The sequence below is a fragment of the Sphingobacterium sp. UBA5789 genome (genome assembly GCF_002418355.1).
Taxonomy (GTDB): domain Bacteria; phylum Bacteroidota; class Bacteroidia; order Sphingobacteriales; family Sphingobacteriaceae; genus Sphingobacterium.
The window spans coordinates 1-104778 of record NZ_DIDX01000004.1 but is presented as its reverse complement, the minus strand read 5'-3'; the positions used below and the strand labels follow the sequence as shown (position 1 = coordinate 104778).

At 38.8% G+C, this 104778-nt stretch carries 101 protein-coding genes and 1 other RNA gene; 33 read left to right on the top strand and 69 right to left on the bottom strand.

Translation table 11 applies throughout. The features are described 5' to 3' along the window. The coding region (locus B4B65_RS09840; protein WP_293915489.1) for a hypothetical protein at positions 1-346 on the bottom strand (346 nt) is incomplete at its 3' end. Positions 347-489: 143 nt separating this feature from the next. Between B4B65_RS09840 and ssrA the strand changes: the two genes are divergently transcribed. Then, positions 490-857: a transfer-messenger RNA gene (gene ssrA / locus B4B65_RS09835) on the top strand. A gap of 261 nt (positions 858-1118) precedes the next feature. Here the strand turns inward: ssrA and B4B65_RS09830 are convergent. Further along, complete coding sequence (locus tag B4B65_RS09830; protein ID WP_293915488.1) at positions 1119-2018, bottom strand: helix-turn-helix domain-containing protein; 900 nt, start codon at positions 2016-2018, stop codon at positions 1119-1121. Between the two features lie 157 nt (positions 2019-2175). On the opposite strand from B4B65_RS09830, the gene B4B65_RS09825 reads away from it, so the two are divergent. The 10 genes from B4B65_RS09825 to B4B65_RS09780 all read left to right on the top strand — a co-directional run bounded on the left by B4B65_RS09825 (position 2176) and on the right by B4B65_RS09780 (position 9762). Then, positions 2176-3030, top strand: a complete 855-nt coding sequence (locus B4B65_RS09825) for an aldo/keto reductase (RefSeq protein WP_293915487.1) — start codon at positions 2176-2178, stop codon at positions 3028-3030. Positions 3031-3050: 20 nt separating this feature from the next. Then, a complete protein-coding gene (locus B4B65_RS09820) occupies positions 3051-4034 on the top strand; it encodes an aldo/keto reductase (RefSeq protein WP_293915486.1) in 984 nt (327 codons plus the stop codon). Between the two features lie 10 nt (positions 4035-4044). Continuing rightward, a complete protein-coding gene (locus tag B4B65_RS09815; RefSeq protein ID WP_293915485.1) occupies positions 4045-5130 on the top strand; it encodes an alpha/beta hydrolase in 1086 nt (361 codons plus the stop codon). Between the two features lie 80 nt (positions 5131-5210). Further along, on the top strand, positions 5211-5858 hold the full coding sequence (locus B4B65_RS09810) for a flavodoxin (protein ID WP_293915484.1): 648 nt from the start codon (positions 5211-5213) through the stop codon (positions 5856-5858). Between the two features lie 30 nt (positions 5859-5888). Then, positions 5889-6938 (top strand): alpha/beta hydrolase, encoded by a 1050-nt coding sequence (locus tag B4B65_RS09805; RefSeq protein ID WP_293915483.1) that lies wholly within the window; start codon positions 5889-5891, stop codon positions 6936-6938. A 20-nt stretch (positions 6939-6958) separates the two neighbouring features. Then, positions 6959-7399, top strand: coding sequence for a nuclear transport factor 2 family protein (locus B4B65_RS09800; RefSeq protein ID WP_293915482.1), 441 nt, complete (start codon positions 6959-6961; stop codon positions 7397-7399). A gap of 97 nt (positions 7400-7496) precedes the next feature. Then, positions 7497-8225 carry a carboxymuconolactone decarboxylase family protein gene (locus tag B4B65_RS09795; protein WP_293915481.1) on the top strand — a complete coding sequence of 243 codons (729 nt, stop codon included), beginning with the start codon at positions 7497-7499 and terminating at the stop codon, positions 8223-8225. A 6-nt stretch (positions 8226-8231) separates the two neighbouring features. After that, positions 8232-8744: a cupin domain-containing protein gene (locus B4B65_RS09790; protein WP_293915480.1), complete on the top strand. Its 513-nt coding sequence runs from the start codon at positions 8232-8234 to the stop codon at positions 8742-8744. Beyond that, a complete protein-coding gene (locus B4B65_RS09785; protein WP_293915479.1) occupies positions 8716-8949 on the top strand; it encodes a hypothetical protein in 234 nt (77 codons plus the stop codon). The genes B4B65_RS09790 and B4B65_RS09785 overlap by 29 nt, the downstream gene beginning before the upstream one ends. Before the next feature lie 621 nt (positions 8950-9570). Next, positions 9571-9762, top strand: a complete 192-nt coding sequence (locus B4B65_RS09780; protein WP_293915478.1) for a hypothetical protein — start codon at positions 9571-9573, stop codon at positions 9760-9762. A gap of 181 nt (positions 9763-9943) precedes the next feature. Here the strand turns inward: B4B65_RS09780 and B4B65_RS09775 are convergent, their stop codons facing one another. The 7 genes from B4B65_RS09775 to B4B65_RS09745 form a co-directional block, all read right to left on the bottom strand. Continuing rightward, positions 9944-12895 (bottom strand): M16 family metallopeptidase, encoded by a 2952-nt coding sequence (locus B4B65_RS09775; protein ID WP_293915477.1) that lies wholly within the window; start codon positions 12893-12895, stop codon positions 9944-9946. 7 nt (positions 12896-12902) lie between these two features. Next, positions 12903-14039, bottom strand: a complete 1137-nt coding sequence (locus tag B4B65_RS09770; protein ID WP_293915475.1) for a TlpA disulfide reductase family protein — start codon at positions 14037-14039, stop codon at positions 12903-12905. Between the two features lie 28 nt (positions 14040-14067). Beyond that, complete coding sequence (locus B4B65_RS09765) at positions 14068-15219, bottom strand: TlpA disulfide reductase family protein (protein ID WP_293915473.1); 1152 nt, start codon at positions 15217-15219, stop codon at positions 14068-14070. Between the two features lie 40 nt (positions 15220-15259). Further along, a complete protein-coding gene (locus B4B65_RS09760) occupies positions 15260-16696 on the bottom strand; it encodes a RagB/SusD family nutrient uptake outer membrane protein (protein WP_293915471.1) in 1437 nt (478 codons plus the stop codon). Between the two features lie 18 nt (positions 16697-16714). Next, positions 16715-20341, bottom strand: a complete 3627-nt coding sequence (locus B4B65_RS09755; RefSeq protein ID WP_293915469.1) for a SusC/RagA family TonB-linked outer membrane protein — start codon at positions 20339-20341, stop codon at positions 16715-16717. A 227-nt stretch (positions 20342-20568) separates the two neighbouring features. Next, positions 20569-21699: a FecR family protein gene (locus B4B65_RS09750; protein WP_293915467.1), complete on the bottom strand. Its 1131-nt coding sequence runs from the start codon at positions 21697-21699 to the stop codon at positions 20569-20571. Between the two features lie 122 nt (positions 21700-21821). Continuing rightward, complete coding sequence (locus B4B65_RS09745; protein ID WP_201678872.1) at positions 21822-22415, bottom strand: RNA polymerase sigma factor; 594 nt, start codon at positions 22413-22415, stop codon at positions 21822-21824. A gap of 343 nt (positions 22416-22758) precedes the next feature. Here B4B65_RS09745 and B4B65_RS09740 point away from each other — a divergent pair, with 343 nt between their 5' ends. The 3 genes from B4B65_RS09740 (at position 22759) to B4B65_RS09735 (ending at position 24149) form a co-directional block, all read left to right on the top strand. Continuing rightward, a complete protein-coding gene (locus tag B4B65_RS09740; RefSeq protein ID WP_293915465.1) occupies positions 22759-23193 on the top strand; it encodes a hypothetical protein in 435 nt (144 codons plus the stop codon). A 126-nt stretch (positions 23194-23319) separates the two neighbouring features. Then, positions 23320-23541 carry a DUF6965 family protein gene (locus tag B4B65_RS21690; protein WP_409590247.1) on the top strand — a complete coding sequence of 74 codons (222 nt, stop codon included), beginning with the start codon at positions 23320-23322 and terminating at the stop codon, positions 23539-23541. Between the two features lie 137 nt (positions 23542-23678). Further along, positions 23679-24149: a hypothetical protein gene (locus B4B65_RS09735; protein ID WP_293915463.1), complete on the top strand. Its 471-nt coding sequence runs from the start codon at positions 23679-23681 to the stop codon at positions 24147-24149. A 345-nt stretch (positions 24150-24494) separates the two neighbouring features. Here B4B65_RS09735 and B4B65_RS09730 read toward each other — a convergent pair whose 3' ends face one another. From B4B65_RS09730 to B4B65_RS09685, 10 genes are all read right to left on the bottom strand, one after another. Then, entirely contained in the window at positions 24495-25037 is a 543-nt protein-coding gene (locus tag B4B65_RS09730; RefSeq protein WP_293915461.1) for a hypothetical protein, read from the bottom strand. Between the two features lie 68 nt (positions 25038-25105). After that, positions 25106-26296: a hypothetical protein gene (locus B4B65_RS09725; protein ID WP_293915459.1), complete on the bottom strand. Its 1191-nt coding sequence runs from the start codon at positions 26294-26296 to the stop codon at positions 25106-25108. A gap of 12 nt (positions 26297-26308) precedes the next feature. Beyond that, entirely contained in the window at positions 26309-27145 is an 837-nt protein-coding gene (locus tag B4B65_RS09720; protein ID WP_293915457.1) for a type 1 glutamine amidotransferase, read from the bottom strand. Positions 27146-27202: 57 nt separating this feature from the next. Further along, a complete protein-coding gene (locus B4B65_RS09715) occupies positions 27203-28303 on the bottom strand; it encodes a carboxylate-amine ligase (RefSeq protein ID WP_293915455.1) in 1101 nt (366 codons plus the stop codon). 47 nt (positions 28304-28350) lie between these two features. After that, the gene (locus tag B4B65_RS09710) at positions 28351-29304 is read right to left on the bottom strand and encodes an ATP-grasp domain-containing protein (RefSeq protein WP_293915453.1); all 954 of its coding nucleotides are present in this window, start codon (positions 29302-29304) and stop codon (positions 28351-28353) included. Positions 29305-29347: 43 nt separating this feature from the next. After that, positions 29348-30061 (bottom strand): alpha/beta fold hydrolase, encoded by a 714-nt coding sequence (locus B4B65_RS09705; RefSeq protein WP_293915451.1) that lies wholly within the window; start codon positions 30059-30061, stop codon positions 29348-29350. 16 nt (positions 30062-30077) lie between these two features. Next, positions 30078-31283: an ATP-grasp domain-containing protein gene (locus B4B65_RS09700; RefSeq protein ID WP_293915449.1), complete on the bottom strand. Its 1206-nt coding sequence runs from the start codon at positions 31281-31283 to the stop codon at positions 30078-30080. An 11-nt stretch (positions 31284-31294) separates the two neighbouring features. Then, positions 31295-32674 carry a leucyl aminopeptidase family protein gene (locus B4B65_RS09695; protein WP_293915447.1) on the bottom strand — a complete coding sequence of 460 codons (1380 nt, stop codon included), beginning with the start codon at positions 32672-32674 and terminating at the stop codon, positions 31295-31297. After that, positions 32667-33794, bottom strand: coding sequence for an alpha/beta hydrolase-fold protein (locus tag B4B65_RS09690; RefSeq protein WP_293915445.1), 1128 nt, complete (start codon positions 33792-33794; stop codon positions 32667-32669). The genes B4B65_RS09695 and B4B65_RS09690 overlap by 8 nt, the downstream gene beginning before the upstream one ends. Positions 33795-34325: 531 nt before the next feature. Beyond that, a complete protein-coding gene (locus B4B65_RS09685) occupies positions 34326-34985 on the bottom strand; it encodes a murein L,D-transpeptidase catalytic domain-containing protein (protein WP_293915443.1) in 660 nt (219 codons plus the stop codon). A 187-nt stretch (positions 34986-35172) separates the two neighbouring features. Here B4B65_RS09685 and B4B65_RS09680 point away from each other — a divergent pair, with 187 nt between their 5' ends. The 5 genes from B4B65_RS09680 (at position 35173) to B4B65_RS09660 (ending at position 40332) form a co-directional block, all read left to right on the top strand. Then, positions 35173-36273: a serine hydrolase domain-containing protein gene (locus B4B65_RS09680; protein ID WP_293915441.1), complete on the top strand. Its 1101-nt coding sequence runs from the start codon at positions 35173-35175 to the stop codon at positions 36271-36273. Between the two features lie 108 nt (positions 36274-36381). After that, positions 36382-37359, top strand: a complete 978-nt coding sequence (locus B4B65_RS09675) for a hypothetical protein (RefSeq protein WP_293915439.1) — start codon at positions 36382-36384, stop codon at positions 37357-37359. 137 nt (positions 37360-37496) lie between these two features. After that, complete coding sequence (locus tag B4B65_RS09670; RefSeq protein WP_293915437.1) at positions 37497-39128, top strand: ABC-F family ATP-binding cassette domain-containing protein; 1632 nt, start codon at positions 37497-37499, stop codon at positions 39126-39128. A gap of 188 nt (positions 39129-39316) precedes the next feature. Continuing rightward, a complete protein-coding gene (locus tag B4B65_RS09665; RefSeq protein WP_293915435.1) occupies positions 39317-39706 on the top strand; it encodes a hypothetical protein in 390 nt (129 codons plus the stop codon). Between the two features lie 161 nt (positions 39707-39867). Next, entirely contained in the window at positions 39868-40332 is a 465-nt protein-coding gene (locus tag B4B65_RS09660; RefSeq protein WP_201678857.1) for a response regulator, read from the top strand. A gap of 19 nt (positions 40333-40351) precedes the next feature. On the opposite strand, the gene B4B65_RS09655 is transcribed toward B4B65_RS09660, so the two are convergent. The 4 genes from B4B65_RS09655 to B4B65_RS09640 form a co-directional block, all read right to left on the bottom strand. After that, positions 40352-41437: a sensor histidine kinase gene (locus tag B4B65_RS09655; protein WP_293915433.1), complete on the bottom strand. Its 1086-nt coding sequence runs from the start codon at positions 41435-41437 to the stop codon at positions 40352-40354. A gap of 82 nt (positions 41438-41519) precedes the next feature. Beyond that, positions 41520-43670: a sensor histidine kinase gene (locus B4B65_RS09650; protein WP_293915431.1), complete on the bottom strand. Its 2151-nt coding sequence runs from the start codon at positions 43668-43670 to the stop codon at positions 41520-41522. 10 nt (positions 43671-43680) lie between these two features. Continuing rightward, entirely contained in the window at positions 43681-44445 is a 765-nt protein-coding gene (locus B4B65_RS09645) for a methyltransferase domain-containing protein (protein WP_293915429.1), read from the bottom strand. Continuing rightward, positions 44446-45255, bottom strand: coding sequence for a hypothetical protein (locus B4B65_RS09640; protein WP_293915427.1), 810 nt, complete (start codon positions 45253-45255; stop codon positions 44446-44448). Between the two features lie 260 nt (positions 45256-45515). Between B4B65_RS09640 and B4B65_RS09635 the strand changes: the two genes are divergently transcribed. Beyond that, positions 45516-45764 carry a redox-active disulfide protein 2 gene (locus B4B65_RS09635; protein ID WP_201678852.1) on the top strand — a complete coding sequence of 83 codons (249 nt, stop codon included), beginning with the start codon at positions 45516-45518 and terminating at the stop codon, positions 45762-45764. A 115-nt stretch (positions 45765-45879) separates the two neighbouring features. On the opposite strand, the gene B4B65_RS09630 is transcribed toward B4B65_RS09635, so the two are convergent. Beyond that, the gene (locus B4B65_RS09630; protein WP_293915425.1) at positions 45880-46488 is read right to left on the bottom strand and encodes a GrpB family protein; all 609 of its coding nucleotides are present in this window, start codon (positions 46486-46488) and stop codon (positions 45880-45882) included. Positions 46489-46805: 317 nt separating this feature from the next. Between B4B65_RS09630 and B4B65_RS09625 the strand changes: the two genes are divergently transcribed. Together B4B65_RS09625 and B4B65_RS09620 are read left to right on the top strand one after the other, a co-directional pair. Further along, a complete protein-coding gene (locus tag B4B65_RS09625; protein WP_293915423.1) occupies positions 46806-47324 on the top strand; it encodes a hypothetical protein in 519 nt (172 codons plus the stop codon). Between the two features lie 25 nt (positions 47325-47349). Continuing rightward, the gene (locus B4B65_RS09620) at positions 47350-48168 is read left to right on the top strand and encodes a hypothetical protein (RefSeq protein ID WP_293915421.1); all 819 of its coding nucleotides are present in this window, start codon (positions 47350-47352) and stop codon (positions 48166-48168) included. 72 nt (positions 48169-48240) lie between these two features. Here B4B65_RS09620 and B4B65_RS09615 read toward each other — a convergent pair whose 3' ends face one another. The 6 genes from B4B65_RS09615 to B4B65_RS09590 form a co-directional block, all read right to left on the bottom strand. Next, positions 48241-49560, bottom strand: a complete 1320-nt coding sequence (locus B4B65_RS09615; RefSeq protein WP_293915419.1) for a serine hydrolase domain-containing protein — start codon at positions 49558-49560, stop codon at positions 48241-48243. Positions 49561-49566: 6 nt separating this feature from the next. Next, positions 49567-50166, bottom strand: a complete 600-nt coding sequence (locus tag B4B65_RS09610; RefSeq protein ID WP_293915417.1) for an HAAS signaling domain-containing protein — start codon at positions 50164-50166, stop codon at positions 49567-49569. Further along, positions 50163-50495 (bottom strand): PadR family transcriptional regulator, encoded by a 333-nt coding sequence (locus tag B4B65_RS09605; RefSeq protein ID WP_293915415.1) that lies wholly within the window; start codon positions 50493-50495, stop codon positions 50163-50165. The genes B4B65_RS09610 and B4B65_RS09605 overlap by 4 nt, the downstream gene beginning before the upstream one ends. Before the next feature lie 167 nt (positions 50496-50662). Beyond that, entirely contained in the window at positions 50663-51964 is a 1302-nt protein-coding gene (locus B4B65_RS09600; RefSeq protein ID WP_293915413.1) for a hypothetical protein, read from the bottom strand. A gap of 81 nt (positions 51965-52045) precedes the next feature. Further along, entirely contained in the window at positions 52046-53029 is a 984-nt protein-coding gene (locus B4B65_RS09595; RefSeq protein ID WP_293915411.1) for a lipoate--protein ligase, read from the bottom strand. A gap of 148 nt (positions 53030-53177) precedes the next feature. Next, positions 53178-53627, bottom strand: coding sequence for a GNAT family N-acetyltransferase (locus tag B4B65_RS09590; RefSeq protein WP_293915409.1), 450 nt, complete (start codon positions 53625-53627; stop codon positions 53178-53180). Between the two features lie 992 nt (positions 53628-54619). Here B4B65_RS09590 and B4B65_RS09585 point away from each other — a divergent pair. Then, positions 54620-56590 carry a transglutaminase domain-containing protein gene (locus B4B65_RS09585; RefSeq protein WP_293915407.1) on the top strand — a complete coding sequence of 657 codons (1971 nt, stop codon included), beginning with the start codon at positions 54620-54622 and terminating at the stop codon, positions 56588-56590. A gap of 79 nt (positions 56591-56669) precedes the next feature. On the opposite strand, the gene B4B65_RS09580 is transcribed toward B4B65_RS09585, so the two are convergent. After that, the gene (locus tag B4B65_RS09580; RefSeq protein WP_293915405.1) at positions 56670-57458 is read right to left on the bottom strand and encodes a S1/P1 nuclease; all 789 of its coding nucleotides are present in this window, start codon (positions 57456-57458) and stop codon (positions 56670-56672) included. A 42-nt stretch (positions 57459-57500) separates the two neighbouring features. Then, complete coding sequence (locus tag B4B65_RS09575) at positions 57501-58010, bottom strand: DUF4268 domain-containing protein (protein ID WP_201678840.1); 510 nt, start codon at positions 58008-58010, stop codon at positions 57501-57503. Positions 58011-58050: 40 nt separating this feature from the next. On the opposite strand from B4B65_RS09575, the gene B4B65_RS09570 reads away from it, so the two are divergent. After that, complete coding sequence (locus tag B4B65_RS09570) at positions 58051-58584, top strand: lipocalin family protein (RefSeq protein ID WP_293915403.1); 534 nt, start codon at positions 58051-58053, stop codon at positions 58582-58584. Here the strand turns inward: B4B65_RS09570 and B4B65_RS09565 are convergent. Beyond that, positions 58581-58892: a hypothetical protein gene (locus B4B65_RS09565; protein WP_201678838.1), complete on the bottom strand. Its 312-nt coding sequence runs from the start codon at positions 58890-58892 to the stop codon at positions 58581-58583. The two genes, B4B65_RS09570 and B4B65_RS09565, sit on opposite strands and share 4 nt — an antisense overlap. A gap of 102 nt (positions 58893-58994) precedes the next feature. Further along, positions 58995-60299 (bottom strand): ammonium transporter, encoded by a 1305-nt coding sequence (locus B4B65_RS09560; RefSeq protein ID WP_002996385.1) that lies wholly within the window; start codon positions 60297-60299, stop codon positions 58995-58997. 300 nt (positions 60300-60599) lie between these two features. Between B4B65_RS09560 and B4B65_RS09555 the strand changes: the two genes are divergently transcribed. Further along, positions 60600-61655 (top strand): outer membrane beta-barrel protein, encoded by a 1056-nt coding sequence (locus B4B65_RS09555; protein ID WP_293915396.1) that lies wholly within the window; start codon positions 60600-60602, stop codon positions 61653-61655. Positions 61656-61717: 62 nt separating this feature from the next. Here the strand turns inward: B4B65_RS09555 and B4B65_RS09550 are convergent, their stop codons facing one another. Further along, a complete protein-coding gene (locus B4B65_RS09550; protein ID WP_293915394.1) occupies positions 61718-63058 on the bottom strand; it encodes a DUF937 domain-containing protein in 1341 nt (446 codons plus the stop codon). 153 nt (positions 63059-63211) lie between these two features. On the opposite strand from B4B65_RS09550, the gene B4B65_RS09545 reads away from it, so the two are divergent. After that, positions 63212-64624 carry an alkaline phosphatase gene (locus B4B65_RS09545; RefSeq protein ID WP_293915392.1) on the top strand — a complete coding sequence of 471 codons (1413 nt, stop codon included), beginning with the start codon at positions 63212-63214 and terminating at the stop codon, positions 64622-64624. A gap of 102 nt (positions 64625-64726) precedes the next feature. On the opposite strand, the gene B4B65_RS09540 is transcribed toward B4B65_RS09545, so the two are convergent. The 3 genes from B4B65_RS09540 to B4B65_RS09530 form a co-directional block, all read right to left on the bottom strand. After that, complete coding sequence (locus B4B65_RS09540) at positions 64727-65134, bottom strand: NUDIX hydrolase (RefSeq protein ID WP_293915390.1); 408 nt, start codon at positions 65132-65134, stop codon at positions 64727-64729. 16 nt (positions 65135-65150) lie between these two features. Continuing rightward, the gene (locus B4B65_RS09535; RefSeq protein ID WP_293915388.1) at positions 65151-66089 is read right to left on the bottom strand and encodes a polysaccharide deacetylase family protein; all 939 of its coding nucleotides are present in this window, start codon (positions 66087-66089) and stop codon (positions 65151-65153) included. A 160-nt stretch (positions 66090-66249) separates the two neighbouring features. Then, positions 66250-66735 (bottom strand): hypothetical protein, encoded by a 486-nt coding sequence (locus tag B4B65_RS09530; RefSeq protein ID WP_293915386.1) that lies wholly within the window; start codon positions 66733-66735, stop codon positions 66250-66252. A gap of 511 nt (positions 66736-67246) precedes the next feature. On the opposite strand from B4B65_RS09530, the gene B4B65_RS09525 reads away from it, so the two are divergent. Continuing rightward, positions 67247-68797 (top strand): M20/M25/M40 family metallo-hydrolase, encoded by a 1551-nt coding sequence (locus tag B4B65_RS09525; RefSeq protein WP_293915384.1) that lies wholly within the window; start codon positions 67247-67249, stop codon positions 68795-68797. Between the two features lie 499 nt (positions 68798-69296). On the opposite strand, the gene B4B65_RS09520 is transcribed toward B4B65_RS09525, so the two are convergent. The 7 genes from B4B65_RS09520 to B4B65_RS09490 form a co-directional block, all read right to left on the bottom strand. Beyond that, on the bottom strand, positions 69297-70025 hold the full coding sequence (locus B4B65_RS09520; protein WP_293915382.1) for a hypothetical protein: 729 nt from the start codon (positions 70023-70025) through the stop codon (positions 69297-69299). Between the two features lie 177 nt (positions 70026-70202). Continuing rightward, on the bottom strand, positions 70203-70508 hold the full coding sequence (locus B4B65_RS09515) for a hypothetical protein (protein WP_293915380.1): 306 nt from the start codon (positions 70506-70508) through the stop codon (positions 70203-70205). Between the two features lie 3 nt (positions 70509-70511). Next, the gene (locus tag B4B65_RS09510) at positions 70512-70802 is read right to left on the bottom strand and encodes a hypothetical protein (protein WP_293915378.1); all 291 of its coding nucleotides are present in this window, start codon (positions 70800-70802) and stop codon (positions 70512-70514) included. Next, complete coding sequence (locus B4B65_RS09505) at positions 70795-71289, bottom strand: hypothetical protein (RefSeq protein WP_293915376.1); 495 nt, start codon at positions 71287-71289, stop codon at positions 70795-70797. Before B4B65_RS09505 ends, B4B65_RS09510 begins: the two co-directional genes overlap by 8 nt. Positions 71290-71316: 27 nt before the next feature. Continuing rightward, a complete protein-coding gene (locus B4B65_RS09500; RefSeq protein ID WP_293915374.1) occupies positions 71317-72180 on the bottom strand; it encodes a hypothetical protein in 864 nt (287 codons plus the stop codon). A gap of 26 nt (positions 72181-72206) precedes the next feature. After that, complete coding sequence (locus B4B65_RS09495; protein ID WP_293915372.1) at positions 72207-72713, bottom strand: hypothetical protein; 507 nt, start codon at positions 72711-72713, stop codon at positions 72207-72209. A 214-nt stretch (positions 72714-72927) separates the two neighbouring features. After that, positions 72928-73503, bottom strand: a complete 576-nt coding sequence (locus tag B4B65_RS09490; protein ID WP_293915370.1) for a CAP domain-containing protein — start codon at positions 73501-73503, stop codon at positions 72928-72930. Positions 73504-73914: 411 nt separating this feature from the next. Between B4B65_RS09490 and B4B65_RS09485 the strand changes: the two genes are divergently transcribed. The 3 genes from B4B65_RS09485 to B4B65_RS09475 all read left to right on the top strand — a co-directional run bounded on the left by B4B65_RS09485 (position 73915) and on the right by B4B65_RS09475 (position 77851). Continuing rightward, positions 73915-74937, top strand: coding sequence for an LLM class flavin-dependent oxidoreductase (locus B4B65_RS09485; RefSeq protein ID WP_201678825.1), 1023 nt, complete (start codon positions 73915-73917; stop codon positions 74935-74937). A 13-nt stretch (positions 74938-74950) separates the two neighbouring features. Next, positions 74951-76033, top strand: coding sequence for an NAD(P)-binding domain-containing protein (locus B4B65_RS09480; protein WP_293915368.1), 1083 nt, complete (start codon positions 74951-74953; stop codon positions 76031-76033). A gap of 534 nt (positions 76034-76567) precedes the next feature. After that, positions 76568-77851 (top strand): rhomboid family intramembrane serine protease, encoded by a 1284-nt coding sequence (locus tag B4B65_RS09475; protein WP_293915366.1) that lies wholly within the window; start codon positions 76568-76570, stop codon positions 77849-77851. Between the two features lie 15 nt (positions 77852-77866). On the opposite strand, the gene B4B65_RS09470 is transcribed toward B4B65_RS09475, so the two are convergent. After that, positions 77867-78382, bottom strand: coding sequence for an O-acetyl-ADP-ribose deacetylase (locus B4B65_RS09470; RefSeq protein ID WP_293915364.1), 516 nt, complete (start codon positions 78380-78382; stop codon positions 77867-77869). 101 nt (positions 78383-78483) lie between these two features. After that, on the bottom strand, positions 78484-78756 hold the full coding sequence (locus B4B65_RS09465) for a hypothetical protein (RefSeq protein WP_293915362.1): 273 nt from the start codon (positions 78754-78756) through the stop codon (positions 78484-78486). Positions 78757-78964: 208 nt separating this feature from the next. Between B4B65_RS09465 and B4B65_RS09460 the strand changes: the two genes are divergently transcribed. Next, the gene (locus B4B65_RS09460) at positions 78965-79375 is read left to right on the top strand and encodes an MFS transporter (RefSeq protein WP_293915360.1); all 411 of its coding nucleotides are present in this window, start codon (positions 78965-78967) and stop codon (positions 79373-79375) included. Positions 79376-79394: 19 nt separating this feature from the next. Here the strand turns inward: B4B65_RS09460 and arsC are convergent, their stop codons facing one another. The 5 genes from arsC to B4B65_RS09435 form a co-directional block, all read right to left on the bottom strand. Then, positions 79395-79763 (bottom strand): arsenate reductase (glutaredoxin), encoded by a 369-nt coding sequence (gene arsC / locus B4B65_RS09455; RefSeq protein ID WP_293915358.1) that lies wholly within the window; start codon positions 79761-79763, stop codon positions 79395-79397. 168 nt (positions 79764-79931) lie between these two features. Beyond that, entirely contained in the window at positions 79932-80333 is a 402-nt protein-coding gene (locus B4B65_RS09450; protein WP_293915356.1) for a glyoxalase, read from the bottom strand. A gap of 11 nt (positions 80334-80344) precedes the next feature. After that, entirely contained in the window at positions 80345-80794 is a 450-nt protein-coding gene (locus B4B65_RS09445; RefSeq protein WP_201678817.1) for an SRPBCC family protein, read from the bottom strand. A 67-nt stretch (positions 80795-80861) separates the two neighbouring features. Then, the gene (locus B4B65_RS09440) at positions 80862-81245 is read right to left on the bottom strand and encodes a DoxX family protein (RefSeq protein WP_293915352.1); all 384 of its coding nucleotides are present in this window, start codon (positions 81243-81245) and stop codon (positions 80862-80864) included. Positions 81246-81329: 84 nt separating this feature from the next. Next, complete coding sequence (locus B4B65_RS09435) at positions 81330-81752, bottom strand: SRPBCC family protein (RefSeq protein ID WP_293915350.1); 423 nt, start codon at positions 81750-81752, stop codon at positions 81330-81332. Positions 81753-81890: 138 nt separating this feature from the next. Between B4B65_RS09435 and B4B65_RS09430 the strand changes: the two genes are divergently transcribed. Then, positions 81891-82868, top strand: coding sequence for a GlxA family transcriptional regulator (locus tag B4B65_RS09430; protein ID WP_293915348.1), 978 nt, complete (start codon positions 81891-81893; stop codon positions 82866-82868). 27 nt (positions 82869-82895) lie between these two features. On the opposite strand, the gene B4B65_RS09425 is transcribed toward B4B65_RS09430, so the two are convergent. From B4B65_RS09425 to B4B65_RS09390, 8 genes are all read right to left on the bottom strand, one after another. Then, the gene (locus tag B4B65_RS09425; RefSeq protein ID WP_293915346.1) at positions 82896-83480 is read right to left on the bottom strand and encodes a YdeI/OmpD-associated family protein; all 585 of its coding nucleotides are present in this window, start codon (positions 83478-83480) and stop codon (positions 82896-82898) included. A 10-nt stretch (positions 83481-83490) separates the two neighbouring features. Then, entirely contained in the window at positions 83491-83901 is a 411-nt protein-coding gene (locus tag B4B65_RS09420; RefSeq protein ID WP_409590238.1) for a DoxX family protein, read from the bottom strand. A gap of 7 nt (positions 83902-83908) precedes the next feature. After that, a complete protein-coding gene (locus B4B65_RS09415) occupies positions 83909-84373 on the bottom strand; it encodes an SRPBCC family protein (RefSeq protein ID WP_201678811.1) in 465 nt (154 codons plus the stop codon). A 1-nt stretch (position 84374) separates the two neighbouring features. Further along, complete coding sequence (locus B4B65_RS09410) at positions 84375-84695, bottom strand: ArsR/SmtB family transcription factor (protein WP_293915341.1); 321 nt, start codon at positions 84693-84695, stop codon at positions 84375-84377. Between the two features lie 227 nt (positions 84696-84922). Further along, positions 84923-86983 carry a glycoside hydrolase domain-containing protein gene (locus tag B4B65_RS09405; protein WP_293915339.1) on the bottom strand — a complete coding sequence of 687 codons (2061 nt, stop codon included), beginning with the start codon at positions 86981-86983 and terminating at the stop codon, positions 84923-84925. A 101-nt stretch (positions 86984-87084) separates the two neighbouring features. After that, the gene (locus B4B65_RS09400; RefSeq protein ID WP_293915337.1) at positions 87085-88326 is read right to left on the bottom strand and encodes a YdcF family protein; all 1242 of its coding nucleotides are present in this window, start codon (positions 88324-88326) and stop codon (positions 87085-87087) included. Between the two features lie 13 nt (positions 88327-88339). Beyond that, entirely contained in the window at positions 88340-89860 is a 1521-nt protein-coding gene (locus B4B65_RS09395; protein ID WP_201678808.1) for a RagB/SusD family nutrient uptake outer membrane protein, read from the bottom strand. 72 nt (positions 89861-89932) lie between these two features. Next, the gene (locus tag B4B65_RS09390; RefSeq protein WP_293915335.1) at positions 89933-93193 is read right to left on the bottom strand and encodes a SusC/RagA family TonB-linked outer membrane protein; all 3261 of its coding nucleotides are present in this window, start codon (positions 93191-93193) and stop codon (positions 89933-89935) included. Positions 93194-93587: 394 nt separating this feature from the next. Between B4B65_RS09390 and B4B65_RS09385 the strand changes: the two genes are divergently transcribed. Continuing rightward, positions 93588-94922 carry a GH1 family beta-glucosidase gene (locus tag B4B65_RS09385; RefSeq protein ID WP_293915333.1) on the top strand — a complete coding sequence of 445 codons (1335 nt, stop codon included), beginning with the start codon at positions 93588-93590 and terminating at the stop codon, positions 94920-94922. Positions 94923-94975: 53 nt separating this feature from the next. Here the strand turns inward: B4B65_RS09385 and B4B65_RS09380 are convergent, their stop codons facing one another. The 9 genes from B4B65_RS09380 to B4B65_RS09340 all read right to left on the bottom strand — a co-directional run. Next, positions 94976-95491 (bottom strand): methylated-DNA--[protein]-cysteine S-methyltransferase, encoded by a 516-nt coding sequence (locus B4B65_RS09380; protein WP_293915331.1) that lies wholly within the window; start codon positions 95489-95491, stop codon positions 94976-94978. 715 nt (positions 95492-96206) lie between these two features. Beyond that, the gene (gene tnpA, locus B4B65_RS09375; protein ID WP_293915329.1) at positions 96207-96659 is read right to left on the bottom strand and encodes an IS200/IS605 family transposase; all 453 of its coding nucleotides are present in this window, start codon (positions 96657-96659) and stop codon (positions 96207-96209) included. A gap of 76 nt (positions 96660-96735) precedes the next feature. Further along, the gene (locus tag B4B65_RS09370; RefSeq protein WP_201678803.1) at positions 96736-97380 is read right to left on the bottom strand and encodes an NAD-dependent epimerase/dehydratase family protein; all 645 of its coding nucleotides are present in this window, start codon (positions 97378-97380) and stop codon (positions 96736-96738) included. A 128-nt stretch (positions 97381-97508) separates the two neighbouring features. Next, the gene (locus B4B65_RS09365; RefSeq protein ID WP_293915325.1) at positions 97509-98102 is read right to left on the bottom strand and encodes an HD domain-containing protein; all 594 of its coding nucleotides are present in this window, start codon (positions 98100-98102) and stop codon (positions 97509-97511) included. Positions 98103-98183: 81 nt separating this feature from the next. After that, positions 98184-99458 carry a serine hydrolase domain-containing protein gene (locus B4B65_RS09360; protein WP_293915323.1) on the bottom strand — a complete coding sequence of 425 codons (1275 nt, stop codon included), beginning with the start codon at positions 99456-99458 and terminating at the stop codon, positions 98184-98186. A gap of 115 nt (positions 99459-99573) precedes the next feature. Further along, complete coding sequence (locus B4B65_RS09355) at positions 99574-100161, bottom strand: helix-turn-helix domain-containing protein (protein WP_293915321.1); 588 nt, start codon at positions 100159-100161, stop codon at positions 99574-99576. A gap of 161 nt (positions 100162-100322) precedes the next feature. Beyond that, entirely contained in the window at positions 100323-103028 is a 2706-nt protein-coding gene (mgtA, locus tag B4B65_RS09350; protein WP_293915319.1) for a magnesium-translocating P-type ATPase, read from the bottom strand. Between the two features lie 111 nt (positions 103029-103139). Beyond that, the gene (locus tag B4B65_RS09345) at positions 103140-103844 is read right to left on the bottom strand and encodes an MgtC/SapB family protein (protein WP_293915317.1); all 705 of its coding nucleotides are present in this window, start codon (positions 103842-103844) and stop codon (positions 103140-103142) included. 655 nt (positions 103845-104499) lie between these two features. After that, the coding region (locus B4B65_RS09340) for a type IX secretion system membrane protein PorP/SprF (protein ID WP_293915315.1) at positions 104500-104778 on the bottom strand (279 nt) is incomplete at its 5' end.

Genomic DNA, 104778 nt, shown 5'->3' with positions numbered 1-104778 from the left:
CTGCAGTAGTCTTTGCAGGAGCTGCTTTTGCTTTTACTGCTTTAGTTTGAGCAGACTTCTTTTCTTCTGTTTTTTCAGGTATAACTTTATCAACAACTGATTCTACATTTGTTTTAAGTTTCCCAACAAGTGTTTTAACTTCTTTACTTAATTTTTTATAGGCTTTCTCTAGTTTCGAATCTTTTTTGCCTTTGCTCGCCTTTTTAACTTTCTTAACTTTTGCTTTTTTAGGTTTCTCCTTTTTAGCATCTAGTTTTTTCTTATCTGTCTTTTTTTCTTTTGCTACAGGAGCGCCATCTTTAGACTTTTTGTCCTTTTTTTCTTTTGTTGGTTTTGACTTTGCCATTTTATATTTTTTTAATTTTTTATGTATATGATAATTTTATTAAAACGTAAACAATCTGACAATGAATTTGTTTGAGTCCCACAAGCGTTTATCCTTACAATATATAAATTTTTATTCGTAAATTTGTATTCTTACAATAATCAGGGGTCGACCGGAATTGACAGGATGGAGACGGTTATGTAAGCATGCAGTGCATTGTTAGTCTAGCACTTTAATCTGAACTTTCAGAATTACAACTGGCGAAGAAAACTACGCCTTAGCTGCTTAAGTTAGACTTAACATAGCTATTTGTCCCGTCAGACTCTGTTCTTTGGTCTGACATTAGGGGCATCGAACTTTAGAACTGGCAGATGTGATGTTGCTAAGCATCTGTGAGAAACAGCAAATACGAAGAACGGTACAGGTAAGCGACTCACCTTCCTTCTTCCGACAACCAAAGAGAAGCTAAGCATGTAGAAAGCGTATACAGTACCATGACTGGACGAGAGTTCGAATCTCTCCGGCTCCACTTAAGGAGACACTTCATAGAAAGTGTCTCCTTTTTTTATATACATAAAAAACTATGAACCAAGCTATTAAAGTAGGTTCAGTTAGAGTTCAAAATTTTAATAAAATTATTAAGTCTTAGGGCACCAATTAAGCAAAAAACAAGGTTTACGGCATCTCTGCCCTCCTTTTTCGGGAGTTCGATTTCTCCTTAGGGATTTTCCCCCCTAGCCTTTAGTAAAAAAGGGCAATTCAATTGTGGGATATTTTACTGATGTTTTTTATTTTAATTTAAATTGACGTTCCGGTACTCATTAGGGGTATAACCGACACGATTTTTAAATAACCGACTAAAATGCTGTGGATATTTAAACCCAAGTTCAAAAGCAATTTCATTAATGGTCTTGTTCGAATCAAATATTTTTTCCTTAGCAATCTCAATTAACTTATTCTGAATATATTCCTGGGCGGTATTCCCGGTTTCTTTCTTAATAAGGTCACCAAAATAGTTGGCAGAAAGAAACAATTGCTCAGCAAAGTAGGCTACAGTAGGCAGACCGTTTTGCTGTGGTTCGTCTGACTGAAAATAAGCATTCAAAATCTCTTCAAATTTTTCTATAATTCCCTTATTGACATTTTCGCGTGTTATAAATTGTCTATCATAAAACCGTTGACAATAATCCAGAAAAAGCTCGATATTGGAGACAATAAGCTTTTTGGTGTGCTTATCGATACTATGTACCAATTCATGCTTTATCTTGTTTAAACAGTCCATAATAACCTTCCGTTCCTGCTCGGAAAGGTGGAGTGCCTCACTGGCCGAATAGGAAAAGAAAGTGTAGTTAGTAATCTCCCTGGCTAAAGATGTGCCATAAAGCAACTCCGGATGAAATACTAAAGCCGTTCCCTGGGGTTGGTAGAATTCGGTGCCATTCTCTCCGATGACCTGTCCCGGAGCCAAAAATATCAATGTCCCCTCTTCATAGTCATAGTTCTTAAGGCCATACCGGAGATCTCCGCATTTTATTTCTTTAAAAAACACGGTATAGAATTCATATCTGAGCTTTGATAATTTACGAGGATCAGCTTTGCTCAAATCGACAACACTGACCAAAGGATGCAATGTTTCATTATTATTGAAATTATTGTATTCTCGAATACTCTTAAAATTGATAATCTCTTCCATTTCTCTGAATGCTATGAAACAAATTTACAAAACTGGAATACAATAATTTATAGAATCAGTAATATTGGTAGAACTATCCGTAATCTGTCTACCAAAAGCTTGGATTACTACACCGAACTTTGTTATCATCAGATTGTATACTACATAAACGATTTTCATGATGTATAACGTAAAACTAAATAACGGAATTCAAATGCCTATCCTCGGGTTTGGTGTTTTTCAGATAAACGATGCCTTGGAATGTGAGCGTGCTGTCATTGACGCTATAGAAACCGGATATCGTTTAATAGATACTGCGGCTTCTTACCAGAATGAAGAAGCGGTAGGCAATGCAATAAAAAATTGCGCTATCCAACGTGAGGAATTATTTATCACGACCAAACTTTGGGTTCAGGATACCGGATACGACAAAACCAAAGCTGCATTTCACCGCTCATTGGAAAGATTGCAATTGAACTATCTCGATCTATACCTGATCCATCAACCTTATGGTGATATCTTTGGATCGTGGAAAGCCATGCAGGAACTTTATGAAGAAGGAAAAATCAGGGCTATCGGAGTTGCGAATTTTCAGCCGGACAGGGTGATGGACCTCGTTGTAAACAGTGGTTTCACGCCGGCTGTCAACCAGATAGAAACCCATCCTTTTCATCAGCAAATTCAAAACCAATCATTCCTGGAAGAAAATAATATCCAGACTCAATCCTGGGGTCCTTTTGCGGAGGGGAAAAATAATATTTTCCATAATAAGGTCCTTAGGTCAATAGGAAAAAATTACAATAAAACTGTTGCACAGGTAATTCTCAGATGGCTTGCACAGCGGGACATCATCGCTATTCCCAAATCGGTCCGTAAAGAAAGAATAGTCGAAAATTTCCAGCTATTCGATTTTGAACTAACTGAGAATGAAATGGATGCCATAAAATCCCTGGACACTGGAGAAAGTCTCTTTTTTGATCACCGGGATCCGGTAATGGTCAAATCACTGAGTGAAAGGAAACTTCATATCTAAAACGTTAAATTGACACTAAAATGGAAAAAAGAACATTAGGAAATAGTGGACTGGAAGTGTCCGCACTTGGATTGGGCTGCATGGGTTTGAGTTTTGGCTATGGCCCTGCTACGGACCAAAAAGAGGCCATTCAATTGGTCCGTTCAGCCTTTGAATCGGGAATTACATTTTTTGACACGGCTGAATGTTATGGCCCTTTTACAAATGAAACCCTGCTGGGCGAAGCGTTGGAGCCATTCAGAGATGATGTGGTGATCGCGACTAAGTTTGGTTTCGAAGATGGCGATTCAAAAAAAGGTCTTGACAGCAGTCCGGCAAGGATCAGGATCGCAGTTGAAGGATCATTAAAACGGCTTCGTACGGATCGGATTGATTTACTTTATCAGCACCGTACCGATCCAAAAATTGCTATTGAGGAGGTTGCCGGTACAGTTAAAGATCTTATCAAGGAAGGAAAAGTAAAACATTGGGGACTCTCAGAGGCGGGAACTGAAACGATAAGTCGTGCGCATGCCGAGCTTTCCCTTGCGGCATTACAGAGTGAATACTCCCTTTTTTACCGTGAGCCGGAAAAAGACATCTTACCGCTTCTTGAAACACTGGGAATTGGATTTGTTCCGTTTAGCCCGCTCGGTAAAGGATTTTTAACGGGAGCAATCAACGAGACGACAAAATTTGACCCGACAGATTTCCGGAATATCGTACCACGCTTTTCCGAAGAAAACCGGAAAGCGAATCAGGCTCTTGTAGATCTCCTGAAAACGATAGCAAGTGAAAAAGATGCCACTCCTGCGCAGGTTGCCTTGGCTTGGTTACTTGCTCAGAAACCCTGGATAGCACCTATTCCGGGAACGACAAAAATACATCGCCTGCAAGAGAACATCGGTGCTGTGGACTTGAAATTATCACAAGAAGATATTCGACAAATAGAAGATGCTGCTTCCCGAATAACGATTCAGGGAGCCCGTTATCCTGCAGATTTACAGAACAGAGTTGGAAAATAAACGAACTGAAATGAGAAAGAATTTTTCAAAATACATTCTTGCCATCGTATGCCTTTTAACGGCAGTATCCTCGCTGCATGCTCAAAAAAAAGAAAAGCCGTTGCAGATTGCAAATCAGGGAAGTTTTGCTATCGGTGGTGTAAGCAGGACAGAATCCGGTACTTTTAATGTCAACAATGCGTTGAAGCCGGAAGGTCAGACCTACCACGGGGATCATGCCTATGCCTTCTTCCAGATTCCAGTGAAGGCAAAAAAATATCCGTTGGTTTTCCTTCACGGTGCCGGCCAGTCAAAAAAAACATGGGAAACGACTCCTGATGGCCGGGAGGGTTTTCAGAACATTTTTCTGCGTCGTAATTTTTCGGTGTATCTTCTTGATCAGCCCCGACGTGGTGAAGCAGGAAAAAGCATGGTGGAAACAACCATCAAACCTGTTGCTGACGAACAGTTCTGGTTCACACAGTTCCGTTTAGGAAATTATCCGGATTATTTCCCCAATGTCCAATTTCCTAAAGATGCAGCCTCACTGGAACAGTTTTATAGACAGATGACTCCTAACACCGGAGCTTTTGATACAAACGTCGTAACCGAAGCTGTTTCCAGTTTATTTAACAAAATCGGAGGCGGTATCTTGGTCACTCATTCTCAGGGCGGAGGACCGGGATGGATGACAGCAATTAAAAATAATAAAGTCAAAGGTATTGTGGCCTATGAACCATATAGCGGTTTTGTATTCCCTGAGGGAGAACTTCCTCAACCCATCAGATCCTCAGGGCTTTTTGGCGAGCTTAAAGGTATTGCTATCCCCGTTGAAGATTTCAAAAAGCTGACACGCATACCAATTGTAGTCTACTACGGTGATAACATTGCCAAAAATCCGACTACTATGTGGAATAAGGATCACTGGCGCTCTGGTCTTGAGATGGCCAGGTTATGGGCAGCTGCTATAAATAAACATGGCGGAGATGTAACCATAGTTCATCTACCTGAAAAAGGAATCATGGGCAACACACATTTTCCTTTCTCTGATCTTAACAACCTTCAAATTGCCGATGAACTATCGAGTTGGTTGAAACAAAAAAAGCTGGATAAGTAACATTGGTAGTAATATCCGTAATCTGTATACCAATAAAGTATGGAACTATGGGGAACTTTGTATAAATCAAAACGATACAAATGAAAACCAGATCTTTATATTGTCTGCTACTCTGCCTGCTGTTCGCTGCAACTTCCTGTTCAGGAGCAGAGGAAGCTACATTGGGACACAAAGGTTCTCCAATTAGAGGTACTGACTCCTTAAAGGGTCAGAAAGTTTTGATCGTTTACCTATCGCGAACAAAAAACACCCAGGCTGTAGCGGAAATCATCCATCAGCGGGTAGGTGGTGACCTAATTGGTCTTGAACTCGAAAAGCCCTATCCTGCACACTATCAAACCACGGTCGACCAGGTTGCAGAAGAAAATAGAACAGGTTATCTACCCCCACTGAAAACGAAAATAGACAGCATTGAAAAATACGACATCGTCTTTGTGGGTTTTCCAACCTGGGGGATGCAGCTCCCACCGCCAATGAAAAGCTTCTTAAAACAGTATAATCTGGCAGGAAAGACGGTGATTCCTTTTAATACAAATGCCGGATATGGCATTGGGAGCAGCTTTGACAGCATAAAACAACTTTGTTCCAAGAGCAAAATATTGGAAGGATTTGCAACTAAAGCCGGTATAGAACGAGACGGAATCCTCTTTTCGATATCAGGTGAAAAAGAAAAACAAGTTATAGCGCAAGTTGCCGAATGGCTCGCAAAACTTGGTTTTACAAAATAATAACAAGTAGGAAACATAAAATCACAATAAATGAAACAGATCAAGTATATTATCGTAGCCATGTTTATGGCTACGGGAATCATTGCCGAAGCACAGGAAAAATCAAAAAATCAATTTGGGCTTGTATACGGTGATGCTATAAAAGAAAATCTAAAGGGGAAAGTGAATATTCATCCGGTTAGCTATAAATTAAACGGAATTGATATTGCAGCAAACATATATACTCCGGCTAACTATGACCCTTCAAAAAAATATCCAGCCGTAATCGTAGCACATCCCAATGGCGGGATCAAAGAACAGACTGCCGGTCTCTATGCACAGCGCCTGGCAGAAGCGGGCTACATTACGATTGCCGCAGATGCCTCCTATCAGGGAGCCAGCGGTGGCGAACCCCGTCATACCGACAAACCCCAATATAGAACAGAGGATATCCATGGCATGGCTGACTATATTGCCGGCTATGCAGGTGTCGATCCTACCCGTGTCGGTGCACTTGGGATCTGTGGAGGTGGTGGATATACCCTCAAAGCAGCACAATCTGATAAACGACTAAAAGCTGTCGCTACATTAAGTATGTTCAATTCCGGTGAAGTAAGACGAAACGGCTTTCAAAATTCACAGCTGAATACTATTGAGCAACGATTGAAACAGGCATCAGACGCACGGGCGCAGGAAGCTGCAGGCGGTGAAATCAAGTATTCTGGTGTAGCCAGCATAACCGATGAAGAGATAGCCAAAACCCCGACAGATCTTTATCGGCAAGGATTTGAATATTATTATCGGACACACGCCCATCCGAATTCAACGTTTCTATATACCACCAGCAGCCTGATGGATCTGATGACATGGGATGCGACCGATGGTATCGAACTGATCGATCAGCCCTTGTTGATGATGGCTGGAAGCAAAGCGGATACCAAATATATGACCGATGAAGCTTTTCCAAAGGCAAAAAATGCAAAAAACAAAGAGCTCTTTTTGCTCGATGGAGCTACACACATCGAAACTTACTGGAAAAAGGAATACGTCTCAAAAGCTGTAAATAAATTGGTTGAGTTTTATCACCAGAATCTTCAATAAAAATTCAATATACTTTTATTATGAAAAAATTATTGCTCGGACTATTCTTGGTCCTATCCGGAATTCAGATCTCAGTTGCGCAATCGGCAAATGACACGGAAATCATAAAACTTTCAAAAGATAAGTGGCAATGGATGGCCGACAAAAATGTCGGCCCATTGGACAGTCTTTTTCATGAAAAATCCATGTTCGTACACATGGGCGGCTCCTGGGGAAAACAAAGGGAACTGGACGTCATCAAAAGTGGCGGTATCTGGTATAAAAAGGCGGATATCCATGAAGTATCCGTCAATATCATAGACAACACGGCCATCCTACTCAATAGGATCGACCTGCTAGCTGTCGTTGGTGGCAACGAGGTAACCAATCCCTTTATGGTGACAGAAGTCTACGTCAAACAAAACGGCACTTGGAAACTCGGTTCACTGTCATTCTCTAAACTTCTTACTCCAGGAAACTAATAAGCATTTCATTCCGTGATATCTCCATAAAAAAGGCTAACACTGATCCTCCTGCAAAAAAAGATGAAATAGAAACGGTTACCAACATAAAATAATGATGAAGAAACAACAATTTATTATAGCATTTATACTGATCTTATTTTGCCACTCCCACAGTTTACACGCAAGCCAGGCTCCTACTAGGGATTCGTTAAGTAATAAAGAAAGTAGTCTTGTAATTATATCGGCTACTACCGCTAAAGGTGACCTGACAAAACTAAAAGATGCACTCAACAAAGGGCTTGATGCCGGATTGACAAGTAATCAAATCAAGGAAAGCATCATACACTTATATGCCTATGCTGGTTTTCCTCGTAGTATACGTGGATTGCAGACCCTGATGGCCGTGCTTGAAGAACGTAAGGCAAAAGGTATCAATGACCCAACTGGTGCTGATGCATCTCCTATTCAAAATGACCAGTCAAAATATGAACGTGGTAAAGCTATTTTGGAACAACTTACTGGCGTGCCCGAAAAAGATCCAAAGACTGGTTATGCTGCTTTTGCCCCGACTATTGAAATATTTTTAAAAGAACATCTATTTGCGGATATTTTTGAGCGGGATGTCCTTACTTACGCAGAAAGAGAACTGGTTACCATCTCAGTATTGGCCAGCCTGGGTGGTGTGGAACCGATGCTAAAGTCCCATTTAAACATTTGTCTGAATGTTGGTCTTACCTCAAATCAGCTCAACCAGTTTACAGTTATCATAGGATCAACCGTTGGAAAAAGCGAAGCTACCGCCGCAAAAAAAATTCTGAATGATGTTCTAAACAGTAAAAATTAAATAATTATGATCGCAAAACTCAATTTGAAAAAGAATATTAGTCAGCTATCCATTCTATTTCTCACAATGGGAGTAATTTCCTGTAATGATATTGACGGCCAAAAATCTGATCATGAAACAGATGTAAATACAGTATTTCCAAAAGGAAAAAAAATAACCAACAATAATTTCGTTGGAACAGTCTGGCTCAATTATTTAGTTGAAACGGATTCAACCCATCATGTCAATATAGGTTCTGTGACATTTGAACCTGGGGGAAGGACAAACTGGCACTATCATAAAGGAGGTCAAATCTTGTTGGTAACAGCCGGGAAAGGGCTTTATCAGGAAAAAGGAAAACCGATAGAAATTATTGAAAAAGGAGGTGTCGTAAAATGTCCGGCAAATATAGAACACTGGCATGGAGCTACCCCCACGGATGCCATGACACATATTGCAATAGGTACAAATACCAACATCGGTGGTGCTGTTTGGTTAAAACCCGTTACAGATGAAGAATACAATCAAATCTCAAAGTAATGATATGAAGAATAAAATAAAACTGACTATATACCTTATTGCATTCTCCTGTTCGGTTGTAAATGTGATTCCTTCCTTTGGCCAAATCCCTGTCAAAAAACAGCCCTTGGTCATCCAGGATCAAGGAAGTTTTGCTGTTGGAGGAACTATAATTGAAAACACTGGCATTTATGGCCCTGTCAAGACTTGGTTTAAAAAGTTCTGAAAACAGCCTCGCTCTCGACCTCTTTTGTAGCATCAGATTCTTTCCGGATATTGCTCTATAAGCTAGTAGTTTTATTCTTATCAGTATTTCTATCTGATTTTTCAGGTCTGGATAGATCTGCTTTAGCATTACCTTCGGCTTCAATAGAACTGTCAGAATGAACGGTTATTTTGTCTGCAGTTATTCCTGCAGATTCAGATTGTCTTATCTCACGCTTCTTTCCTGTTGCTGCACTGACTCTTTAATTTCTGAATTGATCTTCATTTAGTATCACGACCACTATTGCCACATAATCTATCACGGTTTTCAGAGAAGACATTAAAATTAATGTTTTTTTTACGATCCCACACAAATAGGCCTTCTTGAAAATTTTCACTTTTTTACCAACTCTTCTACTCCCAAAGACACTGCCAACTGTATAATGATTAGTTAATGGTATAATACATCTGGATTTCGACCGATGGAAAGGAACTTGACTTGCTCTGCAGAAGCAGATTGTTTGGTCCTATCCAATTAATTTCTTGTAATAAAGAATATGGAAATAAGTTTTTAGGGGATGTCCAATGACCATAATGAAGATAAAAGTCTTGTAGTATGCTTATCGAATTTAAATTGAGAATTATGGAAAAGAAAAACAGGCATCGATATCCAAAACAGACAAAGGAAAATGTGGTGAGTGCCATAGTGAAGGGTGAGTTATGGCTTCATGAAGCCAAAGAGAAATTTAAAATTAACCATAGTAGAACAGTTATTTCCTGGCTAAGGGAATATCTGCACGAAAAAAACATAGATCAGAAAAAAGCAGATAAATAAGCTAAAACTAACTATATCAAATCGGTCTGTTTGCTAACTTAAATAGGGTCACTATATTTCAAAGGGTTTTAATTAATTTTTATAAGACAGGCAAAATTGATACCTGAAAAAGGGCCTTCGTAAAATAACGAGGCCCTGAGAAACATTATAAATAATTTACCTGAATTTTGAGGAGAAGATATTAGTATCCAAATATTTCACTGAGGCTGACTTTTTTGATATTACCTACACTTGAAATATCACTTTCTTTTAAGCCGTTCTCATCTCCTACAATACAATAGACATAAGGTTTATGGCTGATTTTATCTGCATGAAAAACTTTAAGATCATTGTAAGTAAGTGTTGATATTTTTTCAAAAATGGCTCTTCTCGGGTCTTCAGAAAGACCGCGACGCTGTGCCTGCAAGTAGCTTGAAAGAATGCTGGCACCTGTGATACGCTCACTTGCCAGTGATTTCAGCAGATTTTCACGAACAGATGCTACCCCTACCTTAGATTCAGGCAACTCATTTAGGAGCGTATTCATTCCATTCACCGCATCTTTAAACTTATCGGACTGTGTCCCGATATAGGCACTCATCATTTCATAATTTTCCTTCTTTTGAGGCTGTCCATAATAAGCATACGTTGAATAAGCCAAAGCTTTGGATTCGCGAAGGGTCTGAAAAACAATACTTCCAATCCCTCCGCCAAAGTATCCGTTAAAAAAGGCTACTTCTGGCATCAGATGGCGGTCAAATATTCCAGTGTTTCGGATCCAAAACACCTCTGTCTGTTTCATTGGATAATGCGCAAACAACACCATATTCGCAACTGTTGGCTTTTCTTTGAATTTTTCTCCCTTATCCATTTTGTAATATGCGCTATTGTTATTTTTTAACGGTTTCAGATTCTTCATCAGTTCGTTAACAGGTTGAGGACCATAATATAAAATACGCGGTTTGACATTTACCAGATTATGTAATACCGCTACCAGGTCTTCTGCTTTTAGCGCATCGAGTTCCGCATCTGTTAAGGTGAAATTAAAGGGATTCTTTTCTCCATATTGTGCATAAGCCTTTAATCCTTCCATAATAGCACCCTTATTTTCTTTTGCATTTTCCCGCATTTTTTTTAGGCGGTCAATGTAAGAGTTAAAAGCAGCTTCATCGGCTACACAATGATGGAGCAAGTCACGTAATAAATCAACAGATTCGTTAAAGTTACTGTTCAATCCGGAAATACTAATCATACTCTCTTCATCACCAGCGGAAACACTAAAGTCTGAAGCAAGCTTATAAAATTCACGGCTGAATTTTTCGCTGCTGCGGGTCTTTGTTCCTAAAAACTCAAGATAACCGATAGCAAGATCCAACAGCTTATTGTCCCATTGACCAACATCGAACTGATAGCTCAGATTAAAAAGTTCATTCTCCTGATTAGTCACAGCCAGAACATCAAGATCCCGCAATTTGAATTTTGAGATATCTTGGTTAAAATCAATCCAACGGGGTTGTATAGGCTGCTCAGGCATCGCATTGATCTGCTTTAAAAAACCTGATTCTGCAAATTGGTTTACAGTAATTGGCGTTATTGCAGGCTTAATTACTTTTACCACGTCTGTATCGATACCCTGCCGTTTATAAACAGCAATATAATTGCGATCAGAAAGATACTTATTAGCAAATTGCATAATATCCTTCTTCGTTATTTTCGACAATCGCTCTGTGTAACCTACTTCGTTTGCCCAATCGAGTTCTGAAGTAAAACTGGACAATAAATCATAAACTACACCAAGACTACTTGCCCGTTTCCTCAGCTCGGATTTTTTCTCATTGTTGACAATTGAAATAATCAAATCTTCGGAAAAATCGCCATTCTGTAATTTATGGATTTCAGCCAATAACAGTTTTTTCACATCATCCAATGTCTGTCCTTCTATTGGATTACCTTGTAGTGTAAGTATTGAATAATCTTTTAGAATTTGAGGATATGCATCAGCACCTAATAGTTTCTGTGATTTCACCAGATTGATATCTATCAAGCCAGCTGCTCCGTTTGACAGCATGCTAGCAACAAGACTGAGCATTTCTGCATCCGCACTTGCGGCACCCGGAAAACGAAATCCCATCGTCAGGTACTCAGCGGATGGCCCGGTAATCGTTATGGAAACTGGATGAGTTATAGGTTGTTCTTTTTCGAAAATATATTCAGGAACAGGCTTGGAAATCATGTAACCAAAAGCGTCATCAACTCGCCTGATCACTTCATTGGGATCAAAATCACCGGACATAATAATCGCCATATTATTGGGTACATAATACGTCTCATAATAATGCTGAATCGCTTTTAATGATGGATTTTTAAGATGTTCTACCGATCCCAAAACAGTTTGTTTTCCATAATTGTTATTCGGAAAAATGGCTTCAAACATAGCCTCGCTTACTTTTCTATCATCTTTATCCAGGCTGATATTCTTCTCTTCATAGACAGATTCGAGTTCCGTATGGAACAGCCGCAAGACTGGATTTCGAAAACGCTCAGCCTGTACGCTCAGGTATTTATCAATGACATTATTAGGAATATCTTCAATGTACACTGTCTGCTCAAAAGAAGTAAAAGCATTACTACCTTTTGCCCCCATATTGCTCATGAGTTTATCGTATTCATTAGGCAGGGCAAATTTGGACGCTTCCCCGGAAACCAGATCTATCTGCTTATAGATCGCATTTCGCTCTACCGAATCCGTACTATGATTATACTTTTCATAGAGTGCATAGATCTGATCCAGCAGAGGCTTTTCTTTATTCCAATCCAGACTGCCATACTTGTCCGTACCTTTGAAAAGCATATGCTCGAGATAATGTGCCAGTCCGGTGTGCTCTTTGGGATCGGTTTTACTTCCTGCTTTTGTTGCGATATAGGTCTGAATACGTGGTTGCTTCGTATTTTTACTCAGAATAACCGTTAATCCGTTTTTTAATGTATAAAAACGTGATTGGGTAGGGTCGTTACTAACATACCTGTAGTCATAACCTCCAGAAGAGGCAGTTTTCCATTGATAACGGGATTGCGCCCACATGGAATCAGCGAATAAGAATACAAAAGCACATAAAAGTAAAGCTTTATAGTAAATATTGGATTTCCTTATCATTCGAGTATTATTTTATTATTTTGCTCAATTCCTTTTCAATATCCTCTCCGCGTAGATCCTGTGCGATAACAATACCTTCCGGATTGATCAGGAAATTACGTGGTATCGCGCTGACGCCATATTTTAGGGCGGCATCATTTTTATATCCTTTTAGATCGCTTAACTGCACCCAGGACATTTTGTCCTCTTTGATTGCTTTTAGCCAATGCTCTTTTTTGCTGTCAATTGAAACTGCCACAACTTCAAAATTTTTGTCTTTATACTTTTGATAGATTTCATTTAGGAACGGCATTTCAGCACGACAGGGACCGCACCAGCTGGCCCAAAAATCAAGCAGCACATACTTGCCTTTAAAGGAAGACAGCGAAACTGGTTTTCCACTGTCATCGTCCATTACAAAATCAATAGCATGATTTCCAATCGCAACAGTTTTTTGTGCATTTAACTGTGTTTGAAGTGTTTTTGCTAATGACAAGCTACGGACACGCGGACTCAATTTATTGAAACGTTCTTCAAATTTTGGATTCTCCACCCCCATTTGATCGTTAACAACAATAAGACTGGCAAAAGAATTGGGGTTCGCATCAAGGAACTTCAGTTCAGCATCTTCTACGGCTTTGGCTGCATTACTATATTTTGGACCAAGGTCTTTGTTTGCCTCCCTGTTACCAGCTGCGGCATTTTCCATCATCTGTTTTGAAATGGCAAGTGCTTTATTTTTAAGCGGCTTCACAATATCCGATAGAACCAGATAGTCGGTCTGGACAGGACCACCGGTGATGCGGGCTTGCTTTATATTAGGCCCGGTCACATGGAAATCCGCATTTTGAAGCATAAATTCCTGCTGATCCAGTTTATGATAGTTTTTCCAGTCCAGAGGATCCAGTTCTTTTCCGACAGCTGTCATATGCAATTTAGCACTGACCATATCACTGGCCAATGTACCTTTCAATATAAAATTACCATCTTTGACATACGTTGAATCTACGATAAACTCTTTAAGGCCATTCGGATTACTATAGCGTAAAAAGACTTTATAGCCTTCATAATTACCAGCTAACTTTCCCTGAATTGAAAAACTTTCTTGTGCACTGGCATAACATGCCGTAAGACTTATTAATATGGTTATGATTAACTTTCTCATATCTTAGTATTTATTTAAATGTGATCTATTATGGATTGCTTTTAGATACCAATACTTCTGTTAACTTTTCCTCCAGCGCCTGATGCTTCAGTTCAATAGCAATGATATTACCCTGCGGGTCAATCAAAAAATTCTGTGGAATGCCTGTTACACCATATTGCAAGGCAGCAGCATTACGCATTCCTTTCAGATCGCTCAATTGTATCCAGGGCAATCCATCTTGCGCAATGGCCTCTAACCAGGGCTCACGCTTGCTATCCAGCGAAACAGCAATAATTTCGAAGTTGTGCTCTTTAAACTTCTCGTAAGCTTTAACCATATCAGGATGCAGATCACGGCAAGGGCCGCACCAGCTTGCCCAAAAATCTAGCAGCACATATTTGCCTTTGAAAGAAGATAGCCTGACAGGACGCCCCTGTGTATCATTCATCTCAAAATCCAAAGCTGGTTTGCCAACTGTAACTTTCTTCGACGCTTTTAGCTGGATACTGAGTTCGCGACCCATATCGGTATTTTTTATACGATTAGTCAGAGTATTGAACAGTGACTCAAACTCAGGATTAGAGATACCCCCATTAAACAGAAGTAAATAAAGACTGACATAAGAATCCGGATGTGTCAGGATAAAATCTTTTTGGATCTTTTTTCTGGCCTCATTAAAATCAGGTGCCTCAGCACGCAATTTCGCCATTGCTACTGTATCATTGGTTCTATGAAACTGCTGCATTTTTTCTGAGAAAGATTTCATCTGTTCGTCTGGCTCTTTCGTTTGTTCTTTATACAATTGAAGATCAGCTTGTGCCGTAGTCCCGGTTATCCTTGCGGTCTTCATATTTTCGCCTTTGACCACAAATGCTTTATTTTCCAACATAAAATCCTGTTGATCAATCTCATAAAATCTTCTCCAATCGCGAGGATCGATTTCTTTTCCCACAACACTCATAGTCAAATTGGCCCTCGTCAGGTCTCTGGCTAATTTTCCCTGAAAGGAAAAAACACCATTCTTAACGAGTGTGGAATCTCTGATTTTATCCTTAACCCCTGAAGGATTCGGGTATTCGAGGATTACTTTTTTCCCTTCGTGGTTTCCGGTAAGCTTTCCTTTAATGGAAAAACTTTCCTGTCCATTGGCGCATAGCGCTGCCAGGCTAACTAATGTAGCTGTTAAAATTTTTTTCATTACACTTGATTTTAGCTAAATTTTTAAATCATTTATTTCACTATGGATTATTCTGCATACCAGGATTCTGATCCATTACCTTTTGTGGAAACCGAAGTACCATGCGTTCGGGTTTTAAATCATAGGTAGCCATAACTTCTCCCGTTTCGCTATAGAGCCTATGCGTATAATGGGTATCACTGAATAAAGGGTCAACAGATAAACGGCGCATATCAAACCAACGATAGCCGCTGAGTGCGAATTCGCGGACACGCTCTGACAGAATAAATTTGAGCAATGCCAATTGTTGCCCTGCAATGGATGCCGGGACAAGGGCATTTGCTTCAGGCATCCTGTTCTTGCGCAACGCTTCCACATCGAGCCTTGCACCAGCCAAATCGCCCATCCTCGCCTTACTTTCTGCCCGGAGCAAATACAGATCAGGCAGCACAACTCCATACTGAAAAGTAGTTGGCCCCATTTTCCGAAGTAGACCTGTCGGATAAGCTGGTCCATAATATGCGGACGCGGAGTAGAATTTTAACCGGAGATCAGCGGAATCAAACAATGTAACTGTCGGCTTGTCGATGACTAGTTCATTATAGATAAAAGTCCAGAAATTACTAGACTGCTTATTATATAAGATCTCCCGATTGTTTGCTGTATTTGGATAATTAGGCCCATAAATACCCATTGGTAAAAACTCACCGCCAGGAGCCAGAGTTTTATTGTAATCATACAGGGCGATGGGAATAGCAGAATTATTCACAGCAAGCAGCGAAGCATTTAAATGCGGTAAGGCCAGGTCCGGTTTTCCCATAAAGAGATATACCTTGCCCAACAGACCCTCAGCCGCAGCTTGGGACATCCGTAGGGAATGCGTCGTTCGAGCCGGTAAATGGGGAATTGCCTTGACTAGATCATCGACAATAAAATCATAGACTTCCTGGACGGTAGCTCTGGTAAATTTCGTTTCGGTGACATCTGCCTTAGTTATAATCGGATAGCCCGGATCTGTTGCTGCCGTACTGCTACTATAGGGTTTAGCAAAATAGTTGACCAGCAAAAAATATGTCCAGGCTCTTCCAGCCATTGCTTCAGCGGCTATCGATTGTTTCTGCTGTTCGGTCCCATCCGTGGCCGCAGGCAATTCATTTATAATCTTGTTATAGGTATAAATATTTCTCATCGGCATATCCATTTCTATCGCATCCTGATCGCGTTGGTAAATCACATCCTCCCAGCGAAAAAGCCGCTGTGTCCGTTGATCAGAACCATCAAAATAAGGTTGTACCGCAGCTATTTCATCACTCATAATCACTTGAGAGCTGGTACTTATATTGGAAAGATCCAGGTTGTTGAGCAGCAAGTCATAATCGGCCACCTTTTGTGCAATAAGGCGACCCTTAGGGGTGACTTCCAGAAAGTCCTTTTTACAGGAACATACAAGAGCAACAAAAGCCATCAGGGCTATTCCTGTTTTATGTTTATTTTTCATTGTCATCTGTACTTTAAATTAAAATTTTACATTCACGCCGAATGAGACGGTTCCCTGATTGAATCGCATGCTGCGTATTCCTGAGGCTGCATCTATAAATTCTGGATCTATATCATCTTTATTGGCTTTCCACAGCATGAGGTTGGATAACTGCATACGCAGGGTAATCTGCTGCGTGTGTAGCCTTTCCAGTAGAGAAGAAGGCAGACTATAGGCTAAAGTAATGTCCCGAAGTTTGATATAAGAAGCACTTACCACATTTAAATCGCCATAAGTATAATACCCTACATCCCGTCTCGTAAAACTCAATGAGGAATTGGAGACATAAGAAGGGATCGAGGTAAGCAGCTCATCACCCGGCTGTTTCCACCTGTTGGCAAAATCACTGTGCAGATTTCCACTTGTAAGTCCTGCCCGAAGAGCATCCGAATGATAAAGCCGATATGTGTAGACCGTATTGACATCTTTGCGCATCACATGCCCCAGATTGAAGATTGCATTCGCACTCAGGCTCAACCCATTATAGGAAATGATATTCGACAAACCACCACTCCACACAGGCTGAAAGGTTCCTTTGAAAGAAACATCGTCCGCGGCGGCAGCATCACGTTCGGTTGTGACCGTCCCATCCGCAAGACGAATTCTGGGATCGCCAAGTTCGTTCAGACCGGCAAAGTTGTAAGCAAATAACGCGAAGGCGGGAAATCCTTCCACATAGTTTTGCCAGATACGGTTCATACTGGAGAAAACAGCCGATTCATCATTCAATTTAGTTACCATATTCTTATTGTAAGCAAGATTCACTACAGTGCTCCATCGAAATTTCCCTTTTGAAATGTTTAAAGTATTCAGATTAAGTTCAATTCCTTTATTCACCATATCTCCCAGATTACCTACAATACTGGAATAGCCGCTGAAGGCATTGGTAGGCAATACACCAAGCATATCGGTAGTGGATTTTTTGTAAAGATCCAGCGTACCGCTGATACGATTGTTGAATGTTGCAAAATCAACCCCTAAATTTATATTTCGGGTACTCTCCCAAGTAAGCTTTGAATTGGATGGTGTAGCAATAACAACCCCGGTTCTATTTGGCAGGAAACCATTTTGGACGGCGCGTAAAATATCCTGCGAGGCCGCAATCCCAGGATCGGGAGAGTTACCGGTCAAACCATAAGTCGCCCGCAAGGCAAGATTATCCAGCCATTTTGTATCGGCCATAAAAGATTCGCTACTTAAGATCCATTTGCCGCCAATGCTCCAGACAGGTCTGTTTTGTGCCGACTTATCCAATCCAAATAAATTACTTCGGTCCACACGAAAGCTTCCATTTAAAGCATATCTATGTTTATAGGTATAGGCGAGATTAGCATAATAGGAAATAAACCGGGTCAAGCGCTCGCTCTGAAGAAAATTATCATTGCTCAAAAGACTGCGGTTACCAAAATTTGGCATGACCGGATTTCCTACTCCTGTGATACCAAGCGTAGCATAGTCGATGGCACCATAAGTCTGTAGTAATTCATTATAGCCCCGCACTGTACTGCCATTTGTATTTATCAGTGCTTCCTGCACCTCCTGCCCGGCCAAAGCTGTTAATTGATGTTCATCCTCATTCCAATTTTTAGTATAACTCAATAAGTTCCTGACCGTCCAGCTCTGTCTATGCTGATTACTAATCGTGTACTTCCCTCCACTAGTGGGTAGGTAGTAAATTGGGGTGGATTGGGCTGTAGGTGCGACAGTAAATTGCACGAGTTCATTCCTCACCTGGTAACTTTTGGCATCATCATACTCCTCGGTTTTACTCGTACCTTTTGTGAACCCATACGTTCCCTCAAATTTTAACCCATCCCATAACTTAATACTTGTATTTAGCACATTACGGCTCAAGAAATTGCTCCCACGGTTATAACCATAATTGACTTCTTCTAAAGGACTGTAATTCAAATTGATACGGCTTCGTTGTTCAAAATCAGCTCTGACTTCTTCACTTAACGAACCCATATAGGGTATGGACAGGTTTACACCGTTATGATCTTGCAGCAATTGATACGGATAGAAATTGTAATCAGCCATCACATTTCGTTTGCTGCTGTTAACGCCATAGGTCAGATCACTGATCAGATTGACCTGCATAAATTTTCCGATCTGTACATCCTGCCGTAGATTTAGTTTATAAGTGTTATCCTTCGCACCAGGGTAATTACTGACCAAACCGGTATAAGCACCTGACCCGTAAAAAGAATAGATATCTCCCCCTTTTGACATCGATAACGTATGATTCATCAATGAAGCATTTCGATAAGCAAGATCTTTAATCTGAGACCTGTTGTCCAATGCGGATAGACTGTCCAAACTTGCTTTGGCCATTGCCGGGCTGATCAAACCTCTTGACAAATCATACTGAATCCTTTGATGAGGTGCTATTCCACTGCCTCCTGATGTATAAGGAAATACAGTTTCCCAGGGATAGATTTCCGGATCAAATGTCTCGATAGCGGCCTGGATAAATTCAGGGCTATTCAGTGTCTTAAAATAAGCCAGATCGGGTTTGCCCTGAAAATTGATAAATGCGTCATAGGTAATCTTCAGTTTGCCATCAGGAGTGCCCTTTTTTGTGGTAATGACAATCACCCCATTAGAGGCTCTTGCCCCCCAGATGGATGCTGCAGTTGCATCTTTCAAAACGGTCACGTCCGCTACATCCTGTGGATTAATACTCGAAACATCATCAATAGGTATACCATCTACAACATATAGCGGATTTCTATTGGTACCAATATAAGCTGGATCATTGGGTCCCCCATTTTTATTACGCACACCAATGGTCGAAAGTCCTCGGATTAAAAATGGGTTTTGGCTTGCACCGGGCGAATTATTGACGGTCAGACCAGCTACTAAACCATCCAGACGCTGCAAGATGTTCATGCTTCCGGTCCGGTTTTCGAGAATAGTCATATTAGGCTTGGCGTAGGATCCGGCACTACGTTCTTTGGAAATCGTCTGATAGCCCGTATTGATGACCTGAACTTCCTCCAGTACCCCTACAACTTTCTGCATCTTGATCTGTCCGATATTGGAAGATGCCGATACCCTCCTTGGTTCGAACCCCACATAGGATATTAGTAAAGTTGCTTTTTCGTCAACGTCTTTGAGCGTAAATTCACCATTTGTATTGGTTCTTGTGGAATGCGTGCCCCCTATCACAGAAATAGAGGCATCCGGCAATGGCCTGCCATTTTCATCCACAACTTTTCCGGTGATGTCAATCGGATTATTTGAGTCGGAAAAAAGATCGCTCGCTTCTTCCGGAGGTTTTCTTTTAGCCGTTTTTTCAGCGTTTAGAGAAACCTGTTTGGAGCTTGCGTCATGTGTGCTCGTAATCACGACCGATTTACCCTCAATTGAAAAGCTGAGATTTCGACCTTTAACAATGGATTGTAAGGCCTGAGTAAGGCCTACATTTTTCAGCTCCACGTTGATCGATCGATGTTGTTGTAAAATATCTTTATCTAACAAAAAGTCATATCCCGTCTGCTGTCGCATCTGTTTTACTACCCGTTCCAAAGTAGCATTTCGCTCCGATATCGTAACATGCTGCGCATACGTAGCCCCATAGGTATGCATTAATAAACATGTCATGATAAAAAAGATTAATTTCATAATCAACAATAATTTAGGTGATGACCGCTTGTGGTAAAAAATACCCAATAGCGCATTTTTTTTCATACTTTTGTCTTGGTTAGATGGTTCATAACTGATTTGTGTTGTTTGTCTTTAAATGGCATTTTCAGGTCCTGCATCATTTTTCCACATATCCGCGAGGTGGTAGGACACCTTGCGGTCTTTACAGAACTCATAATAAAATTTTAATTGGTCACTATAATTGTCCTTTCTTTAATTTTAAATTTCACCTTATTTGTTCTCTCAATTTGTCGTAACGTTGTGATCAGGTCATTTGACCTGGAGATGAATCCCCATAACTTCAGTTCTTTGGTCGTATTTTCCGTAAATTGTACTTCCATATTGTACCAATGTCCCAGGGATAACATGACTTCGGAAAGTTCCCCATCGATTTTAAAATATCCATTTTTCCAGGCAAGTATATCTTCGGTATCTTGCTCGTGAACGTCAATATTACCGAGCCGGTTAACGGCCTGTTCACCGGGTCTGATCGTCTGCTCACCTTTGGCTGTTACCACATTGACCCGACCCTCCACAAGTGTAGTCCGGACAAGTCCTTTCGATTCTGAATATGCATTGACGTTAAAATGGGTTCCGAGAACGCGCACCTGTTGCGATGCTGTCGCAACAATAAACGGACTATGGTTCTTACTAATCTCAAAATAGCCCTCACCTACTAGCTTAACAATACGTTTTTTACCATTCCCAAGATCAGAACCAAAGGTCAGACTGGATCCCGCATTAAGCCAGACTTTGGAACCATCCGGCAAAACAATCTGGTAGGTTTCACCATTTCTTGTTGTAATGATATTGTTGATGGCTTCGTCTTCATTTTTTATTACAGTATTCGGGCTGTAAACAACCACTCCCTCCGCATTCTTAGAAATTGTTATCCCTTGTTTAGTCAAGAGTTGCCCCACTTTAGCGTTAGATAGATCTATCACCGAACCGTCCGACATCGTCAGAGTTGCTCCGGACTCCCCTGCCTTAATTTCCGGACCAGCGTATTCGTCTACCGTGTACACCTGTTGTTTTTCATATATTTTATAAATTCCAATACTCCCAATAATGATTAAGATAGCGGCTGCATAAGCAATCCAACGTCGCTTTGGCAACATTTTTACAGGACGCTGTGGTTGTTGGTTAATTGCATTCCACATCTCCGACTTTATCCGTATAAAATCTTCCGGGGAATCAATTGCAGATTCTCCCATACGGCTGAAAGCATACCATTCTTCGACAACACGTCTTTCTTTATGTGTTGCTGTGCCCGAAAGATATTTTTTCACAAGTTGTGCTCCAAGTTCCTTTTCCATAGTCGAAATGAAGATTTATAACCGTTTACTAATATTATACAGTTAAGAAAAGCTTTGGGAGTAGAAGAATTAAAAAAAAATAAAAGTTTGTTAATAATAAGGATATGGAAAATATTAGAGGCTTAGCTACCTCGCATAAAGACCAACAGCAAGACCCCCAGAGAATGATAATCGGAGAGTCTGACTTTTAGAATTTTAAGCGCATTCTGTACTTGTTTTTTCACTGTGGATTCGCTCACATTGAGTCTTTCTGCAATTTCGCGGTGTGACAGATCTTCCAATCTGCTTAATTCAAACACCTCCCGCATCTTCGTTGGTAGTTTTGCGATTTCATCTGTGATCAAAAGCATGAGATCCTTTTCATCTAACATTTCAAGTGTTTCATCGCTTACTTGCAGGCTATACTTCCCGATTTCAGCCAAATAATCGCTCTTTGTTTTTCCCCTTTGGATATAGTTCAGTACTCTGTTGCGCGAGGCGACATATAAGTAGGAAGAAATACCGACATTATCTCTGATGAGATCTGACTTCTCCCAGATTGAGGTAAATAGATCCTGTACGAGATCTTTAGCAGCATTCTCATCACGAAGCATTTGGTTGACCTTATAATAGATCATCATGCTGTATCGATCGTAAATTTCGGCAAACGCCTCCCGATCCCTTTGCTTGAGCAAAGAAACAAGATCACTATCAGTCAAAACTTTATATTTGTCCATTTAAATTACAGAACCGCATGAAAAAATACGGGACATTAAACAACATAGGAAATATCAAAATTTGTTTATGTACTACAATAGTAGGAAAATAATATAAAATAAGTTTGATTTTTGCAATTTTAATGTTTTAGATATGGTCCTGAGTAACATCACTATGACGGTATTTTGTTTTCATAAAAAGTTTAAATAAACAGATATAACCAAGCTTTTTTATTATATTACAACAAAGTAAAACAACGATTCGATTCCTAATATTTTAAAAACAATGCTGTGTACTATAATGGGCAAGTTAATGTACAATCCAGACTTGATCTATTGAAGAGACGCCATAAAAATTTATAATATGACTAAATCACTCCTCCTCTTCTTAATCCTGATACTGGGGTACACATGTTCTTTTGCTCAGGAAAATAATGAAAAACTTATAAAATCATTTTTAAAGGATATTTATGAAACAGAAACTATTCCTGATACATTTTTAGACCACTACTTTACTCAAGGCATTGATCCTGCTAAAAAAGAAAAGATTATTAATAATCTGACGAATCTAAGGAGCACAATCGTCCAAACAATTGATAAAGAAAAACTTCCCTCTCTGGAAGTAAAGAGCCCTTCTATAAAATCAGAAAATCCCAATGCTAACACAAAACCTTTTGTAATTCCATTAAATGCAGATTACAGTCTGGGATTTTGGGTGGGTGATAACAAAATCAAAACGATTCTATGGTTAAAACCGTCCGATTTTTCGACCACAATTTACTATGATGTAAACATGTAACAGATTAGACATGAAATAAATAATACAAATCCCCGTTATGATATCAGGCGACTAAGCTTTACACCTGCCGGGCAGAAATAAATCTAACTGGCACAAACAAAGTAAGTTTCTAGATGTTAAGCAATTATGGGCTTTCAAAGTTTGGAAATCAGAGAGCTAAAAACATATTTCGAATCGCATAAAATACCGTATGAAATAATGTTGCCGAATAACGTTCATATACGTGACGTTAAAGGTTTTATCAATGTATGTTTTGAATACATTGAGGATTGGGGAGTAGAGCTAGAAAAATGTCCATTATGGATAAAGTTATTAGAGATTAAAACGATTCTAGATTCTTCAAAATAATAAATCAGAAGATGCGAGGTTTATTTATGTAAAATAATCAGCGGGATTAATGTCCCGCTTTTTTATTTACACTACTTCTTACACCTTACAAAAGACTTCAGAAGGAAATAGCACAGTTGCTCATTTATAAAGATGTGATGAGAAAAAGCAATCCGGTAAACGGAACAGTTTTTGTTAATTCCTATGGAAAAACAGAAATGACTTTAACGCCGTATTTTTTACTTCTTTTCCACTTATCTTTTCTCCCGCATAGTAATAGCCACATTGTACACCAGAAACCCGGTATACAAAAAAAATGGAAGATCGTTTCGGAAGAAATTACGTATCTGAATCCTGACCACAGTAGAAATGACAGTCTCAGGGGCAGAACTGATTATTCAAGGTCTGAAAAGGACACTATACACTTTCTTGTGGATGGTAAATTCAATTCAGTCGATGGGAACGGATCTTACACTTTATCGGGAGATTCGATACACATGAATATAGGAGAGGAAAAATCTTCTTTCGCATACCAAGTATCAGATTCGACCCTCACCATGAGTCAGGATTATAAAACACCATCTTATCTGAGAAGAGTGACACTTCATTTGAAAGTCCTCCAAAAATAAAAATCAGTATATAAAAAAAAGCGAGGCTTAAAGCCACGCTTTTTTTATACAAATCACTGTATTAAATATAGTTAACAACTATAAAAGATAATAATCAATCATGATCACCGGAATATCCTTTTTTCCTCTCTACCAGCAAAAAGACAAGCGTTAAAGCTGAAGACAAGCAACTGCTGATAAGTATCCATTTTAGATCGACACTATCATCCCAGAAATAGGACAGCAGATAACTTACTGCAAAAAAGACAAGAAAAAAGATGAAGATATATACAAAATTTCTCATATGATCAGACTATTTTCAAGTCATTAAGATATATAATTTTTATTGGATTTTCGGATCTAGTTTTAACCACCATAATTATAAGGTGCAGAAAACTCTCCATCAGTAACAGTGATCAGACTGTTGTCATCTCCTTTCAGCACGCCACTGAATTTACCTTTTACACCCCAGTCACTTAAGCTTGTAATCGTGAGTTTAAACGAAGTACCCTCTGTACGTCCCCCACTCCAGGTAGAAGTTCCGGTGTTCGTATTGCCGTTATAGTTTTGTACAAAATAATTCGCATCCAGTTCAGGAACTAAACCTCCGGCAACTTCATATGTTTTTTCCTGAGCTCCTTCCGGAAGTACCAGACTAAATCCAAATCCGGGTGATCGAGCTATATCATCATTTTCCCTACCAGCCACCACGACAAAATGAATCAGTTTTTCGGATGGCGGATCATTTGCATTCACATGAAAAGCAAACTCTTTCAATTTACCATTGAATTTGCAGCGCAGAAATACATCCTGATTATCATTATCAGGTTTATTATCACTTTTTGAACAGCTCACAGACAGAGCTAAGACAAAAATAACAGAAAGCAGAAAGAAAAACTTATTTTTCATATTTTAAATTAAATGTTAATTGTTTGTTTCGAAATTTATCAAATATCATACCCAAATAAGGTTATTCATTATTTAAGATCATTTTCCATAAATGCCATTGTACTCCCTATCCAGATCGCATCCTTTTTATTAAAGTTCACATTTACCATTTCAGCTTTAGTCATCCTTACAATATTTACTAAAATCTCTAATTCGCTACTTCCCTCTGCTTTTCCGAAGAGCAGTCTGATTTCAGCTTTAGAGAATTCTCCGTTTATATCCTCAAATATCGGAGCATAGTTTACCTTTTGTTGCAGGATATAATTCTCTTTATCCTCAATTTTGTCAACATCTTCCTGAGTCGGATGTATATTTACACCGCTCCCGGCAAAAGAAAAAAGTGGTTTTAACACATACTGGCTATAGTCCAGATTTTGAGGGCTCTCCTTCAAAAAATAGCTTTTGGGTACATATGCATGATTTAGCTTAGGCAGAATGAATTTAGAAACCTTAAAGAACCAGTTCGGGTGCGTTACCCATGTCACATCTACATCATCAGTAAAATGAAAATCTGTTTTCAGATCCGGAATATGATCTATTTCATCAAAGATCACCCTATTGTAAATACGGTTTACTCTTATTTTTTCACCATTGTTTTCATAGAAAAGTCGACGTCCCTCTTTGATCAGTTTAGTGAGACAAACGGTCTTAATACCCAGAAAACTTTCCGTAACTTTAAAATCTATGGCTGTTTTCTGCTGCTCCGGATATATTTCCAGCAGAATAACATTTTCGGGATTTTCGTCTCCTACAACGATCTTTTTCAACTTTTCTATGTATGCATCTAATGGAATACGCCTTTTGAAATTATCCAGAAAAGGATATACAGTACGAAGATTCTCTTCGTACTGACGCTGAAAACCAAATAGCGAAGGGAAAGCCTGAAGTTCAATAAGCTGAGGCTCCAGCTCTCCCGATTTATTTTTGCATATTCCGAAATCAACAGACAGAAAATGACAGTGTGTATCATCTCCCGGCACAATGGAACCAGATGGTATGGCTTTACTAAGCTCCTCTGCAGAAAAGGCATCTATCTGCTGAATAATAGATTCAGCAGCACCAAATAGTTTCTCCTGAAAGGCTTTATCAATGAAAACCGGACTTTCAGAAAGTCTAAAACCAATATCAGTATCCGAATACTGCTGGCAGATATCTATTAATTGCTGATACTTCTCTGATGAGAAAGCTTCATTAAATTGTTTTCTGAAATGAGCTATCATACGGTTATGTTTTTATACCAGAGAAATAGATTTGAGCACCTGTTTGGCTGCAAATGCTAAAAATCTGGGCAAAATTTCTCTTCTTGTTAATACTACTTTATCCTGATCATTAATGCGATCAACAGTTTCCTGATATTTCTCCAGTCCATGATCTTCGATAATACTGTTTCTGTATTTTTCAATCTTTAATGCTTCCATGAATCCTGTCGGATCTGCTTCCGGATGAAACTGTGTTCCGAATATTTCGTCAGAAAACCGGATAGCCATTACAGCTCTTTCCAGATCAATATGCGGCCGTATCTTTTCCAATGCCGTAATCTTCATTCCATATTTATCAAGGTGATCAGACTTAGGACGGACAATCTTATAGGCTCTGGAATCTACAGCATAAAAAGGTTCCGGAAGATTCTTCAACATAAAATCCTGTTCCGCATCTTCTGTTTTGTGAATAGGCATAACTCCGAAAGAGTATGATTTTCTTGGTATGACTTCTGCCAGATCCCAGTAAATACAGGCCAGCTGGAAGGAATGACAGATTAGAAACAGGTATTTTTTAGCTTCATTTTCTTTATTATGTTTCCATATTGCATTCAGAAAACGCAAAAAGCTTTCTTCCCAGGCATACCCTTCTTTATGAGGATTTCCGGGACCACCGGAGGAGATAAAAATATCAAAATCCTGAATATCCGGCATTTCATATCTGGAACGGACATCAAAAAGCTCTATGCAGACTGCATAATCTGCATCTGCCTTAAAAGCTTCTGATATATCTTTAATATTACGCATTCCCTGATTGGGGTAATTGTTGTTCATATCGAGTAAAGCGATCTTCACCTCATGATTTATCATATATAAATTTTCTATTGTAGAACGATATAAAAAGCTGTTAATTCATTAATGGAAATATCAAAGCACTGATTTCTCGGTTTCGCAGATCATGTAATCGACAACCTTCTTTATGTCTCCCGTATCCTGAAAAACCGATAGCTGCCGGTCTGCTCCTGTTCCCATTTTGACAATCTGACGGGCATATTCAACTTCCTTACGGCAACCTAATCCATCTACAACATCATCTATAAAATCCAGTAATTCATCTAATAAAATCGCATAAGGGACACTTGCTTCTTTACCAAAATCTATCAGATCAGCATGTATTCCGTCTTTAGATGCTCTCCATTTATTTTCGCTGAGCAATAATCTGCGATAGGAACGGAAACTAATATTCTGCTGGTGCATTTTATATATCTTTGCGACTAAGGATTGCATGATCGCAGCCAGACATATTGTTTCGTCAATAGTGAAAGGCATATCACAGATTCTGAACTCTATGGTCGGATAAAACGGATGTACCCGAAGATCCCACCATATCTTTTTGGCGTTATCTATTGTACCGGTTTTGATCATCAGATTGACATAAGCATCAAATTCAGCCACACTGCCAAAGTAACTGGGAATACCTGTTCGGGGAAATTTGGCAAAAACTTCCTGACGGTAGGATTTAAAACCAGTAAGACGTCCTACCCAAAAAGGCGAATTGGTAGAAAGCGCATAGACATGTGGCAGAAAATAACGCATCACATTCTGTATTCGTATTCCTTCTTCCCGATCAGGAATTCCGATATGTACATGAAGACCAAATATCAGGTTGGATCGTGCCACATCGCCCATATCGTTCACAATTTTGTTATAACGTTCCGCTTTGGTAATGATGTTGTCTTTCCAATGGGAAAACGGGTGTGTCCCACCTCCTGAAACCCGGAGTCCCTGATCGTGGGCTATTTTTACCAGCTGTCGCCGGAGTCCTGTCAGTTCTTCACGTGCATGTTGAATATTCTCACAAATACCGGTTTCCATTTCCACCATGGATTCGTGCATTTCATGTTTCAGATTTTCACTTAAAATAGCCTTTCCGCTTTCAATAATCTTGGAAACATGTGATACCAGATCTCTGCTCTCCGCATCGATTATCTGATATTCCTCTTCTATACCTATTGTAAACTTGTGCATTTTGGTTAATTTTTTGGTTTTACCTTCTGAGAAAAATCCCTGTATTCTTATCGGATTGAATCCTTGACAAATGTTCCCCACGAGATATTCGGGTTACCGGGAGTATATTCCTTTGCCTTCTCTATGGCAAGTTTAGCTGCATGCTCTACTATCCAGGCAAAATTTTCCTCACCCACCGAGTTTTTGTCCGCATCAGGTGCGGGGTTACAAAAATCAATAGCATAGGGTATACCATCCCGTACTGCAAATTCCACCGTATTGAAATCATAGCCTAAAGCCTGGTTCATCTTAATGGTATAGTCCTGAATAGTTTTTAGCAGATCCTTCAGCTGTTTTCCGGAATATTGAGACTGGGCAGCATATCGCAAATGGTGAGGATTCCGCGGTTCATAAGGCATAATATGAACATATTTTTTACCTAAGCAATATACACGGTAATAGTCCTCGAAGATGATCTCCTCCTGTACCATCATCACCAATTGATTGGTCTCTTCAAGTTTTTTCCATAAGTCTTCAGGATTTTCAACACGGTACACATTTCTCCAACCGCCTCCGTCATGGGGTTTCATATAGGCCGGGAAACCTACATAATCAAAGATATACTGCCAATCGTGTGGAAAGCTGAGGTTTCTGAATGATGTTTCAGAAGTGTTTGCAGGTCTTTGATGCGAAGGGAGCAAGACAGTCTTGGGTAACGGAATACCCAACTTACTCATTAATGCATTGTTGAAGAACTTTTCATCAGCACTCCACCAGAAAGGATTATTGATGACATAAGTGCCATTGAGAGCCGCATTTTTGAGATAGGCTCTGTAAAATGGCACATCCTGTGATATACGGTCAATAATAACAGCATATCCATAATCTGCACCCTGTTCCAAAATGTCTATTTTTACAGGCTCAGCGATTATTTTACCTTTTCCCAATTCATTTACTTTATCAATAAATGCCCACGGAAATGTATCTTCCATTCCGAAGAGTATTCCAACTTTCTTTGCCATAATATTATATTTTTAGGTTAATTGTATGTGTTTTCTTTCCTTTTTATGAAAAATAAGCGGCTATAAATCTGGGAAAGACCATCCTCCATAAGGGCCAGTCATGATCAATCCATTTGGCTTCATCATACCAGTGATCAATTCCTTTGGATCGTAAGATATCTGACATTCTCAGATTCTTATCCAGACATACATCCTGATCAGAGGTACTGAGCACAATGTGCATATGACCAAACTTCCAGGAAGCATCGTTCTGCATAAATTCTTCAGGGCAATTAAAATAAACGGTGTCACTGCTGAATCCATCCATAAAATTGCGGATGGAAAATGCACCAGACATAGCAATCAGATGTGATACTACATCAGGAAACCGAAAGGCAAAATTGGTAGCATGATAGGCTCCGAAGCTACATCCGGCAACAGCTACACGATGTACATTGTGGGTCTTCTGAATAAAAGGAATATACTCCAGGAAAAGAAACAGCATATAATTTTCATAACGGGCTATCCGCTCATGTGGAGGAATATGCGTGTTGTAGAAATTTTCCTCATCCAGTGTTTCCAGATTAAAGAGTTTTACTTTACCATTTTTAGTAAAATAATTCACGGATGCATTGAGATTAAAATCAGCATTCTGAACAAAACTACCCTGAGAAGTAGGAAACATAATAATGGGGTAGCCGTAATGTCCCGTTACCTGTATATTAATAGTTCTTCCCAGCATATGGGAATAGTAGTCTGTATATTCTACTTTTGGCATGTTTTGATTTTTTAAATTAGGAAATTGGCTTAGCCTGCGGTGGCAGAATACTCAGATGATGGGTATAGATTCTTTCGGCAGCATTATCCAGAACTTCGTTAATTTTATCTGCAGAATCGGACCGGTACAAAAGGCTGATATGATATTCCAGATCCAGCGATTTAACGAGTTCAGCTGTACGGAAGTCCGTAATATCAGGATATCTATCTTTTGCCAAAGCTATAATAAGCCCTGCAAAACAATCTCTTTTATAGCTAAGCTCATAACTGGATTTATTCAATACTGCAGTTTCAATCTTCACCCATTCTCTCCAAAGATTAACATGGGTTGCAGCTTCTACCATATCTGCGATATGTGCACCGCCCACCCTGCAGGAGGTTTCGAGAAAATAAAATTTCCCGTCTTCGTTTCCTTTTATAAACTCCGAATGTGTTGTCCCGTGTACAATACCAAATTTTGATAAGACCTGTTGATTTATCTTTTCGAGCGCTTTGAAGTCTTCTGAATCTTCTGCAAGTGTCTTGGTTCTGAAAACTCCTCCTTCATGAGACACAGCCATGGGCGGAGACAAATACTGAGAGCAGGAAATAAATCTGATTTCTTTGTCATAGATGAGACAATCAACATGAAAAACATCTCCCGGTTTAAACACTTCCAGCAGAAAGTGAATCCGGTCGTCATTAAGTTGCTCCATAGCCTGCCACAATCCGGCTGCACTGTGAATTTTTTTTATTCCGCTGGCTGAGGCTTCCGAGCGGGGCTTCAACACCCAGGGTGCGGGGTTTTCTTCTATGAATTTGGCAATAACAGCATCATTAAAAACCGGAACAAAGGGAGGAATATGAATGTCACCATCTTTTGCCATCTGCCGCATTGCCAGCTTATCCCGGAAATATCGGTAAGTCGTTTGCCCCATCCCCTGTATTCGGAAGGTTTCCCGGATTAAGGCCGCTTTTTCTACATCGAAATCATCTAAAGCAATGACGGTATCAATTTCATGGAATTTCATAAGATAAGCGAATCCTTTGATCATGTGATCAGAATTCCAGACGGAAGGTTCAGTTTCCGGCATGTAATAGACTTCATCAATAGCATGCCAGGGCCAGTTTTTGTCTTTCAGGCTTTCAGAAGTAATCAGGATGACTTTATTGCCCAGCTTTTTGCATTCATCCATAAAGTCATAGCCCTTATAATAGCTGGAAAGGCATACAAATGTTCTCATAACTATCAGGTTTATAAGTTTTCCATAAAATCCAGTAATAGACGCACACCATATCCTGTGGCCGCTTTCTCTTTAGCATAGCCCACATTTCCGAAGCACATTGCTGCTATATCCAGATGTGCCCATCTGGGATGCTCATTAATAAAATGTTTCAGAAAGGTGGCGGCTACAATACAGTCGCCAACAGGTTTAAGGGATATATTTTTAAGATCAGCTACATCTGATTGAATCTCCTCTTCCCAATCTTCCCACAAGGGTAAATTCCAAAGACGCTGACCGGTTTTCTGTCCGGACCTGAGCAGTTGATCCTGTAATGTTTGATCGTTTGAAAAAAGAGCTCCGCATGTACTGCCAAACATTCTTACCGCACTACCCGTAAGTGTTGCCAGATCGATCAGATAATCCGTATTATAATTTTTTGACAGATAACTCAGTCCGTCAGCAAGTGTCAGGCGCCCTTCGGCATCTGTATCCAGGATCTCTATAGTCTTTCCGTTATAAGCAGTCACTACATCACTTGGCAGGTAAGAATGATTGGAGACCGCATTATCCGTTATTGGTAGTATGGCTATAATATCAACCGGAAATTTCATCTTAGCCGCAGCAATGAGAACTCCAAGTACAGCCGTAGCACCTCCCATATCACTTTTCATATAATGAAGATTTGCAGAAGGTTTGATAGAGATTCCTCCCGTATCAAATAAGACACACTTTCCGACCAACCCTAAGACAGGAGCTTCCTCTGTGCCACACCTGTATTCCAAAATAGTAAAAGATGCTTCCTGACCGCTTCCCTGATTAACAGCCAGAAAAGCACCAAGACCATGAATTTCACTATCCTGTCTGTCAAATGAGGTATACTGTAAATTATATTCCTGCGATTTCTCCTTCAAAAAAGCATTCAGCACAGTTGTTCGTTTAAAGTTAGCCGGCTTGTTTAACCAGTCCATACAGATAAACTGCCCCTCACAGATGGCTTTTATTTTAGCCAGGCCGGCCTTTTGATCATCCAATCCCTCCCACTGAAACTTATCATCCCATATCGGATGCTGCGCTTCAAAAGGATATTGATAAGTTCCCAGATAGAACCCGAGCAATATGTTCTCCAGACCTGTTATATCCAGTACGTCATGATGCAGATAGGTAGAAGCGGGCAATAGTTTTTCTCTGTTGTCGCAGGAGAATTTATGACCGATGTCTACCAGTACACTTTCAGAGCAGGAAGAATTGCCGATTCCCAGAAAAAAAGTCACCTCCTTTTCTGAAGCTATCACGAAACTTTCACTTTTCCTGCCCGAAAAGAACTTATCCATAGCATCGGGATAGGCAGACTTGTGTGCTATCCATGAAGCTTCGGAATAGATATAGATATGTTGAATCATCTCAGACATTTTCCTTTTCTTTAGTATATCTTTTCTTTCTCTCTATCGGATTTTCCAGTTTATCAAAAAACAGCCATTCCAATGCCTGTGGAAATTCCTGAGACCAGTAAAACTCTTCATGTTTTCCTTCCGGATGTATACTGGTTTTCACATCAAATTCTATTGATTTACTCTCTTCCCATCGGCTCATAGCAGTTTTAAACAGCTTAATGCGCTTGACCATATCAGATCCTTCCAGTTCGCCACCATAGACATATACTTTGGTATAATAAGGTTGATGGAAGCTGAGCATCGGAAAGTTATTATTGGGATTCAGCCACAATGATGGTGAAAACAACATCAGCTTCGAATAGACTTCCGGATATAGAAAACCACCATAAATACTGATAAGTGCGCCCAAAGAGCTACCTCCTATTCCGGTATGTTCCCGGTCTGGCAGCGTCCGGAAATGTTGATCAACATAAGACTTCAGTGTATCTGTTATAAATCGGATATATTTCTTACCCTCCGCTTTCACGGCATACTTATTATCATCTTCAAATACATATTCCTGTATACGAAATTCACTACCGTGTTCTACTGCAATAATGATGATATCACCAATTCCGTATTCGGCAAGTAGTGAAAGTTTTCTATCGATCTCCCAGTTACCGAACGGACTTTCTTCATTAAACAGATTTTGAGCATCCTGCAGATAAAGAACAGGATAACTTTTTTCTGTTGTTTCATAGTCATAAGGAAGCAGAGCCCATACTTTACGGGTTTTATTCAGTTGAGGAATGTAAAAGTTTTCGGAGATCAGCTCTATTTTGGGAAAATATTCTTCTTTAAACGGAGCCCAGTTGAGACGCCAGTCTTCCACAATATCTTCAACGACCTTTGCCTCCTTATTCACTTTCCTGTTAGGTGTGAATTGTGCATCACTATCGATTTCTACATTTTCCCAGCCGCCTTTGGTAAATTTATATTCTATTTCGGATGGCAAGTTTTCGTCATTAATATCTATACAGTATCCTTCCTCAGTCTCCTGAAGACTAAAGCGCTTGTCCCTGGGATTCCAGTTATTGAAATTGCCCGTGATGAATACAGTTCTTTCATCGTTATGTTCTGTTTTCAGAAAAAACTTCATTGAAATCTTTTTATAAATGGAGTTAATTGTTTTAATAGTTATGCGTATCTATGTCAAACTATTGATTGACATATTCTACATCTTACAAAAGTTTATAATGCATTTACTGCAAAAATCTGCTTAAGCAATTGCGGCAAAAACAACAAAACATTGTTAGTTAGCGTGTTAAAAAAAACTAAATAAAATAACTAAATAATGATTATAGCTAGTGTGTGAATAAAGTAAGGTATATAACCCGTTATTAGTTAGTTTAAAATATTGATAATTATATAATTAAAGAATTTACAATATAAGTTCCTTAAAGGAATATTAATCATCATTATAAATATATACAATTAATGATATTGTTTCAAGCGTAATGTAATAATATTTCAATATTTGTCGTTCCAACACTACATTGCACGAATTAAGACATCATTAAGGGAGTATGAATTAATATTCAAGACAGGTTTGGCAACTTCGTAAGTTGGCTGAAGAGCAACCTTTTAACCGGTTGAGGAAAGCTTATTCCAGGAGAGATAATTAGCCTTATTAGTTATAAATCCACATCAGGACCGGTTTCTTTGCACCTCTCAATCTGGCATCAATAATTTTCATAGCCTTGTTCGAGACCGTAGGGCAGCCCCAACCTTCTGGACTCCCCTGCGGAAAGGTCTCTTCATCACTCATTTTTTCCCACGAATGAAATACAATTATTCTCTTTAATGCATTATCATTGGTTTTTTCAAGACCGTGCAAGATATATTTTATATTTATTCCCCAATTGCTGTACCCTCTTGCCCCGATTTTATACTTACCAAGGGAAGAAAGATGGCTTCCGTCCTTGTTGCTAAACTCTGCCTTATCTTTGGATTCATCGGAAGACCAGTTATGAAGTCCGCAACCGTGTCCGACCAGATATTCTTCCAGGATTCTCTTATTCTTAAAATCCCAGATAAAGAACCTGTTAATACCGGAATGGAGTTTCATATCAATAAGAATACAAAAGTCCGTACTGAATTTCTTCTGCTTACAAAAGGTCAGCGCTTCCTCAGCCTTTTCCTGCAACTTTACAGAATCAACTGTAGGCCTTCTATCCTCCGGCATCTGTTTTGCAACCGGAGCTTCTACTTTCCTTTTATCTCCCTCAGCCTGACAATTAATGATCGTCAGCGAAACAAGCAAAACCAAACCGGCAACTTTAATATTCATAATCAGAATTTTCTTTATACTTACAATATACTTCTTTATACTTACAATATACATTATTTTAAAGACATTTAACCGTTCACTCCATCTACGCTTCAATTCTGCAGAAAAAAAACTGCTTACCATCAGGAAATATAAATATGCTGTTGTTCGAAAATTCACCTTATATTTAATCTGTTTACTGAAGATTATGAAAGATTTAAAAAACAGCAATACAGCAACGTATATGTGGCAATATGCCAGAATAGTATTGGTTTTACTCATCATATTGGTTAAAAACACGGCTTCCTATGCCCAAACAGACTCCTCCGTTTTTAACAATAAAAAATTAGTTGAAAAGTGGATAAAAGATAATAAAGTTCCAGTCCTGGGTCTGGGTATAATTGAAAATGGAGTACTTCAACAGGCAACAGTATACGGTGATCTCAAAGAAGGGGTCGTTGCACCGAAAAACACAATTTTCAATGTTGCTTCCCTGACAAAGCCGGTAACTGCCATCGTAGCATTAAAATTAGTGAGTCAGGGTAAATGGGATCTGGATGAGCCACTCTATACCTACTGGACAGATCCTGATATTGCCCATGATCCCAGAAACAAAAAACTTACTACACGACACGTACTGAGCCATCAGACTGGTTTCCCGAATTGGCGTTGGGAGAACGAAAATGAGAAACTCGGATTCCAATTCGATCCGGGAACAAAATATCAGTATTCAGGTGAAGGTTTTGAATATCTGCGAAAAGCTTTGGAAAAAAAGTTCAGAAAATCATTGCAACAATTAGCAGATGGACTTGTATTTAAACCGGTAAAAATGTCGGATACACAATATATCTGGAACAAAAGTTTAGACAGTACAAGGTTAGCTCCAGGCTATAACGAAAAGGGTGAAAGTTATCCGGTAGTAAAGAATACTACGCCCAATGCAGCAGATGATTTAATGACAACTATAGAAGATTATGGTAAATTTATGATCAGTGTTATGAATGGTGAAGGACTAACGAAAAAAGTATTTGATGAAATGATTTCCAGACAGGTATCGACTACAAGAGGAAAACACTTTGGTCTTGGATTTGAAATTTACGATTTTAAAGATAGCACCTACGCGCTATCGCATGGCGGGTCAGACAAAGGGGTACGGACAATTGTATTTATGCTTCCGGAAATAAAACAAGGCATATTGATTTTCACAAATTCGGATAATGGTGTAAACCTGTATGTGGATTTATTACAGTATTACTTAAAGGAAAAAGGTCGTGAAATAGTGGATATTGAAACCAAGAATACGCTTTAAAACCTATTAAAATAATTATACAGCGACATTTCCGATAAGAGATGTCGCTTACTTTTTGTAGATTGGCAACATATTTAGCTCTATACCTAGCAAAAACACCTATTTTTTATGAAAAGCAAGAGTGAACTCAGACACATTCTCAAAGCCTGTACAGATGATATTCTTATTCCGTTAGATTTCCACGACAACCTTGTTCCTGCCATTACAGGATTATCTCAACAGTTATTTGATAGTGTTGAGATCAATGGCGATAATGAGTCCTTAAGGGAACATTATGGAACAGAATCCGGAAATGCCATAGGACCATTATGGGCTGCATTATGCAGCAAAGAAGTTTTGAGAACGCAACGTTTTATAAAAGGATTATATCAGGCCATTCACACCTGTCTGAAAGAGCGTCAAACTCCTGTACATATCTTATATGCCGGGACTGGTCCTTTTGCGACATTGGCGATCCCAGTGATGACGCAGTTTCTTCCTGAAGAAATCCAGTTTACTTTACTGGAGATCAACCCGATCAGCTTTGAAAAGATGCAAAAATGTATTACCCATTTTGGATTCGAATCTTATGTGCGTGCTTATCACTGTTGTGATGCCAGTACCTGGAAAGCTGAAGACAAACAGGTAGATATTTTAATCAGTGAGACCATGCACAATGGTCTATATCGTGAACCACAGGTAAGTATTATGCTTAATCTCCTATCTCAGCTACCTTCTGACTGCATATGTATTCCGCAACAGATTTGTGTAGATCTGGTGGTCAAGGAAAATTTTTCAAAAGCCACAGAAACGATTTCTTCTCTGATGTCATTTGACAGAAAGTATATTGATCAGGTTCTTCATATGTCGTCCTCCCCTGCTTGGCAATTTACGAATACAACAGTGCAAATTCCTGAAAACCCCAACCTCCAATTCTATCTCGATACAACTATTCAGGTTTATGAAGATCAGCATTTGAGATTAAATGACTGCAGTCTGAATCTATTGCGAAAATTTAATGTGCCGGAGGTCTATCGGGGTCAAAAAATAGAAATTCAATATCAGGTAAGTCAGATTCCCTCTTTCCTGATCAGAGAAGACAATTAAGTCATTCTGCAGATCAGGAACTGTAAAAAGCAAATGTGCCGCACAATTCTCGATATTATGTCTGAAACTACTGGCTTTAACGCAGCAAACTCATCTTATTCTCTTATCTTTGCGGCTGATTTTAATACGAGCATATAGTGATCAATGTAAATAATATCTCCGTATCTTTTGGAGGAACAACACTTTTCAGCGATGTATCCTTTTCTATCAATGAAAATGATAAGATCGCCCTTATGGGAAAAAACGGAGCAGGTAAATCCACCTTATTAAAAATAATAGCTGGTGTAGGAAAACCTACTACAGGTAATGTGAGCGGCCCCAAAGATGCCGTAATTGCCTACCTCCCTCAACACTTGCTGACGCAGGATAATATGACCGTATTCGAAGAGACATCAAAAGCCTTTGAAGAAGTCTACAGCATGCGGGATGAACTGGAAACACTCAACGAACAATTGAATATCCGGACAGATTATGAAACGGACGATTATATGAAACTGATCGAACGGGTCTCTGAATTAAGCGAAAAGTTCTATTCGATCGAAGAAACCAACTACGATGCTGAAGTTGAAAAAGTGCTGAAAGGACTTGGATTTGAGCGTACAGATTTCACCCGTCAGACTTCAGAGTTCTCCGGAGGATGGCGTATGCGTATAGAGCTGGCCAAAATTCTTCTGAAAAAGCCGGACCTGATCCTGTTGGATGAGCCGACTAACCACATGGATATTGAAAGTATACAGTGGCTGGAGGACTTTTTGGTTAATTCGGCCAAAGCTGTTATTGTGATCTCCCATGACCGTGCATTCGTTGATAATATAACCAACCGTACCATAGAAGTCACTATGGGCAAAATATACGATTACAAGGCTAAATACAGCCATTATCTGGAATTACGTAAGGACCGCCGTCTGCATCAGTTGAAAGCATACGAAGAGCAACAACGTTTTATTGCCGATAATCAGGAATTTATTGATCGCTTCAGAGGTACTTATTCCAAGACGCTACAGGTACAGTCCCGGGTCAAAATGCTGGAGAAATTAGAAATCATTGAAATTGATGAAGTGGATACATCTGCTTTACGGCTGAAATTCCCGCCATCACCCCGATCAGGTCAGTATCCGGTCATTGTGGAAGAGCTCACAAAAGTGTATGGAGATCATACCGTATTCGAGAAAGCATCGATGGTAATCGAAAGGGGTGAAAAAGTAGCCTTCGTCGGTAAAAACGGTGAGGGTAAATCTACCATGATAAAAGCTATCATGGGTGAAATAGACTTTGAAGGAACATTGAAAGTTGGCCACAATGCCAAAATAGGCTATTTTGCACAGAATCAGGCAGCCTTGCTGGATGAGGAGCTGACCGTTTTTGAAACTATTGACCAGATTGCTATCGGTGATGTTCGTGTCAAAATAAAGGATCTGCTGGGTGCATTTATGTTTAGCGGTGACGATACTACTAAAAAAGTGAAAGTCCTCTCTGGTGGTGAGAAAACACGTCTGGCCATGATCAAATTATTACTGGAACCGGTGAATGTATTGATACTCGATGAGCCGACCAACCATCTTGATATGAAGACAAAAGATATTATTAAGGATGCTTTACAGGATTTCGATGGTACATTGATACTTGTATCGCATGATCGTGACTTCCTGGATGGATTGGCAAAAAAAGTTTTTGAATTTGGCAATAAGCGTGTTCGGGAGCATTTTGAAGATATCAAAGGCTTCCTGGAATATAAGAAAATGAATAGCCTGAAAGATATAGAAAAATAAGAGCCAGGATATGCCGAATAAAATGCCCGGAGTTATAGTACTTCGGGCATTTTTTTTATTGGGGCAAAAAAGTCATAGGGTTGATCAAGAGGAGTCTGAAAAATTAATCTAAATCAGCTAATGACATCAAGAATATTATCTGTTCTTTTCCATATCTTTACATAACAAGCATACCTGCAATATTAATTATGAAAAACATACTAATCTCTCTTACACTTATCTGCGTTTTACTTTTCACATCTGCCACCGCTGAAAATAAAACACGGTTTACGGGTTGTGAAATGGCTTCCACGTATGCAGAGCTGGCTTTTATGACCTTCAAAAAAGCCTATCAGTCTACTTCCATTGAAAATGCCAAACCTTTGTTAAAAGACGGAGTCGCCAAAGCGGCAGAGGCATCGGCATATGCGATTATACCATCCTGTAACTGTGCCAATGCAAAAAATTATGCGCTTAATGCAGTTACTTTTGGCAATAAAGCACTTAAAGAATCTGATCTGGAAGGCATGAAAAAATGGGCTAAAAAAGCGATGGATATGTCACTGGATGTGTTAACAGCGACACCGAACTGTAAGTAATATCTCCCACAGTCAAGCTCAAAAGTCCGCATTTGAATGAATAAGATAGAATAAACGTTTGTAAAGATTCCTTCATATTCATCAGCTTCTCTTTGATTATTGAAATAGTTTTTTTTAATTTGGCGAATTGAGTGATTTATCAGTCTAAAAAGCGAAAAATAATGGAAAACAAGAAGATTGCGGTATTATACGTGGATGATGAGGAGAATAATTTGCTTTCCTTTAAGGCGACTTTTCGTCTCAAATATGACGTCTATACGGCTATAAGCGGTGCAGCTGCCATAGAAATTGTTAAAAAAAATCCTGTCAATGTTATTATTACCGATCAGCGTATGCCCGAAATGACAGGAGTTGAATTTTTAGAAGAGATTATCAAACTTGATCCGCATCCTATGCGAATCCTGCTGACGGGCTATACCGATATGGCAGCAGTCATAGACGCAGTCAATAAAGGAAAAATATTTCATTATCTGAATAAACCCTGGAGTGAAGAAGAGCTGGATCAAACAATAATACGTGCTTTTGAAGCTTATAATGAAAGGGAGAAAATAATAGAGACAAATTCACAGCTGGAAACTTCCAACGAACAACTGGAATTTCTTCTGCGTCAAAAATTGCTTTCCTGACAAGTCATACGAAGACACATTACTTGCTCGGAATGATAACCTTAAATGTCGTTCCGGTGCCAAGTTCTGACTGTACATCAATTATACCCTTTAATTTCAGCAGGGCATTCTGTACATTATAGAGACCAAATCCCATTCCTTTTGCCTGATCACTACCTCTGAAAAATAATTTGAATATATCGTTGATATGTTCGGAAGAGATTCCGATCCCGTTATCCACAACGGTAATGGTTGCCTCTGTTTCTGTTACGTCAACAGATAAATTCACCACCTTATTCTCTACTTCCTTGCGCTGATACTTGAAAGCATTTGATAACAGATTGTGCAGAATCAGTTCCAGAATAGCTTTGTCACTTTTGAATACATGGGCTTGCTCTACGGTGATTTTAAACGCAACTTCTTTATTCTGGGTATACATTTTATAGAATTGGGCTATATTTCCGAATAATTCCTTAAAATCTATATCCGATAAAAACAGCTCTCCTCTTCTTAGCAGATAATAGTCACGTAAGCTGTCAATATAGGCATCCAGACTAATCAGGGAATCATCCATCAGTCCCAACAGCTCGTGAATACGCTCGATACTGTCAAACTCTGAAGCAAGTCTCACCGCTGATAATACCCCTGTCAGCGGATCACGGAGGTCATGGCTCACGCTGTAAGCAAACTTATCCAGTTCGTCATAAGCCTTCTGCAGTTCTTCATTCTTGATCTCCAGCATCGAATTGGCGATATAAAACTTATCCGCCTCTTCCACTGCAGAGATAATATCTTCCTCTACCCACGGTTTACGCACAAACCTGAAAATATGTCCCTTATTCACCGCATCTATCACTGTATTCATATCAGCGTAGGCAGTCAATAAAATACGAATAGGCTTAGGAAAATCTTTCTTTATACTGTGTAAGAAGTCCACACCCAGTTCTTCCGGCATACGCTGATCACAAAAGATAATACGTATATCAGGATTGGCAAGAAGTATCTCCCGTGCTTCTGTCGTATTTGATGCTGTGAGAACAGTATAATTATATCTGAAATTAGCTTTAAAGCCAATCAGATTGTTCACCTCATCATCAATATATAATATTACGAGCTCTCTTTGCATAATTATCTATTATGGTATTTCATCAACAACCCTATGAGCGAAGTTAATGATAATTTATCGGACATTTAGGTTTACTTTTTAATCAAATATTCTGTTGGATCGGAAGAATCAAAGTAAAGATTGTTCCCTCTCCGACTTCGGATTCGACAAGGATCTTACCGTGATGTTTAGCAATTGTATTGTAGGCTATTGACATTCCCAATCCGGTACCTTCACCCACATCTTTAGTTGTAAAGAATGGTTCGAAGATTTTTTCCCGGATTTCTTCTGGAATACCTATGCCATTATCAGCTATTTTTATGTAAATAAAGGATTCGTCGTCATATATACCGGTCTCAATCTTTAACTTCCCTCCTGCCTTATTATCAAATTTCTTGTTAATTGCATAAATCGCATTTGTCAGAATATTTAGAAATACCTGATTGAGCTTACCGGCATGACATTCAATTTTTGGCAAATCACCGTAGTTATTTTCGACTTCAACACCTTCTCTTACCAGACTATTGAGAATCACCATCGTAGATTCCAAACCTTCGTTTATATCGGCAAATTTGAGTGTATCTTCATCTACACGTGAGAATATACGCAGGCTTTTTACAATCTCAGCTGTACGGTGCGCACCATCATGCATACCTTTCAGTAGAAAATCAACTTCTGTTTTCAGATAATCTACATCTAATTCCTGTTTATAGGCTTTGATCCTTGCCTGTTTTTCACTATTGCTCAGCTCATCTGACAACGCCAGACGTTCAACTTCCTCTACCATCTCCCAGATCATCCGGATGTCGCGCTTCAGCGGTGCCACGTTAGAAGTTACAAAATTGATCGGATTATTGATCTCATGAGCGACCCCAGCCGTAAGCTGCCCTAAGGAAGCCATTTTTTCAGCTTCTACCAGTTGTGACTGTGTCTCTTTCAGATGGGTCAATGTTGTCTGCAAAGATTCGTTGGATTCGGTCAATTCCAGTGTACGTTCTTCTACTTTCTGTTCCAACACTATATTCTGTTCCCGGATCAGGCGCTCGTTCTCCAAAGAAATAGCCAATTCCCTTGCCTGAGATACTTCCTTTTCTTCTTTCAGGATATTAATACTGTAAGCCAAACCAAATGAAAGGAGAGCCATCTCTATGACGGAAGCTAATTGTACAGCATTACTTGTAAAATTATCATATTCAAGTAAACCATAGTCTTTTAAAAGAAAAACGACTGATCCCAAAAGGAGAATCGTCCATCCAAACACAAAATATCTTGCCGGACGGAAACCATTGATCATGACGCGATAAGAAATATAAAGCACGTACAAAGATGCTACCCCTGTAACGAGTTGCATACAGAGAAATGCCTGTTGCTCCCATCCGAAGATCACCATAAACAAGCTTATCGTGAAAAGGATAATAAATACACAGAAAAAGCGCCTTGCATGCGGAGCATTCTTCTTCAACTGAAGAAAAGTATAGGCAAACAGTAACGCACTCAGCCCGGACAGACATCCGAAAATAATAGGTCCTTTTGTTGCAAAAGACGGCCAGTCTGGCCATAAATATTGAAAGCTGTACCCTTTTATACCCATTTGCGTGATTCCGGCAGAAACGACATAGAGTACATAGTAGAGATAATCTCTTTCCCGAACGGAAAAGAAAAGAAACAGGTTATATATCGCCATAATAAAGACAATACCGATATAAATACCACTTACCAGGTTATCTCTGTTTACCTGTGCTACAAAGCCAAGCTCATTACTGATGTGTACAGGTAAGATAATCTGCTCTGTACTATTGATCCGCAGGTAAAAGACCTTCGAACTGTTTTCCGGAAGATGAATATCAAATACATAATTCGGTATCTTATATTGTCGTTTTGAAAATATAAGATGCTCCCCCAGTTTGATAGAATGATATTCACCTGAATCAGAAGGTACGAACAACTCGACCTCATCCAGTAAAGGATAAGCGATTTCAAGTAGAAGATCTGCTGCATGACCTTGATTTGTAACCGGAAGCCGCAACCAGATATCAGATGAAGAAATACCCAGATTAGGCACCTCGCTGTTTAATGCTGTAAAATCTTTAGAAGCCCGGATCTCCGCAAAGGAGACCCCATCTTTGCCCATATAGCGTTCGAGACTCTTTCCAACAGTTAGCCTATGGGTAGCATCATTAATGATGACCTCAGCATAAGATTGAAAATTGCCGGCAAATACAAAGAAAGATAACAGGATAATCCACAGCCTCATCTCAGTTGCTTTATTTTACAGCTTTAGTTATAACAAGGTTCATGGAAACCGTAAAATAACCGTTATTATCGGCAGCTAATAAGCTATTTATAAAATCTTCCGATTCTTCTTTTGTCAATACAGTTTTGTCTACCATTTCAGCCAGTATAAGATCCAGAAATACGTAGCGGTTGGCTTCTTCCTTTGTACGGACAACCATGCAAAAAGTATCCAGCTGGATATTTCTGAAACCGTTTGCATTCAGATCCGCTGTCAGTTTATTTCCTGCCCATCCGTTATTTACTTTTTGTCCGGTCAGATAATTACGGATCTTCTGTTCTGTTGCGATATGCGCTGTGTAAAAATTAAGACTGTCCCATATGGTTTCTACAACAACAAAAGGATGGTCAGCTTTCAAAACACGGTATACTTCCTTAAATGTGGCTTCCGGTTCTGTTAAATGCTGAACAACACGCTCCATACGTATTCCTGCAACACTATTATCTTCAAAATCAAGCTTATCTACCCCACCCTGAACAAAATCAATGTTTTTTCTTTCACCTACGGTAGTTCTGGCATGTCCGATCATAGCCTGATCATGGTCAATACCAATAACCTTGCCCTTCTCTCCTACCATATCCGCTATGTTGATAGCGTCCATACCGGTGCCACAGCCCAAATCTAAAATCACACCCTGCGGAAGATTTGCAAAAGGCGTATATGAATGAATTTTTAACTGTTTAAGAAAATCGCCCGTATCCATCAAATAACCGGCACCATAGTGTTTATTATCCATTTATAATATATTTAAATTTCGATCATCCAGTTTATAGTCATTTGGGGCATACTTCAGGTTGTTAATTACCTGTTGCAGATCCCACTGATCCAGATTTGGAATATCAATCTGATAGTGGATTTCAATCTCCTTATTGCGGAGAGTCTCCACACGAACAATATTCGAATTCCCGCGAAGCGATAAAATAGCATCTTTATTTTCCTGATCCGCCTCTGTCAGTGTATCCAGATTTCTCATAATCATCACTGTTGCCAGAAGATCCAGCTTCGGATAATAAAAAGTTCCGTTGTTACCCACCGTTGTATCTATACGATATCCCACACTTTCGGCAAGTTTCACCGTATATGGAGCACAAAGCGCAAATAAGGATTTGATCCCAACCTGCGTACTGATCGCCGCACCTGCTCTTGTCAGGAAGATACTTCCAATTCCATATCCTGCAATTTCCCGGGAATTCCACAAACCACAGCCTTCTCCTGTTCCCTGTTTTGCATATTGATGCACAAGACCATATACACTTGCATCCATTGCTCCTGTTGCCTGCTCTATCGGAAGCGGTTCGCTACCACCCGCTACATGAATGCGGACACCGCCATACACCCTCTCTCCATCTAATGATTCGACAATCAAAACGAAAGCAGCAGGATTGTACATCCAGTCGTTTTTAGAAGATGTAACCTTCTTTACACCTATAGCGGTCAGGACATGAGCATGCCCTTCTATAAAACGTTCACAGGTCTGTGGATCATCAATAGCACGAAATGCTCGCAATCTCACTACCGGACGTCCATCGTTAAATACTAATGCCACGGAAATGTTATAAAAATATTCAATTGAAACACAAAACTAATCAATAAATACTAAAGCTGTTACTGTTCCGAAAAATAATATGATGGTATATTCTATTTCTGTAATACTGCTTTTTATTACTCCAGTGTGAGGTACTGAATTTGACATGCAAAATCCGAAAAACATTCTCAAACCAGCAGTAAATATGCATCTGTTCTACAGAACCGCCTAAACTTATGTATATTTGAGAGTGAACTAATACAATTACCCTATATCAATCTATGAAAACAGAAAATCTAAAAGAAATGAGCGATGAAGAATTGCTTAAAAAACAAAAACTTACAAGTACAGTAACAGGTATTCTTGCAGGAATGCTGCTTCTGCTTTTGATTTTGGCCACTTACATTTCACTAACGAAAGGATTCAGTGCATTGATCGTTATTCCTATTGCACTGTCGCCGACACTTATGATGAATTTTAAGACCGTCAAAGACATAAAGCAAGAACTGAAATCCAGAGGGCAAGCATAAACTATTTATAAGCAGATAAAAAGCATAACTTAACTAAAGATTATCATTAGATTCTTCATCTGAAATCAGTTCGCTTTATTGTGTATCAGGCGAACTGATATTTTCGTTATTTTACTCACCTTTTTTGACCTTGGGGTGCATTGTACCATTGTACAGCTTTCTGCTCTTCCTGTTTTATGAAAGAGTCTTTAGCCGCATTATAATCATTCCCGTCTATCCATTCTTGTGTACTCAGCTTTTCTTTAAGCACTTGATATTCTTCCCTGACAACTGCATGATTACGCAAATACTCCCTGAATGCGATATGACGATTCCAGTGTTCGGAAGCTAAAGGTAATATATGAATATGGGCAAGACGCCATTTGTGATTGTGTAGCTCCTCAGACACATTGGCTAAAGTGGTAATATGCACAGGCAATCCCAGCTTACCGGGAGATTGATTCAGTTTTACAAAGAATCTTCTATACGGCATATCCGTATTATAATTTTCATAATAGATGTAATCCTTAGCCATCAGCAGCGCAGGAATATTATCCAGGTTTTCAGGATTCTTTAACCCGATCAGAATATCAATGATTGGTTTTGCAGACAAACCTTTCACAGAGGTACTGCCAATATGTTCAATCTGTACATCAAATTCGTTCAAATAAACCTTCAGTTCAGCTTCAAGCGCTTTAAAAGCTGTATCCCACAATGCATTATACTTTTCAAATGTTACTTTCATATGTATATAATTGTCCTTAAAGAAATAATGAAGCAGTCAGATTATACCATCTGCAAATCTAAGATAAAGATTGATTTGAAACTGTCTATTGATAACAGAGATAATGGAAATCGAATACAAAACCTTATAAACAGGGTCCTAAGCCATAGATTGCTGAATACAACATGTTCTGCTGTTCTCCTCGCATTGGTATATAATACAGATTATTAATATATCATGATTACAGGCGAATATTAAATGAAACCGGACAAATTTATGGCGGCTGTTATATTATGCTGTTAAATAACTTATATTTAATTCAATTAAGCATCTATACTATGAAAACGATAGAATTTAATCAACGAAACCTCAAGCAGGTTAAGATATTATTATTACCACTTGCTATTTACATGATCCTGTACTTTTGGCTATTGTCCGGCAATGACCGTGTGATCGAGTGGATTAATCAGTATTCAGGACCTACACTGGGTCTGGCCTTGATCTTTGCTACACCTGTATTTTTACCGTTATTTATAATTCTGGCAAGATTGAAATCTTCAACTACCGTCTCATTTGATGAAAGTAAACTGACCATTCAACTTAAAAACGGAAAGCAGGAGGAAATAAACTATTCGCAGATTCAGGTATTAAAGCTCAATCATCCACTACCTAATACACTGACAGTAATAGGATTAGACAATAAAGTGATTTATACTTTTAGACCCATGAATAACGACACTCCCAATAAAGAGATTCTGGCGGAGTTGTCACGGCATATCAACTTCAGAATAGATCTGTTAGCCCCTGTCAAGTATTTTAAAGTAACATTTGAGTCCAGAATATATACCAGATTATAAATCAGCTATTAACGATAAACGACATATGAATAAATATCTGAAAGGCTGTTTAATTGTTTTCGGCGTTATTCTTCTTATTATCATGCTGATCATCGCCTGGATATGGTGGTCTTTAGAAAACAGGCAGAAGGATGCTGAACGGGACCGTGTAAAAGTGTCTGAGATGTGCGATACAGTAAAAGTGATCACAGAACAACCCACACTGGGATTCATAAAATTTGAACCAAATGAGTTGAAGACACTTAAATTTGAAATTTTAAGAGATGGCAAATTTATAGATGAAAGAACGATCAGGACAGACTTTACAAAAAAGAATGATGATATTTTCTGGAAAGTCAATATCCCATATAAACATTTCTTCAAAACAGACACGATAGTACTGACAACTACTAACAATCTCAAATATTATATATCTGATTACCATCACTATGCCTATCTCCAGTACGGCATGTTCGGTTATCTGGGATCACACGATTGCCGGTTTAGTGAAGATTGCAAGATTAATAACCGCGTTTCAAGCGGTATTATTGATCGGATGGACGGATGGGTAGATGCGGAGAAGGCGAAGCAGATAAGCTATATTGACCCTTCTACGGATGAATTTGACGCCTTTTCGAGAAGTTTACCTGTAAAAAACAGAGACGCTGAAAATATCTTTCAGGATAACAGAGAAAATAAAACCTTATATTCTATGTATTCCTATGGTATAGAAGTAACTCCAAACGGAAGTTACTATGTATTTGCTGAAGAACTGGAAAACCGCAGAGAACATATGGATGTGATCAAGATTAACACTAAAACTGGTGCTTGTAAGCGTTATAAGAACTACCCTTTTGAAAACTAATATATATTAATAAAGCCTGAAAACTTTGGCTTTCAGGCTTTATCATATCAGGGATTCTACAGCTATCCGCTACTATTCTTTCGTAAAAATAAACTCTCCTCCTCTTTGCTTCAGTACAAAGGTTTTAGTATCCGGATTAAACTCCATTACAATTCCCGCCTGATCAAACTTAAATTTGTGTTTTTCTACCGCTTCCAGTGAAAAAGAAGGTTGACCTGTAGCCTGTGCGATAAGAGTTTGATTGTTTTTCGTAACGGTAATTTTTATCGGGATCTGAGTGGAGGCATAAGTCCCTAAATAAACATCCAGATCTTCAGTGCTATTTTCATATGTCCGGAAATCAGGAATATCAAAAGGCTTATTGTAAACGGCACTCAGTGCTGCAATTGCAATATTATTATTATTAAAGTTTGATGCGTTTGACGTAAGTGCAAAAGTTACATTACCACTTTCAAAATGGGAAAATGTAGAAGAAAAACCATCTATACCACCCGAATGCCCGTATCCTTTTTTATCATAAAAGGGTACCTGAAATAAACCCAGTCCATAACCGTCTTTTATGGTTTGCATCAGTTCAACACTTTCCTTTTTCAACAGTTTTCCAGTAAAGAGAGCATCACTGAATTTTGTCAGATCTGAAGGCGTTGACAGTATACCTCCGGCTCCCAGTGGTATAGAAATATCTGTTTCAGACTCCGGTTTCCAACCCGCTTCAAAATCATAAGATTTAGCCTCATTATTTTTAACATTAATCTTGCCGCCAAGATAAGTATTGCTTAATCCGAGTGGCTTAGTAATATAGCTGGTCAAAAGTTCTGCATACGACTTTTTGAACGTTTTCTCCAGAATGAAAGTCAGCAACACAAAATTTGAATTACTATACTCCCCCCTACTATCCGGCTCAAAATCACTTCCGCCTTTTGTAATTACATCAAGCATATCCTTTTCTGACATCGCCTTTGTATTCCAGGTCAGGTAATCTGTATCGTCTGTAAAATTATGAATACCACTTCTGTGATTTAACAAATGTCTAACAGTAATCTTATCTGCATTTTTTATTGCCGGAAAATACTTTTTAATAGTCTGGTCAAGAGATAGTTTTTTATCTTCCACCGCTTTCATTACTAACACAGTAGTAAATGTTTTGGAAATGGAACCAATTCTGTATTTTGAATTTTCATTGGCTTTGATCTTATTTTCCAGATCGATATATCCAACAGATTTAGTATACACAATTTCACCATTTTGTGCAATTGCGAGACTTCCCATAAACTTGTTATTATCTTCCAGGGCTTTGATATACAAATCAAGCTTTTCTGTATCTATTTTTTGTGCAGATGCAAAAGACGTCAGACAAAAGACAGCTAAGTAGGTTAATGATTTTTTAAACATAATGAGTTATTTAATGGTTCTTTTTAATCGAAGTAGTAAAGTTATGAGTACATAAAAAACAAGCACCAGCAGCAGCATAGCCGGAATAAACCAATGACCTAATTGCTCATACTGCTGATAAGTGATTCCGTTTTCTCTGTAATAACCCAGAATAAAAATTTCGTTGGGTTTGAAGAAAAAGCCAACATTTTCGGGATCTACCAGCTTTGCACCGATGAGGAATATAAAACCAAACAGCAGCAAATATAACAGCGTGAAGATCACATAAGACACCCCGTTGCCGATATTCAATATAAGTGCTTTCAGAATATGGAGAGGATTGAATGACTTCGTTGCTTCTTCCAGTTTTTTTTCAGCGACCAAAGGCTTCAGAAAGGTTTCAGGTTGACCCAGGTTTTCCAATACATCCAGCAGTCGCTCCACTTCCCCTTTTTCGACAGCCACTGAATCGGCAATACTTTCGTATATGTGGCTGTTAATCTCCAGCAATATCTCTTGTTGATTAGTCTTATCAAGCGATTTTGTAGCCTGCTGAATTCTGGAGATATAATCCAGATAAATCCGTTTTGAATTTTTATCCTTGAAAGCGATCTCTTTAAATTTCATATTTGATTTAAGGTTGCATTGAGGTTGTCCCAATAAGTTTTCATTTCGTTTGCAGTACTTAATCCCAAAATTGTAATCTTGTAATACTTTCTGGGAATACCGGAGTCCTGCTCTACCCATTTGGAATCTACCAGTTCTTCCTTTTTTAGTCTGTTCATCAAAGGATAAAGTGTTCCTTCAGCAATTTCAATACTGGTTCTTCTTTTTATCTCATTGATGAGGTCATATCCGTAATATTCCTTTTCATCTTTCAGAATACTTAACACTAAAAAAGACAGGGTGCCTTTCTTAAGTTGGGATATCCATTTAGTAGTAAAGTCTTCATTCATCAAACAAATATAAAACAAAATACATAGCATAACAAAGTACTATGTTAAAATATACAGCAGACAGTATAAACAAAAACCATTAACAATTGATTATCAGGACAATAATCCTATACTGTCTGAATAAGCTAGCTAAAATATATAGTTACAATGAAGGTATGGACGGATTATTATTTAATAATATATAGTTTTCGGAGGCTGTTGGCAAACAGTTTATAGTGTAGATTTTTATTTTCGAAATACAGATAGGTCGTAAAAAAATCATTATCCGGTCTACTTAATGTACCGAACAATTGGCCATTTATAGTAACAGGAGTCTGTTGCCATTCTTCATCCAGATAAAACTGATCTTTAAACTTCAGCGTATCTTTACCGACGATCAGGTTAGTATAAAGATATCCCAGCCATTCATCCGATTTTGAAGCAGGTGTATTCCCACCTATAATATGTGTTAGTCTGGTCAATTTTATCTTCTCAAAATACAGTGACTCTATATTTGTACTGACATTGTCCACCCAGTCGAGTCCGTTTTCGGCCGGATGGCCAAATATGTTGTTAATAGTTTTTCCCCGGCTCCGCACATACGGATATCCTTTTTTATCCTCATTCAGATTCTCGAAAAAGATAAACCAGTCATCCCCTATTTTATAAACAATTTTTTGAAAATAGATAGTTTCCTGACCTTCCTTGCGCAGGGAATGGTCATAATCGGTATAAAATACAGAAGCATCACCCTGTATTCTGCGATAAAGTTCTATTTGCCGGCCTTCATCCCATTCGAGATTTTCATTTTGAATGATTATATTTTTTCTGGAACTGTCTCCATCGAGCGGCCATGTCTTGTAATAAGCTTGATTTGCATTGATCAGATAACCCTCAAAAAGTAATTCTTCATCTTTATAGCTTTTCTGTACGTAGCTGTACGTATCAGAAATATTCCCCGAAGGATCCAGTTTTGTAAATTCATACTTCGCAAATACATGATCCGAATTTTCCTCTCCCTTCTTTTCTCTTTTGATAATCAGATTATCATTTATCGTAAGGTAATGATCAATGTTTTCCTCGCTTTCATACAACAAGTTTATCGTTCTGCTTCCGAATTTTAAAGGCGGCTGGTTAATGTCCCGATATCCGGCATATAATGAAGGTAGTTTGTTGGAATGAAACTGATTTCTAAGCCATATATCCATATTCCAAACACCGGAATTATACATTATCAAAAACAACAGGATACCGGATACAGAGAATAGCCACGGCAGTTTGTGTATAGATTTGAAGTAATCAAAGATATAATAAAACAGAAATCCGCAAATAAATACTACAGGAGTAAAAAACAGATAGGCCAATCCGTCAAGACCGCCTTTCGGTATAAAGTAAATGATAATACCATACACTACTGTAATGCCTAATGCACAAAGAAGCGCTTTTAGTACTTTTTTATGTTTCCGCTTATTAGGTGATACCTCTTCCATACGTAGAGTTTAGCTATAATTCTAAGATATAAACAAAAGCAAAAATTAACAACAGATTCTCCGTATTCCAACAAGATCAGTTTATTTAAAAAGTTCCAGAATCTCAGCTACACTTACCCTCCCAAAGTAAGCTGTAAGATCTGTGGAAGACAACAATTGTTCAATTTGATCAATATCATGCTTCTGGCCAGTAATTGCCGCTTCCAGTTCCTCAATAGGCTTGGACGCAAAGAAATCACCGAATATTTTAACTTTTTCTATCACCCCCTTATCTACATCCAAATGCAGTTCGATAAATCCGGCTGGTATTTTGATCGATTTTTTAAAATTATAATTAGGAGAGAAACCATAATTCCAATCCCATGTGCTATACTTCTCTGCTACCAGCTTTTCAATTCCCTGAATATCTTCCTCTGTAAACTGATAGACGCTGGCTCCTGGATTATTCTGCAACATCTCATCAATCAACAAGTGCTTTAGAACTTCCGTAGTGGTATTTTCAGGTAAATAATCAATTAAGTTAGTCACTCGTGCTCTGTTGGATTTAACCGCTTTATCTACAAATTTCAGCGGGTTTACCTTTATCGCCTCAACCAGAACATTCATCTGAGAATTAATCAAAATCGTCCCGTGCTGAATTATTTTCCCGTTTTTAGAAAGCTTTGCATTCCCACTAAACTTCTTCCCATCCACCAGTAAATCATTACGCCCTTCAAGTTTTGCAGGGACATTCATCTTATTTAACAAGGCAATTACAGGTTGAGTAAACTGAGAAAAATCCATAAAATCATTTGATCCGACGAGTGTATGAAAAGAAAAATTCAGATTTCCCATATCGTGATATACCGTACCACCACCGGACATTCTTCTCACTACTTTGATATGCTGCTCTCTGACATAGTCCAGATTAATCTCCGCCAATGTATTCTGAAACTTACCCACAATAATGGAGGGCGCATTGACATATAACAGAAAAATATCTTCTTTCGGATATTTGTACAACAGATATTCCTCAGATGCAATATTAAAATAAGCATTAGTAGAAGGTGAATCAATGATGAGCATAATACATACAGTTTTAGCAAAGTTAGCAAGTTTTTCTAAAGCACTCTTTCAGATGACTGTCATTACCCGTATATTATCTGATAAAAAAAATCGCAGTTATTTTTACAATAATTGCGATTTTATAATAGTAACAACAGGAATCATGGATCTACAGCTCAATCTGGTAAATCCGGGATTCTTCCTCCCATGGATGATATCCCTGGCCAATATATTGAAATCCATACTTTTCATAATAACCAATATGATCGGTACTGAGGTTAAGATACCGGAAACCAAATTTACGTGTATCTTCTTTTACTCTGTCAATAAGTAAAGTAGCATATGCGTGTCCCCGATGTTCTTCTGCAATATAAATGGCACATATCCAGGGATAAAGATCCATCCGGCTAATAAAATCATTGGTGATCAATCCGGCACAACCGATAATCTTCTGATCCTTTTCTAATAAATACCACTGCGGTAGTTCCTGCACTGCATCTATACAGTGCGTGATACAGTCTTCATAAATAACAGGGGAAACATCAGGCCATGACTGTTGCAAAAAACGGATAGCAATCTCTTTATATTCGGGATTTTCGCGTACTGATATAATGTGCATAGGGCTGTAAAATAAAACAACCACAATTATAAAGAATTTATACAGATAAATGATGGTAATTCTTAATGATCAGAAATTATGATGGTTCATATCTCTGTACATCAGGATAGCTGCATAAATAATACAAGCTATGAATCCTGTTCCCAGAATAAAAAGTAGTATCATGATAGGTAGATTAAAACAACACTAAAATACAAAACCTAAATGAATGTATCAAGTTTGTTGCATAACAATCTTACCGGGATTCAAAAAAATACTTCAGAAGAAGAAAGAGAGAGACTCTATTAAAAAGAAAAGACACTATAGGAGACTTGTTGGGAGGGTCTCAGAAAGGCATTAATTCTGCTCTGTCCGCTCCCCCTTTATTAATAAATATCCTATAGAAACTATACATGTCACAATCACCACTGCAAAAAATGTCAACACTACAATCATTGTTTTTATATTTGTTGCAAACATAATAATATGTCATTTTTCAAACAAAAACAATACGAAATTCTGTGTAGAAATAACTCTACAGAATTTTATATTTAACAGTTTATCTCCGCACGCAGCAACAACACCTACTGTCATACTTAACAATTTGATCATTTTTGCTTTATCCGTTATTAATAATGAGTCAGTAAATTTGTATTAATAAATAGAATAAGGACGTTTAAATAACAGGTCATGATTAAAGATGAATTATTTGCAACAGAGGTCCTGTCAGATGGAGTAGAATTTACATTTGATGGTGACGATTATCTTTCAGGTGAAGATTAAGTAAAAAGTAACCCCGAAAGAATGACGCTTTAACAAGAGATTGTTAAAGTTTTTTTGTTTTATAGCTTTATCTTTTACAATTATCCGAATTTCATTCCCTCGATAATAAACAATTATCATCGATTTTTGATAAAATAAATTTAATTCAAACCTTGCATATTTAAAGTTTAAATCACATCTTTACTGCTTCTCAATAAAGACAGAATTATTAACTATTGACCTTTTTTTTCATGCAAAAAATATTTTGTGTTGCTGCACTCATGCTATGCAGCATATCAGGATTTGCTCAGGATTTTTCTTTTGGAAAAATTACTAAGGAAGACCTAAACTTTAACCGAAACACAATTGACAGCAATGCCAATGCAGTAGTGCTTCGCGAATACGGAAATGCCAGTATCATTATCGATCCTGCAAAAGGAGGTCTGATGCTTGAATTCTACTATCACATCAAGACCAAAATTTTCACTAAAGAAGGGTTCAGCAAAGCTGATTTTACTATACCTCTATATACATCCGGAAACTCAAAAGAAGTCATTTCCTCAATTAAAGGAGTGACATATAATCTTAACGGGGAGAAGATAGCAGAATACGATCTGGATAAAAGCAAGATCTTTAATGAGAAATCGACCAAATCCGTTGCGCTAACCAAACTGACTTTACCCAATATTCAGGAAGGCTCGATTATCGAACTTCGTTATACGATCAACTCCCCTTTTCTCTACAATTTCAGAACATGGAAATTTCAGGAAGATATACCGAAAGTATACAGTGAATTTGTTTCCAAAATACCCGAAATATGTATTTATAATCAGAATATGAGAGGGTCGTTAAGCATTTCCAAGCATAATAAGGAAAATTACAACACGGATATGCGTAGTGAAATCGGGGAAGTACACGGTTCCAAAACGACCTATGGAATGGAAAATATTCCAGCCTTCATCAATGAAGATTACATGACTTCGGCAGACAACTGGCGGTCTTCCTTATCTTTTGAACTGGCCAGCTACAGAATCCCGATGGGCGCAAATCACAATTTCACCAGAACCTGGGAAGACGTAGAGAAACAGCTGTATACAGATGAAGAATTCGGTGGTCAGATCAAGAAAAAAGGACTTTTTAAAGCGATTTTACCATCTGTAATAGCAGACAAAAAAACAGATCTTGAAAAAGCCAAAGCTATCCACAGTTATATCAACAAGCAAATAAAATGGGATAAGACAAATGGAGTATTCACAGACAAAGGAATAAAAGATGCATTAGAGAAAAGATCCGGAAACGTGGCAGATATTAATTTAGCTCTTATTGCTGCATTAAATGCTGCAGATATTAACGCCAATCCTCTGATACTTTCCACCCGTGCCAATGGCTACCCGAATATTGCAACTCCTGTTCTCTCCGATTTCAATTATGTAGTCGCGCAGGTGAATATCGATTCGACAGTCTATTATCTGGATGCTACAGAATCCATTATTCCATTTGGCAGTCTACCCCTACGCTGTATCAACTATCAGGGTCGCTTATTTCCAAAAGGAGGCGGATCCGAATGGGTGGAACTCAAAGCAAAAGAAAAATCTACAGTTTACTATGATTTTTCAGGAAAACTGAATGACAAAGGAAAGCTAACCGGAAATCTACAGATCAGAAGACTTGGCTTTGATGCCTATAACAAGAGAAAAGAGATCCGGGAATATAACTCACTCGAAGAATACTTTGAAAAATTAGAAGAAAATAACAGCAAAATAAACTACTTAAAATCAGATGTTACGCATATAGATAGTACAGAATATTTCTTAGTAGAGACATTTGATATAGAGATAGACAATTTTTGTTCTACCCATCAGAATGATCTCCTTTTTAATCCGCTTTTTATTGGCAAAACAAGTAAAAACCCTTTTAATCTGGAGCAGCGTAATTACCCTATCGACATGGGCTCTACCATAGAAGAAGTTCTTACTATGGAAATAGAATTACCTGAAGGGTACCAACTGAAAGAAAAACCTAAGAACGTTATTATGTCCTTACCAAATAAAGATGCAAGGTATTTTTATACGTCTAAGATGGAGGATAATAAACTCCACATCAATGTTGCTACGCAGATCAATAAACCATTCTTTATGCCTGAAGAATATTTTGACCTGAAAGAATTTTTCAGCCGGATTATTCAGTCCCAAAAACTGGAAATCACCTTATCTAAGATATAACCAAGAGATAGAGAAGTCACAAAAAAGGGATGACTTAATCAAGTCATCCCTTTTTATATTCCTTTAATATTCAGGCAGCTTACCCAAAAATTTCGTTCAGCACCTTCGCCAGACGCAGTCCGCCCTTTAACAAAGCATCTTCCACTACATATTTATTATCATATATATAACGATAAGACAGATTAGAATTCTGCTCCACATCTTTATAGATTTTATTGGCTACTATATGCGTGTCGTATAACCAGGAAGCAAAATCACCCTCTGTCAGCTTTTGATTCTCCTGTTTAGTATGAATATCAAGAACATTTGCATATTCAGTATAGCTGTATTTTTCATAGTCTACCAGATTAGAATCCCATACACGATGAATATTATCCGGTTTTCCAAACCACATCACTTCAATTTTATTACCACCCAGGTCTGCTGGTCTTCCCACATGCATAGGCTGATGCGCATCTCCTATCAGATGGATCAGAAAATAAAGATTCTGTTGCATTTCTGTCAAGCCCTTATCTTTTGCTTTCAAATCAGCAGACAAACGAATTAGCTGTTTGTATATATTATTATCAGGTGACTGCTGCAGCGCGGTAGCAAACTGTTCCTTCGTCAGGTTTCCGTCGGTATTGATATAATGGAAAGGGGATGTCTCATCAAAAGCATGATCTGATTTCACAAAATCCGGCCAATTTGCCCAGTAAGCAAGATGTTGCTTTCCGATTAGTTTGGCAATATTCTTCTTTGCCTTATTAGTCAGGTGGCGCTCTGCAATTTCTGTAACGACACGGTGACCTGTCATTCCCCAACCCCACACCGATGATGTCTGAGCAAAAAATGCCAGAAGCAACAACAATTTTATTATTTTCTTCATAGTATTGAATTTATATGCAAAAATATAGATAATATGGCACTCCTATTTAAATAAATCAAAACCATATTGGGCATCATTCCAGAATTCATCAAGAGCACTTATCCGTGGTTTTAGAAAAGAAATAAGTTCCGGCCAGTCTTTTTCATTATAGATGCTAATGCCTGACACTTCCGTATAAATTCTGGATATTTTTTTTCCGTCTGCATCATAACCCTCTTTTTCCCAATTCCACTCTTCACCGAGCACCCCATGCAAAAGTTTTTTGTACTGTTCGAATTGCTCATACATAAGCAGACGAATGCCCGAATCAGGATGTGATATTTCAATCATGATCTCTGCATTTCGTTTGTCAGCGTTCATTCTGAAATAAAGATGCTTGATTCCGGTGCGGTAATTGATCCAATTAATTTTTGCACCTTCACTATTGGGTTGTAAGCTCATAAATTGACCAAATTTGGTCCAGAATGTTTCTTTGATCCGTTTAGATTCTTCTCTTGAATACAATGTAAAGCCCTGTAATTTTTGTTCAAAACTATTGAAAAATTCAAACATATCGAAGTCCGGGACGTTATAATTATATAAACGTTACGCTATGGACAAGAAAAAATCACTACTGCTTCTATCCGCCACCGCTGTTGGCACCTTGTTATACCAGGCATTTAAGCCTGTCAAATCGGATATCAGAGGAGTCTCAAATTTTAATCTTGACAGTTACCTTGGACAATGGTACGAAATAGCCAGACTGGACTTTAGGTGGGAGAAAAATCTCAAAAATGTAACAGCAAATTACAGTCTTGATGAAGATGGTAGCATTCAGGTAGTAAATGAAGGCTACGATATGCGCAAGCAGAAACAGAAGAAAAGCATAGGAAAGGCAAAATTTATGCGCGACCAGAATGAAGGTGCATTCAAGGTCAGTTTCTTCCCTCCTTTTTCAGCGGGCTATCATGTGATGAAAATAGATCCCGATTATAAGTATGCTTTGGTATTTGGCGACAACCTCAATTACATGTGGATTCTATCCCGGGAAAAATCAATCCCCGGCGATATCAAATCAATCTATCTGGATTTTGCATTACGAAGCGGATTTGAAATCCACAAACTAGTATGGACAACACAGGATTAATACCCGTCAAAAATTGGGCTGAGAACGGTATAATCAAGGGTAGGATCATTCGCAAACTCAATAGACATTTCTTTCATATCTGCAACAGACATCATATTCTTAAGCCCTTTATTATATAACTGGCACAGATAAAATGCAGCATTTACTTTTTCGTCAAGTGTCAGTACGGAACTGCCGACGTAAAAGTTAAGCACGGAAGTCACATAATCTCCGAAAACATCAAAGCCAAAGGCTCCTGATACATGCATGGAGTGGCGCATAAATTTTTCAAAATCAGATTTAAGCGTTGCGTAGACCGTATCTTTCATGAGGACAAAAATGCAATAAAAAATGTACTTAACCAAAAAATGGCACAGCTTAAGCCGTGCCATTACATTTAGGGTTATAGTTAATTGGTTTGGGATATCTTATTATAACTCTTCATCGTGCTGTGTAATATCCAGCCCCAATTTTTCCTCTTCTTCATGCACACGCAGAGGTGTTATCAGATCCGTGATCTTGATCAGCAAAAGAGAACCGAAAAATGCAAACAAGGAAACGGCTATCAATGCAACAACATGCGCCAGGAATAAGCTGGTCTCCCCGAAATACAATCCGTTAGCAGTCACCACGCTGTTGACGTTGCTATTTGCAAATACACCTGTCAGTACCATACCAACCATACCCCCCACTCCATGACAAGGAAATACATCCAGCGTATCATCTATACTGGTTTTACTGCGCAAAAACACAACCAGATTACTGACTAAAGCGGCTACAAGTCCAATGACGATCGAATGCGGAATACTGACAAAACCGGCTGCCGGTGTAATCGCCACCAAACCTACGACAGCACCTATACAGGCACCCATTGCAGACGGTTTCTTACCTCTGATAATATCTACGAATATCCAGGCTATTGCAGCCACAGCAGAAGCGGTAGTCGTGGTCGCAAATGCATATGCAGCAAGACCATTTGCAGCACCAGCAGAGCCGGCATTAAACCCAAACCAGCCGAACCAAAGCAACGCTGTTCCTAATATGACATAACTGATACGAGCAGGAGAATGCGTAGGTGTTTTTCTTCCTTTCAGATATACAGCAGAAGCTAATGCAGCCCATCCTGCAGACATGTGTACTACTGTACCACCAGCAAAATCCAAAACACCGAATTTAGCGAGTATCCCTTCTGGATGCCAGGTTGCATGTGCTAAAGGCATATAAATAAAAATACTGAACAAAATAATAAATACCATAAACGAATTGAACCGCACGCGTTCTGCGAAAGCACCTGTAATCAAAGCAGGAGTGATAATTGCAAACTTCAGTTGAAACATAGCAAATAACACCAGTGGAACAGTAGGCAAAGCTCCCCAGGCCACATTCCCAAGCATTCCCTTCATCATATAAAAAGTACGTGGATCACCGATCACTCCTCCGATATCATCTCCGAATGCAAGACTAAATCCTACAATCACCCATAGTACCGAAATAATACACATACAGATAAAGCTTTGCATCATCGTAGAGATCACATTCTTCTTACTCACCATACCCCCATAAAAGAAGGCTAAACCTGGTGTCATAATCAATACAAGAGCGGAAGATGTCAATAACCAGGCTGTATCTCCCGAATCAATCTTTATATCTGCTACATTAGTTACATCAATAGAGGGAGTTAACAAGCCTATAATGGCCAAAATTGTTAAAATAATCAATGGAACGGTTTTTTTCATAATGTTTTAATTGTTTTTAATTCAAATTTTGCTAATAATTAATGATTTTAGATGAAAAACAGATAAAAATTGATGTATAAAATTAAATTCAAAACAAATATATGATCAAATATTTACAAATCAACAAATTATTTTAAATAATATTCATACATTTATAAAAAATCAACTAAAAATCTAAAGAAAAACCACAAAACGGACAAAATAAAAATTAAATTCACCAATTATTTAAACTGAAATTAGATGAAACAAGGTTTTTAGATTTAAAAAACTAAAAAAAATCAACCATTTAAAACTAAAAACATGAAAAAATTAACCACTTTATCAATTATTTACTGTCTATTTCTAAATTTCACCAAAGCACAGGAAGAAAAAACAACATTATTAGGGTTAGAAATCTCAGGATCGGTAGACACTTATTGGAAATATGATTTCCAAAATCAGCCTAATATCAAAACTTACTTCACAGAAGACAATAATTCCGTATCCATAGGCATGGTAGATCTGGCACTAAAAAAGAAAACTGGCCGAGCTTCTTTCGTTGGGGAACTTTCCTTTGGCCCCAGAGGACAGTACAGATCTATCCTGAACGGAGACGGACAAGCCGGCGACGACAACAATAGTTTTCATATCCAAAACCTGTATGTATCCTATGATCTGACGGAGAAATTAAGTATGACTGCCGGATTTATGGGCACATTTGTAGGATATGAGGTTATATGCCCATCCAACAACTTTCACTACTCTACTTCTTACCTTTTCGGAGCCGGGCCATTTCAGGATGCCGGATTAAAAGCTAACTACACATTTTCGGACAAGGTGGCCCTGATGGTAGGAATTTTTAACGACTGGAATGTTTATCAGGATTTTAACGGAGTTTCTCACTTTGGATCACAACTCAGCGTCATTCCAAATGATGCTTCGAGTTTTTACCTTAATTTTCTTACCGGATCTTCTGTAGGTGGAGCAGAGAACTACAGTTCAGGTACATTATTAGATCTGGTTGGAAATTACAGCTTCTCTCCACGCTTCACGCTCGGACTCAATGCGACAAACTACAATCAGAAAGGTGATGCAGGCTATTCCGGAATAGCCCTTTATCCGAGAATAAATATTAATGAAAACATAGGTATTGGTGTAAGGGGTGAATATTTCAAAACTAAAGACTCTCCTGTATTAGCAATTGAAGAAAACGAAATATGGTCAGCAACACTAAGCGGACACCTCAGACATCATGGCTTTTCATTTATACCAGAAGTACGGTTTGACAACAGCAAAAACGAAATGTTTGTTAAAAAAGATCTGAGTCCCACTAAAAATGCAGGACAATTCTCTATGGCACTCGTGTATGCATTCTAAATAACAAAGGCTGTCCACATTATTTGGACAGCCTTCTTATTGTAAAATTAAATTTTCAGTTCTTATTTACGAACACTTACAGAAACCCTGCGGTCTTTGATCCTGTCAGACTCAGGTGCCTCCGCCGGATACCGGGCAATTTCAGACCCGTACCCTTCTGTACCGGCAACCTGTGTTCCCAGTCCCTGCTCCTCTAAAAATACTTTTACGGCATTTGCACGATCCAATGACAACTTTTTGTTAAAAGCCTCATCCCCTGTCTTGTCCGTATACCCACCGATCTTAACTTTCGCATCCGGGAATACTTTTAATATAGCAGCCAAATTTAACAACTGATCTCTACTAGCAGGCAATATCTTAGCGGTACCAGTCTCAAAATTCAGATTATCAAAATCAAACCATTTATTTTTAAGCGTATCATCAGGAAGAGCCTTATAGTCTGACTGCAGGAATTTAATCAGATTATCTTCTATTCCTCTCGGATAAGCACGAAGTTCCTGCCCGTCAGGTAATTTTAAAATTACCGGTTCCCGGCTGGACAAACCATCTGATTCCCCTAATGAATCCGCAGGGTTCGTTTGGGATGATGTATCCCGACCATTAGCAGTAGAGTCTGCCGTACCAGCTCCATTACCAGCACAGCTTCTGCCAAATAAAAACCAAAGAGCAACAAGTACCAACGGTATCAGCACCCACCATAGCCCGCTTGATTTTTTCACTTCTCTCACAGCCTCCTGTGTATGTATGGCCGGTTCAGGATTAACTGGCGGAACAGTGAGCACAGGTGGTTCTACAACAGGAATATCTGCAGGAGGAATAGGCGTCTCTACAGCCGGACGTTGAATATCTGTATCTGAGAACAGGTTACCAAAAGCTCCCAGTCCTAATCCTGCAGGCAGAGCTGCTGCAAAATTACTTTTATTCTCATTCAGTAAATTAGAAATATTACCCGCATCCCAGTTACTTCCATTATTAGTCAGACTGGCAAATACTGCAGGTAGTGCCGAACTCAGCAGCTTCTGAATGGTATCTGATTTAATTCCGATAAATCCGGAAATAGCAGAAACCACTGCCTCCAGTTTATCTCCAAATATACGCTGCAACAGATGCTGATGCTCAGGATGCTGACTATTTACGTCTTCTGCTGTTTCTTCAGATGAGGGTGAACGCTCAGGATTAAACCATTGCTGAAAATCAAAATTGCCAAAATGACTCTTAGCTTGCTCCAGTATAGTACTTAATCCACTTTCATTTTCGCTTTGCAAACCTAAAAACAAAGCAGGAATGACTAAATCTGTTCCCTGCTTAAGTTGAGCAGAATCCACACCTACCGATCCGGATAGCTTTGAAAGTACATCCTCATTGAAGAATGCCTTTGCGTTATTTAAGAGATTGTTTTCCATAATATTGATCCATTGTTTAATAAACTAATTAACAATCAGCAGGATAATTTGTTTTGAGATAACCCTGACCGCACTTAATATTACGTTAACACTAATGCACTATCTTTGATCACTGTATTCCATTTATTAAAAACTGATACACATACTCATAACATGAAAAAACTATCTTTATTATTTGCATTATCCATCCTCAGTCTGCAGCTGGCTTTTGCCCAACAAAAACCTAAATATATTTTCTTTATGATAGGTGATGGAATGGGTTTGAATCAAGTGAATCTTACTGAAATGTATCTTGCCGAACGGGAAGGGCGGATTGGTATTTCACCACTTGTATTTACAAGTTTTCCCGTTGCATCTTTCGCTACTTCTTATTCTACTTCAAACGGAGTAACAGACTCCGGAGCAGGAGGTACAGCACTCGCTGTAGGTCATAAAACGAAAAACGGTGTCATCGGCATGGACAGCACTAAAACAAAATCACTGAAAAGCATCGCTTATCTTGCCAAAGAAAGAGGGATGAAAGTCGGTATCACGACAAGTGTCAGTATAGATCATGCAACACCAGCTTCCTTCTATGCTAACCAACCGGACCGCGATATGTACTACGAAATTGCTGAAGATATTCTTAAATCTGATTTCGACTTTTTCGGAGGTTCCGGATTCTTAAAACCTGAACAAAACTTCAAAAAAGAAAAAGTAACTCCCATTACTCAGATTTTACAAAAGGGAGGCTATTCATTAGCTGAAGGTTACAAGGAATATGAAGGACTTAAAAATAAAGCAGGAAAAATAATATTGTCCAATAATAAGGGAGATGATCAGGTATCCTTAAAATATGCAATTGATCAAAACACAAATGACCTGACACTTAAGCAGATTACCTCAGCAGCAATTGAATCCCTGACAAAAGAAAACAACAATGGATTTTTCCTGATGGTAGAAGGTGGCAAAATTGACTGGGCCTGTCATTCCAATGACGGAGCAACTGCTGTAAAAGAAGTATTGGATTTTAATGAAGCCGTAAAGGAAGCGTTTGATTTCTATAAAAAACATCCGGAAGAAACGCTTATTATTGTTACAGCTGATCATGAAACCGGAGGAATGACACTTGGAACGGGCAGTTCCAGATTATCTTTTAAAAATCTGGAGTTACAGAAAAAATCACAAAGCGAATTGTCTGCACAGATTTCTAAATTAAGAATTTCAAATCCTAAAACTACCTGGGAGGAGATTAAACAATTACTTTCGGATCAACTCGGACTATGGTCTGCGATCAAAGTAAGCAAAGCAGATGAACAGAATATGCACGAAACCTATCTTCGCAGTTTTGTAAATCATGAAACACAGGAATCCAAAAGCCTGTATGCTACTGACGATAAATTAGCGACTCTTGCTGTAAAAGTCCTGAATGATGCATCGACTCTTGGATGGGGTTCCGGTAATCATTCGGCAAGTTATATCCCGATATTTGCTATTGGAAGCGGAAGTGAATTATTCACACACAAAATGGAAAATACAGATATTCCCAAAAAAGTAGCCAGGTTATTAAATGCTCAACTGGATTAACAATCTAGCCTATAAATAATAAAAGCTCCTTAATGGAGCTTTTATTATTTATTTCGGTCGTTGCAATACCTTGTTGAAGAAAAGAAATGTATTTGACATTCTTTATAATTGTAACCATCTGGGAACAACAAATTCTTCTGCCAGATGTGCAAGTTTGTATTCCTTGTAATTAAGCTGATCTACCCAGACTGCCTCTTCTAATTCTGCCTGTGGACATATTTCCTTAATTTCAGGTAATATAATTTTAAAAACATGTCCTTCTACTACTGTATTAGCTTCATTCACAGCCTCAGCTTCATGTGTGCCCAGAAAAAGTAATTCTTCTACCGATACTCTTAATCCGGTCTCCTCTTCTATTTCTCTGATTACTGTTTTGACAGACGTCTCTCCTTCTTCTGCTTTACCGCCAGGTAACTGATAATATAAAGAACCTTTTTTACGAACGAGCAGCAATTGCTTCGCAGGATTCAGCACCATTGCAGCGCATATTTCTATTCTCTGTTTCTTCAAAGCAGATAATCCGTTATTAGTATTTTACCGGATAATCGCGCATATGCTCAAAGTGGTAGTTCGGATTAGACTTTAAACTGTCAATCAGATCAGACAACAATTTTTGCCCTTTTCTATTCTGAAACATATCATCATGCATCAGTAGCACAACATTATTGGCAGTAAATGAATCTTTCTTTTTCAATCTGTTTTTCATGCGTTGATATATTTCATTAACAGATTGTACGGGCTGTCCTGTTAGTCCGTGGATTTTCCACTCCACATCCCATCCCATGATTTCATATCCATTTGCATAAAGCAAATCTGCGGTACTGGTTCCACTCTGCAAATCAATCCTTCTTCTGTCTTTAAAATACCAGATATTACGTCCCGGCATACGGGTAATCTTATATTTCAAAGCCAGATCAGCTTCATTTTTTTCAAAATCCGAAAATGCATGATCCGGATTACTGTAAAAAACACTGAATTTATTATTGGCATGCGTATAACTATGGTTATAGCAATCAACCAATGGATTGTTATAATATCTCAAATAATCCTTTTTGAGCCTTTTACTCATATTTGCGTGTTTACCGATCAGAAACACATTGATTTTGATATTCTTTGCTGTAGCAATGGAATCAATTGCTGAACTTCCGATCAGTGGTCCGTCATCAAAAGTCAGGTAAATGTGCTTTGGAAGACTGTCTAATCTTGCATTAATAGAATCTCGCTGTGCCTTAGTCAGCTTTGCTTTATCAACAGGTTCTTTTTTCTTAACCGAATCTACGGTTAATGTATCTTTTTTTGTCTGAAGATCTTTTTTCTCGGGACTATGCTCTTCCTTTTTCACAACCGAATCCTGATGCTCAACAGTAGAAGTTTTTTGAGAAGACTGATTATTTCCGCAGGACTGCGTACTTAAAACAAGTACAGATAGCGCCAAAGCTGCCGCCACATTTCCAATTAATCGCATTTAATATTATTTTTTATATTAGACTTTTTAATAAAAGTTACGCAAAAATAACATATTAAATCTGACTTATCTAATTTCAAAGAAAAGTTGTTTCAAAAAACAACAAAGGAATCCTGATGTGGGATTCCTTTGTTAATAAAGCTATAAATTTATAGCTGAACTAGTCATGATGACGTCCTTTATTCTTGTTGCGGTGCTTATTTCCCTTATGATTATCCTTACGGTCGTGACGATCATACCGATCCCGGTCATGACGATCCGAACGGCCTCGCCCATCTCTTAAATTTACCTGACTATAATTACCGGAATATCTGTGATAGCGCTCATGATAATGACTATGACGGTGCCAAGGATTACGATCATTTACCACGACCTTATATGTCCTGTACATATTATAGCGACGGTATTTGCTTGGCAAGCTACCTCGGGTAACCCATCTGTTTCCATGATAATAAGTATAGCGACGATGTACAACATCATAATATACATCCATTTCCGGCATATAATAATAACGTACATAATCGTATCCTACTGGTCCCCAAAGGGGCTGATTTCCGATATTGACATTGATGCGAACCTGAGCCTGAGACGGAGTGAAAGAGAAGATCCCTCCGATAAGCAATGTAATGTAAAGTAATTTTTTCATGGAACCCTCCCTCTTTAATGTTTTTCTAATGTATGTGATTACTCTTTGCTCTTTATGACTGCATATTATTTATAAAAGATTAATCGAAAACAAAAACAAAGTGACAATACACTGATAATGTGGGTATTATTTTACTTATTTACACTCAAAACTTATTTTATCAATTTCTAACCTTATAAACTTCACCTAATCAACCTCTCTGCCCTTCGGGCATCTCTCCTTAAAAAGGAGAGGGTTAGGGTGAGGTTCTGAACTTGTATTTATAAGCTCTTAAACCTTATAAACTCTATTAACCTTATCAACTTCACCTAATCAACCTCTCTGCCCTTCGGGCATCTCTCCTTAGAAAGGAGAGAATAACTATACAAACAGTTGGCAAGGAAAGCAGTAGAGAGAATTTTTATAAAATAACTTTATTATATTTGGCTATAATCGATTATCTCTTAGGATAAGACATTTGTATGACTTATCCTGAAGTAAATAGCATCTGTATTCTCCAAATTTCTGATCTATGAAAAAGTTCTTTATTATCCTCTTTTTTCTTCTTGTCGTTCTTATCGGTGTAGTTGTGATCAAAACAATGACTTACCCATTTGGAAAAATTCCGCCTTCAGTTGATACAGATACGCAAACCGCTGTACCTGTCAGCGATTCGGCAGTATACCGTTTTGCTCAGGGTATCCGAATCCCGACGGTATCCACAGGTTCTATGGGAACATTTAATTTTGAACCTTTTGAGCGCTTTATGGCTTATCTGAAGGAAGCTTATCCTGAAGTTCACAAAGGCACTGAGCAGTATACAGTCAATAATAAATACGGCCTGGTATTCCATTGGAAAGGCAAAAACAGTTCACTAAAACCAATTTTGTTTTTATCGCATATGGATGTAGTGCCTCCGGGTGACGCACCTGTCAGAAACAATGATTCTACAGTAATATTTAATATTAAAGACAAGCCACTGCCTGCCACAGAAGAAATTTCCAAAGAGTGGTCCTATGCCCCATTTTCCGGAGCTGTCAGTGATGGGCGCATATATGGCCGAGGCACACTGGATATGAAAAGTATGCTTTTTGCATTACTTGAAAGTATGACAGCTCTTATGAAGAATGGATATGTACCTGAAAGGGATATTTACCTGGCTTTTGGCTGTGATGAAGAAGTTGGAGGAAGTAAGGGTGCCAGCGAGATCGCTGCAGACTTCAAACGCAAAGGCCTACATTTTGATGCGGTCTATGATGAAGGGGGAATTATTATGCAAAAGGGTGCTGTAGAAGGTGTTAATACAGATATTGCTTTGATAGGCTGTGCCGAAAAAGGTTTTCTGTCTGCCCGTATTAAAGTCAACGGTCTGGGTGGTCATTCTTCTATGCCTCCTCTGCAGAGCGCTATAGGCAAAGCTGCGATCATTATGCAACGTCTGGAAGAAAATCAGATGAAACCTTATATTTCTCCTGTGATTGGAGATTTCTTTACAAATGTTGGAGGTGATATGAGTTTCACTGCACGCATGGCCATAGCTAACCGATGGTTACTGGAATCTGTACTTTTGAGTAAACTTACCACAAATAATGCGACAAATGCACTTGTGCGTACCACTACAGCTCTGACCATGATGGAAGGTAGTGACGGTACAAATGTTTTATCCCCACAGGTGGAATTTGTGGTTAATTTCAGAATATTACCTGGCAACACTGTCGCTGAGGTAAAAAATCATATTGCAAAAGCTTGTGAAGGTTTCGATGTCCAGATAGAAGAAGTCGATAATACACGGGAGGCTTCTAAAATTTCAGCAACGAATACAAAGGCATATGAGGTTATGGAAAAAACTATTCGCGAAATTTATCCTCATGTATTGATTACACCCTATCTGACTGTAGGTGGAACGGACGCTTATAAGTATGAAATTGTAAGTGACAATGTGTATCGGTTTATTCCTTTTTCCATTAACACTGCTGAGCGCCAAAGTATACATAGCACTAATGAATATATCAGTATAGAAAATTACGGACGTATGATTCAATACTTTTCTTCAATAATGAAAAACTATGATATGAAGCAGTAAATAGTGTACATAAATCTTAGGTTCATGAAACATTATTCCTTCTTCTTTCTAACCTTTTAAACTCTATTTTCCTTATCAACTTCAGATATTAACCTCTCTGCCCTGCGGGCATCTCTCCTTAAAAAGGAGAGAATAACTATGTTAAACAGTTGGCGAGGACGCCAACTGACGCAAAAACAAATAATAAATCCACTCATTTGCGTTTGCTGGTGTCCTCACCAGCAACTGAAACAGATGTGAAGCTTATAAACCCTATTAACTTCTTAAATCCTATCAACTTCACATATCAACCTCTCTGCCCTGCGGGCATCTCTCCTTAAAAAGGAGAGAATAACTAGAGATAGCACTCATCCACTCTCCTTTCTAAGGAGAACCTGTTCCGACTCGTCGGAAGGGTTAGGGAGAGGTTCTGAACTCACATTTATTAACCTCTTAAACCCTATAAACTTCAAATATCAACCTCTCTGCCCTGCAGGAATCTCTCTTAAAAAGGAGAAAATTAAATTTTAACTTCAATATCAGGATTGTATTTCAATGCTTCAGTTTCTAATATTACAACCATTTGTGGTTCTCCTACCGTAAAAAAGCAGGTTTTCTCGTTGACTTTTACTCGAACAAAATAACCATTTCGTGGAGCACTTGTGGTCTTGATGGACTTGATTTCAGCCCAGGGCAGCACAAGTATTCTGGCTAACTTAAATACATACAGATTAGACGATCCCATAATAAATGGTGCATTCATCATAAACTGATTGACCAATCCCAGATAATTATTTACGCTTATCATTTTTTCAAAATGTATGTTATCCAGCTCCATTATAACTTTTATATAGTTTTGGACTGTCTTTTTGAAAATCATCCAGCTAAAAAAACAGGTTAACAAACCTATTCCTAACATACAAATAAGCAATAAATAACTGTCTCTCATTCTGGACTCGTATCTTTCCGGATCCAGTTTACCATTAAAGCTAAGTGTATCTGAAACTGTTATGAAAAACGGGATAAAAGCTGTAATCAAAATAATTCCGATGATAACCCATCTTAGTTGTTGGTATCTGCGTATGATTTTTTTTATATAAGCATCTCTCTTCTCAGTATACAAAAAACCATTATGTGCTTCAGAAAAATTTTCGGCTACAGTTTCGTCTCCTGTACCAACACCTGAAATCTTCCAGAGAAAAGCTAAGGTGAGTACCATGACGCCAATAATGATGAGAAGTATCTGCATTTTGTTTTTTACTTGAAATTATCTTTACATATATCTGAAGCTCATCAGTTCATTTCTCCGAACAGATTCAAGATTCCGAATTACCTGTTTACACTGCTCTCTAATATAAGACCCTTTGCATAATTATTTGTAACATACTCAGAAAATAATAAGGCAAATGCTGATTATACGTGAGAATTAATAAACAAACTGAAAAAAGTACCCGGCAAACAGCATCAATACAATCAAGATCAAACTGATTAGTATCAGACTTGCATTTCGTTTTTTATTCTCTTTCCTTTTATGAAACCTAAAGGCTTCGTACATAAACAGACCAAGACTGATAATAGCTAAAGCAAGGGTCATCTGAAAAAAAGCGATTACGCCTTCGAAATTATAATCTCCGTCATCGACAACCGTATGCTCCTGGATATAATCACTGACGTAATAGATAACCAGTAACAGCAGCAACAGCAGTACTATTCGTATTCCGATATATTTCATAGATTAAGGTTTTTGTCTGTTGATTTTATTAAACCGTTTCATCCAATAGATTATAAAAATGATCAAAATGCTGTATAACGTCAAAACAATAGAAAGAAGCTGAAAAAATGCTTCTCCCACAGCTTGGTTCTCTCCGGAGCAATCAACCTCGCTTCCCCATATGTCCATACCCTTTTCTCCCTCATACATACAGCTCGTACAGGCCAGATATTCGGGGACCACGAGTCCCAGATAAAAAATTAGTAAGACAGCGTATACCGTCAGCAAGAATATGAAAAGGATTTTTCTAATCATTCCACCCTATTACGCTATCTGTTTCTATATAACTGGCTTCTGTTTTCCTTGTTGGAATTATTTCTATCACCTGCTCATCTGCGTATTCTTCCGGATCAAACATTTGCCTTACTTCGATTTCATAATAACCGTTATCCAGATTCATATACCAATCAGCCTGTTTTTTGAGCGGCAATGTTTCATCATCAAACTGAGCAGCCATAGTGAGATCTGTATAGTTAACGAAATATATCCTTCCGTTTGTCACTTCTATCTCTCTTTTGAATTCTTTATAGCTTTTCTGAGAAGAAGGTTCAGTCATTATTCGCAAAAGCCAATCCCCTCCTTCGTCACTCACCTTCCATACAATACAATGTAGGTTATTCATTTCCCGGACAAAGTGTGACTGTAATTGTTCCAGTGACCAGTCTTCATGTACAAAAGATCTGTAAGTATCATTATTTACTATTGCAAAGATGCCATCTTCATCATATACTTTTAGTTCCATTACCTGTGTATGTTTTAGCGTTTAGTTTTATTTTCTTTGTATTGCGATCAGTTCCGGTGTAAAGATTTGTGGTTCAAATTTCAGCTTTACTTCCTCTCTTTTGTCAATCCACTGCGCCCGTTTCTCTACTATAAAACGCAGACGCTGTTCTGTAGTCAGATCAGGAAGTGTGTACAGGTTAGTATGTTCTCCTTCCAGGCCTTCCATCTGTGAGTAGGTTCCTGTAATTTTTACTTTATACTTTTTTTCAAACTGTTCTATAAATACAGGGTATTCCCCGATTATATCCCACATCGGATCTTTCGGACAACATCTGGATCCATAGCTTTCACGTCTGTATATAGACGTCATCTCAGCAGGAACCGTGGGTTTTGTATACGTTATCTTTGGTTCTGCACCACTGGTCAGATAGGCACTGTCTATTTGAATCTTATCTGCATTTCGTATAATCCGGTAATAATAATGTGCTGTTGGCGGTTCTTCATATACACTAGTTCCAAAAGTCCCAAAAATGTCCTGATTATATCTGATTTCAGGTATAATCAGGATAAATTGCCGGATAGAAGGATAAAAGCTCAGGGGATTGCGGAATAGAGATATAGGTATCTTTTCATGCATATAGAATACATAAGTAGCATCAGGCTTTTTCGGCAAAGGAATATCCAGCAGATAATTGCCTGATAACTTTGCTATATGCTTCTGCTCTACAGGGATCACATGATGATACGTTTCTGCCAGCCATTCCGGGCGTATACTGTCTGGCACATGATAAGACAGCATATCTATTGTATGTACAGCTTTAGCGACTGATTGTGCAGGAGTGTCTTTGCAACTTGTATATATAAAAATTATACAGGCACATGAAACATATTGAGCGAATAATCTCTGCATCTTACATTGAAAATTATCGGATACGCTTACCCTTCTGTATTTATTTTGATTCCGGCTTTATTAAGAAATTCGATCTGCACCTCTTTAGATTTGTCTGCAGCTTTATCGATACTTTCTTTTTTGAGAATCAACTCCTTACGGATGGCATCTCTTGACACCGAATCCTGCTCTTCTATATACTTGACCAGCAAGGGAGCGTATCCGTCTCCGATTTCTGTCATATAAGCGATTGACGCATCGTGAAATTCATTGGCGATCTCACTATGTGTCAGTTCCTGTGCTTCTGCCTTAATTTGGTTAGTATATCTACTAAGGCCTTTCACACTATTTAATGCCATATCATAAGAGATTTCGTTATTTGCTTTGCTGATATTGTATTCTCCATTCATGAGCTTTTCGTGGCTCTCATCCACTTTTTCCATACAATTCAGAAACAGGCTGGACATTTTTTCGTTATATCCGTAATCGTATTTACCGCCACATGAGGTCAATACCAATAAAGCAATAATTGCTGAAAATAATGTAGTCTTCATATTTTTTTAAGTTTTATACTGCAAATAACAACTTCTTATATAAAGTTGTTTAGCTCAATCAAAATTCGTTGTGCTTCTTTTATTATTCGTTTGTAAAGAAGCTTTAACCGATTTGTATAAAACACAAAAAACGCGCTACTTAAAGGGTTCGCGCGTTCATTATATCCTAAACATTCTCTGCTTTATGCAGGAAATCTCTATGTACGATTTCTTCTTATTGTAATTGAGTTCCAAACAATTGTACCCAATAAAAACCAGCTCCGGGTGAACGGGCTGCTCCCATTTCTTTGACATCTGCCAGCATAATGTTCTTACAGTGACCATAACTGTTTAACCACGCTTCTACCACTTCCGCTTCTGTACGCTGTCCTCTGGCAATATTCTCTGCCGCCAGACGGTAATTGTATCCGTTATTTTTCAACCGTTGGCCAAAGGTGTTTCCTTCGGGACTTGTGTGAGAAAAGTAATTTCTTGTTTCCATATCCTGCGCATGCTTAACAGCTGTGCCGGCCAGTTTTTCATTCCAGATGAGTGCCGGTACGGCTGGCATTCTGTCTACCTGCTTGGTATCTTTGTCTGTACATTCACAGCCTGCTACTCTAACCTTATTGACCAGCTGCAGGATAAGTGTATTATCTAAATTTGTCTTAATTTCAGATTTATTTTTATCAGTCTGTGTCTGATTTCCGGTTGGCTCAGCTTCTTTATTATCTGCCGATTTTTCACAGGATATTGCACAAAGCCCTAAATAAATACTCCCTAAGAGTATGAATAATCCCCTTTTGTTCATTTTGTATTGTTTCTAATAGTAAGTGTTCTTTTTTTCGGGTTTACAAACAGGCTTTGTCTCCCCTTATTAATATGCATTATTTTTGTATAAAATCAGGCCATACTCAAATTGTTCAAATACTGTAACCCCGGATGCTATCTGCAGTAAGCCTGATTTTTTCAGCTGCAAAGATAGAAAGGAGAATGATAATGTTGAAAAAACAATATGTTATCCTGTATTTTTTAATAGCAGCTACAGTACAAATATCTATCCAAATTTAAATGTGTTTAAAAACAGCTTTTAACAGATCTTTATGACTACTTTAGAAAATACTGTTTTTTTATTTACATGTAACGGACAATCTGCAGAACCTGCAAAACAATAACATTTGTTAAATTTGACATATAGTTTATCAACGTTCATAGTGGAATCATGAAAAAAATAGGTTTTTTATCCTTTGGTCACTGGGCCAATCATCCTGCATATAGCACACAGACGGCAAGTGATACCCTTCTGCAGTCTATAGATCTGGCAGTAGCAGCAGAAGAGCTCGGTATAGATGGGGCTTACTTCAGGGTACATCATTTTGCGAAGCAGCTGGCGTCTCCTTTTCCTTTGCTTTCAGCTATCGGAGCCAGAACCAGCAAAATTGAGATTGGCACCGGAGTGATCGATATGCGCTATGAGAATCCGTTGTATATGGTGGAAGATGCCGGAGCAGCCGATCTGATATCGGGCGGGCGGTTACAGTTAGGTATCAGCAGAGGTTCTCCCGAGCAGGTTATCGATGGTTGGCGTTATTTCGGATATGCACTTTCTGAGGGTGAAACAGATGCAGATATGGGACGAAGGAAAGCGCTGGAATTTCTGGAAGGACTTCAGGGAAAAGGTTTTGCTGAGCCCAACCCCTATCCTATGTTTCCAAATCCACCGGGTTTGTTACGCTTAGAGCCTCATTCGGAGGGTCTCAGAGATCGTATCTGGTGGGGTGCTGCATCAAATGCCACAGCTGTGTGGGCGGCACAGAACGGAATGCTTCTTCAAAGCTCCACTCTTAAATATGATGAAAGTGGTAAGCCTTTTCATGTACAGCAGGCAGAGCAGATCAGGTTATATAAAGAAGCCTGGAAAGAAGCGGGACATACGCGCGAACCACGTGTATCGGTGAGCAGATCTATATTTGCACTGGTCAATGATCAGGATCGTTATTATTTTGGCCATGAAGCTGAAAGAGACGATAAGATCGGAATGATTGAAGCAGATAAACGGGCCATTTTCGGCAGAAGTTATGCTGCAGAACCGGATCAGCTTATCCGTGAACTGGCACAGGATGAGGCCATACAAGAGGCAGACACACTCTTGCTTACTATCCCCAATACATTGGGAGTAGAGTATAATGTACATGTACTCTCTTCTTTTTTGGAACATGTAGCTCCTGGCCTGGGATGGCGGTAATCTCGATATATGTATGGTAAAAAATCTCCGCTTTAAAACTAAGATTGTTGTTATTGGTGCCGGTCAGGCTGGTCTTTCATCAGCTTATCATCTCAAAAAAATGGGTCTGGAAATTGGCCGGGATTTTATTATTCTCGACGAAGCTCCGAATCCGGGTGGTGCATGGCAATTTAGGTGGTCCTCACTTACACTGAGTACAGTCAATAAGATTCACGACCTGCCGGGAATGTCTTTTGAAGAAACGCTGGATACTGATGAAAAGGAAGTACAGGCTAATGTCGCTGTTCCGCATTATTTTGATGCCTATGAAAAAGAATTCGGGTTGCAGGTATATCGCCCTTTAAAGGTCGAAACCGTCTATAAGCATGAAAATAGATTTTATATAGATACAACTGACACGCTTTTTTCTGCCCTGGGTATTATAAATGCCACAGGAACCTGGGAAAATCCTTATATCCCGGAATACCCGGGACAAAATTTATTTAAGGGAGAGCAATTACATACTAAAGATTTCAGGAATGCGGATTACTTCCGGGGCAAGCATGTTGTTATTGTTGGTGGTGGTATTTCTGCCATTCAGCTACTGGATGAAATCTCTAAAGTCACTTCGACTACATGGGTTACACGCCGCCCTCCGGTATTCAGAGAAGGCCCGTTCGATGATGTTGCCGGACATGAAGCTGTAGCTATGGTGGACGAACGGGTGAGGCAGGGATTGATACCGCTGTCCGTGGTATCTGTAACCGGATTGCCCTATTCTGAAGCTGTTCGGGACATGGAAAAGCGTGGCGTACTGAATCGGTTCCCGATGTTTAGTGAGATAACGGCTTCCGGTGTAAAATGGGAAGACGGGAGAGAACAAAATGCAGACGTTATACTTTGGAATACGGGCTTCAAAGGATCGTTGGAGCACTTGAATCCGGTAGTTCCAAGAGAGGACGGTGGTGGAATCCTGATGGATGGAAGACTGGCAACCCAAGTTGCAAAAGAACCCCGGATTCATCTGGTAGGTTACGGTCCCTCCGCCTCTACAATCGGTGCAAACCGGGCGGGAGGAGCTGCTGCCAGAGAACTTATCAAGACATTAGGGTTGTAAACCCTTTCTCTGAAGAAACAGCTAAAACCAAATAAAGACGAAAGTTTATAGGTATATACATAGCCGAAAAGGATTTGTTTGCAATATTCAAGACGTAATAGTAAATTAGTAAAACCATTATTTTACAACCAAACCTAATTAAACCTTCTAGTTTATGAACATTAAACATCCTATTGTGGCTCAATTTCTATGACAAAATCTCTATAAAAAGGAATACACATACTAAAAACAACAACTAAGAAAAGCAACCTTATATCAGGAATGGATTCCTACATTAAAAAACTCAAACATATTATCCCCATATTTCTGATATCCGTAATAGCATGTACTTTAATTTTACTGCTTGGAAGATGGATTTTTACTATAAAATTTCCACTGCTTAATATTAAGGAAAGCATATGGGAGTTTTGGATCCCAATAACTCTCCCGGCAATCCCCATTATATTCTGGTTAAGACAGCGCTTCCGTCCACTTATTTACAAGAGAAATAAAGATGATGGAAAAATATTTTTGATTATGCTTTGCTGGTTAACCATGACAGCAGTTTCAGCCATTACTCAAAATTATTTCACAACATCAACCGGAAAAATTAAAAGGCCGACAAGTGTAAACGAAATAACAGCTACGGACAATATACGTTACTATCAATTAGGTAATTTCAATATAGACACCACTTTTACAGGAGTTTATGTAGAAGCAGACATAGGAGGAAAGTATGATCAGGACCTGAATTTTACTGCTTATTTTGTTGTACCTATAATGGATTATACCAATGCTGATTTATCCGTAATTCCCAAACATTGGTATGCAATACAATACTCTAAAAAAATCAGCAATAGCCTTAGTTTGGATAAGAAAGAAAAACTATACGCTGATTTTTTCAAAAAATCTGTCAATAATATCAAAACCTACAATTTTCATAATCTCAATCATTTCGAGAAAACTCCAAAATCCGATACTAAAGAAAATTTTCAAAAAGCTATTGCATCAATTATTCGTGTTCCAATAGATGATTCCTTTATTATTTTAGAACCTCAACAGGGAAAATATGAGAATCGGAATGGCAATAAATTTATTTGGATCTTCGGATCTTTTGGTATAGGTCTGCTTATTTTACTAATTGGTCTATTAAAACCTGGTTTTAGTGAACTGGAAAGTAGGAGATTAAAAAGCACAACGACTCATAAAAAAGATGATTTTATATTTGCATTACGCTATCTGATACCCAAAGGAGATCATTTCGGAACCAGTATTATATTAGATCTCAATATTATTGTTTTTCTTGCAATGATTTTCTTTGGAGTAGATATGATGTCTCCGGATACAAATGAACTCATGAAATGGGGAGCTAACAGACGTTATGAAACCACGCATGGTGAATATTGGCGTTTATTGACGTGTGTATTTATACACGGAGGCCTTCGCCATCTCATACTTAACATGTTTGGTCTTATATTGGCAAGTATTATGTTAGAGCCACTTTTGGGATGGAAAAAATATTTTATGCTATACATATTGACAGGTATTTGCGCCAGTCTTACAAGTATATACTGGTACTCTAATACTGCAAGTATTGGGGCTTCAGGAGCTATTTTTGGTTTGTATGGTGCCATTCTAGCTCTGCTTATCTGGGATGTTGTTAAGAGTAAAAAGCCAAGTTATGGAATGCTGTTTTTTGCTATTATCTATGTAGGAATAAACTTATTATGGGGAATGATAGGAGGAATTGACAATGCAGCTCATGTAGGCGGACTCATTAGCGGGTTAATAATAGGCAGTGTACTGCTTAAAACACTGCCAGTTTCAAGTTATTCATAAATAAATTCCGGGATCTTATCTTTTATGAAGTATCTCTTTGTACAAGTCATAGTTTTCCTGATCATAACACACAAAAATAACCTCATCAATTTGAGTTGCATTATTTAAAAATTCAGACACGGTTTGTATCGCAATTGAGGCCGCAAGATTCTTCGGAAATTTATAAATACCTGTACTTATATTTGGAAATGAAAGAGATTGAACTTTATTTTCTTCTGCCAATAGCAGACTATTTCTATATGCTGAAATAAGCAATGATTCTTCATTATGCTTGCCGCCATTCCATACAGGCCCGACAGTATGGATTACAAAATTAGCGGGTAGATTACCTGCAGTAGTAATAACGGCCTCTCCTACTTTACAGCCACCTTGTTTATTTCTGATTTTTTGGCATTCGTAGAGAATTTCGCTACCACCCGTCTTATGTATAGCTCCGTCTACGCCACCGCCTCCAAGCAGTGAAGTATTTGCAGCATTGACTATGGCATCTACTTTAATTTTAGTAATATCTCCTTTTATTAACTGAATCATTATTTTCTTTATTTCATATGAACTATGCAAACATACTCTTACTTAGGTAAAAATGATATTATACATCTCCATCTATACTTTTTTACATACCTCAAACATTTTTATTTCCATTCATAAGAAAGTGCTATGACTATATTTGCAACAGCCTTATCAGCTAAATTATAATGTTTTTTAATGTATGTTTGACTGGCTTTACATCCTGAAACCAGATCTTGGTTCTTCCATAGTTCGCCATCCCCTGCCTCTGTCCATATTTTGTTAAACAGATTTACTTCATCCTCTCTTAACGCCTTGTCCATTAAAACAAATGCGTGAAATGTCCAGGGTTTTGACCAGTCATTAAAGCTTAATATTTTATCTTCAAGAGTTTTCATAATATGGTGAACACTCCAAAAATATGCGAAAGTTTTCACAAAAAAACATAAATAATAATCTATCTACCCATTTATAAACAACTTATATTTTTATTCTATAAAATCAGATTTCAAACAATAAGTAAGTGTCATCCAGCTGTTTTTTCCATTTGTTTATAATATATTTGGCCATTAAACAGATTTTATAAAATAAAGCATCTAAACACCTATGAAAGCCAGAAGAGCCTTTTTCATCAGTCTTGTATCTGTTATCATCGGTTCCATGCAAATGGCCTTTTTCCTGCCGGATGGTGTATCCTGTATTGATGGTACAAGCTCTTTACTGGATGGGATTTTATTCTATATGCCAATCCAGTTTGCAGGTGTATTCTTACTGAGCCTGCTGAATCAGAAAACAATGGATTACTTTCTTTTGGCAGCTGTGTTGTTTTTTTGGATATGGATAAATAAAGTCGAATTTACGCACAGGCACGCCTGTTGGTCTACCTACACTGATGCAGAGCTTATCAAAGCCGTATTACAAAAATCGGCCTTTACCTGCGGAGTTTCCATTGCCTTGTTAGGTGTATTTGTGAACTGGTACAACCGATTATCTGTTAAGACAAGAGACAGAGAGTAAGAATTGTCCTCTTGATTTTTTAGGTTAGGTCTCGTTCTCCCCCATCTGTCAGCAGATCAATTATCCGTTCTGTGGGACGACCAATCACGGCCTTACCATTTCTGACAACTATAGGCCGCTCTATAAGAACAGGATATTGCAGCATAATATCAATCCACTCTTCGTCTGTATGCAGAGCATCTTTAAACTTTTCCTCAAATACAGCTTCATTGTGTCTGATCAGCTCCAGAGGTTTGAGTTGAAGCATATCCAAAAGCCTGATGAGTTCTTCTTTGTCAGGAACATCCTTTATATACTCCTGTATTTCTACTTCCGGTGTATATTCTTTCAGCAACTCCAGGGCAGCCCTACTTTTACTACACATATTATTATGATATATTTTGATCATACTACGATTTAGTGGTATTGGTTTTCAAAAAATCAGATTCTTCCGATGATCAAATGTATGAAAAACGGCTTAGAATGAAAAAATAGCTGATTCGGAAGTAGGATCAGAACCAGCCAAGGAATTTTTAGTTAGTGAAAGTATTTTGTGTATACCTTATTAACAGCCGGATTAAACAGCCAGCAACCATCTCACATCATATCGGTCTGTCACTTCAATCAACGATTTTGTTTCCTCATCTTTTGTCCATGAACTTATGAAAGCTGGCACCAACTTTTCCAGAAGCAGTGTCCGGGATTGAGCATTATTACACAACAGAAAAACAGCAAGATAATTACCTGTTTGCCGGCCTTCATCCGGGACTAAGTCTGATCCGTAAATAGAAACACTATCTGAAATCAATGAACCGCTGATGACCGGAACTTTTTCAAATCCGTGCAGATGCTGTTCCATCATCTGGAATTGCAACTGCCCACCAAAACAAGATTGATAGTAAGTCAGCGCCTCTTGACAGTTGCCGGCAAAGGAAATAAATACCCCACTTTGAAAGAGATTATGTGATTGATGTAACATCCGTCGTTAAATTATGCATCCGGTATTTGTGGTTCCACAAGTCTGATCATTTTGTCCAGCGATTCCTGCCAACCCAGATAGCACATCTCTACTGGTATCATATCGGGAATACCACTCTGTTCGATATGAAGCTCTGTACCACAGGAAACCTGACGTAATGAAACTGTAGTTGTCATTTCTCCCGGCAGATTGGGATCATCAAACTTATCGCTGTACTTGATAAACTGGTTGGAAATAATTTCCTGATACGTACCACCAAAGGAATGTCCGTGACCAGTACTGAAATTAATAAATGTCATACGGAATTTTCCTCCTACTTTGAATTCCATTTCCTGGACAGTACATAGAAAACCATAAGGTGGTATCCAGGTGGCATGTGCAACCGGATCTGCGAAAGCACGAAATACTTTTTCAGGACTTGCTTTAATTACCCTATGAAGGGAAACAGTGTTCGTTTTCATCTTGATTGAGATTTTAAGTATAAATATTCAATTATTATAGCTGATAACGCTATTTTACATTCCTATCTTATTTTGCAGCTCTGCTATGAACAATCTTTGGATTATAACAGTAAGAAAGAATGAGTAAAGCTAATACAGCCAATGGCATGAGCATGTATGCAACTACCTGATCAACATATGCATGGCTGATAAATGCAAAAATCAGACTAAACGTAAGTCCTGCATATGCCCATTCTTTTACCTTTACAGGAATAGCAGGAAGAGAGATTGCTATCACACCCAGCACTTTACAAATAATAAGTGCATAGGCAAAGTAATCCGGATAGCCTAATGGCTTTGTTCCGGCATTGACATATTGCGGAGCAAAAAGCAGAGTACCCAGTGGCATTAGACCTTCCCAAAGAATGAGAATGGCGGTAGTTATCCAGAATATTATTTTGTTCTTTTTCATAAGTATATAATTTGGTTTTTAACGCTTAAATGGCAACTGTATTCATTACTGTTGTTTGTGCGAGTTAAGATTCCCTCTGTAAATCTAATAAGTGGATTCTACATATTTCTTGAAATTGCTTATTATAGCCTGCCAGCCCTGTTTCTGAAACTCGGGATCGTTCTCCGTTTCTGCATCAAAGGTTGTTGTGATTGTTGTTGTATCTCCCTTACCGCTGAATAATGTACTGACTTCACGTCCGTCCGACATGGTATAACTGATTTTTTCATGCAAGTCGACCTGTTGATAAGTTCCTTCGAAATCGAAGCCAAAGCTTCCATCTCTGGCTTCCATCCTATTACTGAACTTACCATTCACACGAAGGTCATTTTGGCTGGCCGGGCAGTGCCAGCTTGGATCTGCAGCATTCCATTGCATAATATCTTCAGGTGTATTCCAGGCTTTCCAGACTATTTCTACAGGAGCATTGACTGTTGCTTCTACTGTGATTTGTGGTTGTGTTTTCATCGCTTTCAATTTATCGTTTATATTGTTATTACAAAGTTGCGACAGTTTCTGGAATTCCTGACATTGTAAAAACGTCAACTTTAGGGGTAGATTACGACAAAAACTATATGTATCTTTACCTGACTAAATTAATAAACCATGCAAATCTCCGTTTTCGTCCCTCAATACGGTACAATAGAAGGTATCACCCCGGCATTCAGAACCTTTCATACAGCTAATGAATTTCTTAGTGTATTTGGTAAAAAACCTGTATTTGAAGTAGAATATGTAGGATTACAGGAATATGTACCGGCTAATAGCGGGGAATACAGTATCAGGACTAATCGCTTACTTCGGGATGTAACACGTACAGATTTGCTGATTATCCCACCTGTTTTTGGCAGTATAGATGCAGGTATTGCAGCTAATGCAGAGGCTATTCCTTACTTTACCAGACTCCATACGCAGGGAGCCAGTCTTGCAAGTCTTTGTGTAGGTGCTTTTTTACTGGCAGAAACTGGATTGCTTTCCGGCAAGAAATGCTCTACACACTGGGCATATATCAATGAGTTTAAAGAAAAATATCCGGACGTTGAAATCGAAGACGGTGCGGTAATAACAGCACATGATAATATCTATAGCAGTGGCGGTGCGAGTAGTCTGTGGAATCTGATTCTCTATCTCGTTGAGAAATATTCTGACAGGGAGACCGCAGTGTTAATAGCAAAATATTTTGCTCTGGATATCAGCAGAGACAGCCAGTCTCAGTTTGCTATTTTCAGGGGACAACGCAATCATGAAGATACCGATATCCAGAAAGTACAGGATTATGTAGAAAAGCACTATGAAGATAAGATCACGATTGATGATCTCGCTAACCTCAGCAGGATGGGGCGCAGGACCTTTGAAAGACGGTTTAAAGAGGCAACCAACAATACGCCAGTCGAATACATCCAACGGGTCAGAATAGAAGCTGCTAAAAAATTTTTCGAAGCTTCGCGAAAGAATGTATCGGAAGTGATGTATGATGTGGGATACAGCGATACAAAAGCTTTCCGGGATATTTTTAAAAAGATAACGGGGCTGACACCGATAGAGTATAGAAATAAATTTGCAAAGGTAACCAGTGAGATCTGATGATGATCAACACCGATAACGATACGATCACTCATCATCCAGTCCTTTACCATCCAGAATATGCTGGTAGTATTTTTCTATCCGTGACTCTCTTGTTGAGGCTTGCTTCGCCTGATTAAAATAAAATAAATATCCCTTTTGCCGTCCGGGGGTCAGATTATGAAAAGCCTTTTCCAGTGCTGCATCGTCATCCATTGCCTGTTGAAATTCAGCTGCCACAGGATAATCAGCTGTTTTTTTCATTTCCACTTTTTTTCCTGATTGTTCAATTTCTACTGCTTCCCGAATATAATCGGCTATAACAGTTCTCAGTTCCGTGATCTGTTCGCTGTTTGTGAATCTGATTTGTCGTGCAGCCTGTACATTTGCTGTCTGTTGGATTAAAATATGTTCCGAATCTGTCATCAGAGCACCTTTATGAAATAATAATGCACAATATTCTTTGAACCCATGAATAAGGACAATATTCTTTCCATTAAAGGTATAACATGGATGCATCCATTTAAAATCTTCCAGCAAGTCTGTATTTTCAGAGATGATTTCGCGCAGTAAATGAAATTCTGTACTCCATTTTTGGTTACGCTCAAAAAAGTTGTTGGCAGCTGTATTCATAAGTATCAATTTATATTTTGTCTGACATAATTTTTCTTTCAGCAGGTCTGAAATACCAGGATATAAGGATAAGTAGCATAAAGGTAAAGGACGCAATAGCTTCTGAAAAACTATCTCCCGCAGCAATATGCGAAAGCGTTGCTCCGGACATAGCAAAAAAGAAGCCGGCATAGGCCCATTCTTTAAGCAACTTAAATTTAGGAATTAAAATAGCGATGACACCTGCTATTTTCCAGATACCCAGAATGTACATCAGGTATACCGGATAACCCAGATGTATTATTCCTTCGGCACTTTTTTGTGCTCCGGATAATTGCGCCAGACCTCCTGATAGCATTCCTGCGGCCAGTAATCCTGTAGCTGTCCAGTATGTAACCTTTTGCAGTACTGAAGATTTTGCAATGTTTGTTTCTCCCGTCATAATCGTATTATATAAGTTTATTACATACACTTTGCAACCTGTCATGTGCAAGACTAATTCCCTGAGCAAAAGGCATCTGCAGCAACTGATTCCGGTATGCTACCGATTTAAAAACAATCTGCATGGTAAGCCGGCTACTCTCTTCTGTTATTTTTTCAAATGAAAGGTATTCAAGCTGAACAGGAAAAGGACTGTTTTCCATCTCAAAAGTTCGTGTAATCCGTTGATTGGGGACAAATTCATGAATTGTTCCGTTTGCACGAAAGACCACATTGCCATTATGAGAGGTTTCGAAAGCATATGAGCCATGCGGCTTACTTTCCAGTTTCAACACTTTTGTCCCCATCCATTGTTCAACAATATGTGCCTCTTCATACGCTTTGAAAAGCAGATCTACAGGGAGATCAAATGTTCTTGTGATACTAATTTCCTGCTTGTTATCTTCAGCACTCACTTTTGTTTTATGTTCCATTTTATTTGGTTTTATATTGTTTCATAATGGCTTCCAGTTTATTAAAACGTTCGTCCCACATCTGACGGAATGGTTCAATAAAATCAGCTATCTCCTTCATTTTGTAAGGATTCAGCTGGTAGGTAATCTCTCTTCCGTTTTGTTCAGATGTCAATAGTTCACATTCCGTCAGAATCTGCAGATGTCTGGAAACTGTAGGCCTGGCGGTATCAAAGTTGGAAGCAATAGCTCCTGCTGTCATAGACTGCGTTGCCACTAAAAGAAGTATTGCTCTTCTTGTCGGATCTGCAACGGCCTGGAAAACATCTCTTCTTAAGTTCATTTTATCAGTTATATAAATGTCGATGTAAAAGCTCAGGACTTCAATATGAAGCCATTTGACTACAAATATAAATGTAGTCATTTGACTACGCAAATTTTTATGAAAATAATTTTAAGGATACATAAATGTATCCCCGGAGGATTAGACTTAGTTATAAGAAATAAAGTAGGATTCTGAATATAAAAAAAGAACACAGACTCGACTGGTATGACGTGTCTGTGTTAAGATTAAGGCAGGATATTTTTTCCGGAGATCCAGATATTCTCACTACCGTACCCGGAAGGTTCGGAACTGGCATCAATTTCTAAAAGACCTCCCCGGTTAATCTCTTCGTGCGATAACCATAAGCGTTGAATATCCTTCCCGTTGAGTCTTACCCTTGCGATATATTTATTTTCATCGCCAAAATTATGTACTCTAATCTGTAAGGTATGCTCTGCTCTGTGAAGATTGATTTCCGGAAATAAAGGTACATTGAGATAGTATACCGGATGGCCGATCACAGGTTGATGCAGTCCTATGGCTGTGAGCGCAAACCATCCCGACATAGCACCGGCATCATCGTCCATTGTTCGGATATAGGCTTTGGGTTCATTTTTATAAATCCGGTCTATGAAAGGATCTATTCCTCTGCTGTTGTCGTTGAAGTAATATTGGATAACTGTATCTACGGCTAGCTGATGAACCAGAGACTGATATTTCCAGGGTTTTTCACTGGCATAATACAACGTAGGAGACTGCATATCCGGTTCATTGGCTCTGTTAAAATAATGCCGATCATAGAATTCATCCAGTTGATTTGTAAATGCCTTTTTTCCTCCGGCCAGATCTACCAGTCCCCCAATATCAAAAGGTACATTCCAACGGTACTGTCTGATCGTTCCCTGATACATATTTCTTGCAGACATACGATCTACATCATTTCGGGATAAATCTTTGAATTCTTTCTGCCAGACAGTTTTATAACTACTGGCTCTCTGTGCATAATGTGTCCCCTTTTTATCAAAAAGCTGTGCCATAGCCCACATATCGTAAGCTGCTTCTAAAGCTTTATCCGGTTTTGAGAAATCAAACCGGGCTGTATCGCTCACCAATGAATCTTTTATAGCATCAAAATGGATATCGTATCCTTTATTCCTGGCATCCAGCAGCACTATTGCCGCATGTTCGGTACGAACTGAATTGGCAGGTTCATTTGGGCCGGCAAAGTCAAATTTACCGTATCGGTACAGGTCAGAAATGGATGAGACCACATCCTGATACAATTGTGGATAAAGCAACTCTAATAAAGGCAGTTGTGTTTTATAATTATCCCATATAGCCCAGCCATGATAACGTTTTCCTTTAGCCGAGTGAATCTTTCCATCGGTACCGGAATACTGTCCGTCTGCCTCAGAGATTTGATAAGGAGACTGCAGGGTACGATAAAATAAGGAATAAAATAGTTTTTCTCTTTCAGGATCACCTTTTACTTCGATACCGGAGAGGTAGGTATCCCACTGTTGAAAAGAGGCATTCCTGACATCACTGTATGAACGGCCTGTATTACGTTTAAGCGTCTCGGATGCTTTTTGTATACTGACTGCAGAAAAAGCAATCTGAAGGGTTACTTTTTCGCTGTTTTCTTCCAGATGAAGGGTTAACTGATCCCCTTTCCCCTGCCAGGTACCGGCTGAGGAAACTTTAATAGCATAATGGATCGTATAAATCCCTACTCCACATGTTGTACGTGCTCTGACCGAACCCTGGAGTATTCCGTCCAAACCGATTTGATAGGTGTTGGATACAAAAGCATTATTGAAAGCATGAGCAAGATCTAAATGAAATCCTTTCTTCCCTTTTGGAAAACTATACTCATGAATGCCAAAGTTATTATCAACAGCAAAAGCTGCTTTGATAGTATTACTTAATCCGATTTCATAAAATCCGGGGCCGGCCTGCTCAATCACTTTTAACAACGGTTGATGATCATCCTGCTCCCCAAGAAAAGGTTTGACCAGAATCAGCCCGCCACTTCCCTTACAGCCTACTCCTTCAAATCTGTTATGTGTGAACCCCAGTATCTCTTTTGCAAGATGCTCATACCCCATATGCAAGGTCGGATAGGTCTGTGGAGCAATACTCATCTGATGAAAAGCAGCTGATGCTGCAGGTGACATTTGTCCGTGGTCTCCGGAAGAGCCCAAAAACACATTTGTAAGCGATGCTTTGGATTGAGCGTGTACAAATGGCTGCGAACTTAGCATCAGCAACATACAAATGGAAAACAGGCGAATAAAATTTTTCATAGATACAAAAAGCAGGTCGATCAAGACCTGCAAAATACTTTTAATTTTTAATAGTTAATAACTTCTTTGGCAAAAAACTGCTACATCATGCTGCATAACTTTCAGGGATCCATAGGTTCATCCGGATCAATAGTCAAGGCCTCTTCACGTGGTTTGAATTCAATAATGACTTCACTGATTCGCTTACCTAATACATAGGGTACATATCCCAGTTCTCTTACGCAACGGTCAGCCATCTTCTCCACCGCGTCGATATGAGGTATGCTGCTGTTAACGATTGCGTATTTGTCTGCCGGAAATCCATAATGTAGTAAGATGCGAGCTGTATTGCGCATATTAGTGGTTGTATGTCTGGCATGCGGATCAATAAGAATAGCTTCTTCCGGGACATTCAATGCCTGCATCAGATACTTTTTCATCTCTATAGCTTCTATGTAGGGAGTTTTGTAAGGATGTACACGTCCGCCGGAAACTACAATGAAAGGTGCAAGTCCCTGAAAATAACTCCGGGCAGCCATCCGGCAACGCAGCATACCACCAGGACTGATAGGTTGATCATACACCTCCGGTCCGGCTCCTAATGTCAGAAGCAGACTATAAGGATAGCGTTCAAAGTCTGTTTGTCGGATCGCATCATAAGCTTTCTTATTTTCCAGCTGTATCAACGGTTCCAATTGTGCGGCATCCCAACGTTCATTGACTTCTAATAGCCGAACAGCTGTCCACAGGGACTCATAAAAAGCTTCTTCAGGGTTACGCACGTCTTTAAGAATATCCTGCGCTACATCTTTGAGCAGATACGGATATGCTTTTTTTGTGACATCAAAAGAAATAGAATCAATCTTAGGATAGTTGGGTTTCTTTGCTCCCGCATATACATCGATAACATAATTCATAGCATTCAGATCCTGACGAAGTGCCTTTTCCAGATAAGCACGCTCTCCTGCAGACACATCCATACCATATGTGCGTGATGGAATTAATTTATTCGCAACAAAAGCTTTTAACTCTTTATTTGTTTGAAACTTCCTGCTAAAAACAGAGATAATCTTTTCCACTTCCTGTTCTTCCCATCTGAATGCCCGGAGAAAACAGGCTACATCTTTGCAATTAGCAGATTCGATATATCGCGCATGTCTTTTTTCCAACATACTGTATATATCCTGATCGGACAAAATAGTATGGGTAAGCCCGGAATCCTGCGCCAGCAGAAATGTGGCATAATAATTCTTGGCAATTACCCAGTCCTGAGGTGTCTGATATGCAGAAAAATTCTGAGCCCCGGAGACATGACTAAAGCATGTCCCCAGTGTCAGCATTATTAATTTCAAAATAGTTTTCATGATTCAGAAGAACTTAATATCCTTGATTCTGATACATTTTCTCCGGATTCAGTTTGTGTTCATCAAAGGGAATCGGATAGTAGCGGTCTTTGGTAGAGATATTAGATATTTTGGCGTTGCCGTAATCAGCCTGTTCTTTCTTCTTGAAGTACGTGACCAGTTCCTGAGCATTGTAGTTACGGATCAGATCAAACCAACGGTGATTTTCAAAAGCGAGCTCGACTCTGCGCTCATGTAGAATAGCATCTTTCAGGGTCGGATATTTCGTATTATAGACGGCATTAGCTTTTGAAGTTGCATAGGAAGGTAATCCTGCACGTTCTCTCACTTCATCCAATAATACGATAGCTTCAGCATCTTTACCAAGGCGCATCTTAGTTTCCGCTAATAACAGCATGACATCGGCGTAGCGGATCAATATCCAGTCATTACCACCAAAACCCTGTTTACCGGCATTATTACTGTTATCTCTGAATTTCGTAATAAACCAGTCATTGACTTGAGTACTTGCTGCAAATTTGATAGAAAAAGCTTTACGGATATCGTTATCCTCATAGTCTTTTACCAGATCTCTTTTGACATTTCCTCCTATCCCTGTAGATGCAAACTGTGAATTGATCGTTTCTCCTCTGGCCTGGTTATTACGCGCAATGCTGGAACTATAATTCTGATCACCTTGCAGATATTGAACCTGAAAAATCAATTCCTTACAGGTATTCTTTTTGGTCACATCAAATACATCTGCATAGGGTATTTCATTCAGTTTACCAAAGGTACGCATACCATATGCCGCAGTCAGATGTTGTTCTGCTTTCAGAAAATTTTCATTGGTACTGCCTGCTAAGGTAGCTCCCATTGTCAGATAGACCTGACCCAATAGTGCATTGATAGCAGCCTTAGAGGTGCGACCTACAGCATATTGCCCTTGCTGATCCGGCAGATTACTGGTCAGCGCATCAGACAAATCTGTTACTATCTGCTGATAAACGACGCTTTCTTTCTGACGAAAAGCAAGTTCATTGGCCTGTTCTTTAGTTGTAATCTCTACCGTAGACAAAGGGATATCTCCAAATTTGCGAACCATATGAAAGTACAATAAAGCACGGACGAATTTTGCTTCTGCAATATAGCGTTGTTTCACTGCCGCATCACCAAACGTTACTTTATCAATATTGGACAATAGTGTATTACAGCGTGCAATCCCGTCGTACATGGTAGACCAGTGTGTCTTGAGATAAGAATTGCTGGCCAGTATAGAAAAATCATTGAACTGAAAAGGTTCTCCAGCATTAGACTGATTGTCATCACGACCAGTATTATCCGAACGTTCTTCACTATACAGAGTGCTAGATTCGCCTATACTGCTTCCTGAACGCAGTGCCTGATAGAGTCCGTTAACGGCCAACAAGACATCATTCTCTGTTTTGAAATAGGATCCCACAGATACTGCATTCGGATCTTGCTGATTTAAAAAATCTTTTTTACAGGAAGTAATTCCCAAAAGAATAAAAGGTAATAAATATCTCTTTTTCATTAGTATATGCTTTTTTATTTGAATAAAGAAATCAGGTATTAAAGATTCCTGTACTCATTTGTTATATCTTTATTAGAATGTCACTTTTAATCCCAGATTGTATGATCTGACCAGAGGATACAAACCATAGTCTACTCCCGGGGTGAGGTTACCTCGCTGGTCGTAATCCGGTTCCGGATTATATCCTTTATATTTTGTGATTGTAAATGGATTATCTACACTCGCATAAATGCGCACGCCGGACAGCATAAGTTTTTGTGCTGTTTCTTTTGGCAGGCTGTAGCCCAGAATAATATTGGTCATACGCAGAAAAGATCCGTCCTGCAGGTAAAAGGAAGAAAGACGTGTACTGTTACTCTGTGTACCACCTCTGGCTGCCCGGTAGACACTACCGTTGCCCGGATTGGCAGATGATCTCCAGCGTTGTGCTACGTCGGCATACTGATTGCCGGACCCTTCCATGTTATACAGATAATAGTCATAACCATCCAGTACCTTGTTTCCTTGTGAACCATTAAAAGAAGCTCTCAGATCAAAATTCTTATAGCTGGCATTTAACGCAAATCCATAAGTAAAGTCAGGGTGCGGATTTCCGATAATACGCTTATCCTGATCATTAACAACACCATTACCGTCTACATCCTCAAAATAGAGGTCTCCCGGCTGAAGGGGATTTGTAGAAGCTGCTGAAGGTGCTACTGTCTTATAATTTTCTTCTGTAGCTATTCCCAATACTTTAAATCCGTAAAACATACCGATCGGACTTCCCTCCTGCGTGATATGGGTGATATAAGAACGTTCGGCTCCGTTAGTCATAATAGTAGAAGCTCCTCCCAGATCCAGCACTTTATTACGGTTCACATTGATATTTCCGCTAAACCCAAGTTCGAAATCATTCTTACGAATAAGGGTGGCATCGATTTGTACATCAAAACCTTTATTCTGAACTTTACTATCTGGCAGATTGGTAAAAATTGTTGTTGCCCCCGAAATGGCTGTAATAGGTTGATTAAATAAAAGATTAAAGGAACGGCTCAGATAAAAATTAGTCATTACATTCAGACGCCCACGCAGCAAGCCCAGGTCAAGCCCTGCATTGTATTGTGATGTAGACTCCCAACCCAGATTAGGATCCCGCAGATCGTCCGGCCATAATGCTGTGGCAACCTTATCAGCAATGATAACTCCGCCAGGTGAATTGTAAGCAGTTATCGCTTTGTAGTCCGGAATGTTGTTGTTTCCACTTTTACCCCAGCTTGCTCTAAACTTCATTGTAGATCCTTCACCTAACCAATTGTCGTAGAACTCTTCATTTGATACTGACCAACCGGCAGATACAGACGGGAAAGTTCCCCATTTACTGTTAGGCCCAAACCTGGAAGAACCATCTGTACGGAAAGAGGCTGATAAGAAATATTTGGAATCGTAACTGTAGTTGACACGACTAAAATATGACTGTAAGGTCGTGATACGTTTGAATGTTTCTCCGTTGTCCTTTAACAATCTGAAATTGGAAGGATCTGCTCCTTTATTGGTGATCTCTCCGATCGCATCATTCTGGAATCCATTAGCGCGAACGGTCATCTGGTCAATATCTGTCCGCTGTGCAGAATAGCCCAGCAATACATTTAACTGATGTTTTTCCTTAAATGTCTTGCTGTAATTAAGAGTAGCTTCGACAAGTTTATCAATTTCGCTTCTGGTACGCGCATCGGCATAAGCAGCTGTTTTTGCAAGATCAGAGTAAGGTGCGTTGTTACCATCCGAAATACTGGTTGGACGATAGTAATCGTATTTTTCATCGTAAGTAGAAAGTCCCCCGTTGATCTTCAGATTTAACCCTTCAATAATAGAGAAATCTGCAAACGCATTATACAATCCTCTTTTTCCTCTTTTATTGTTTTTGATTTCCGTGACATAAGCCAGCGGATTTTCAGGGTTCTGTATTCCATAGTTGTTAGCTGACAGATTAGCCATTAAGTATTTGGCATAACTACCATCTTCATTATATACAGGCAAGGTAGGCAGATAAATCAAAGCTGCCATGGAAGGACTCCGGTCGTATCGCCCTGTAGTCACCTCGTTATTATCATTATAGGTAAATGACACATTGGCTCCTACGGTGAGTCGTTTACTGACTTTTGAATCCATATTTGCACGGAAGTTAAACACTTTCTGGTCTGTTCCCAACATGATTCCTTCCTGATTCTGATAAGATCCGCTCAGGAAATAACGGCTTTTATCATTTCCGCCATATGCGGATAAATTGTGACGTTGGAAAGGTGCATTTCTGTATAAGGCATCCTGCCAGTCTGTATCATATTTAGATGCTTTGGCTGTACCTGTCGCAAAATCATAATATTCTTCAGGAATGGTGACTGAACCCGCATTTCCTACTGCATCTACTCTGGCCTTGTTATTGTCCAGTCGTCTCTGATCAGTCCAGGTCACACCCTTCGTGGCAAGCAAATCTCTGTAGGTATTATTTCTGCCATCAATAAGCAAGTCGATAAATTCTGCAGCATTCAATACATCTATTTTTCTGGATAACTGCCCAAAACCTCCAAGTACTTCATAATCTATATTGCTACGCCCCTCTTTACCGCGCTTAGTCGTAATCAAAACTACACCTCCGGCTGCTCTTGAACCGTAAATCGCTGCTGAAGCCGCATCTTTCAGGACGTCAATTGTCTCTATATCATTAGGATTGATATTTAGATTGTTGCCTGCGGGATATCCATCGATAACATACAGCGGATCCGAGCCGGCATTGATAGATCCCATTCCCCGAACTCTTATTTTAGTACCGTCATAAGGTGCACCACTGGTCTGCATCACCTGCACACCAGCTACTTTACCGACCAGTGCCTGTGAAAGTTTGGATGAAGTCAGATTCAGTTCTTCAGCTTTTACACTGGCTATCGCTCCGGTTACATCTGCTTTGCGAACTTTCTGATACCCGATGGACACGAGCACTTCATCTAGCTGCTGACCCTCAGCTTCCAACGTAATCGTTAATCCCTGAAGGGAAGAAACAGACTGACGAACCTCCTTGTACCCTATATACCGGATAGAAATGGTATCTCCGACTGTACCAGCAAGTGTGAAATTTCCCTTTTCGTCTGTCTGAAAACGTTGCTGTGTACGGATATTCGTAATTGTAGCTCCGGCAACAGGTTTGCCGTCGATATCTACTACTTTTCCCGAAATCTGCTGTTGATTCTTTAGCTCTATTTTCAACAGTTCGACCTTCAGGTTACTTGCTTCAGTGGTTAATGAAACTGTGGTTAATGGCAGTAGAAGCCATAATAGTTTGGTTGATTTAAAGTACATGTTTTTATTTTTTCAACTTAAAATAGATTTGAGGCAAATCTAATTCTCTTGTGTTAAGCGAGTGTTGGGTCTGGTTTATAGAATAATTAACACTTTGTTTCTGTATTAACAAATCATGAAAATTGTGTGATCAGGAAGTCTGCAGAATTAGCTAAAAACTTAATATTCCCTTAATATAGGGTATACAAAAACACCGTAACTTTATAGTGTAAGTATATGTAATACTGTGATTTAAAACATCAGCATTATGAAAACGATCGCTTATTTTTTTCAAAAGATGGTCTTCCGTCTATTTCTAACACAATTCAGCTCGTTCTATTCTCCGCTTAGGTTTCATAAAAACTAAACGGTATATTCGAAAAATGTTTGTGTTATTAACTTATCTTCAGTGTAAATGCATTTGACGAAGGAAGCCTTTGGCAAAGATTTTATCTGGGGAGTATCTACTGCTGCATATCAAATAGAAGGTGCACATAATCTGGATGGAAAGGGAATTTCTATCTGGGATAAGTTTGTCCAGAAAAAAAACAAGATATTTCAGAACCACCACGGGGAAATTGCATGTGATCACTATAACCGATACATAGATGATCTGCGTCTGATGCATAGCCTGAATATCCGTAACTATAGATTTTCTATTTCGTGGAGTCGTATTCAACCGGAAGGGTCCGGCGAAATTAACCAGGCAGGAATGGATTTTTACAGCCGGCTTATTGATCTGTGTCTGGAGCTTGAGATTACACCATGGATTACCTTATATCATTGGGATCTTCCTCACGAACTCGAAAAAAAAGGCGGATGGGTGAACCGGGATATAAAGGATTGGTTTGGTGAATATGTTGCGATCTGTGTACGGCAATTTGGTGACCGTGTCAAACACTGGATGGTGCTGAATGAACCTACTGTATTCACTGCCGCAGGTTACTTCTTTGGTGTACACGCTCCCGGCAGAAAAGGTATAGATTGTTTTCTGGCGGCAGCTCATCACGCGGCTTTGGCTCAGGCACATGGAGCAAGAATTATCAAAGCGTTGCAACCGGATAGTGTTGTTGGTACTACATTTTCATGTTCTCATGTTGAGCCCTTCACAAACAAAGAAAAAGATATAATCGCTGCTAAAAAAGCAGACGTATTGCTAAACAGGTTATTTATTGAACCTTTGCTGGGAATGGGTTATCCTACGAAAGAAATCAAAATATTGAGAAGGATTGAGAAATATATCAAACCAACAGATGAAAATAACCTGAAGTTCGATATGGATTTCATCGGTGTTCAGAATTATACAAGGGAAATCATACGTCATTCTTTCTTCGTTCCATTTTTACAGGCCAAAATAGTTCCTGCTAAAGAGCGTAAGGTAGAATTGACCGCGATGAACTGGGAAGTATATCCGGAATCCATGTATCAAATGTTGAAAAAATTTCAGGCTTACGAGAATATCCCTCCCTTAATTATCACAGAAAACGGAGCTGCTTTTCCTGATCTGCAGGAAAATGAACTTGTGCACGATCCTAAAAGGAAACAATACATGCAGGATATACTGCAGCAGGTACTACGTGCTAAAGAGGAAGGTGTAAATGTCAACGGATACTTTGTATGGACTTTTCTGGATAATTTTGAATGGGCCGAAGGATATCACCCCCGCTTTGGATTAGTGTATGTAGATTTCCTGACTCAGCAACGTATTGTCAAGTCTTCCGGACACTGGTATGCCGATTTTATTAAATAAATAACTCTGTGCCCAATCTTAGTAAAGACATTTGCCGCATATTCATTCATCTTTTATTCATCAAAAAGAGAGGGCATTTTATATTTGTTTTCCAGATGGAGCAAAATAGTTTTATTGGCGATACCTCCTGCAAAACCAATCATTTTCCCGGATGCCCCCACGATTCTATGACAAGGAACAATTATTGCGATCGGATTTTTATTTAATGCACCGCCCACTGCTCTTACCGCTTTGATATCGCCTAATAGCCTGGCTAACTCACCATAAGTCTTCGTCTTACCGAAAGGCACATTCAACAAAGCATTCCATACTTTTTTCTGAAATTCAGTACCAGAAAAATCAAGCGGAATATCAAAAGTTGTTCTTGCTTTTGCGAAGTATTCTTTCAGTTGCTGTTCTGTTTTTAAGAGTATGGGATTTTGATCGTTTCTTTCCGGAATGGATAGTTTTGCTCGTGAATAGTCTTCCCCTTCCCATAAGATCGCTGCAAGACCCGCATCCGTAGCCACAAGTCTGATTACTCCAAGTGGTGATGGCATATCTTTATATTCTGATTTATTATTCTCCATTTTTAAGATTTGGTTCCCAATAGCTTTTATTCCCTACGCGATGCATAGGGTTAAATATATAAAAGCCTTGCAGGCTTCTCTTTCTTAATATTTTATCCTTATAACACCCCATTGCGATGCATGGCGCTCAATATAGAAAAGCCTTGCAGGCTTTTCCCTCTTGATATTTTGTCCTTATAACACCCCAATGCGATGCATGGCGCTAAATATAGAAAAGCCTTACAGGCTTCTCCCTCTTGATATTTTGTCCTTTTAACACCCCAATGCGATGCATGGGGCTAAATATTGAAAAGCCTCACAGGCTTCTCTTTCTTGATATTTTATCCTTATAACACCCCATTGCGATGAATAGGGCTAAATATTGAAAAGCCTTCCAGGCTTCTCCCTCTTGATATTTTGTCCTTATAACACCCCAATGCGATGCATAGGGCTCAATATAGAAAAGCCTTGCAGGCTTATATTTCTTGATATTTTATCCTTATAACACCCCAATGCGATGCATGCGGTTAAATATTGAAAAGCCTTGCACGCTTCTCTTTCTTAATATTTTATCCTTATAACACCCCAATGCGATGCATAGGGCTCAATATTGAAAAGCCTTGCAGGCTTGTCACACTTTCAAATAAAAGGCTGAAAGCCTTTCTTATACCAACCCAAGGTTTACCTTGGGGAACTAATGATCAAATTTTAGTTGCGCCCTGCAAGGGCAGCATACCTACGTCCATAAATAGTCTTCATCGAAATCAATCCCATATTCTTTTAAAAACGCTATATATTCATCCTGAAATGATTTTGTTTTATGGTGTTCCTTTTGGTTTTCAATATACTTTTTCACCCTTCCTACTACCGATTGACTTACTGAATAACCTGCATAACCTCCTTGCCAGGCGAACTGCTGATAGTTTGCACCTTTAGATTTTATCCAGCGGCTACTGTTTCGTTTTATGTGTTCTACAAATTTTGCCAGCGCTATATTTTTTGACATTATTGCAAGAATATGGATATGATCGTGTGTACCATTGATTTTTACAGGTACAGAATCATTTTCTTTAATAATCCCACCGATATATGCATACAGTTCCTTTTCAACCTCTGGCTGGATAAGTGGCTGATTGTATTTTGTATGAAAAATAATGTGTACATACATTTTTGACAATGACTGTGACATATCTATTTATATAATGGCACTTGAAACTTATATTTATACATCATTATAAATCAATCTGATTTCAAACCGACACACTTTATTTAGCTAATTGTATAATATCGTCTACCTCTAATATTTGTTTTGGATACCCTTTAGATACAGCATGAATCATGGCTCTTCCTACATCTGCCAGTTTCAAAGTCTTTGTTGAAATAAACGGAGCAATAAGCGGACCCATTATTTTGTATATTAATTTTACGTTGACTTGTCCTTTTGTAGCTTTCATTATGGCCGGACGAAAATTATACTGGCCTTTAAATGGCAATCTCATCAGTTCATTTTCAGTCCGCCCCTTTACTCTTGCCCACATCACCGTCCCTTTTTCCGTACTGTCGGTCCGGTTTCCGGATACATAGATGAAAGTCATTTCAGGATTGATGACAGCCAGTGTTCTTGCAAACGGAATCACAAAATCGTAAGTCTTTTTAGTAAAGCTTTCTTCATTTTCGCCTACCGAACTTACGCCAGCACAGAAAAAGCAGCCATCGTAATCCTTTAACAAATCCGAATGATCTCCTATTTCCGAAAAATCACGTAAAATCAACTCCTTCAGCTTTGGATGCGATAACTGGTAGTTTTTTCTTCCGATTACCAATATTTCCTCTACAGCGCTGTTATCTAAACATTCAAATAGTACGCCTTCGCCTACCATCCCTGTTGCACCTGTAATAATTACTTTCATCTGTTTATAATTTGGTTTTATTAAGGTAATAAATTATCCGGTTTTTATCGTCAATTGAATTAGTTTTTACATTCAAAAACTCTTCATCCACTTAATAAGACTTTGAATTTTCTAAATGCAGGCAACTCTTATTCATCCTTCAATATTCCCTTTTTAACACCTTCGTTAATCAGTGTTTCAGCATATTCCCATATCTTTTCCGAACCTTCTTTTATTGCACTTTTCTTTGCATACACTTTCGTGTAATTTACCCCGGTCTCATTCCATGTCCCCCCATTATTGGAACTATTTTGTAAAAGAGGTTCCAGCCTGTCCATTGCTCTTGCAAATTTAGCTTCTGCTGTTTCACCAGCTTCAAATTCTTCCCACACGGCAATAAATTCCTTCCCCTGATCTTCAGGAAGCAGTCCGAAAATACGATTGGCAGCCAATCTTTCTTCCTCTGTATTACTATGATTTTTCTGCATATCGTAGATAAATGTATCGCCGGCATCTATCTCTACAATATCATGAATAAGCACCATCTTCATGACTTTCAATAAATCAATCTTTTCATTAGCGTGCTCTACCAAAACCATTGCCATTAATGCAAGATGCCAGCTATGCTCTGCATCATTTTCATTCCGGTCGCTATTGAATAGTTTTGTTTTACGTTGAATATACTTGAGTTTATCAATCTCTTTAATAAAATCTATTTGCTTTAACAATTCTGATGAAAACATATCCGGAGGGTTTTAAAAATAATTCTATTTGTACATGACAAAGATAAATTATTTGCAAAGATCAGTCCAAATATCTGTTATCTACCTGTAGTTATACGGATAGTATTCTTCCCATTTCCAGGGTGTGAATGTATCAGCAATCAGCGTTTCAAGGAGCTCTTTGAAAACCTTTGAACCGTTGACACTGTTGGTCATTATAATGATAGAAATTCCCTTATCTATAAAATTAATATTATAGTTTTTCCACGCATCATCTCCTCCTTCCTTGAAAAATGCTCTTCCAAATTTCGTTTTTATTATTCCCCAGCCCAGTCCGTAAGTCAGATGAATATCTCTGTTGGCTGTAGTTGTTTCCATAGTAATCGGAGGAAACTGTGTCTTAGAATAAATGTTTATCTGTGGAGAAATCATTTCTTCAAAATATTTCTTCTCCAATCCGCTGCCTTGTGTGACATACGCTATAAACCGTGTATAATCTGCAAGAGTTGTGACCATAGATCCCCCTGCAACTGCCACGGTTCGCTTTTTCTTTATATTCTGCCATCCGTTTTCATTATGTCCTATAACGAGCTTATCTCCAAAATTATCATGCCATACATAACCTGATCGGGTCATCCCTATAGGTCTGAAAACCTTTTCTGTAGCCAGAGTATCCAGACTTTTACCGGTAATTTCCTCTACAGCTAATTGCAAAAGCTTAAATCCTTCTCCTGAATACGCATATTTTGTTCCGGGCTGAAAATATATACGAATTACACCTAAAGAATCAAATACAGCATTGGCATCCCGTGGATCAAACCATCTGACATTAGGTAATCCGGTAGTATGACTCAGGCACATACGTGCTGTCATCATTTTCCATCTGTCATCATTCTTTAAATCTGAAAAATAAGGATAATCAGGGACAGGTTTGCTCAAATACTGGTAAAGCGGTCTGTCCAGATCGAGTTTTTTTTCCTGCACGAGCAGCATACAAAGATATCCGAAGACTGCTTTACTAAAGGAAGCTGCATAGACAAGAGAAGTGGTGTCCATTAATTCATTTTGCAATTTGTCACGGAAGCCATATGATTTAATGAATACTGGTTTATAATCATTGAGAATGGCTATATTAAGTCCGGGTATACCTGCACTGTCCATCACCGCACGTACCTTATTGTCAATTTCGGGTATGGATAGTTTAGTTTGATCTAACCGGGTAATGTATTCTTGCTGCGCATGGGAAAGCTTTATGCAGCATATGAATACAAGTAACAGGACAGATGTCTTTATACAAACTTTCAAAAACAGACTCCGGCAGAACGACAGTTCTGCTGAGAGCCTGGGGTAAAACGGGGTTACAACAAATCGCTTCATTTTCTTTTCTTTTTTTATTCAAAGTTCCCGGATCATCCTGATGCTGTCAACGACAGAATGACGACATGTTGACGACAGATAAGAATATCTGCATAAAAAAAGATAACAAATGCTGTTATTCCGACGAGTTTTCCGGAATACGTTTAAGAAAAGGGATGTAACAGTAATAGATTGGTTTTAGATTTTTAAAGCTACGTACACCATTGAAAATACAAAGGATAACAGCACTAACAGTTGTCACAACTAATAGAAAAAATCCTGCAGGAAAATATAAAACCAGTAATATTATAGCAAATAGCATACATATGGTCACTGTCAATTGAAAGTTTAAGGAGATACGGCCATGAAAATCATACTGTGAACTTTTTTGTTTATAGAATATCCACAGAAAAAGAGGAAACAAAATATTACCAAATGGAAATATAAGTCCTGTAAGTGGTAAAAAATGAAAGAGTGAGGCGATCTCACTGGTGTATTGCTTGTTGTAATCGTTTTGCCTGATTTCAGCATTCAGCTCTTCTATGTTTATACCCAGCACTTCGGCTATCCGTTGTAAAGTATATCCTTGAGGAATTACGTCTCCCCTTTCTATACGTTGGATTGTACGTGTCGTCAGACCTGACAATTCTGCCAGCTTTTGCTGAGTCAGCCCCTTGTCTGCTCTCCTTTGTGATAAGTTAATATTGATGCCGTTTTCTTTCATAAAGAATCATAACTCATTTAAACAAATGTAGTTATATTCTTTATGAAATTATTTTATCTAAAAGCATCTGCACTAATAATCCAATTCCAATACAAACTCCTCCGAACATCAGACCGGAAAAGTATATATGGATTAGACTCTTGGGCTGTAATTCGCCAGCCTTACAACCATTCCTTAAATCTGCGGATATACCAGTTCTTGACAACTTGTGTCAGCAGGCAGTAACTGAACAGAATACCGATAAGCCAGGGAAAATAGGTCCACGGTAAAGGTTGCATTCCTAATATAGATGCTATCGGTAAAAATGGGATAAGCATTCCTAACGCTATTACCAATGACGTCATGGCTACTACAGGAGCAGTAGCCCAGCTTTGTATAAAGGGGATCTTGCGTGTACGAATCATATGGATAATCAATGTTTGTGACAGTAGGCCTTCTACAAACCAACCACTCTGAAACAAAGACTGATGTGCTGGACTATTGGCTTTAAAAACATAAAAAAGAACTACAAACGTTATAAAATCAAATACAGAACTTATAGGACCGATGTATAACATAAAACGTTGCAAGCCACGGGCATCCCATTTTTTAGGGTTGGCCAGAAAATCTTTATCCATACTATCCCATGGAATGGTAACCTGCGAAACATCATATAACAGATTCTGAACCAGAAGTTGGACAGGCAACATGGGCAGAAAAGGCAGAAATGCGCTGGCTCCCAACATGCTAAACATGTTACCGAAATTACTACTTGCAGTCATTTTGATATACTTGACAATATTACCAAACGTTCTTCTGCCGTAAATCACTCCCTTTCTCAGTATGGTAAGGTCTTTTTCCAATAAAATAATATCAGCGCTTTCTTTGGCTATATCCACAGCAGTATCCACACTGATACCCACGTCAGATTCTTTGAGAGCGGCAGCATCATTGATACCGTCACCCATAAAACCTACAGTATGTCCTTTCTCCCGAAGCACCTGTACAACTCTTACTTTCTGCATGGGACTTAGTTTGGCAAATACGGAGATATCATCTACCTGTGTTTTCAGTTCTTCTGCAGACAGCAGATTAAGTTCATCACCAAGCATAATATTTCTGATCGGAATGCCGACTTCCCGACATATTTTTCGGGTTACGATATCGTTATCTCCGGTCAGCACTTTTATAGCTATACCTAATTCCTGTAAAGCTTTTATGCTGGGAGCTGCTGAAGGCTTTGGCGGATCCAGAAAACCAATAAATCCTGTCAGAATAAGTTTGTTTTCATCTTCAACAGCGTAAGTAAGCGGGTGATTGCCATCAAATTCACGTATCGCAACCAGCAGCACCCTCAATCCGTCTTCATTGAGTTCACGGGCAGTACGCAACACCTGTTTCCGCATAGTATCATTCATAGCCACAACATTATCCTGCTCTCTATGAATACTGCGATCCTCGCCCGGATCGAAAGTATGTGTACAAAGACTAAGCATCTCCTCTACTGCTCCTTTACAGATTAATAAGTGACTGCCGTTTGCATTTTTAAGGACAACGGACATTCTGCGTCGCTGAAAATCAAACGGAATTTCATCAATCTTAACATAATGTTCTTCCACCTTCAGGTAATCATGTAATTCCACATGTTCTAATACCGCTTTATCCAGCAGATTTTTTAAACCCATCTGATGGAAACTGTTCAGATAAGCCCACTTCAACACTTCATCATCTTCGGCTCCGTATACATTGAGATGTTTTTCTAATACAATTTTGTCCATCGTAAGAGTACCCGTCTTATCTGTACACAGGATATCCATTGCACCTATATTCTGTATAGCATTGAGTCTTTTGACAATTACCTTACGTTTACTCATATTCAGGGCTCCCTTTGCCAGATTAGCTGTTACGATCATCGGCAACATTTCGGGTGTAAGCCCTACAGCCACTGCCACAGCAAACAGTAAGGCATTCATCCAGTCACCTTTCAACACTCCATTGATGAGAAAAATAACGGGAACCATGACCAACATAAATCGGATAAGCAGAAAACTAACTTTATTGACTCCCTTATCAAAGGCAGTTTCCGGACGTTCACCCACAATTGTTTTGCTGATCGTTCCGAAATAAGTTGAACTTCCAGTTGCCACTACTATCGCAGACGCAGAGCCACTGATTACATTAGTTCCCATAAAACAGATATTGGAAATCTCTATTGGCGAACACTTGTCGGTATGTTGTACTGGCAGCCAGTTCTTTTCAACGGGAAGAGCTTCTCCCGTAAGCATGGCTTCACTCACAAAAAGATCTTTGCAATGCAATATTCTGCAATCGGCTGGTATCATATCTCCGGCTGACAGGAAAATAACATCACCGGGCACTAATTCTTCTATAAGAAGTTCGTGCTTACCGCTATATTTACGCAAAACAGTAGCTGTGGTCTTAACCATACTTTTCAGTTGTTCGGCAGCTCTGTTGCTTCTGTACTCCTGCACAAAACGCATCAGTACACTTATCATCATCATTGTGAATACCACTATCACCGTTTTATAATCCCGTTCTTCCGGTAAAGCCATCCATATATCCAATACAAAAGATATAAGTGCAATCACAAGTAAAATCAATATAAACGGGTTAGCAAATGCTTGTATAAGCTGTTTCAACCATGAAGGTGCACGATCATGCTGTACGACATTTTTCCCGAATCTTTGTGTTCTGTCCTTTGCTGTAGCAGATGTAATACCTTCGGCAGAACTCTCCAGCATAGCATAAATAAACTGGTCTTCCTGCCTGGCGATATTTTGAAGTTTAATTGCTGTCTCTTCATTCATTCCTGATCTGCTGAATGTTTCACTCGCTTTTTTAGGTACAATTATATTCTTGTTTTTCATTTTTCAATCTTTTATTACGTACTGGAATTATATTTAAAAAATAACCTTATATAGCTAATTATATTACACATACATACTATTAAATACATTATCACTTTAACATATAGAAAATTACAAATCGCTCTGTGTGCCAATGATTTCCCAACTTACCTTTGTTACTTTTTCTTCTATCGTTAACAAACTGGCCACACGTTCCATAAAGCTGTCTTGCTGTGATGCTGCATGTATCTCTGCTGTAATTATAGCTTTGTGAGGATCTTCATAATCGTCACTGCTTAATGATTTGAGCAGTAGCTTTTCATGATTGCCCAGTTGCTGGAGCAAAAGAATACGGATATGGTTTTCCACTTCGACCCTGCAGATAATCGAAAAACGATAGTCTGTCTGAATCAGAGAAGATTTGACAAAATGAGATTGTCCGATACGCTGACCTAACGGACGCATAAGTAAATGAATCAGCACCACAAAAAAACTGAGAATAACGGCCTCCCTGTATAGCCCCACTCCTACAAGCGAACCTATTGCAGCAGAACACCATATAGTAGCAGCAGTATTAAGTCCCTGCACACTCATGCCGTCTTTCATAATTACTCCGGCACCGAGAAAACCTATACCACTGATAATATAGGAAGCGACTCTTCCGGTAGCATCTCCACCGATACTGACCGATAAGAGGATAAAAGCAGTTGATCCAAGCGAAACTAGTGTATTGGTACGCAGACCGGCACTCTTCTGTCTCCATTGACGCTCAAAACCAATAGAAGCTCCCAATAACAGGGATAGTGCCAGACGAATAGTAAAATCGAGTGTGTTCATTGTTCTTTTGTATAATACAAACAGGAGCTTAGGTACGCTCCCTCAAGAACAGTACGGATTAAGCTGTCAGCTTGTGAATAAGATAATAGGGACCTGAATCCATGTTGTTTTTATTTTTTGACGTTGCAAAAGTAAAACAGCTACTGTCAGGGAGTTGTTAGAGATCTTTTAGAAAAATATTAGAATTTCATTAGAAGGCAGAGGTTGATTAGTGGAGTTGATAGAGTTGAAAAGGTTAATAGAGTTTATAAACTTACATCTGTTCCGATTGCGGGTTAGGACAGCAGCCAACTCAAGTGTTTCGATTTATTACATGTTTTTGCGTCCGTTGGCGTCCCCGCCAACTGTTTGTTATAACTGCTCTCTCCTTTCAAAGGAGAGATGCCTGAAAGGCAGAGAGGTTGACAATACAAGTTCAGAACCTCACCCTAACCCTCTCCTTAAAAAGGAGAGGGAATTGGTTTTGCAGATACATAAAAGGTTGACTAATGGTAAAGGAACTGGATTTTACCATCTATTTTGCGTCAGTTGGCGTCCCTACCAACTATTTGTTATAATTCATCTCTCCTTGAAAATTAGATGGATTGGGTCGGTATAAACAGAAAAGAGGTTCTGAAATTTCAGAACCTCTTTTCTCTATTAGGATATGTTATAATTACAATCTTGATCTGCTTTGATTTCCGAATCGCACAGACAGTCCCAGTTCATGGGTACTGTTAGCGATGTAACGATTCAAATCACTGTTCTTCAGGTTCTGCTGATAACTGTAAGCGACCCGAAGTCTCCCCAGATTGAATTCGGCCATTCCCATCAGATCCCCACGCTGTCTGTAACCTCCTCCGATACCGAATTTCTCATGGAAGAATAACATCACTGTACCATCAACCTGAACCCCTGTGACAGGACGGTAGCTCGCCAGTAAACTCGGACGGAT

Bases quoted from the DNA above. Each gene is read 5' to 3' on its own strand.
- B4B65_RS09560 (WP_002996385.1), bottom strand. From the start codon at position 60,299: ATGAAAAAAACCGTTCCATTGATTATTTTAACAATTTTGGCCATTATA.
- B4B65_RS09435 (WP_293915350.1), bottom strand. From the start codon at position 81,752: ATGAAAACACAACCACAAATCACAGTAGAAGCAACAGTCAATGCTCCT.
- B4B65_RS09405 (WP_293915339.1), bottom strand. From the start codon at position 86,983: ATGAAAAATTTTATTCGCCTGTTTTCCATTTGTATGTTGCTGATGCTA.
- B4B65_RS09380 (WP_293915331.1), bottom strand. From the start codon at position 95,491: ATGGAGAATAATAAATCAGAATATAAAGATATGCCATCACCACTTGGA.
- B4B65_RS09665 (WP_293915435.1), top strand. From the start codon at position 39,317: ATGAAAAACATACTAATCTCTCTTACACTTATCTGCGTTTTACTTTTC.
- B4B65_RS09550 (WP_293915394.1), bottom strand. From the start codon at position 63,058: ATGGAAAACAATCTCTTAAATAACGCAAAGGCATTCTTCAATGAGGAT.
- B4B65_RS09585 (WP_293915407.1), top strand. From the start codon at position 54,620: ATGCAAAAAATATTTTGTGTTGCTGCACTCATGCTATGCAGCATATCA.
- B4B65_RS09590 (WP_293915409.1), bottom strand. From the start codon at position 53,627: ATGCACATTATATCAGTACGCGAAAATCCCGAATATAAAGAGATTGCT.
- B4B65_RS09500 (WP_293915374.1), bottom strand. From the start codon at position 72,180: ATGCAGAGATTATTCGCTCAATATGTTTCATGTGCCTGTATAATTTTT.
- B4B65_RS09580 (WP_293915405.1), bottom strand. From the start codon at position 57,458: ATGAAGAAAATAATAAAATTGTTGTTGCTTCTGGCATTTTTTGCTCAG.
- B4B65_RS09740 (WP_293915465.1), top strand. From the start codon at position 22,759: ATGACTAAATCACTCCTCCTCTTCTTAATCCTGATACTGGGGTACACA.
- B4B65_RS09555 (WP_293915396.1), top strand. From the start codon at position 60,600: ATGAAAAAATTAACCACTTTATCAATTATTTACTGTCTATTTCTAAAT.
- B4B65_RS09485 (WP_201678825.1), top strand. From the start codon at position 73,915: ATGAAAAAAATAGGTTTTTTATCCTTTGGTCACTGGGCCAATCATCCT.
- B4B65_RS09710 (WP_293915453.1), bottom strand. From the start codon at position 29,304: ATGGCAAAGAAAGTTGGAATACTCTTCGGAATGGAAGATACATTTCCG.
- B4B65_RS09635 (WP_201678852.1), top strand. From the start codon at position 45,516: ATGAAAACAGAAAATCTAAAAGAAATGAGCGATGAAGAATTGCTTAAA.
- B4B65_RS09525 (WP_293915384.1), top strand. From the start codon at position 67,247: ATGAAAAAGTTCTTTATTATCCTCTTTTTTCTTCTTGTCGTTCTTATC.
- B4B65_RS09345 (WP_293915317.1), bottom strand. From the start codon at position 103,844: ATGAACACACTCGATTTTACTATTCGTCTGGCACTATCCCTGTTATTG.
- B4B65_RS09570 (WP_293915403.1), top strand. From the start codon at position 58,051: ATGGACAAGAAAAAATCACTACTGCTTCTATCCGCCACCGCTGTTGGC.
- B4B65_RS09760 (WP_293915471.1), bottom strand. From the start codon at position 16,696: ATGAAAAATAAACATAAAACAGGAATAGCCCTGATGGCTTTTGTTGCT.
- B4B65_RS09630 (WP_293915425.1), bottom strand. From the start codon at position 46,488: ATGAAAGTAACATTTGAAAAGTATAATGCATTGTGGGATACAGCTTTT.
- B4B65_RS09505 (WP_293915376.1), bottom strand. From the start codon at position 71,289: ATGGAACTAAAAGTATATGATGAAGATGGCATCTTTGCAATAGTAAAT.
- B4B65_RS09755 (WP_293915469.1), bottom strand. From the start codon at position 20,341: ATGACATGTTTATTAATGCATACCTATGGGGCTACGTATGCGCAGCAT.
- B4B65_RS09535 (WP_293915388.1), bottom strand. From the start codon at position 66,089: ATGCGATTAATTGGAAATGTGGCGGCAGCTTTGGCGCTATCTGTACTT.
- B4B65_RS09655 (WP_293915433.1), bottom strand. From the start codon at position 41,437: ATGCAAAGAGAGCTCGTAATATTATATATTGATGATGAGGTGAACAAT.
- B4B65_RS09575 (WP_201678840.1), bottom strand. From the start codon at position 58,010: ATGTTTGAATTTTTCAATAGTTTTGAACAAAAATTACAGGGCTTTACA.
- B4B65_RS09620 (WP_293915421.1), top strand. From the start codon at position 47,350: ATGAATAAATATCTGAAAGGCTGTTTAATTGTTTTCGGCGTTATTCTT.
- B4B65_RS09715 (WP_293915455.1), bottom strand. From the start codon at position 28,303: ATGCACAAGTTTACAATAGGTATAGAAGAGGAATATCAGATAATCGAT.
- B4B65_RS09440 (WP_293915352.1), bottom strand. From the start codon at position 81,245: ATGAAAAAGAACAAAATAATATTCTGGATAACTACCGCCATTCTCATT.
- B4B65_RS09680 (WP_293915441.1), top strand. From the start codon at position 35,173: ATGAAAGATTTAAAAAACAGCAATACAGCAACGTATATGTGGCAATAT.
- B4B65_RS09415 (WP_201678811.1), bottom strand. From the start codon at position 84,373: ATGGAACATAAAACAAAAGTGAGTGCTGAAGATAACAAGCAGGAAATT.
- B4B65_RS09805 (WP_293915483.1), top strand. From the start codon at position 5,889: ATGAAACAGATCAAGTATATTATCGTAGCCATGTTTATGGCTACGGGA.
- B4B65_RS09660 (WP_201678857.1), top strand. From the start codon at position 39,868: ATGGAAAACAAGAAGATTGCGGTATTATACGTGGATGATGAGGAGAAT.
- tnpA (WP_293915329.1), bottom strand. From the start codon at position 96,659: ATGTCACAGTCATTGTCAAAAATGTATGTACACATTATTTTTCATACA.
- mgtA (WP_293915319.1), bottom strand. From the start codon at position 103,028: ATGAAAAACAAGAATATAATTGTACCTAAAAAAGCGAGTGAAACATTC.
- B4B65_RS09780 (WP_293915478.1), top strand. From the start codon at position 9,571: ATGGAAAAGAAAAACAGGCATCGATATCCAAAACAGACAAAGGAAAAT.
- B4B65_RS09800 (WP_293915482.1), top strand. From the start codon at position 6,959: ATGAAAAAATTATTGCTCGGACTATTCTTGGTCCTATCCGGAATTCAG.
- B4B65_RS09700 (WP_293915449.1), bottom strand. From the start codon at position 31,283: ATGAGAACATTTGTATGCCTTTCCAGCTATTATAAGGGCTATGACTTT.
- B4B65_RS09420 (WP_409590238.1), bottom strand. From the start codon at position 83,901: ATGACGGGAGAAACAAACATTGCAAAATCTTCAGTACTGCAAAAGGTT.
- B4B65_RS21690 (WP_409590247.1), top strand. From the start codon at position 23,320: ATGGGCTTTCAAAGTTTGGAAATCAGAGAGCTAAAAACATATTTCGAA.
- B4B65_RS09365 (WP_293915325.1), bottom strand. From the start codon at position 98,102: ATGTTTTCATCAGAATTGTTAAAGCAAATAGATTTTATTAAAGAGATT.
- B4B65_RS09565 (WP_201678838.1), bottom strand. From the start codon at position 58,892: ATGAAAGATACGGTCTACGCAACGCTTAAATCTGATTTTGAAAAATTT.
- B4B65_RS09475 (WP_293915366.1), top strand. From the start codon at position 76,568: ATGACAGCAGTTTCAGCCATTACTCAAAATTATTTCACAACATCAACC.
- B4B65_RS09650 (WP_293915431.1), bottom strand. From the start codon at position 43,670: ATGAGGCTGTGGATTATCCTGTTATCTTTCTTTGTATTTGCCGGCAAT.
- B4B65_RS09430 (WP_293915348.1), top strand. From the start codon at position 81,891: ATGCAAATCTCCGTTTTCGTCCCTCAATACGGTACAATAGAAGGTATC.
- B4B65_RS09495 (WP_293915372.1), bottom strand. From the start codon at position 72,713: ATGAAGACTACATTATTTTCAGCAATTATTGCTTTATTGGTATTGACC.
- B4B65_RS09615 (WP_293915419.1), bottom strand. From the start codon at position 49,560: ATGTTTAAAAAATCATTAACCTACTTAGCTGTCTTTTGTCTGACGTCT.
- B4B65_RS09770 (WP_293915475.1), bottom strand. From the start codon at position 14,039: ATGAGAAAGTTAATCATAACCATATTAATAAGTCTTACGGCATGTTAT.
- B4B65_RS09775 (WP_293915477.1), bottom strand. From the start codon at position 12,895: ATGATAAGGAAATCCAATATTTACTATAAAGCTTTACTTTTATGTGCT.
- B4B65_RS09810 (WP_293915484.1), top strand. From the start codon at position 5,211: ATGAAAACCAGATCTTTATATTGTCTGCTACTCTGCCTGCTGTTCGCT.
- B4B65_RS09820 (WP_293915486.1), top strand. From the start codon at position 3,051: ATGGAAAAAAGAACATTAGGAAATAGTGGACTGGAAGTGTCCGCACTT.
- B4B65_RS09390 (WP_293915335.1), bottom strand. From the start codon at position 93,193: ATGTACTTTAAATCAACCAAACTATTATGGCTTCTACTGCCATTAACC.
- B4B65_RS09425 (WP_293915346.1), bottom strand. From the start codon at position 83,480: ATGAATACAGCTGCCAACAACTTTTTTGAGCGTAACCAAAAATGGAGT.
- B4B65_RS09465 (WP_293915362.1), bottom strand. From the start codon at position 78,756: ATGAAAACTCTTGAAGATAAAATATTAAGCTTTAATGACTGGTCAAAA.
- B4B65_RS09445 (WP_201678817.1), bottom strand. From the start codon at position 80,794: ATGAAAACGAACACTGTTTCCCTTCATAGGGTAATTAAAGCAAGTCCT.
- B4B65_RS09510 (WP_293915378.1), bottom strand. From the start codon at position 70,802: ATGATTAGAAAAATCCTTTTCATATTCTTGCTGACGGTATACGCTGTC.
- B4B65_RS09645 (WP_293915429.1), bottom strand. From the start codon at position 44,445: ATGGATAATAAACACTATGGTGCCGGTTATTTGATGGATACGGGCGAT.
- B4B65_RS09605 (WP_293915415.1), bottom strand. From the start codon at position 50,495: ATGAATGAAGACTTTACTACTAAATGGATATCCCAACTTAAGAAAGGC.
- B4B65_RS09515 (WP_293915380.1), bottom strand. From the start codon at position 70,508: ATGAAATATATCGGAATACGAATAGTACTGCTGTTGCTGCTGTTACTG.
- B4B65_RS09545 (WP_293915392.1), top strand. From the start codon at position 63,212: ATGAAAAAACTATCTTTATTATTTGCATTATCCATCCTCAGTCTGCAG.
- B4B65_RS09370 (WP_201678803.1), bottom strand. From the start codon at position 97,380: ATGAAAGTAATTATTACAGGTGCAACAGGGATGGTAGGCGAAGGCGTA.
- B4B65_RS09795 (WP_293915481.1), top strand. From the start codon at position 7,497: ATGAAGAAACAACAATTTATTATAGCATTTATACTGATCTTATTTTGC.
- B4B65_RS09530 (WP_293915386.1), bottom strand. From the start codon at position 66,735: ATGAAAAAATTACTTTACATTACATTGCTTATCGGAGGGATCTTCTCT.
- B4B65_RS09595 (WP_293915411.1), bottom strand. From the start codon at position 53,029: ATGCTCATCATTGATTCACCTTCTACTAATGCTTATTTTAATATTGCA.
- B4B65_RS09685 (WP_293915443.1), bottom strand. From the start codon at position 34,985: ATGAATATTAAAGTTGCCGGTTTGGTTTTGCTTGTTTCGCTGACGATC.
- B4B65_RS09450 (WP_293915356.1), bottom strand. From the start codon at position 80,333: ATGTTACATCAATCACATAATCTCTTTCAAAGTGGGGTATTTATTTCC.
- B4B65_RS09355 (WP_293915321.1), bottom strand. From the start codon at position 100,161: ATGAAAGAAAACGGCATCAATATTAACTTATCACAAAGGAGAGCAGAC.
- B4B65_RS09490 (WP_293915370.1), bottom strand. From the start codon at position 73,503: ATGAACAAAAGGGGATTATTCATACTCTTAGGGAGTATTTATTTAGGG.
- B4B65_RS09690 (WP_293915445.1), bottom strand. From the start codon at position 33,794: ATGAAGTTTTTTCTGAAAACAGAACATAACGATGAAAGAACTGTATTC.
- B4B65_RS09735 (WP_293915463.1), top strand. From the start codon at position 23,679: ATGAGAAAAAGCAATCCGGTAAACGGAACAGTTTTTGTTAATTCCTAT.
- B4B65_RS09600 (WP_293915413.1), bottom strand. From the start codon at position 51,964: ATGGAAGAGGTATCACCTAATAAGCGGAAACATAAAAAAGTACTAAAA.
- B4B65_RS09610 (WP_293915417.1), bottom strand. From the start codon at position 50,166: ATGAAATTTAAAGAGATCGCTTTCAAGGATAAAAATTCAAAACGGATT.
- B4B65_RS09730 (WP_293915461.1), bottom strand. From the start codon at position 25,037: ATGAAAAATAAGTTTTTCTTTCTGCTTTCTGTTATTTTTGTCTTAGCT.
- B4B65_RS09625 (WP_293915423.1), top strand. From the start codon at position 46,806: ATGAAAACGATAGAATTTAATCAACGAAACCTCAAGCAGGTTAAGATA.
- B4B65_RS09480 (WP_293915368.1), top strand. From the start codon at position 74,951: ATGGTAAAAAATCTCCGCTTTAAAACTAAGATTGTTGTTATTGGTGCC.
- B4B65_RS09765 (WP_293915473.1), bottom strand. From the start codon at position 15,219: ATGAAAAAAATTTTAACAGCTACATTAGTTAGCCTGGCAGCGCTATGC.
- B4B65_RS09785 (WP_293915479.1), top strand. From the start codon at position 8,716: ATGAAGAATACAATCAAATCTCAAAGTAATGATATGAAGAATAAAATA.
- B4B65_RS09385 (WP_293915333.1), top strand. From the start codon at position 93,588: ATGCATTTGACGAAGGAAGCCTTTGGCAAAGATTTTATCTGGGGAGTA.
- B4B65_RS09400 (WP_293915337.1), bottom strand. From the start codon at position 88,326: ATGAAAACTATTTTGAAATTAATAATGCTGACACTGGGGACATGCTTT.
- B4B65_RS09705 (WP_293915451.1), bottom strand. From the start codon at position 30,061: ATGCCAAAAGTAGAATATACAGACTACTATTCCCATATGCTGGGAAGA.
- B4B65_RS09460 (WP_293915360.1), top strand. From the start codon at position 78,965: ATGAAAGCCAGAAGAGCCTTTTTCATCAGTCTTGTATCTGTTATCATC.
- B4B65_RS09750 (WP_293915467.1), bottom strand. From the start codon at position 21,699: ATGGAAAAGGAACTTGGAGCACAACTTGTGAAAAAATATCTTTCGGGC.
- B4B65_RS09825 (WP_293915487.1), top strand. From the start codon at position 2,176: ATGATGTATAACGTAAAACTAAATAACGGAATTCAAATGCCTATCCTC.
- B4B65_RS09395 (WP_201678808.1), bottom strand. From the start codon at position 89,860: ATGAAAAAGAGATATTTATTACCTTTTATTCTTTTGGGAATTACTTCC.
- B4B65_RS09720 (WP_293915457.1), bottom strand. From the start codon at position 27,145: ATGATAAATCATGAGGTGAAGATCGCTTTACTCGATATGAACAACAAT.
- B4B65_RS09470 (WP_293915364.1), bottom strand. From the start codon at position 78,382: ATGATTCAGTTAATAAAAGGAGATATTACTAAAATTAAAGTAGATGCC.
- B4B65_RS09815 (WP_293915485.1), top strand. From the start codon at position 4,045: ATGAGAAAGAATTTTTCAAAATACATTCTTGCCATCGTATGCCTTTTA.
- arsC (WP_293915358.1), bottom strand. From the start codon at position 79,763: ATGATCAAAATATATCATAATAATATGTGTAGTAAAAGTAGGGCTGCC.
- B4B65_RS09675 (WP_293915439.1), top strand. From the start codon at position 36,382: ATGAAAAGCAAGAGTGAACTCAGACACATTCTCAAAGCCTGTACAGAT.
- B4B65_RS09745 (WP_201678872.1), bottom strand. From the start codon at position 22,415: ATGGACAAATATAAAGTTTTGACTGATAGTGATCTTGTTTCTTTGCTC.
- B4B65_RS09790 (WP_293915480.1), top strand. From the start codon at position 8,232: ATGATCGCAAAACTCAATTTGAAAAAGAATATTAGTCAGCTATCCATT.
- B4B65_RS09695 (WP_293915447.1), bottom strand. From the start codon at position 32,674: ATGTCTGAGATGATTCAACATATCTATATCTATTCCGAAGCTTCATGG.
- B4B65_RS09360 (WP_293915323.1), bottom strand. From the start codon at position 99,458: ATGAAGCGATTTGTTGTAACCCCGTTTTACCCCAGGCTCTCAGCAGAA.
- B4B65_RS09520 (WP_293915382.1), bottom strand. From the start codon at position 70,025: ATGCAGATACTTCTCATCATTATTGGCGTCATGGTACTCACCTTAGCT.
- B4B65_RS09725 (WP_293915459.1), bottom strand. From the start codon at position 26,296: ATGATAGCTCATTTCAGAAAACAATTTAATGAAGCTTTCTCATCAGAG.
- B4B65_RS09830 (WP_293915488.1), bottom strand. From the start codon at position 2,018: ATGGAAGAGATTATCAATTTTAAGAGTATTCGAGAATACAATAATTTC.
- B4B65_RS09410 (WP_293915341.1), bottom strand. From the start codon at position 84,695: ATGAACTTAAGAAGAGATGTTTTCCAGGCCGTTGCAGATCCGACAAGA.